The sequence below is a fragment of the Stenotrophomonas sp. STEN031 genome (genome assembly GCF_056759975.1).
Genome location: NZ_JBRREA010000007.1, coordinates 56,159 through 139,104 on the forward strand (window position 1 = coordinate 56,159; position 82,946 = coordinate 139,104).

Genomic DNA, 82,946 nt, shown 5'->3' on the forward strand with positions numbered 1-82,946 from the left:
CGGGTGTCGGTTCGGGCAGCTGGAGTCACCGCGTGTTGCTGCGCAATTACTACAAGGGCGATGCCGACGACTATCTGGAAGTCAGCGTCAGCAGCGGCCGCAGTACCGACCTGGACCGTTTTGGCAGCGTCGTGCGTGACAACAACGCCGCCATCGGCGTCGCCTGGCGGCACCAGGTCAGCCCGCGCTGGGGCTTCAAGCTGGGTGCCGGCTACGCCGATGATGACGCTGGCTTTGATGAGCAGCGTGTATCGGGCTCCATCTATACGCGTTGGTAACGGAGCAGTCGACGATGGTATCCACGCATGATGGCGGCGCCTGGGCGCGCTTTTCCTCGGTTTTCCCGGTGTTGCTGCTGGCACAGCTGGTACTGGTCGCGATGGCGGTCAGCAACGGTGTTGCAGGTGCCGGCGGTGGTTTGCAGACCGGGACAATTGCCGGCATTGCCGGGGTCCAGGCGCTGTTGATGCTGTTGCGCACGGTGCCGCTGCTGATGCTGTTGTCATTGCCCTTGTTGATGATCAAGCGTGCCTTGCCGCGCACGATCGCCCTGGGCGTGTTGTGGTCGCTGTTCATCGTGGTACAGGTGCTGCTGGACCAGTACTTCCAGGTGGCGCACGTGCCGCTGGGCGCTGACCTGTTCGGCTACAGCATCGCCGAGATCCGTACCACTCTGGCCGATGGCGCGCCGTTGGGGCTGCGCGGGGTACTGGCTCTGGCGTTGCCGTTGCTGGTGCTGTGGGTGGGGCTGCTGTGGTTGGCGCGCCGTGATGCGCGCGGTTCGACCGTAGGCAGCACGGTGCTGCTGGTGGCTGCGGGTATTGCCTGGATCCTGCCACTGCCCAGTGGCACGGAGGCCTTGAAGGACGTCGCCTCACGCGACCTGGCCTGCAACAAATTCGCCTGGTTCAGTGGTGACGTATGGCGCTGGTTCAAAGGCGAAACGGATGTCGCGGTGGTGCCCAGTGCCGTTGCCAGCAATGAAGCCCCGCTGGATCCGAACTACCCGTTCCTGCACCCGGAGCAGACCCCGGATGCCCTGGGCCCGAACTTCTCGCCAACCAGCGATGGCCGTCCGCCGAACGTGGTGTTGATCGTGGTCGAGGGCCTGGGGCGCTCATTCTCGGGGCCGCAGGCATCGCTGGGCAGTTTCACGCCGTTCCTGGATGAGCTGGCCGGGCGCAGCCTGTACTTCGACAACTTCCTCGCCAACCAGGGCCGTACCTTCGGCGTGCTGCCGACCCTGATTGGCTCGGCACCGTTTGCCGACGAGGGTTTTACCGGTCTGGGTGATCGCATGCCGGCGCATCCGGGTCTGTTCAGCGTGTTGCGCCAGCAGGGCTATAACACCGCCTTCTACAACGGCACCGACACCAACTTCGACAACGAGCGCGCCTACATGCAGGGCCAGCAGGTGCAGACGCTGGTCGACATGAACAACTTCGGCGAGGGCTATCAGCGCAATCCGTTCAGTGCCTGGGGTTACCCGGACAAGGAACTGATCTCGCGGGTACTGGCCGACAATGACAGCGTGCAGGCGCCGTTCCTGACCGCGATCCAGACCATCTCGATGCACACCAGCTACGAGTTCCCCGATCAGGACGTGTACCGCAAGCAGTTCGAGCAGCGCCTGCAGCAGCTGCAGGTGCCCGAGGCGCAGCGTGCCAGCTATCGGGCCAGTACCGATATCTACAGCACCATCCTGTATACCGACGATCAGCTGCGCCGCTATTTCGCGTCGGTGGAAAAGGCCACGTGGTATCCCAACACCATCTTCGTCATCACCGGCGACCACCGCCTGCCGGAGATCCCGATGGGCGAGCATGTGGATCGTTACCATGTGCCGTTGATCATTTTCTCGCCGCTGCTCAAGCAGTCCAGGCGCATCCGCGCGGTGTCCTCGCAGCTGGACGTGACGCCGTCGTTGATGGCCTTGCTGTCCAATACCTACGGTTTGAAGCGGCCAGCGCAGACACCGTGGTTGGGCACCGGCCTGGACATGGCCGAGAGCTTCCGCAGCACGCGTCAGCTGCCGCTGAAGCAGACCAAGACCAGCGCGCCGGAGTACCTGGCCGGGCGTTGGTGGCTGCATGATGGCAAGTTGTACGAGTTGCAGGACGGCATGCATCTGGCCGCAACCGACGACGCCAGCGTGCGTGCCTGGGCCCTGCAACGGCTGCAGCGCTATACCCAGGCCAATGCGATCTTCATGCAGAAGAACGCGCTGACGCCGGAGGGCGCGACACCCAGGCTGGTGGCGTATAGCGCACCGGCGTCCGCAGCCGAGGTGGCGGATGCACCGCTGGCGCACGGCTTGTCGCTGGCCTCGGCCGAGCTTGCGGCGGCCGCCGACGGGGTGCGGCTGACGGCGGTGTTCAGCAGCGGCGATCCCAAGCCCAGCCGGGTCTTCGTGCCACTGGCGGTGATGTCCGCTGAAGACGGTCGCGAACTGCAGGAAGTGTATGGGCAGGCCATGCAGCTGCCGCCCGGTGGCAGTCAACAGGTGCAGCTGCAGCTGCGCCTGCCGCAGGATTGCGGTGGCCACTGTTATGTATCCGTCTTCCCTTCCGACCCGGACAGCGGCAAGGCGATCGGGCAGGGCCGTTATCGCCTGCCGGTGGACGTTGCCGCCGCCGCGGAGAAGTCGCAATGAGCCGCGCGTTTGGCCTGGGCCTGCTGGCCGTGCTGTGTGTATTGCCGATGGCGCAGGCGGCAGCGGCCAGCCGCGCGATATGGACCTGGGAAGCCGAGTCGTACGCGATGATCGAGGATCCGGCGGTCGCCGATGAGGCGGTGGCGTATCTCAAGTCGCAGCGCATCGACACCGTGTATCTGTATGCCGATGCTTACAAGGACCGCAACCTCATCGTCGAGCAGCCGCAGCTGTACCGCGCCTTCATCGAGCGTTTGCACGGCAAGAACATGAAGGTCTATGCCTTGCTGGGTTCCTGGTACCTGAGCACGCAGAAGTACGTGTTGCCGGAGCACCGCAAGGAGGCCGAGGCGATGTTCCGCCGGGTGGTGGATTACAACGCCTCGGTGCCGGAAGCTGCGCGCTTTGATGGCGCCAACCTCGACATCGAGCCGCATATCCTCGACGAGTGGGAGGACGACACCCGCGCGGACCTGCTGATTGGTTTCCTGGACATGAGCGCGGCGGTGATGCGCATCAAGCAGGAGAGCGGTGCGACCTTGGCGGTCGGCCCGGCGATTCCGTTCTGGCTGGACGGCATCGAGGTGGACTGGAACGGCCGTCATCGCCCGGTCAGCGAGCACACCATCAACATCTACGACTACGTGGCCTTGATGGACTACCGCGACAAGGCCGAGGGCCGGGACAGCATCCTGTCGCATGCGGCCAGCGAGATCGCCTATGCCAATGAAGTTGGCAAGAAGGTGGTGATTGGATTGGAGGTTTCACCGAACGACATCAACAAGGTGACCTTCGACGAAGAAGGCCCGAAGGTGTTCGAGCAGGAAGTGCGCAAGGTGGAGCGTGCGCTGCGCAACGAGCCGTCGTTTGATGGTTTTGCGATTCATCACTACCGCGCCTACCGGCGCTGGGCGGGGCGCTACTGGGAGTGAAGGGGGCGAGGTCCTTTTTGTGCACGCTTCGCCCCCTCCCTTTTGCGTAGCAAAGGGGAGGGCCGGGGAGGGGGGCTTCTAAAGCTCCAGCCGCCCAGCAAAACCCGGCCCGCAAGACCCTGTACTCAGAAGCAGCGCAGGCACGCAACGTCAGCCGTGAAAAGCACCCCTCCCCAACCCTCCCCTGCGCTGCGCGCAAGGGAGGGGCAGATGGCTGCGCCCCTGCAGACCTCGCGAGTGCACGCTTCGCCCCCTCCCTTTTGCGTAGCAAAGGGGAGGGCTGGGGAGGGGGGCTTCTAAAGCTCCAGCCGCCCAGCAAAACCCGGCCCGCAAGACCCTGTACTCAGAAGCAGCGCAGGCACGCAACGTCAGCCGCGAAAAGCACCCCTCCCCAACCCTCCCCTGCGCTGCGCGCAAGGGAGGGGGCAGATGGCTGCGCCCCCGCAGACCTCGCGACTGCACGCTTCGCCCCCTCCCTTTTGCGTAGCAAAGGGAAGGGCCGGGGAGGGGTGCTCTTGCTTGAGCTCCCTCCCTTTTGCGCAGCAAAGGGGAGGGCTGGGGAGGGGTGCTTTTAAAGCCCCAGCCGGCCAGCAAAACCCAGCCCGCAAGACCTTGTAGTCAGAATCAACCCAGGCACTCAACGTCAGCCGCGAAAGGCACCCCTCCCCAACCCTCGCCTGCGCTGCGCGCAAGGGAAGGGGCAACAGCCCTTACAATGCGCCGATGGCGACGGAGCAGATTGAAATCTCGGAACGATTGGCGATACCGGAAACGGAGATCGTCGAACGCTTCGTGCGCGCCTCCGGCGCCGGCGGCCAGAACGTCAACAAGGTCTCCACCGCTGTGGAGCTGCGTTTCGACATCGCCGGCTCGCCGTCCCTGCCCGAACCACTGCGTGAGCGCCTGCTGGCCCGCCGCGACCGCCGGGTCACCAGCGAAGGCGTGCTGGTGATCGATGCGCAGCGCTTCCGCACCCAGGACCGCAACCGCCAGGATGCGCGCGAACGGCTGGCCAGTTTCATCCAGGCCAGCCTGAGCGTGCCCAAGGCACGCGTGGCGACCAAGCCTACCTATGGCTCCAAGCTGCGCCGGCTGGATCAGAAAAAGGAACGCGCGCAGGTCAAGCGCGGCCGTTCCACACGTAATTGGGAGTAGTGCTTGAGCAACACGCCACCGACCGTTCCGGTTGTCCCCGCCGCCGTCCCGCAGCGTAAAGGTGCCGCCTTCAGCCGTTGGCTGGGCCGCAGCATCCTGCGCCTGGGCGGCTGGCATATCCGTGGGCCGGTGCCGGACCTGGCCAAGGCAGTGGTGATTGCCGCGCCGCATTCCTCCAACTGGGATGGCCTGTGGGGCCTGGCGGCAAAGATGGCGCTGGGCCTGGAGGCGCGCATTCTCGGCAAGGACAAGCTGTTCTGGTGGCCGCTGAGCGTGGTGCTGCGCCGGCTGGGCGTGGTGCCGCTGGACCGCAGTTCGCCGCAGGGCACGGTGGGCCAGGCGGTGGCGATGATCCGCGACAGCGAACAGGTCTGGTATGCGCTGGCGCCCGAAGGCACCCGCAAGCAGGTGACGGAATGGAAGGGCGGATTCCTGAAAATCGCCCGCATGGCCGACGTGCCCATCATCCCGGCCTATTTCCACTACCCGGAAAAGGTGATCGGCTTCGGTCCGGTCTTCCATACCAGCGGTGACGATGTGGCCGATATGGCGGCCATCCGCCAGTGGTACCGGCAGTGGATGGGGCGCAACCGCGGCACCGGTTGAGCCACCGCGCCGGGCGCGGCTTGGCGCCACCATCGGCACATGCCGCAAACAGGCGAAGGGAGTAGGGTAAAGGGCTGTTCGAAGCCCGTTCCCAAGGAGCCGTTTCATGTCGCGTACCGTTGTCCTGGCCGCCGCCATCAGCCTTGCGCTGGCCGCCTGTTCCGGCAAGGAGTCCACCGCCCCCGTGACCGCCACCACCCCCGACCAGGCAGGCCAGCCGGCTGATGCCTCGACCAACCCGTTCATGACCGCCAGCTCGCTGCCGTTCCAGGCGCCGGCGTTCGACAAGATCAAGGACAGTGACTACCTGCCGGCCTTCGAGGAAGGCATGCGCCAGCAGCTGACCGAGATCAAGCAGATCACCGACAACAGCCAGCCGGCCACCTTCGACAACACCTTGCTGCCGATGGAGAAGTCCGGCGCCATCCTGGATCGCGTCAGCCGCGTGTTCTTCAGCGTGGTGCAGGCCGATACCAACCCGGAGCGGCAGAAGATCCAGGAAGACGTGGTGCCCAAGTTGGCCGCCCACAGCGACGCCATCCACCTGGACCCGAAGCTGTTCGCGCGCATCAAGACCGTCTATGACGGCCGCGCCGAAGCCGGCCTGGATCCCGAGCAGCTGCGCGTGGTCGAGGAAACCTACAAGGGCTTCGTCAAGGCCGGTGCCGAGCTCAGCGATACCGACAAGGAAACCCTGAAGCAGTACAACGCCGAAGAAGCCACCCTGTCCAACGACTTCCACAACAAGCTGGTCGCGGCCACCGCTGCCGGCGCGGTGGTCATCGACGACAAGGCGCAGCTGGCGGGCCTGTCCGAAGGCGACATCGCTGCCGCCGAAGACGCGGCCAAGGGCCGCAAGCTCGACGGCAAGTGGGTGCTGAGCCTGCAGAACACCACCCAGCAGCCGGCACTCGGCTCGCTGCAGGACCGCGACGTGCGCGCCAAGGTGCTGCAGGCCTCGGAAACCCGCACCGAGCACGGCGATGCCAACGATACCCGCGCCATCATCCAGCGCCTGGCCCAGCTGCGCGCGGCCAAGGCCAAGCTGCTTGGCTTCCCGAACTATGCCGCCTACAACCTCACCGACCAGATGGCGCAGACGCCGGCCAACGCGCTCAAACTGCTGACCGACACCGTGCCGGCGGCCACCGCCAAGGCGCGCGGCGAGCTGGCCGAGATCCAGAAGGTGATCGACGCGCAGAAGGGCGGCTTCAAGGCCAGCGCATCGGACTGGGACTTCTACGCCGAGCAGGTGCGCAAGGCCAAGTACGATCTGGACGAGTCGCAGATCAAGCCCTACTTCGAGATGGACAACGTGCTGCAGAACGGCGTCTTCTACGCCGCCAACCAGCTCTACGGCCTGACCTTCAAGGAGCGCAAGGACCTGCCGGTGTATCACCCGGACGTGCGCGTGTTTGAAGTCACCGATGCCGACGGCCAGCCGCTGGCGCTGTTCTATGCCGACTTCTTCAAGCGCGACAGCAAGTCCGGTGGCGCCTGGATGGACGTGTTCGTCGAGCAGGACGGCCTGACCGGCACCAAGCCGGTGGTCTACAACGTCAGCAACTTTACCAAGCCCGCCGCCGGCCAGCCGGCGCTGCTGAGCTGGGACGACGTGACCACCATGTTCCACGAGTTCGGCCACGCCCTGCATGGCATGTTCTCCAAGACCAAGTATCCGAGCGTGGCCGGCACCGGCGTGCCGCGTGACTTCGTCGAGTTCCCGTCGCAGTTCAACGAGCACTGGGCCTCGGACCCGAAGGTGTTTGCCAACTACGCCAAGCACTACCAGACCAAGGCAGCGATGCCGCAGGAGCTGGTCGACAAGATCGCCAAGGCCAAGACCTTCAACCAGGGCTATATGACCACCGAGTACCTGTCGGCGGCCCTGCTCGACCTGGCCTGGCATACGCAGGGCGCTGACGCACCGCTGCAGGACGTGGACAAGTTCGAAGCCGATGCGCTGAAGCGCTACAAGGTAGACCTGGCCCAGGTGCCGCCGCGTTACCGCAGCAGCTACTTCGACCACATCTGGGGCGGCGGTTATTCGGCCGGTTACTACGCCTATTTCTGGGCGGAGATGATCGACCATGACGCCTTCGAGTGGTTCAAGGAGAACGGTGGGCTGAGCCGCGAGAACGGCCAGGTATTCCGTGACAAGATCCTCTCGATCGGCAATACCCGTGACCTGGCGACGGCCTACCGTGATTTCCGCGGCAAGGATCCGAGCGTCGAACCGCTGCTGCACAACCGCGGTTTGAAGTAAGCGGCCTTGAAACAAGCGCTCGCACTTGTGAGCGTGTGAAACCACGAACGGCAGGGGAAACCCTGCCGTTCGTGTTTGTGCGCGTGCGGTGCTGCAAGTTGCAACGCGCTGGTGTTACTCGCAACGCACCTTGGTGATGACGTTGTTGGCATCGGTGTAGACGCGCAGGCGATCCTGGCGGATATCGCGGGAAACGATGGTGGTCGGGCCGATGGGATTGACCAGGCCTGCGCCGCTCTCCTTTTTCAGGCGGCGCACGGTGGCTTCGTCATTGACCGTGCCCACTGCCCATTGCAGCGAGGCGTCGCTGCAGCGGCCGAAGTTGGGGTCGTCGCTGACCGGCGGCGCACTCAAGCAGCCGCTCAGGGCGATGCTCAGCAGGCCGCCGACCAGCAGCGGGCGGAGGATGGCAGCGGTGTGACGCAGTGTGATTTGAGGCATGGGGCAGTTCCTCCGTTCGAATATGTGCGGAGCATAGCAGTGGCCCATTGTCTGGTTGCCGTTTTTCAGGACTGCCAACCCTGTCGCGATAGGACAATGAATGGCTGTTAGGATCATTCCGATTGCATCTCTGACCTGATCCAGCAAAGGAAGCTCACCCCATGAAATCAGCCAAGCGATCCATTATTGCCGCCTGTGCCACCGTGTTGTTCGGACTGGCCGGCGTGCAATCCGAAGCCGATGCCTGCACCCGTTTCGTCTATCACGGCGCCGGCAATGAAATCTTCACCGGCCGTTCGATGGACTACAAGATCGATACCGGCACCCATCTGTGGATGTTCCCGCGTGGCATGCAGCGCAGCGGCGAGACCGGCCCGGATACGCTGAAGTGGACTTCGCGTTATGGCAGCGTCATCGCCAGCGCCTACGACATTTCCACCACCGACGGCATGAACGAAGCCGGCCTGGTCGCCAACCTGCTGTGGCTGGCCGAATCCGAATACCCCGAGCGCAACAGTGGCAAGCCCGGCCTGGCCATTTCGGTGTGGACGCAGTACATGCACGACAACTTCGCCACCGTCGAGGAAGCGGTGAAGGTATTGAGCGCCGAGCCCTTCACCCTGGTCAGCGATGCAGCGCCCGGCGAGCAGCGCCTGGCCACCTTGCACCTGTCCATCTCCGATGCCAGTGGCGACAGCGCCATCATCGAGTACATCAAGGGCAAGCAGGTCATCCATCACAGCCGCGACTACAAGGTGATGACCAACTCGCCGATCTTCGAAGAGCAGCTGGCATTGGAAACCTACTGGCGCCAGATCGGCGGCACGGTGATGTTGCCGGGTACCAACCGCGCCTCGGACCGCTTCGCCCGCGCCGCGTTCTATATCGACGCCATTCCCAAGTCGACCGACCCGGTGGAATCCACTGCCAGTGTGTTCGGCGTGATACGCAATGTATCGGTGCCGTACGGCATCACCACCCCGGACCAGCCGAATATTTCCTCCACGCGCTGGCGCACAGTGTCCGACCAGTCGCGCATGCGCTATTACTTCGAATCCGCGCTGGCACCCAATGTGTTCTGGGTGGACCTGAAGAAGATTGATTTCAGCGAGCACGGCGGCAAGGTGAAGCGTCTGGACCTTGGCAACCAGCAGCGCACCATCTACGCGGGTGAAGCCAACGCCCAGTTCAAGGACGCCAAGCCCTTCCGCTTCCTGGGCGTATAAGGCGAGCAATCGCCGTGCCCGTGCAAGCGGGCACGCATCATCTGGAGCTTCAATGAAAACCCGATTCACCCGCAAATACCTGTGCCTGCTGTTGGCAATGGGCGGCATGCCGCTCGCGCACGCACAGAGCAACGACAACAGCTGGCGCTTTCAGGCCACGCCTTATGTGTGGATGAGCGGCATGGAAGGGCAAGTTCGGCCGTTCCGCAGCGCACCGATGGCGGACGTACACAAGTCCTTCTCCGAGCTGATGGACAGCCTGGACGCGGCGGCCTTCATCACCGGCACCGCGCGCCGTGGCAACTTCGTGCTGCAGGCCGATTTCACCCACGCCTCCACCTCGGATTCGACGCCGCTACCGATTGGCGTGGCAGCGAACGTGAAAGTGAAGCAGACCTCGGCAACCGTGACTGCAGGCTATGCCTGGTTGGCGAATGAGCGCACCGGCATCGACCTGCTGGCGGGTGTTCGCTACTGGGATATCGAGGCTGCGGTGAACGTGCCCGGTCTGGTATCGGCGCGTTCGGATTCCACCTTCGTCGACCCGATTGCCGGCGTGCGCTGGCGGCAGGCGCTGAGCCCGCGCTGGAGCAGCATTGCCTATGTGGATGTGGGCGGTTTTGGTGTGGGTTCGGATTCGACCTGGCAGCTGTTGGCACTGGCCAACTACCAGGCAACGGACAACCTGTTCGTATCGATGGGCTACCGCCACCAGAGCCTGGATTACCGCGACAAGGGCAAGCGCCTGGACGTGTCCCTGTCCGGCCCGATGCTGGGTGTGACGTACCAGTTCGGTAGGAGGCTGTAGCTTTAGTCCCCTCCCTTTCGCGAAGCGAAGGGGAGGGCTAGGGAGGGGGGCTCTTAGCAGCAACCCTCATATGCCCAAAGCAAAACCAACCCCCTCCCAACCTCCCCCTTGGCTACGCCAAAGGGGAGGGGCAAAGCTTGGCCCCCTCCCTTGCACGAAGTGCAGGGGAGGGCTGGGGAGGGGTAGCTTTTGACCGTGTAGAGCCGAGCCATGCTCGGCTGGAGCCTTACCAGGAAAGCCTCTGCCGAGCATGGCTCGGCACTACAGCTTCGCCCCCTCCCTTGCACGAAGTGCAGGGGGAGGGCTGGGGAGGGGTAGCTCTTGACCGTGTAGAGCCGAGCCATGCTCGGCTGGAGCCTTACCGGGAAAGCCTCAGCCGAGCATGGCTCGGCACTACAGCTTCGCCCCCCACCTTTCGCACAGCGAAGGGGATGGGCTGAAGCAATCACTCCACCTCGCTCGGATCCGCCTTCCAATACCCGGTCGCGCGTATCCATTCCTTCGGCACCTGCAAATGCCCTTCCACAAACTTTCGCATCATCCGCGCACGCTTGGATTCAGTGGCAATCCAATAGTGCGTATCACCATCAGGCTGCTCGAAATCCACCAGCGCATCTTCCAGCAAGGTACTGCTGGCCGCATCAAAGCCATTGCGCTCGAACCAAGACACAGTCACCTGCGCTGAACTTTCCAGCGGCTGCCGATCACCCTCTTCCGGAATCTCGATGAACACCTCGGCCACCGCACCCTCCGGCAACTCTTCCAAGCGCCGCGCGATCGCCGGCAACGCCGTCTCATCACCAATCAGCACATAGCAGTCGAAGTCATCGGCCACCACATGCGAACCACGTGGGCCGGCAACGACCAGCTCGTCGCCAACCTTGGCATTGGCAGCCCAAAGCGTCGCCGGGCCATCACCATGCAGCACGAAATCCAGCACCAGCTCGCCAGCGTCAGCATCGTAAAAACGCGGCGTGTAATCGCGCGCCGGTGAAGGCTGCTTGCCTTCCGGATAGCGCGGGCCCTGCTCGGTGAGTTCCGGCAATACAAATTCGCCTTCGGCATTGGCGAAGAACAGCTTCACGTGGTCATCCGGTGAGCGGCTGTCAAAACCTTCCAGCGCATCGCCGCCTACAACAACGCGCTGCATGTTCGGGGTCAGGCGTTCCGTGTGCACTACCTGCAGCTGGCGGAAACGCGGGGTCATGCGGATCAATTGGGTTTCATGCTGTGACATGGGGGTACCTGGGGTCAGTGTCGGCAAGGCCGGGAGACCGTGGCTGGATCGCTCTGGCTGGGTCGTAATGAACAACGGTGGTGCGAATCAGTTTTCCTGCGACTGCTGCTGTACGAGCGCAGTCGCCTCTGCAATCAAGCCGGCAATGCGCGTGACATCGGCGTCCTGCCAATCGCCTTTGCGCAGCATCAGCGAGTGGGTGAACTGCTGCATGGCATCGCGCAGCGGCGCAGGCAGGCTCTCCCTGGCGATGACGCGCGAGTTGTGGCGTGCACGCATGCGTGCGGTTTCCACGTCCTCGGCACGCAGCTTGAGCTGGGCCTGGCCCAGGCTGGTGATGTGGTAGCGCTTGCGTCCGGCGTCTTCCTCGGCGCTTACCCAGCGCTGCTTCTCGAAGTCGGCCAGCAGCGGATACACCGAGCCCGCGCTGGGCGTGTACACGCGCACGAACATCTCGCTGATCTGCTGGATCAGCTCATAGCCGTGGCGCGGCTGCTCGCCGATCAGGGCCAGCAGCAACAGGCGCAGATCGCCACGGCCCAAGGGGCGCGGGGTGGGGGAGCGGCGGGGTTCCGGGCTGGTCATGGGAGTTTTCGATATATCGAATTTGCGCAAAACGATATATCGAAAACTCTTCCGGTGCAAACGGCATCGCTTCCCGTGGGACGGTGCAGACCAGCAGGGCTTGCATTCATTGTCCATTGCTGCATTGCAGCATGACTGGCTTGTCACCGCCCTGACCTCTGCCGATGGCAAGTTCGCCCGGTGTTTAGTGCCATTAAGCGTCTGCACGGCGATGCCCGGCCTGTCCATGGCTGTCCGTGGCGGTGCATGAGAACTGTCGCGAAATGTCTTGCAGACACTGGCTCTTGGCACTCCATACGCATGCGTAGCCAGCTTGGCAAGGTACCGGGTGCGCTACACTTTACGGCTCAAAATAATGACAAGCGCGCGCGTGCGTGCAGTAACTGGGAGCGCTAATGAACTGGTTGAACGAGATGCTTGATAACGACACGAATCCCCTGGAAACCCAGGAGTGGATCGAGTCGTTGAAGGCCGTTATCGATGTCGAGGGCCCCGAGCGCGCACATCAGTTGCTGGAAGGCATGGTTGAACTGACCCGTCGCTCGGGCGCGTTCCTGCCGTTCTCCCCCACCACCGAATACGTCAACACCATCGAGCCGCAGCTGGAAGCCAAGAGCCCCGGCAATGCGGAACTGGAATGGCGCATCCGCTCCATCATCCGTTGGAACGCGATGGCCACCGTCGTGCGCGCCAACCGCAAGCCGGGCGACCTGGGCGGCCACATCGCCTCGTTCGCATCGGGCGCCACGCTCTATGACGTGGGCTTCAACCACTTCTGGCGCGCGCCGAGTGACAACCATCCGGGCGACCTGCTGTTCATCCAGGGCCACAGCGCCCCGGGCATCTATGCGCGTTCCTACCTGGAAGGCCGCATCAGCGAGCAGCAGCTGGACAAGTTCCGCATGGAAGTGGACGGCGGCGGTCTGTCGTCCTACCCGCACCCGTGGCTGATGCCGGATTACTGGCAGACCCCGACCGTGTCGATGGGCCTGGGTCCGCTGGCTGCCATCTACCAGGCGCAGTTCCTGCGTTACCTGGAAAACCGCGGCCTGATCGAGAAGAGCGACCGCAAGGTGTGGTGCTTCATCGGCGACGGCGAGTCGGACGAGCCGGAAACCCTGGGCGCCATCGCCCTGGCCGGCCGCGAAGGCCTGGACAACCTGATCTTCGTCGTCAACTGCAACCTGCAGCGCCTTGATGGCCCGGTGCGCGGCAACGGCAAGATCATCCAGGAACTGGAAGGCGTGTTCCGTGGCGGCGGCTGGAACGTGATCAAGCTGCTGTGGGGCGGTTACTGGGATGCCCTGCTGGCCAAGGACACCAATGGCGTCCTGAAGAAGCTGATGATGGAAACCGTCGACGGCGAATACCAGAACTGCAAGGCCTTCGGCGGCGCGTATACGCGCGAGCATTTCTTCGGCAAGTACCCGGAAACCGCAGCCATGGTCGCCGGCCTGTCCGACGACGACATCTGGCGCCTGAACCGTGGCGGCCACGACCCGCACAAGGTGTACGCCGCCTACCACCAGGCCGTGAACACCAAGGGCATGCCGACCGTGATCCTGGCCAAGACGGTCAAGGGCTACGGCATGGGCAGCGCTGGCGAAGCGCTCAACCCCACCCACCAGACCAAGAAGCTGGACGACGAATCGGTCCGCCATTTCCGCGACCGTTTCAACATCCCGGTCACCGACGAGCAGCTCAAGGACGGCCAGGTGCCGTTCTACCACCCGGGCCCGGATTCGCCGGAAGTGAAGTACCTGCAGGAGCGTCGCGCTTCGCTGGGTGGCTACCTGCCGCAGCGTCGCCAGAAGGCCGACAAGTCCTTCGTCGCACCGAAGCTGGAAACCTACGAGCGCCTGCTCAAGGAATCCGGCGAGCGCACCTATTCCACCACCATGGCCTTCGTGCAGACGCTGAACATCAGCCTGCGTGACAAGGAGCTGGGCCCGCGCCTGGTGCCGATCGTCGCCGACGAAGCGCGCACCTTCGGCATGGAAGGCCTGTTCCGCCAGATCGGCATCTATGCCCCGTACGGCCAGAAGTACAAGCCGGTCGACGCCGACCAGCTCATGTACTACCGCGAAGACCAGAGCGGCCAGGTGCTGCAGCAGGGCATCAGCGAGCCGGGTGCCATGTCCTCGTGGATGGCGGCCGGTACCAGCTACTCGGTCAGCAACGTACCGATGCTGCCGTTCTACATCTACTACTCGATGTTCGGCTTCCAGCGCATTGGCGACATTGCCTGGCAGGCAGCGGACATGCGTACCCGTGGCTTCCTGCTCGGCGGCACCGCCGGCCGTACCACGCTGAACGGCGAAGGCCTGCAGCACGAAGATGGCTTCAGCCACATCGTCGCTGGCGGCATCCCGAACGTGCGCAGCTACGACCCGACCTTCGGTTTCGAAGTAACCGTCATCCTCCAGCACGGCACCAAGGCCATGATGGAAGACCAGATCGACGAGTACTACTACATCACCCTGATGAACGAGAACTACGCCCATCCGGCCATGCCGGCAGGCGCAGCCGAGGGCATCATCAAGGGCATGTACCTGCTCACCGACGCCGGCAAGCCGAAGAAGGGCGAGCTGCGCGTGCAGCTGCTGGGCAGCGGCACCATCCTGCGCGAAGCCATTGCAGCGGCCGAACTGCTGGACAAGGATTTCGGCGTCACCGCCGACATCTGGAGCTGCCCGAGCTTCAACGAACTGCGTCGTGATGGTTTCGACGCCGAGCGCTGGAACCGCCTGCACCCGGAAGCCGAACCGCGCAAGCCGTATGTCACCGAGCTGCTGGAAGGCCGCCAGGGCCCGGTCATTGCCGCCACCGACTACGTGCGCGCCTACACCGACCAGATCCGCGCCTTCGTGCCGGCGACCTATTCGGTACTGGGCACGGATGGCTTCGGCCGCTCCGATACCCGCGCCAACCTGCGTCGATTCTTCGAGGTTGACCGTTATTACATCGCGCATGCTGCCATTGCGGCGCTTGCTAAGGATGGGAAGATGACGGCTAAGGATGTTGCCCGGGCTATCAAGCAGTATGGGATTGATCCGGAGAAGGCTAATCCTGTTGGGGTTTGATACGAGGTCTATTTGAATTTGTTAGGGCGGCCGGTTGAAGGGGCTGCCCTAGCTTGTTACTCACTATTATTCGGTGGTTCTCAGGGAGGCGCAGCTCCAGCTTTTCGGTCGACCGACTGGAGCCACTCCATCAGATCGGAGTGGTTTCTGATCCCGAAAGACCTTAGTGCGCAAACGATGTCATTGGCGGAAATAATGAGTATCGGATGTCCGTCGTCGACGATCTCTTTGTATGCTTGGCTGTTCACGTGAGATGTCGTGACCATTACGCCGAATTGGCGATGGCGAAGTCGTGAAATTAATCGTGAGGTTTGTCGTACCCCCACTGAGTTATGCATTGAGTAACATTTCGCCTCCATAGCAAATTCGACCTCAACACGAGATCCGAGCGGGCCGATTCGGTAGCGGCCCACTGCATCGCGTCCGCCATCTCGGGACGGTCGGGTTACATCAATGGATGATATGTTAGGAAGTAGCATGCGAGTAATCTCTGCTGCACACCATTCGAATCCCACTGGGTCTACTTCGTAGTGCCCAATCAGAGCATTGATTAGTTCCACGTCCTTCTGGCTAGAGGGAAATTGTTCTGCTTTTGAACGGTAAGCTTGGCTCGAGCTCGCCCTAAGTGGTTCGTGTTGCCCATGCTCAATCCATGCGCTCCATGCAGAAGGGGCGTTTGGTGTATGGGCGGCGCCGCGTTGGATGTCTGATATCCATGCGCGATTGATACGTCCAGCGTCTAGAATCGTGAATGTAGCTCGATAGTTCTGAAATCTCCTTCCGTCAAGCTGGTGCCATGTGGCAACTAAGCTCTCCGCTGGGCGAACCCCAATTGCACCTGGTACTGCCAACCCCAAGAAGACGACATCTCTGTAGTTTCCAGTGTTGCGGAAAACAAATATGGGTGGAACGTGCCGTCTGTCTAGGTTGTTCGAGCCGCGTGCAAATGCGTCTCGGAGCATCTCATTACCCCATCGCCGTGTCTGGTGAAGCTCCTGGCCAGGCCGCCGGTTGTCCCCATAGTACGTCAATACTCCTGTCTCTAAATCGATGGAGTCGGGCCAGTGCAATTCATTCATTGTCGTAGTCAGTACGATCAATTTGGGCTGTTCACGACGGCCCAAATGTCTAAATCCTCCTTGGTTGCTGACCCCTAGGATGTGTACCAGTGGGTCATCACCAGCATTTCCTCGTCGTCCTCCTGGGTAAATTTGATCAACGACTAAATCGGTAGAACGTAAAATTGCCTTGTTCTCTCCCGCCTCTGTGGCTGCAGTGCCCATACGCAAAATTGCCTCTTGAGTCATGGCAAGATTGTAGTCGCACTAGGTGAAAAGCAATGCAGGCCGCCATTGTTGAGTTGGGTCGACGACGCGATCATCCGTTTAATCAGTCATGGGTTCTTGTGGGAGGGGGCATTCGGGGAGGGTCGTGGCGGATGCGCGCGGTGCCGCGAGCATCGACGGTGAGGAGATGGACGGCTGATCGTGCCAGTGCCTTAGTGTGGTGGGTGCCCAGCGCTAAGTCGGTGGCTGTCGGGCCATTTGTCCACAGCTTAGTCTCGAAAGTGCTGAGCATGATGCTATTTGATGCGGCTTGTGGTGCAGCCCCAACCTCGTAACATAATTACGGACTTCGATTTTTTAGCGGTATTGAAGTCTGCATCTTCGCAAACGTTCAATAAGGCTCCAACCTGCGGCATCATGTGTGCGCGGCATGAAAGCGTCTGGCACTAGGTTGGCAGGCCCCCCAACCTGTGCCGAGATTCAGTGAAGGTGTGGGCAGGCTGTTTTTTCTCGCCAATTGTGCCCGCATGGGCGATTTTGACGTATGTTTCCAATGAGAGTATCGGATGTCAACCAAATCCATTTCGCGCAGAGTAGATTTCAGAGAGAAGCCCGAGAAGAGCTGCGCTCCTTTGGCATCCCAGCACAAGACTAGAACGTCAGCTGCTTTGGGCCAGGAAGAAAAGCTGATTCAAAGCAAGCTTGAACGCATTCGTTTGGGGGGGGACATCCGGTACATGGACATGTTTGCTGGATGTGGAGGTATCTCCCTGGGCTTTCTCACCGCGGGATTCAGGCCGGTGGCATCTATCGAAATGGATCCTTGGGCTGCGCGTTCCCATGGTGCAAATTTCGGGGCGCATTCGTTAGGTGGAGATAGGTCTGCTCATCACGCCCCCCGTGATGCGGTAACGGAAACCGCGGATAGCGTCTTTGCTGAACTTGGTTTGCGTGGGTCAACTGATGATCAGATCGACGTGCTAGTTGGTGGGCCTCCATGTCAAGCATTTGCTCGTGTCGGACGAGCAAAGCTTCGCGAGCAGGCAAGGCTCCGCGAGGAAGTAACTGCTGACCAAGCATTCCTTGTGGATGGACGAGTGAGTCTGTGGGAACGATACGTCGCGTTCATTCGCGCCACGAAGCCTGTGGCTCTCTTGATGGAAAATGTACCCGACATTCTCAATCATGGAGGTACAAATGTTGCAGAGCTCGTCTCAAAGAGTCTTGCTGAGGAGGGCTATGACGTTGCCTATACGCTGTTGAACTCTGCTTGGTATGGCGTACCTCAAATGCGGGAAAGGATGATCCTTATTGGCTTTCACCGGTCTACGGGTATCAAGCCACGGTTTCCGGTGCCTACGCATCATTTGGTTTTGCCTCCGGGCTACACCGGTTCCAAGAATGCTGCTCGTCGCGTGCTAAAGGCCGAAGGCTCTGAGTATCACCGCTGGATCCCGGACCCTGCTCCTGATTCGCCTATTGCCACTCCAACGTCGCATGCACTCGCGGATCTTCCTCCCTTGTACGCTCGGGAGATGTTGCAAAGCGGGGCAATTCGTCGTGGGGTGAAAGATCCATCGGAACCCGTCGAATACACCGCAAGGAAGCCGACGACGGCGTACTCGAGGCTGATGAGGGAATGGTACGGTTTCGCTACTCAATCAACCACGGGGCACGTCTTTCGATATTTGCCAAGGGATTACAAAATTTTTGCTGAGATTCAGCCCGGGTGGGAATATCCCCAAGTTCATGCGTATGTCGAGAAGAAGATATCGACTTGGCTGGCTGCTCGAGAGCGCAACGGACTGTCCATAAATCCTCGGAATGCAGATGTCCGGGATTTCATCGCCGCTTGGCACATCCCTTACGATCCTGCTAAGTTTCCAAATAAATGGTGGAAACTCCGGCCTGACACCCCCTCGCGCACCCTCATGGCACACCTCGGCAAGGACTCTTACTCTCATATCCACTTTGACTCTGAGCAGGCAAGGACCATCACCATTCGGGAGGCCGCACGGTTGCAGTCTTTCCCTGACGGATTTGTATTTAAGGGCTCAATGAATCCCGCCTTCAAGCAGATTGGTAATGCGGTGCCGCCGCTCTTCGCTTATGCCATCGCACGTGGAATTCGCAATTCACTGGGGGCGCCGGAAACGGTTGATATGCGCTTGGCGCTGCTTGGCCTGAAGCCGTCGCAGATTAAGACCACGGAGGGCAAGAAGTGAACTTCTTAGTTCTTCGTTTGCTAACCAAGTCCGAATTGGGCATGTTTCATGAGTACCGCCGACAGGGGAAGGAGCGAGCGAAGCAGCGTGCTATCAATTTCGATCGCGGCGTCGTCGATAGAATTTTTCCTTCGGCAAATGACTCTGCGATTATTGCAATTAGTTGTCGTAGGCTTGAGGACGAACGTGCTGTTGTTGACGTTGCTTCTCGGCTCAAGCGGCAGGGGAAGAACTGGAGATTGGAAGGTGACTGCCCGACGAGTTCGTACTACGGCTTTGTTCACCCAGGTGCTCTCTTTGCGATGAGTATTAATGCTTCGACGACCCCTGCGAAAGCATCGTGGGTCGTTATTGCAGCTGATCACCCCGCTCATGCCAAGATTCTAGGTCATGGGGAGAGCGCGCGATTGGGGCGGTCGGCAATGATTTCGCTGTACGGCGACGAAGGCGCTCATAGTCGAAGTGTACTAGCAACGAGCTTTCCGCAACTATTTGATGGGGATCTTGAAATGTCGAAAACCTCGGAGCTGACGCAGATCAACGGTGTCCAAGAGGAGGAAGTCGCACCTGACCCACTTGGTCTCTTCAACATTCTTGCCCGTGCGGGTCACGGGCTTCCTAGTGCGGTAGCTGATCTTGTGGACAATAGTCTTTCGCATGGTGCCCGCGAGATCATCATCACTTTCCCGAATCCGAATATGGATGGCAGATGGATGTGTGTTCGTGATGACGGTGTCGGAATGACTCCTTCGGGTTTGCGCGATGCAATGAAGATAGGGCATCAGCGTAACTATGACGATGGCGATCTAGGTAAGTTTGGTTACGGTTTGAAGGGTGCTGCATGGTCCCAGGCCGACAGCTTGACGGTGGTTTCAAAGGTAGCTAAAGGTGAGCTTGGGACACTCACTTGGGATAAGGATCATCTTGCGAGCACGCGGCGCTGGGCGTTGCTAAATGAAGCCGTATCTCCCGTGCATGCATCCTCTGTGCAGATTGGTGAGTCGGGTACGGCTGTTTTGCTCACAAAGATGCGTCCCACCTTAGTGCAAACAAAAGGCGGGGCTAGTTCGCCCTATGCACAGGAGCTCGCATCGATCAAATCTCACCTTGAGCTCGTCTTTCATCGGTTTCTTGAAGGCAAGGTCCCTGGGCGCGAGAAGGTTGTTATCAAGTTGAACGATGAAGTTCTGCGTGCGAATAATCCTATGGGGCATCCTTTGTGTACAGAGTACGATCAGCATCGGATCGTCCTTGATAGCGACGAGCAAGATCGAGTTCCGGCGCTTTATGTGCGCGCATACGTTACCCCAAATGAGTCAGAGTTCGATGGGTACGTCAAAGACCTAGAGCCAACGCAGCAACGTGTCGAACGGGAACGCCACACTCTGAATGGTCGTGCCAACGACGCTCAGGGCTTGTACTTCTACCGTTTGCATCGCCTCATAAAATGGGGTGGCTGGGAGGACATTTTCGCTAAGGATGAGCACACGAAGCTAATTCGAGTCGCCATCGACTTCGATAGAATGGCAGATGAACTGTTGCAGGTCGATATTAGCAAGCAGCTTATACGTTTGCCCTTTGCCATCCGCAAACCTCTTGAAGATGTGATTAAGGCGCCTCGTGCGGCAGCGCGTGTCAGATATAACAAGAAGGAAAAGTCCGTTCCTTCGTCGTCGCCGGTGGACGTGCAAGGTTCGACCGCAGATAGACGTTCTTCTGTTGGGATTGGGGTGCAGCCTGCGCAGCCGGCTGCTAACGGAGGCAGGGGCGTCACTTCCTCAGCGGCGAATAACGTCAAGACTTCCGTGCGAGTTGTAAACAGTGGTGCGAGGGCATGGCAACGCAAAACCGGATTCAACGGCGAGGAGGTTGAGGTTACCCAGTTGATGCCGGAATTGGTTGAGCTTGTGCGGCACATCGATAGGAATTCCGAGGCCAAAGCGGCGCTCTCGGAGTTTCTGCGTGTCTTGGAGAGTGTCGGCGTCCCTGAACTTTTGATTAGTAGAGATTGATGATGGTCAGGTCGCTGCAGCCGCTGGCCTTGAGGCCGAGACTTTCCCTGTGGACAGATGGAGTTGTCTGGACGAACTGGTCTAGGCACGAGGCATATTTGAGATCTCAGCCCAAGTGGAAGTCGCATCAGGTTGATTCTGTTGCAGAAGAATCTCTGCGAATTATCTCGAAAACTACGCCTATAAGTCGGCCGGAATTTCAATGCAGGGGTCTAGTCGTTGGCTATGTTCAGTCTGGCAAGACGGCAAATTTCACTGCCGTGGCTGCGCGGGCGGCGGACGTGGGTTATCGCCTTATCATCGTTCTCTCGGGAATCCACGATTCGCTGCGAAACCAGACTCAGCGCCGATTGAACTTGGAGCTCGCCGGTACAGGTGTGGATTGGATCGTTCTGACGGATGAGGGTGGCGACTTCCGTGAGCCGCCAGTTGCGGATGGGTTTTCTTCAACAGGTACTGTCTTAGTTGTTGCAAAGAAGATTGCGCCAATTCTGAGGAGGCTTAATCAGTGGTTCCAAAAGCTCGAAGGTCGGTTAGTTGATGTTCCGGTTTTACTGATTGATGACGAAGCAGATCAAGCTTCTATCAATACGCGGGGCAATCGTCTAGATCCGAGTATCGAAAAAAAGGCAGTTTCGCTTGATGACGACACCGCACCGTCAGTAACCAATGCGCTCATTCGCGAAATTCTTGGAAGAATACCTCGCGCAACATATATAGGTTATACGGCAACGCCATTTGCGAATATTCTTATCGATCCTGGCGCTAATGACAGTCAAGCTGGCGAAGATCTCTTTCCGAAGGATTTTGTAGTACAGCTCCCGAGGCCCGAGGGCTATACGGGGACGGAAGAACTTTTTGGTGTAAGTGCCCAAGGGAGGGATGTTATTCGTCCGGTAGGATCAGGTGACGTGGATGCGTTGAAGTCAAAGCCTCGCAGAAGAAGCGAAGCGATCGTCGCTAAGGGGGCGCTTGATCTGCCCAGGTCGCTGGCTGATGCTCTTCTGACATTCGCGCTCGTTGGCGCTATCAGGCTCTTGCGGGGGCAGTCCGACAAGCCACACACAATGCTGGTACATGTATCGCAGTTTCAGCAGGATCAGCTGCGTATCGGTACGGCGATTGAAGATCAAATTCGCGGCTGGTTTCATCATGAGGATGCTGAGCCCGGTGTGCTAGGGGATATTTTCCGTGCTGTACTCAGTTCGCTCGGGGCTGTCGAATTGCCGCGTACTGAGGAAGTAGTCATCGAGGCAGCAGTGACTAATCTTGCTCGCTTGAAGGTTGTTGTGTTGAACAGCACGACGGGTGGTGAGCTCGAATACGACACGCATCCAGGGCGGCAACTCGTGGCAGTTGGGGGTAATCGCCTGTCGCGAGGTTTGACACTCGAAGGTCTAACTATCGCTTACTTTCTTCGAACTACGACGCTGGCCGATGCCCTGCTTCAGATGGCTCGTTGGTATGGTTTTCGTGCAGGGTATGAAGACCTGATTCGCATCTGGACCACCGAAGGAATTGCGCAATGGTTCGTAGAGCTCGCGCTGGTTGAGGAGTCCCTTAGGGATTCAATCACTGCCCTAAATAGGGCCGGGCGTCGACCTGATCAAATGGCGATTCGTATGCGCGCTCACTCGAAGCTTCTCCTCACCAGCAAAAGCAAAAGTAAGATGCTGACGGATGATGCGCGCTCATGGTCTGGAGAGAACCCGCAGACGATCTTGTATCCGTTGCGCAACAAGGAGCTGCTGCAGCGCAATGTCGATTTGGCCTCTCAGCTGTTGAGGCAGCACCCACCTACGCAGAATGCTTACGGAGGAGCTCTCGCGCACGACGTTCCTGCAAAGGATGTCGCGCATTTTCTGCGCCTCTATGAAGGGCATCCGGGTAGTGTTGCATTTCAGGGGGGCGAATTAGCTGACTGGATCCTGGAGCGGGCCGAGTCGGGCGAGCTGATGAACTGGACAGTGTTCGTTGCAGATCCGCAGCGAGAAGAGAACGTGATTATCGGTGGAAAAGCTTTTGGCCTAGTGAGGCGCTCTCTGCAATCTCAGGAGTCAATCGGAATTCTGATTGACCCGCGGCATGAAGGTGTTGATCTGCGTGGAGGGCCTGAGAACTATCGGACGGTCTCCGGTTACAGTGCTAGGTCTATGCGCGAGGACCGCCCTGCTCAGCAAGGGTTACTTCTGCTCTACTTTCTTGATCCTGAGCCGCTGCGGGCGGCGGCGCAAGCCGTGCTGGGCGTGGCCCTCTCCTTGCCCCGAACTGTTGATGCCAATCAGCGGTTCGTCATGAATCGGGCATTCCTCCATGACTGAGATCACTCAAGAGCGCTGGGCATTGCTTCGGGAGCAACGGCCTCAGTACGAAGACATTTACGAGCAGGTGGTCGATGACTATATGGCTGCTCTAATCGGCATATCTAGTGATGGACGACTCCATTTGCTCATTGCGGTCGATGCTCCGCCACTAAGTTTACCTCCGGACCTGCAGAGCCTTCAGGTTCGCGTGGTGGAGGGGGATGAGGTCTGGATAGACGTCTCTGCTCGCAGCCATCATGAGGAACTACTAACGCTGGTTGCTAGTAGAATTTTGTATTCTGTTCGAACCGAAGGTCGCGATCCGGCGATATCTGTCGAACGAGTTATCGACGAGATGCGTTCAGCTTTGCGCCCAGTTACACCTGATCTTAGCGTGGCGGAGCAGATAGGATTGTTTGGCGAGCTATGGGTGTTATCGAATGTGTTAATTCCATCCATCGGTACAAGGATATGTCACCTCTGGAGTGGTCCGGAGAGCGAGTGGCATGATTTTGTCGGAGAACGGATTCATATCGAAGTTAAAACAACGACGAAATCAGAGCCGAGACATGAGATTACCCGACTTGATCAGTTGAGAGCTCCCAATGGCAAGCGCCTTCTGTTTATTAGTGTCCTTCTTGAGAGAAGCTTAGGTGGCCAGGAAACGCTCGCGGATCGTGTCGATGAAATACGGGAAAAGCTAGGGTTTGATGGGCAAGCACTCGACGCTTTTGAGGCGCGTCTCGCCAAAATCGGTTGGCATGAGGGTCTTCGGCAAACGGGTGCCCTCTTGAGATTTACATTCCGCAATGTCCACGTCTTTGAGGTCGCCGGAACGTTTCCTCGGATGCCAGATGACTATATGCCGCCGCTAGGGGTCTGTGGTGTTAAATACAGCATAAATGTTGGTAGCTTGCCGTCTCTTGATGTGCGAGAAGTTAAGGAACTCCTTGATCTAGTTTGAAGCGGAAGTCACTTTTGCCAAATGGAATGCACATTTGTCGGTCCGCGATGAATCTCGATTGATGCGGGACAAAAATGGATGGCAGAGTTGGTTTGCACTTCTTGAGCGCCTTGCGGGAGGCATCCGACATGGTATCTCGGCCTAACGTAAGAGCCCCCGAAGTCGGCAAATTGCTAGTCCAGCTTCGCCCTGCAGCCCCGTAACCCCAACCGAATTCGGTACGATACGCGCGGGGACAACGCGGTGCCGGGGGATCAGCGGCAGCGTTGCGAGTTCTTATTTGGCATCCGTCGTTCCACATGGGGTGGACCAGCGCGCCTTTGCCTGCCTTTTTGTCGAACACCCAATGATCGCCACCCTCCTAGTCGGCATGCTCTGCGTTTACCTGCTGAGCTTCACCGTGATGTTCCTGCTCATCAGTCGTCGCCTGCAGGACGAGAAGATGGGCATGGACGTGTTCGGCGTGGGCAACCTGATGCTCGGCGGGGCCTATGTGCTGCAGCTGATGGAGGGTGCGCCGGGCTGGAGCTGGCTGAGTATGGTCAACCACACGCTCACGCTGTGCTCGCTGCTGGCGTATTGCGTGGGCGGGGCGCGGTTCTTTGGCCGCTCCACGCCGCTGGCGATGCCCTTGCTGTACCTGGCCGTGGGCTACAGCCTGCTGCAGATCCTGGTGAACTGGACGCTCGGCCCGGTGGCGCGCTACGTGCTGCTGGCCGGCACCTGTGCGGTGTCCTTCGTCGGCATGGTGGCGGTGCTGCTGTACGGTGTGCGCAGCTTCGCCAAGGACCTGCGCGGTGAGGTGCTGCTGTTTGCTGGTTTGATCAGCGGCATCTGCGTGCTGAACGTCATCAAGCTCAGCAAGCTGCTGTCCGGCGGTTTCGAGGCGCTGAGCATGGACGGCCAGTTCTCGATGATCTTCTATGTCTACATGTGCTCGCTGGCGACCATCCTGCCGCCATCGATCGTCTGGCTGGTGCTGCGCCGCCTGACCGACAGGCTGCGTGGCATGGCCGCTCGTGATCCGCTTACCCAGTTGCTCAACCGGCGTGGTTTGAGCACGGCGCTGGATGTCTATTTCCGGCACCCGGGCACTTCGGCACGCTTGCTGTTGGTTGATGTGGACCACTTCAAGAACATCAACGATACCTACGGCCATCAAGTGGGTGATGCCGTGCTCTGTGGCGTTGCGGACGCCTTGCGCGCCTCGGTCCGCAAGGATGACCTCGTCTGCCGGCTGGGGGGCGAGGAGTTCGCGGCGATCTGCGTCGGTGCCGATGACGCCTCGGCCCTGCGTGTGGCCGAGCGTGTGCGCAGCAGCATCGAGCAGAAGGTGATGCTGCACGACGCGCGCTATGAAGGCTTGCGTTGCACGGTAACCATTGGTGTCTCAGATGGCTTCGCCAGTGCGGCCAGCCTGAGCCAGGCCATGCAACAAGCCGATGCGGCCCTATATCGCGGCAAACACACCGGCCGCAACCGCGTGGAGCAAAACCGGGGTCAGAGTCGAGTTAACGCGGCGCTGGATACGGTGCACTAGCTGGCTGCATCGGGCGCTGGGCTCGCTGCCGTTTGCTTTCTGGGCCTTCCACTTTTGCCGGGTATCAAACTGCGGCCAATCTGGGCTTCTATGGCGGCGCGGAAGCGGTCGTTGCCCATCGGTTGTTGACGGTGTAGGTGGTCGCGGAAGTCGCTGGCATCGTCGCTGGGTTGCCTGACCAGGTTGCGGTACGCGGCTTGACGTTGTGCGTCGGTGACGCCCAGCTGTCGATAGCAGGCGTGCATTTTTATGACCGGGTCTGGCGCACCAAGGGCATTGTGCCGGTAGCTGGACCATGTGTAATCGTCAGGAATTGCAACCATCCCCGCGCGTACAGGGTTCAGCTCGATATAGCGGTAGCAGCGCAGGAGATGTGCGTCATTGGCGATCAGGTGGGATCTGTAGCGGCCCTCCCATAGTGTGCCGGTACGTCCGTAAGCGTCATTGATATAGCGGACGTAGCGGCGGCCGAGTGACTGCATTACCCGGCTTACCGCACCTGCTCGGGTCGGGGTTATCAACAGGTGTAAGTGGTTGGTCATCAGTACGTAGGCATGCAGGCTGCTTTCGTGGGCGATGATCAGCTCGCGTAGGTCCTGCAGGTAGCGCACGCGGTCAATCTCGCGGAAGAAGCACGGTTGCCGATCGTTGCCGCGCTGTATGACGTGTTGGGTTACCTCTGCCAGATCAATCCTGGGGTGCCGTGCCATATGCGGTGCTCATGTTGGGCTGCGGATCACCCTAGTGCTGCTGGCGCATACCTTCGATCCGGGGAGTAGGGCGGGTTGTGTAAGAACCTGACTCTGACTCTGGTTCTGAACACGCGAATGGCTACGGAAGTGCATCCTCCCAAAGGGTGCCGGTTCTGGATGGAACTTCGCGCCCCGCACTTGTGCAACGCTGAACGGGTAATGGAAGATCCGTTCGACGTCTCTCAACCAAGGAAGGGATCGAGCATGCATAGACTGCTATTGCTTGCACTTCTGATGGCGCCGGCCAGCGCTATTTGCAGTCAACCAAAGGGGCTATATCAGAACGCCGTCATTTCCCTTGATGGTGGCAGCCTGTGCTTGCGCGCCAATGACGTGGAGGAGTTGGAGGGCCGCGCATCTGTAGTGACCAACGTAAGCATCTATCGTCAAGGCGCGGGTGGCTCGCACCTTCTCTGGCAGCAGGGCTTTCCGCCGAGCAAGGGGCCCCCTCCCGCCATTACGCCGAACAGGTGTCTTGATGGTCTTGGAAGCACGGGAGATCCCTTGCCAGATCTGTTGCCGGGAACACGATATCTGGTTGATGTTGCTGCGTTCATCGTTGCGTCCGACGGTGAAGCGGTGCGCCGATGGTATAGCGGAAATTTCTGCGTAGTGCGCGGAGCGACAGGGTTGGAGAGCCGGCAGATTGTGTTTGACCGTCGCCGGAAAGTTTGGCCATGGGATATCTGCGGCATTTAGATGTGTGCGGCGGCAGCGCTGTTGACGAAAACTGGGTGCCGGCGCTTCCGGGGGTGGGGCGCAAGATGGTGATTCGCGTATCAAGAACCTGACTCTGACCCCGGTTTTGCTCTAACATGCCGGCACCAGCCAGCCATTCCCGTTCGACAACGGCGCAGCGAGCCAGGACACCCTTCGTGCCCTATCAAGGAAGCTCGCAATGTTGAAATCCCCCCTGTTCCGTTCCGCTGCGCTCGCGCTGGCGGTCTCTCTTGCGGTAGTTGCGCCGGCTGCTTCGGCGACGTCGCCGGTTGCAGGCAGCAGCAGCGCTGCCGCCTCTGTGCAGCGCCAGGCCGTCGCCAAGGGCCTGTATGAGCTGGCTTACAGTCCCTCGCAGAACGCTGTTTTCGTCGCTTCTTCCGGTGGCTTTGGCGATGACGCCGACCCGGCCCAGGTGCTGCGCCTGGATCCCACTACGCTTGCCGTGCAGCAGCGCATTCCGCTGGAGCGCAAGGGCTTCGGTGTGGTGCTGGATGACGCAAACAATCGCCTCTACGTTGGCAACACCGTCGATTCCTCGGTGACCGTGGTCGATACCGCGCAGAACAAGGCCATCGGCACCGTGCAGCTGATGGAGAAGGTCACCGGCAAGGACGGCAAGTCCTATTACAGCCACGACCTGCGCGAGCTGGTGGTGGATGCGCCCAACCATCGCCTGTATGTCACCGGCCACTCGCAGGAAGGTAGCGTGTTGTTCGTGGTCGATACGCAGTCCTTGCTGCTGATCGACACCATTGAAGGGCTGGGCAAGGCCAAGGCGCCGGGTCTGGCGCTGGATGCGGCCGGCAAGCGCGTCTACACCAGCAATCTGCTCGGTGAGGTGGTCACCGTTGGCACCGACAGTGGCAAGGTCGAGCAGCGCTTCCAGGTCAGTGCCGAGCAGCCGATGAACATCGCGCTTGATCCTGCCGGCAAGCGCTTGTTCGTCACCGACCAGGGGCTGGAGATGATCCGCAAGTATCAGGGCAGCAGCATCGAAGGCTTCGTCTCGCGCCATCCGGGCAAGCGGGTGCTGGTACTGGATCGCAGCAGTGGTGCTGAGCTTGCCAGCATCCCCACCGATGCGGGCCCGCTCGGCATCCTGTTGGATGCACCGCGCAAGCGCCTGTACGTGACCAATCGCGAAGCCGGCAGCGTCACCGCCTACGACAGCGACAACTACCAGCAGGTGGCCAGCTGGTCGGTGCCCACGCATCCGAACAGTCTGGCGCTGGATGCGAAGAACAACGTGCTCTACGTCAGCATCAAGAATGGCGAAGGCGACCCCAAGGGTGCCGAGGAAAGCATCGCCCGCATTGATCTGGGCAGCTGAAGAAACGTCAGCAGCTTGAGTACTGAGTGGCCAAGGCCAGCAGAGATGCTGCCTTGGCCCTCAACCTTTGTATGGCCAGCGCGGTTCTCGCGCATAGGGCAGGGCCAAAATTTTGACGCCGCGATGTGGTCGAATCGCTGTCTGCAACGTGTATACGCTGCGGATTGCCGTCTATAGAATTCCGCCCGGGGAACACATCTCGCTCCTGCCGCGCGTGCCGTGGCACAGCGCCGCCTGTCCGCTCCACCCATCATCCTTGTCGAAATGGAAGTCGCGTAAATGCAGATTCGTTTGTTGCCGCTGGCGTTGCTGGCGTTTGCCTGTGTAGAGGCCGACGCCGTAGAAGACGCGGCGCCGCAGGAACCCACCGTGGCCGTTGAGCGCCCGGCGCGCATCCGTCTGTTCGGCCAGAACGGCGTTGGCTTGACGATGTATACCAATGCGCTCTGCGAGAAGCAGTACGACGAGGAGATCGAGGCGTCGGGTTCGATCGGGCATTACTTCAAGGCGATGGTCCGCAAGAAGCCGGAGAACATCTCCATCGGCATGCCGGAGACCGATGACACCCGCAACCTGGCCACACGCGACAAGCTGTGGGCCAGCCCGTACTACTCCGAGCACCCCTTGGTGCCGGGCCAGCCGGTGCGTCTGCAGGCGAATATCGCCAACGGCTCGGGGTGGACCTGCAACCGCGGGCGCGGCATCGAGATCAGTTTTGTCCCCGAGCCCGGTAAGGACTACGAGGGCGACATGATCCGTGACTTCGAAGGGGGTCACTGCGGTATTGCGCTGCGTCAGGTTGCGGCCGACGGCACGGTAACGCCTCTCGTCGGTCGACTGATGCCGCCGAAGTGTCCAGCCGAGTCTGCCCCCGTTCCATCGCTGATGGTGATGATGATGGATGCGGACAATCTGCAGTACCGGCTCGCCGAGGAAGGCGCCGGCATCGATGAACTGGACAACGATGAGGATAGCGTCGAGGACCTGGAGGAGATGATCTCCGAGGCGCCGCTGGCGGGCGGAATGCCGCTCTGCATCGTCACCAGTGGTGATGCCGACGCCAGCGAGTTCGGCAAGAAACTGCCTGCCTTGTTGGAAAAGCGCGGCGTGCAGTCGCAGGTGGTGCGTGTGGATGGCAAGGCGCTTGCAGCGGAGTGGGGTCTGACCGAGCAGCGGCCGCTGAACTTTGCCTTGGCCGAACACTATTGCCGCTCGGTTACCCGCCGGAACTGATCCCGCGGGTGTAAGCGGATGAACGGCGGGGGCATGCAGGCAAGCACGCCTGTGAGCCGTTCCTCTTCGGTGTGGCAGAAGCCTGCCTTGCCTTCCAGGCCGGGGCGGCATTGCCCCTCCGCCTTGGGCGTCTTGTTCATGGATGAGCTATTGCACCCGGCAATGGATTGTCCTGCCATCCCAACTGCACAGCATGCGATTTCTATCGCCGGCGTTGCCGGTGATGGGGATGCCGTAGCGACGCGCTGAGTCCATCCAGCGCTGCAGATTGCGGTTGCCTCTGTTTCCTTCGCCGAAGTAGTAGTCGCCAACGTAGTCCGGCGCGGTGCCAGGCGCGACGATGCTGGCATCGGGGAACCTGTTGCCTTCGCTATCCCGGCTTTCGCCCTCGACGTACTTCGCCTCGGTGACGTTGTCGGTTGTCACTTTGTAGACCGTCCGTGATCCATCCCGCCATTGGACGATGACGATTATTGCACCGGCGCCATGTTTGTCCGCCCAGGAAAGCGCGAGCTCCTGTATGGAGAAAGCCACCGAGTTCCACGCGGCGCTACTTGTGCCAGCCCCCGCGAGGCCTTCAGCCAGATACTGCCCGAATCTGGCTCTTGATGTGGCTGAAAGAACGATGTCGCTGGCGCTGAAGTCCTTGTATGCGCTTGGAAAGGTGAAACCGGCTGGATTGGAGTACTGCGGGTTGTCGGGATGCACGGTGACGACAAGCCCTCCCTGGTTCTTGTTGGATCTGGCGCTATCAGCGGCTTCGCCTTGGGTTGGTTCATGGCCAGGGATGGCCGCTGCATTTGGCTGTGCCGACGAAGGTGTCAGGGAGGCGGCATCCAATACGCGGTAGAACGCCGCCGATATCGGCTCGGGGATGGCTGTACGCATCGTACGCCAGCGCTTCAGTTCTCTGTCGTACTCAACTTCGTAAGCGGTCAGCTGGGCACTCTCAAAATCTACAACCACGGTGAGGCCATTGCCCTTTGAGATGGCGGCGTTCGCCGTCGATGGGCAGCGGTTGCACTCAATCACGCCGCCGGCGAGCGCTGATAGTGAAACCGCGGGCGCCAGGAATGCGAGGATCACGGTAGCGAGGATTCGTGAATTCCTTTTCATCGTTTCTCCTGGTGGAGCAGCTTGTGCTGCAAGGAAGTTTTAGGCCAACTTTCTTGAAGATACTGTCGGTATCGTCGTGGAGGAACGCAGCTGTTCTGCTGGCGCAATGCTCGGATTTGACCTGGGTTTGGATCAGGAAAGAGTCGCGACGGGACGCGGATATCGGCTTGCATCGGTGCGATGCCCGTCGCGGTGTGACCCCAATGCCCTGGTTGCTGGCATGATCCCCGCATGACGCTCACCCTCGACCAACTCCGCCGCTACGCCGTCGCCCGCTCGCTGTTCAAGCCGACCACGCTGATGCGGGCGATTGCAAAGCTGGGCTTCGTCCAGGCCGACCCGATCCGCGCACCGGCGCGGGCGCAGGACCTGACCCTGCGGCACCGTGTTGTGGACTACCACGCCGGGGACCTGGAACGGCGCTATCCGCGGCTGCCGGTGGAGGAGGACTTCTTCGTCAACTATGGCTTTCTGCCGCGCGAGCGGCAGGCGTTGATGCATCCGCGGCAGGCGCGGATGGAGTGGACGCCGGCGCGCTGGAAGCAGGCGCAGGCGGTGCAGGCCTTCATCGCTGAACGTGGCGCGGTGCACCCGCGCGAAGTGGATGCGCATTTCGCCCATGGCAAGACCACCAACTGGTTTGGTGGCTCTTCCAACGCCAGCACGCAGTTGCTGGACGGCATGCACTACCGTGGCCTGCTGCGGGTGGCGCGGCGTGACGGCGGTACGCGTGTCTATGCGGTTCGCGATGTTCCGCTGCCGGTTGCTGCCACCGAGATTGATGCGCGCATGGATGCGCTGATCGACCTGATCGTGGGCAAGTATGCACCGCTGCCGGATGCCAGCCTGGGCCAGTTGGTGGCCCATCTGGGCAATGGTGTCCCGCAGTGGAAGGATGCGCGCAAGCTCGCATTGGCACGCGCACGCCTGCGCCTGCAGCGGGCGCGCGTGGAGGGGGTGGACTGGGTCTGGCCGGCCGATGAGCGGGCCGATAGCCGCCGTTGGAAGCCCGACGCACAGGTGCGGCTGTTGACCCCGTTCGACCCGGTCGTATGGGACCGCCGTCGTTTTGAATTGTTCTGGGGGTGGGCGTACCGCTTTGAAGCCTACACGCCACCGGCAAAGCGCAGGCTGGGGTATTACGCGTTGCCGCTGTTGTGGCAGGACCGGGTGATTGGCTGGGGCAATCTTTCGGTGGCGTCGGGGGCACTGAACGCACAACTGCATTACGTGGACGGCAGGGCACCATCGGATGCTGCCTTTGCCGAGGAACTGGAGGCTGAGCTGGGGCGTATGCGAGTGTTTCTTGGTGTGGGCGGCTGAGCTGAAGCTTCAGGGCAGATGTGGGTACTCTTTGAGGATGGCAGCGCCTCACTTCTCGATCGGCCCGTGATCATTGCCGGTTGCAGCGAAACCCAGGCATGGCGAGGCGCTCTGTTCTTCGCGGCAGCCGTCTTGGAGTTAGCTGGAGTTGATGGCGGGCTGCTGCATCCGTCATGCTGCGACGCCAACCCGGGGCTACGCCAGAAGGAATAGTTCGTGCCGACCACCACTGCTGCAGCAGCCCGCAACAGCATCGTGCATATGGCCGTGGCCTTCATCGCCATGGGCAGCTGGGCCGCATTCGCAAACAGCACGCACCCGATGCCGCGGCCGGTGATTGCCGGGGTGGTGCAGGGCATCTTGTCGGCGCTGATCACGTTGTTTTTGAAGCGCATGATCGAGGCGCTGTCCGCGCGGTTGCCGGGGAGTGCGGGTTATTGGGTTCCGCCTTTGGTTGCGGTCGTCGCCTCGTTGAGTCTGCTCAGCAGCATTCATTGGTTGGCTGGTACGCCGGAGATTCTGCGCACGATCGTGGTGCCGATGTCGGTTACCGCGCTCTATGCGACCACCTACAACCTGGCACTGCGCCGAAGCGCAGTACGGTAGTGCCGAGCCATGCTCGGCAGAGGCTTCACCGACGGAGCCTGAGTAGCTCAGGGCTTCGCCCCACATTCAAGGCTGGCGGCTGGACGGGGAATGGATGCGTCTGGGGTTTCTTCCCTTGCAGAGCCAAAGCGAAGCGTCAGGGCCAAAGCCAAAGCCAAAGCCAAAGCACCCCTCCCAACCCTCCCCTTGCCTGCGGCAAAGGGAGGGCTCATCCCGCGCGGTTCAGCAGGGTAGTGCCGAGCCATGCTCGGCAGGGGCATTACCGATAGAGTCTGGGTACAGCAGGGCTTCGCTCCCCACATTCAAGGCTGGCGGCTGGACGGGGAATGGTTGCGTCTGGGTTTTCTTCCCTTGCAGAGCCAAAGCGAAGCGTCAGGGCCAAAAGCCAAAGCCAAAGCCAAAGCCAAAGCCAAAGCACCCCTCCCAACCCTCCCCTTGCCTACGGCAAAGGGAGGGCTTATCCCGCGCGCTTTGAGATTCCCTTGGCCTTGTTGGATCGGGACGGTTCATGCCGTTCGCTTGCGTTGTCATCGGCGCCGGCGATCTAATGCGTCGACCACAGCGGTGGTGTTACCGAAAAAGGGAGCAAGGACGATGCCCGCGTACTCAACCACATGCCTTGCTTTACGGAAGGCCGCACACGTCAGCCTCTGTGCCATTGCACTGTTGATCGCTGCCTGCGCCGCGCCACGCAATGGCGAAGTGCCGCCGGATAGCCCGGAGGCCGGCAGAGCCGCGGCCGCGCTGCGCAAGCTCAATCCCGCTGCGGTGCAGGCCTACGCGCTCAGGGTGCGGCTGGCCAATGTCCCGGGTCCGTTTGAAACCGTGCAGGGTACCGCGCAGTACGATGTTCAAAACCCGGGCCGCTGCGGCAGGAGCGACGCGTTTGCAGGTGCCATGCCGCGCATCTCCAGCAACGAACCCTTCGACCTGGTCAAGGTGGCGGAAGGGGAATACCTTGGGACGATCCATCTGGATCGGATCATCGATGAGGCGTACTACGGGCGGGAGGTCTGCCATTGGGCGTTGGCCGAAGTCCGCGTTGCCCTGGCAGCCAACCTGCGCCCGGAAAGCACCCGGTTTGTCGCGGGCATGGATGCGGCATCGATCCAGCAGCAGAGCGTGGCCACGCGCCATTTCTGGGGCGGCTACTACCCACGCGCAACGATGGATGCATTCAAGGACCTGGGCGACGCCGACCTTGAGGATGTCCCGCCGGAAAAGCGAAGTGAATTCTTCAGCATTAGCCTGAGTGCCGCGCCGATTTCCAGATGATGGCCAGTACGCCGATCCGCTGTCGCTGATCGATGCGGCTCAACGCTGGCCACGTACCGCAGGTGCCGGGCGCTTGGCCTGCCTGCCAGGTGTGGACGGCAACGCGGCTTGCATCAGCTTGCGGAAATTGGGGCACTGCAGGTGATCCGGTTGCGTGCAGCGGGCGGTATGGCGCAGCCCATCGCGCAGCAGCTGCAGGCGCAGGATGTGACGGTCCAGCGCGCTGGCCTTGTTCAGCAGGGACGGGCGATCCATGCTGAAGTTGCCGTCCGCATCGAACATCGCCGCTATTTCTTCCAGCGCGAAACCCGCCGTTCGGCCCAGCGTAACCAGCGCCAATGTCTGCATCACGGTTGGCGCATAGACGCGACGCAGGCCTTTGCGACCCAGGGGCCGGATCAGCCCACGCTGCTCGTAGTAGCGCAGGGTCGAAGCCGGCAGGCCGGAGCGCTGGCTGACCTCGCTGATATCCAGTTCCAACATGCTTGACCTCAAGTGGACTTCAACTTGCATCCTGACCCTAACAGAACGGGCGGAGCGGGTCATGGGCAGCTGGGAGCTGATGATTGATGTACTGGTGGCAGGAGTGCTGGCGACGGCCCTGATGGACGCCTGGAGTGCGCTGCTACGCAGGATCGGCGTGGCAACGCTGGACTACGCCTTGGTCGGGCGCTGGCTCGGCCACATGTTGCATGGGCAATGGCGCCACACGACGATCACACGCGCTGCGCCGGTAAGGTACGAACGCTTGACCGGCTGGGTTGCGCACTACCTGCTGGGCATTGGCTATGTCGCCGGGCTGGTGGCGGTGACGGGTCCAGAGTGGTTGCTGCATCCCAGTTTGGCGGTGGCGCTGGCATTTGGTTTGCTGAGCATGGTGGTGCCGTGGTGCGTCCTGCAACCGGCATTGGGGGCTGGGTTCTTCGCCTCGCGGACTCCACGGCCGTGGCATGCGCGCGTGCAGACGGTAGCGAGCCACTCGGTTTTTGGAATGGGTATGTATCTGGGTGCCCGCTGCTGGCAGTCGCTGTCTACGTGGGCTGGATGAATGCCCTGTGCGTCCCCAGCGCGTCGCAGCTCCTGCTCAGCTTTGTAGCGGCCCCGCACGGGAACGCCACATCAACGTAACGCCGGGCGGCGCATTGTTCGCCGGCGGTATGCCAAGCCGCAGTTTGGAGGTTGCAATGATCAGCAAACACAATCCACAGCACAGCCATGAAGGCGGTCCGCAGCGTTCCCGACAGTCGGATGCGGAGCAGGCGCGCAGCAGCAGCCCGGCGCGCCAGGCCGCGCGTGGCGAGCCCAGCCATCAGAAAGACATGCACGATCAACGCATGTCGGACCAACATACGGTCGGACGGCGGAATCACGGCAGGAAGCATTGATCCACTGCTGCGGTGCGCGGCTTCGCGCATCTTCATCGTGAACGCCCGTGGCAGTGTGCGAGCAGCCCTGGAGGCAACCCGCACAGATCAAGGTTGCGGGTTCGCAAGGGCGGCAGCTGGTGGTCCGCTCTACCCGGCACCCGCAACGCTGCGTGCAGCGCTGCGGGTGTTGGTTTGCATGGAACGGACTAGTTGCTGGGTTCACCGATGATCAGGCCGCTGTCGTCGACGCTGATCACGCCGTCGACTGCGCGTGCGGCGGTCACCATGCGATCCGCTTCGGCCTGGCTGCCAACCTGGCCACTCAGCGATACCATGCCACCGCGTGTTTCCACGTGGATTTCGCTGCCCGGCACATCGCGGGCACCCATCAGCCTGGCTTTCACTTCGCGGTTTATCCAGGCATCGCTGCCGGGTTGATCGCTGGTGCGTTCGACGCGCCCGGCTTCGGGAGGAGGTTCCTGGCCCAGGTAGGCGGCGGTTGCAACCGGTGTACAGGTGGGGATGGCGGCGGCAATCAACAACACACTCCGCAGGTGCAGGTGTTTCATCACGATGCTCCTTTGGTGGGGGAACAGGCCATTCATACGCTGGCCCAGGCAGATGGTGACAACGCCGGGGTTAGCGCACCGCAGCGTTGTTGTTAGCGGATTGCGAACGCCGGCTATTCAAGCTGTTCGCTGCCAGCTGAAGAGATGGTCGTGTCGACATCGCGATGGCGTTCTGCACACAGCGCTTACGTCGCGACGTCTAGCGTTTGATGCTCTTCCATGTCGGAGACGCTGCGATGACCCAGGGTGACAAAAGCGCCTATACAGACAAGCAGAAGCGACAGGCCGCGCACATCGCGCAGAGCGAGCGCAAGGAAGGACGTTCAAAGGAGGATGCCGAGCGCATCGCCTGGGCGACGGTGAACAAGCAGGACGGTGGCGGGAAAAAGTCAGGTGCCGGCCGTGCGTCACACAAGCACTAGCGGGTTTGTGCGCAGGGCAGGCGACGAAACCGGCGGCAATGCCGGTCTCGCCGCGCAGCCTTGTGCAGCAAGCGCTTTCAGCTGAAGGTCTTGCGGTCCTTCGCGGCGCTCATGCGGTGACTGCCCGCTGTCGCGGTGCCGCGCATCTTGATGTCCTGCATGAACACCCATTCGCTGCTGATACGCGCTGGCGTGATATCGATCATCGCGTAGCCCCGTTGCGAGGTGTCACACCAGCGCAGTTCCGGGTTGCTGGCGATGAAGGCCTTTGCCACGGCGCCCGGTGCGGCGGCCATGCTGCCTTCAATACCGCCGGAGGTGACCGCCTGTACCGCGAACTCGACACCGGCAGGCTCGCCATCCTGCTGCAGTTCATAGGCCCAGGCGTTGTGGCTGTCGCCTGACAGCATGACCAGATTGGCGTTGGCTTGCTGTGCAGCGCGCAGCAAACGCGCCCGCGCGGCAGGATAGCCATCCCAACGGTCCATCCACATCGGCAGGCCCAGCCGCGCGCCGCGCACGTTGTTCCTGAAAGCCTGCACGCTGCGTTCGCTGGCATCGCTGCGCAGCATGCCTAAGGTCTCGGCGGGCATCACGGTCCGGCCCAGGATGGTGCCCATGCCGACCAGCTGCCACGCATTGCCGGCGGCGTTGCTCTTCAGCGATTGGTACAGCCAGTTCTCCTGTTCCAGGCCGAGCATGGTCGCCGCAGGGTCCTGCCACGGACCGTCGCGGAATGCCTCCAGAGCGGCGTCGCTATCCGCCCGGTAAGCAGCGGCGATGTCGGCGGGACGGGTGCGGCCGATCAGTCGCGACTCGGTGCGGTACAAGGTGGCCAGATTGCCGATCGGGTAAGCCTTCCACGGCTCATCGGAGACCGGCATCCATTCGCGGTAGGCCTGCATCGCGGCGGCCTTGCGTACACTCCAGTCGCCTTCGGTTGCGCTCTGGTGGTTCTGCGCGCCACCTTCCCAGCTGTCGTTGGCGCTTTCATGGTCGTCCCACAGGGCCACCATCGGCGCGTTCTGGTGCAGGGCCTGCAGGTCGGCGTCGGCACGGTAGCAGGCCAGGCGCAGGCGATAGTCGAGCAGCGAGATCATTTCGTGTTCGTGCGCCGGCATCACTTCGCGCTCGGCGATGCGGTCCTGCGCCTTGTAGGCGGCGATGCCGTATTCGTAGAGATAGTCACCTACATGCAGCCATAGGTCCATGTCCTCACGCTGTGCGGCATGGGCGTAGGCATTGAACCAGCCGGTCGGCAGGTTGGCACAGGAGAACAGGCCCAGCTTGAATCGGTCCACCTGGCCGACGGGTAGCGTGCGGGTACGCCCGGTGGGAGAGACGCTGCCGTCCGCCGCGATGAAGCGGTAGTAGTACGTCGATCCCGGTTGCAGGCCGGCAAGGGTGAGCTTGGCCGTCCAGTCGCGGTAGCTGCCGGTACGCACGCTGGCCCCGGCAACCACGTTGCGGAACGCTGTGTCGGTGGCGATCTCCGCGCGCAGGGTGGTTTCGTCGGTAGCGGCGTCCGGTACATAGCGGGTCCATAGCAGCATGGAGTCCGCACCGGGTTCGCCGCTGGCGACGTTGTGGGTGAAGCCCTTGGCGGCCTGCACTTCAGCCGTGAACGCGCGACCGATGGGCAGTAGCAGCGCGCCCAGGCCGAGGCTGGCGCCAATGATCAGACGGCGGCGGTCCAGTTTCATGGTCATCGGAGGCTCTTTGGGTTGCGGGTGTCGGTGGTGGGGCCGGAGGGGTTGCCGGACGAGCCGGTCCTCGGCGCAAGCCCCCTCCCGCGCAGGCGGGAGGGGGAAGAACGCCAGCGCCGCTCGACGTCGTTCTGTGGCTTTCGATGCGGCGCCGTTTGCCTCAGAAGCGGCCGCGGATGCCGAAGTTCCACATCGAGCCGTACACCGTGTACATCTGCACGCGGCTGGGGATGTTGGAATAGATCACTTCCGGCTCGTTGAAGATGTTGCGGCCTGCCAGCATCACGTCGATGTTGTCGGTGAGCTTGTAGCTGGCGCTGATGTTCCACAGCTCGCGCGCATCGCGGTAGAGGATGCCGTTGTTGGCGGTGGTCGGCGTGTTGCTTAGGGCGCTGACGCGATGCTCGGACTGGTAGTTGCCGTTGATCTGGAAATCGAAGCGACCATAGTTGTAGCGGATGCCCCAGTTCGCGGCCTGCTTGGGGATGTTCTGGCGCGGGCCGTCCGGATTCACCTGGGTCAGCGAGCCGTACACGCTCAGGCCTTTCCAGGCACCGGGCAGGAAGGTCATCTGCTGGTTGTACTCCAGCACGACGCCTTCGTTGGTGCTGGTGCCCGGTGCATTCTGCGCGCTGCGGAAGGTGTAGCCGTCGTACTCGTTCGCGTTGAAGCCGACATCCTCCGGATTGACGGTGATGCCGGTGACCTGCATGTCCTGCATGTCCAGCTTGTAGTACGACAACCCCAGCAGGCCCGACGGTTCCAGGTAGTACTGCAGGCTGGCGTAGTACTTGGTGGAGTGCTCGGGTTTGAGCTGGGCATTGGGCACGGTGACGATCATGGTGTCGTCATTGACCGAAACCACGCCGCCGAGGTTGCCGTAGTCCGGGCGCAGGATGGATTGGCTGAAGGACAGCTGGCCAACCAGCTTGTCGGTGAAGTCGTACTTGACGCCACCGCTGAGGAAGAAGTCGTCGTACTCGCCCTTGCGCGTGGTGTAGCGGCCATTGTTGTACTGGTACATCAGCCCTTCGACGGTATTGACGTCCAGGCCGGCGGCCTTGACCTCGCTGACCGGTCGAACGTCGGCGACGCGGGCAGCGGTACGGGTCTTCTCGTAGCGCAGGCCAAGGTCGAAGCGGGCATCGCCGAGGCGGGTCTCGGCCTCGATATAGGCTGCGTCCACTTCTTCCTGGATGCGTTTGTTGTTGTCCAGTTTGCGCTTGAGGTTGCCCACCACATCGGGCACGAAGTATTCCGGGTGCTGCTGGTAGATGTCGTACATCGCGTAGTTGCTGTCGGCACGCCAGCCCTGCTGGTTCATGTTGCCGGCACCGGTACCGATGATCTGGAAGTCGTAATTTTCCGTCCACGGCACGCTGGCGCCGGGGTCGGTCTGGCTGCCATTGGGGCCGACATAGCGGTACTGCTGGTAGGAGCCCTCATTGGTGCGCCAGTCGTTGCGGCGCGTGCCCAGGCCGCCCATCAGGGTTACCGGTGTGTCGTTGAAACTGAGGTGGCGCTTGAGGTCGAGATTGACGCCGTATTGGTCGTTGAGCGCGTCGGATTCGGCGGTGCGCACGTTGTAACCGATAGGGGCATCGCGGTTGAAGTTGCTGGGGTCGTTCCACGGACGGCCACCGGTCTGCGCCAGGTTCCACTCATGCGAACTTTCCGAGGGGCGGTCCAGGGTGAAGCCTATCCCGGTCAGCCAACTGTCGGTGCGCTGGAAGAAACCCTTGCTGTTGTCGCGGAAGTTGAACTCCGCGCCGGAATAGCTGCCACGCAGCACGGCTTCCCAGTCTTCGCCCTTGTACTCCAGCTTGGGCGCGATCAGGTACGCCGGCGTGCCCGCATAGCGATGCGAATACTGGGTGTGCAGGCGGGTGTTGGTGCCGTTGGGATTGACCACGATGTGGTCTGGGGTGGAGCCCGGTGCCGCTTCCGACTTGGAGGTGGTGCCGAAAATCAGGTAGGTGTACTGGTTGAAGTACTCCACGTCATACATCGAGTAGGTACTGCGCAGCGAGGCGACCAGTTCGTCGGTGATCTGGTAGTCCAGGCTGAGGTTGGCCGCGGTGCGGCTGGTCATCTTCGGGCCCGGGCGCCACATCACCCGGTACGGCATGGCGCTGCCGTCGGGCTTGTAGGCATAGTCGGTCTGGATGCGGTCCTGCTGCACGTAGTTGGCGTTGTAGCTGGCGTTGAACTCGACGCCGAAGCGCCCGTCCATGAATACATCGCCGAAGCCGAACTGGCCGGATGGATAAATGGTGTCGTGCTTGCGGTCGTCCGGGAAGTACTTGCCCGACCAGTTCGAGTCGGAGGTGCCGACCGCGCCCAGCTGGAACACGATGTCACGCTTGGTGCGCTGGAACGCATACTTGCTGCGCAGGTTGATATTGCCGCCGGGTGAGTCGGCGTCCATCGCCGCGGTCAGCGTGTTGTTGAGCTCGATCGATTCGATGCCGGTGATCGACATCTGCTCGAACGAATTCTGGCGGCCGGAGTTGTTGTTGGAGGTTGCCGTGGCCATGCGTGCGCCATCGGTGGTGAAGGTCGAGTACTTCGGGTCCAGGCCGCCGATGCGAACGGCGGTGGCATCCACCTCGGTGTAGTCCAGCGACAGGCCGGGCATCGACTTCATGAACTCACCGACGTCGCCCATGGTCAGAGCGCCGTAGTTGTCGGCCGCGACCACGTTCTTTGCGTTCATCGCCGCACGCCGTTCCATGATCGCGCTGGCCTGGCCGTCACGCGAGGCGGTGACCTTGATCGCATCCAGGTCGGTCGCATCGCCACCATTGGCGGTGTAGGAGGGCGCTTTCAAGGCAACGTCGAGCGTGGTGGTCTTGCCCGCCACGACCGCCGCGCTGAGCCGTGCTTCCTGCAGGCCGGTGTATTTGACCAGCACGGTGATGTCGCCGGCAGGGATGCCGGAGAGCTGGAAATGGCCGCCTTCCTGCGAATAGCTGACATTGCGACTGCCTTCGATCCGCACCTCGGCATTACGTACGTACTCGCCGGTGGCGGTGTTGAGCACGCGGCCGCGCAGGCTGCCGCTGGCGATGGTCTGGACGCTGTTGTCGTTGCGCTGTTGGGCGAGCAGGTCGGGCGAAACGCAAAGCGCTGCCAGGATGGCGCTGACCAGCGCCGACTTCTTTAGTTCGAGCATGGATCTGTTCCGGAGAGTGTGGGAGTACCGCACACAGCTGAGGTTCCGCCGTGCAAGCGGCGCCACCTTACGTCCGGACAATTACAGAACCTTTACGTTTGAGTCATGGATACTGTCGCTACTGAAACTGCTTTTGCTTTGCTCTGCCTGCAGTGGCCGTGCAGGCAGAGCGCGGTCGATGATTGTTCGGTTTCGCGTGGCTACGCACGGTTGCACGCAGTGCCGTCGCGCACCTGCCTGCTGGTCTTCCGGTTCCGGCGTCCTGATCCGCATCACGCGCAAGGTTGGCCGCTGATGGTCTGCGGCCTGCGTTGTGTCCTGCTGGAATGCGGATTGTTGTTGCTACCTCTGCGGTTCGGCTGCGACAAACGGCCGTTCCGGATCGCCGGTCCACCGCATCAGGTGCAGCTCTGCGCCTTGTTTGCCGTCCTGCTTGAAGTTGCTGGCGAGATAGAAAAGACCGTCGCCAACGGCTTGCAGGCCAACGTCGGCCTTCTGCATCCAGCCGCGGATGCCGGTGACGGGATCCTTCAGGCCTGCGTCGGCGAGTGGCAGTAGCTGCCCCTGTTCCCAGCGGCCGGAAGTGTTGCCGGGCACGCCGATCAAGTCTCCTGGCGTTGGCCTGGCAGCAGCGTCCACCGCGAACAGCAGGTAGTTCGGGAACGTCGGCTTCCTGCCCTGGTATACGCCCAGGTACCAGCGCTGTTGGGCTGCGTCGTAGGTCAGATTCTGTACGCCGTAACTGGTGTTTCCCGTGCGCACGAAGTATTTGCCCTGCACCTGCGTGGGTCCGCTGTGGTGCGGTGCGGACTCCAGCAAGGGCTGTGCCTTTTCCTGCCAGTCGCTGACGTCGTATTGCAGCAGTACCTGGTGGTCGTTGTCGGTGCGAGCGGTATTGCCATAGATGCCATAGGCAACAGTCAGCAGCTGTGGGCCATCGGCGTGACCGAAGCGCGGGCCAAAGGCGACGCCATCGATGCCGGAGCAACCATAGCGGTGATCCGGGGAGGCGGTTTCATTGCCACGGTATTTCCCGTCGTCACCGTCGAAGCGGCCATCCCCGTTGATATCGGCGGTGTAGTCCTTCACCACTTCCGGCAGGTAGATGGTACGCAGGATTTCGCTGTCGGTGGCCTCGATGCCAACCCGGTCAATGCGGTCCACGTCGATCATCGCGATATAGAAGGCCTGGTCCTTCTTGTACTCCAGCGATCCGTAGACCTTGCCGTCGGCCGGATTGAAATCCAGATCGCCCAGATGCCCGTTCCATCCGGTCAAGGTACCGACCAGATTGCCCTGCAGATCGTACTTGGCCAGCAGGTTGGTGAAGGAGTAATAGATATAGCCCGCTTGCTGGTCCACGGCGATGCCCTGCACATGGCCCGATTGCCAGGTTCCGCCATGGTGTTGCAGCGGCAGCGGCGCGTTTGCCATGGCCGGCCCGGCGATGCCGGCGGCCAGCAGAATGCCCAGCAGGAAGTTGCGATTCATTGGCGAATGATGGTTGCGGAATCAACCATGCAAAATGGCGTGCAGAGGTGACGTGCACATGACACGCGGGCCTGCACATGTGCTTCAATCTGCGTCACGGACGCTGTTGTTCAAGGAGAGAATGCAATGCGCTTCACATGTGGAATCTTCACCGTGTTCCTGTTGCTGGCAGCGAATACCGCCGGTGCGCAGCAGCTGGCGACGGACGCGCCGGCATCGTCGCGGCTGCGGCTGTTCGGCCAGAACGGTGTTGGCATGGTGCTCTATACCAATACCAGCTGCACGGCAGAGTATGCGCAGAAAATCCGCGCTTCCGGTTCGCTGGGAAATGCGTTCGGCTCGATGCTGGGCAAGGTGAAGAACGAGAGCCTGGGCATACCGGAAACGGATACCAGCCGTGGCCTGAAGCAACGCGGCATGATCATGTCCAAGGCCTACTTCAAGGAGTACCCGCTGGTGCCGGGACAGTCGGTAGTGGTGGAGGCGGGCATGGGCTCACCGGCCGGTTGGCGATGTGATCGCCTTATCACTTCGGCATTCACTCCGCAGGCCGGCAAGGACTACGAAGTGGCCCTGGACGTGGACTTCTCCGGCGGCGTATGCACGTTGAAGGTGAATGAGGTGGCGGCCGATGGTTCCCTGCTGCGCCTACCCGTGCAGCCGGCCAGCAAGCAGTGCGTGCCGGCTGCGGCGGAGCCGGGGCAGGGCGCGGACTGAAATGAGCGGGCCGGCGCAATGCCGGCCGCTCCTGGAGCGGGAAGCAGGCTCAGGCCTCTTCCTCCTCCTCTTCTTCTTCGTCTTCTTCTTCCTCGTCCTCTTCGTCCTCATCCTCTTCTTCAAAGGCGTCGGCTTCTTCGACGCGGACGAAGTTGGGCAGGTTGTCGGCGAAGCCGATCTGCTTGCCGTTGGCCAGCATCGGGCGCACCGCGCGCTTGCCGGCTTCTTCCACTACCGCGAAGCAGACCAGGCTTTGTGCGCTTTCATCACCGGCTTCTTCGAATACGGCAACCCAGCCGTCGGCAGGGATGATCTGGATGATGTTGTCTTGCATGGCGGGACCGGTGGTTGAAGGAATGGCGAGCTTGCGTGAAGGCGGCTGCGCTTTGCAACCGTGGGCAGGTGGGATACTGGGGCCTCGCATGCCGGCAGGGGATGGGAGATGGCCGAAACACCGTTGCGTACGCCCGACGGGCGCTATCTGGTGGTGCGTGGGCGGCTGTGGCGGGCCAGCAACCCGGGCTTGGAGGAGCCGGTGCGTGCGGCCCTGGTAAACCAGTTGATGGCGGCGCGACGGGAGGTTGGCGCTGCACGCCGTGCCGGCGATCGTCCGCGTCTGGCCAAGGCGGGTGGCGCGGTTGACGCGGCCAAATGCGCCTTGGGCGAGCGAGGACCGGTGTGGTGGCAGGACGGGGCGCCGGACTTCAACCGCCATCTGGTCCGCAACACACCCTATGCGGCCTGGTACGCGCTGCAGCAGCTGGATTGAGCCGGTTGCGGCTTTACTCGGCGGACGGTGGAGACGAGGATGACCGCTGGTCCCGTGTCGGAAACACGCCATGCTCCAATGCCGCACCCTCGCCACCGCCGCTGGCGGCAAGGCGACCCCGTCGTCATGGGTGGACCTGTGCCAACCCACGCCGGAAGAGCTGGAACAGGCCTCGCGGCAAGTGGGTTTCCGTATCCCTGACCGTGCCGGCATCAGCGAGATCGAGTTCAGCAGCCGGGTGCGCGTGGAGGGCGAGGCGCTGGTGCTGAATCTGCCGCGCTTCCAGTATGAAGTCGAGCACGTCGTCGGGCCGCTGGGGTTCGTGGTGGCGCCCAATGCGCTGGTGGTGCAGCGTGAGCACCGCATCGATGCGCTGGAAGGCGTGGAAGCAGCGCTGGACAAGCACCCCTGCCAGGGCTCGGCCGATCTTTTCCTGCGCATGATCGAACACATCGTCGATCGCCTGGCCGATCTGCTGGAGTCGCTGGAAAGCACGATGAGCGAGTTCTCGCGGCAGGCCTTCAGCCATCCCAAGGGCAAGCGCGCTTCACGCCGGCTGGAGCAGATGCTGCATGAGGTGGGCATGATGGGGCGGCGCATCGGCGCGCTGCATAACACCTTGCACGGCATGCTGCGGATGATGAGCTATCTGGATGAGGCCACGCCGGACTGGTTTGGTGCCGATGCCCCGAAGCGCATCAAACTGGTGGTCAAGGACCTGACCTCGCTGAGCGAGTTCGAACAGCAATTGGGCGACCGCAACGAGTTCCTGCTGGACAGCGTGCTCGGCCTGATCAACATGGACCAGAACGAGGTGATGAAGGTGATGGCGGTGGCCTCGGTGGTCGGCATTCCCCCAACCGTGCTGGTCGGGGTGTGGGGCATGAATTTCGCAGCGATGCCGGAACTGCATTGGCACTACGGTTACGCCATAGCGTTGGCTGCGGTGGCCGCGAGCATCGTGCTGCCCCTGTTGTGGTTCAAACGGCGTGGCTGGCTCTGAGTGGTCGGGATGCGACGCATTCTCGTCTACAATCCGGGCTCTTTTGTACAGCTGATGGAATCGATGTCTGCCAAACCCATGACTGCCGCCGGCAAGTTGTTTGCCGCTGCTGCATTGATTGAAGGTGTCACCTGGGCCGGGTTGTTGATCGGCATGCTGCTGAAGTACGGCACCGGCACCACCGAGCTGGGTGTGTGGCTGTTCGGTCGCCTGCACGGCCTGGCGTTCCTGTTCTATGTCGTCGTCACCCTGTTTGCCTGGGTGAAGCTGCGCTGGCCGCTGTGGGCGGTGCTGCTGGCTTTGCTGGCGGCCGTGCCGCCGCTGGTGACGGTGCCGCTGGAGATGTGGTTCCGTCGTATCGGCCTGTTGTCCGAGCGCCCGCGCTGATTCGATGCTGATGTAATGGCGCGGCCGGCTTCCACACGGTCGCGCCATTGGGACTGCACAGTGTTGCCAGGTACTACGGGCTCCGGTCATGTGCGTTACGGAAGCAGTGCTTGTGGTGTGATGCGCTCGTCATGAATGTCGATGCTTTACCTCGTCTGCGGCCTTGCCGATTGCTTTCTGTGCCTTGCCTGCATTTTTCTCCATGTTGCCGGCCATCTGCTGGGCCTTGTTGCCTGTCAGCCTCCCGGCAGCTTCCTTGATGGCACCCTTGATCTCGTGCTTGGTGCCTTCAACACGGTTGCGGTCCACGAACGGTCTCCGGAAACGTCTGCCTCGCTGCAGACGGCCCCAGACTGCGCATCCCCGGGTTTGTGGCAGGTGAGCGCGATGTTGTGATCGCGTTGTGCAGGCCGGAGGATTTAGCCTGTGTTGTGCGTTGACGTGTTTGCCTGCGACGCGATCCCGGTCGGCCTGGCCGCTTTCATCCGGCCAGCGGTATGCCAGCGGACTGGACCGGGGCGCGCAGGCGTCGATGCAGCGCGTCCTGCCGGGATTGAACGATCAGGACGCCCGGTGATTGCCTTTGCCGGGCCCGCGCCGTTTTCCACCGCCGCGGCTGTTGGCTGGGCTGCCTGGTGGGTGAAGGCCGGCTTGCCGGCTGCGGGCGCGGGCCGTCGGGGAAGATGCGCTGCCGCTGCGATCAGATGCGCTGGGCGTCACAGTCAAGCTGACTGGCAGAGGTGTACCTGTCGGATCGATGGTGGATAATTCCCCCAACGCCCATGCGGTCAAAGGACTGCGGCGATTGGCCCTGGAGCGGCCATGGCGGGTTGTTGCCGCCAGCAGCGAGGTGGTTCGAGGGGGCTCCCGCATCGCGACCGGCAGGGTTCGTTTGCCGCAGGTTTAAGTTGGTTCTTCTAGTTTTCCCGGCTGCTCGGCTTTTCCTTCAAGGATTTCAGGTGCAACACGCAAGCAAACAGCGTTACCGCAGGGTGTGTCGCCAAGACGGGCCGCAGATGGCGCAGTGGGGTGATCGATGAGCGGCAACCTCACCCCGGGCAATGGGCTGGATGCCGGCATTGCCGTGCTGCCGGCCGAACATCCGTTGCCGATGCCCGAGCAATCGCTGCGTGAGGGCTCGCTGCAGGTGCCACGGCAGAAGACCGCCCCGGCCAATATCGGCCTGCGCCGCCTGTACGTATTCGGCAGCACCGCGCTGACCACGCTGTTCGCCACCTGGTTGATGGCGCGGGTGCTGTCCAACGGCGGCATCAACGTGCTGGAGGGCTGCCTGCTGGTCCTGTTCGTGCTGTTGTTCGCCTGGATCGCGATGTCCTTCGTCAGCAGCCTGGCGGGCCTGCAGGCATTGCTGCGCGGCCGTCGCAAGCTTGGCATCTATCCGGATACACCGCTGCCGCAGCTGCGCAGCCGTACTGCCCTGCTGATGCCGACCTACAACGAGGACCCGCGCCGGATGATGGCGGGCCTGCAGGCGATCTACGAATCGGTGGCCGCTACCGGGCAACTGCAGCACTTCGACTTCTACGTGCTCAGCGACACCACCCGCGATGCCATCGGCCGCGCCGAAGAACAGGTGTTCGCAAGGCTGGTGGAAGCCACCGGCGGCGCCGAGCGGCTTTACTACCGTCGCCGCGCCAGCAATGTAGGGCGCAAGGCCGGCAACATCGCCGACTGGGTGCGCCGCTTCGGCGGGGCCTATCCGCACATGTTGATCCTTGATGCCGACAGCCTGATGACCGGCGATGTGATCGTGCGGTTGGTATCGGCGATGGAAAACCATCCGACCGTCGGCCTGATCCAGTCGTTGCCAGCGGTGGTCGGTGGGCGTACCGCCTTCGCCCGCATGCAGCAGTTCGGTGGCCGCGTATATGGGCCGGTGATGGCCTATGGCGTGGCCTGGTGGCATGGCGCGGAAAGCAATTACTGGGGGCATAACGCGGTGATCCGCACCCAGGCGTTTGCCGAACAGGCCGGGTTGCCGGAGCTGCCGGGGCGCAAGCCGTTTGGTGGGCATGTGCTGAGCCATGATTTCGTCGAGGCCGCGCTGATCCGCCGGGGTGGCTGGGCCTCGCACATGGTGCCGTACCTGCATGGCAGCTACGAAGAAGGCCCGCCAACCCTGACCGACCTGCTGATCCGTGACCGCCGCTGGTGCCAGGGCAACCTGCAGCACTCCAAGGTGGTGGCCACGCCAGGCCTGCACTGGGTCAACCGCGTGCATATGCTGATCGGCATCGGCCACTACTTCACCGCGCCGATGTGGGCGATGCTGATGCTGATCGGCATCGCCATCCCGCTCATCCACGGTGGCATCGATCTGGCCGAGGAGCTGCACCTGCAGCTACGGATGTCGCCGGCGCATTACTGGCGCGGCTTGGACCAGGACGGCGTGTTCTGGGTATTCGTGGTGACCATGGTCGCGCTGTTGTCGCCCAAGTTGATGGGCTATGTGGCAATGCTGACCTCGCGCAAGGAGCGCATCGGGTGCGGCGGCGCGTTCCGCGCGTTCATTTCGATGCTGCTGGAAACCGTCCTGGCGGCGCTGATGGCGCCGGTGGTGATGTACGTGCAGTCGCGCGGTGTTGCCGAGGTGCTGGCCGGCAAGGATTCGGGCTGGGACGCGCAGCAGCGCGATGATGGCAGTATTTCGCTGAGCGCTTTGTTGCGCAGTTATGGCGGCTTGAGCGTATTCGGCGTGGTGATGGGCGTGGCTGCCTATTTGGTGTCGCCGCCGCTGGCCGCGTGGATGGCGCCGGTGGTGATCGGCATGGCGCTGGCGGTGCCGGTGGTGGCATGGACCTCCTCGCGCAAGGCCGGTGACTGGCTGCGCCGGCATGGCCTGCTGTGCATTCCGGAAGAGAACGCACCGCCGCCGGTGTTGCTGCGTGCGGCGGAACTGCGTGCGGCCGCGTTGAAGGAGCCGCTGCAGGATTGATGGCTGCGGCTGTTGCTGCTGTTGTGGGAGTGGCGCAAGCCGCGAAGCCGATAGCAATCAACCGCCGTTTGGCTGCCGATCTCGGTGCAGGTAGCCAGCTTGGCTTCAATCGGACGCACCACCCGCTTCGCGGCTGACGCCGCTCCCACAAACGATCGGGATTGCTCTTTTGCAGGAGCGGCGTCAGCCGCGAAGTCGATAGCAATCGGTCGCCATTTGGCCTGCAACCTCTGTGCAAGTCGCCGGTTGGGCTTCAACCGGCAGCAGCATCAGCTTCGCGGCTGACGCCGCTCCTACAAATTGCCGGCTCCACCGATGAGTGTGCCGGGCAGGCATAATCCCCGCCTGTCTTTGGGAGTCATACACATGCTGGAAACAGTGGAGCAGGAAACCGGCGCGTCGCCGGCATGGTCGGTTATCTGGCTGCACGGGCTGGGTGCCGATGGCCATGATTTCGCGCCTATCGTGCCCGAGCTGGTACGTCCGCAATGGCCGGCGATCCGCTTTGTGTTCCCGCATGCGCCCAAGCGCCCGGTCAGCATCAACAACGGCATGCCGATGCGGGCCTGGTATGACATCGTCAGCATGGATTTCCGCAGCCGCGCCGACGCCAAGGGCGTGGCCGAATCGGTACAGCAACTCGAAGCGCTGATTGCGCGCGAACAGGCACGTGGCATCCCGGCCAAGCGCATCATCCTGGCTGGCTTCTCCCAGGGCGGGGCGATCATCCTGTCCGCGGGCCTCAAGCGCAGTGAGCCGGTAGCCGGCCTGGTCGCCTTGTCGACCTATCTGCCGGAGGTGGACGCCGCGCCGGCACAGCTGGTGGACGGCGCAATCGCCCAGCCGATATTCATGGCCCATGGCAGTGCCGATCCGGTGATTCCGCTGCAGATTGCCGAGCACAGCGCACAGGTCCTCACCTCGCTGGGCTTTGGCGTTGAATGGCACCGCTATGCGATGGCCCACCAGGTCTGCGGCGAAGAAATCCAGGCACTGGGCGACTGGCTGCAGGCGCGCTTCGCGCAGGCTTGACGGCCGGTTGCGCGACGCTGCGCGGAGGAAGGGAGTGCCGTTGAGGCACTCCCCGTCGGCCGGGTTGGGGCCATGGCGATGACCCTGGCGCCCGCAGCGGTGATAATGCAGCGATGAGCATCCTGCGTATCGCCACCCGAAAGAGCCCGCTTGCCCTGTGGCAGAGCGAACATGTTGCCGACCGTCTGCGTGAGGCCCATCCCGGGCTGCAGGTGGAACTTGTGCCGATGAGCACGCGCGGCGATGAAATCCTGGATCGTTCGCTGGCGGCCATCGGCGGCAAGGGCCTGTTCCTGAAAGAGCTGGAAGTGGCGATGCTGCGCGGTGAGGCGGATTGCGCGGTGCACTCGCTCAAGGACGTACCGATGGCGCTGGAAGCCCCCTTCGCGCTGCCGGCGATCCTGACCCGCGCCGACTCGGCCGACGCCTTCGTGTCCAATACCTATCCATCGCTGGACGCCTTGCCACAGGGGGCGTGCGTGGGCACATCTTCGCTGCGCCGCCAGGCACAGCTGCGCGCATTGCGCCCGGACCTCATCTCGCGTGATCTGCGTGGCAACGTCAACACCCGCCTGGCCAAGCTGGACGCAGGCGAGTACGACGCCATCATCCTCGCCTGCGCTGGCCTGGAGCGTTTGGAATTGGGAGCACGCATCCGCGACCGCCTGACCGCGCCGCAATGGTTGCCAGCTCCTGCCCAGGCGGCGGTGGCGATTGAATGCCGACAGGACGACACCGCCACGATTGCGCTGCTCAAGGCGCTGGATGACGCAGCCACCCGCAGTTGCGTGGAAGCCGAGCGGGCCATGAATCGCGCGCTTGACGGCAGCTGCCACGTGCCGGTGGCCGGTTTGGCGCAGTGGCGCGGTGAGGATCTATGGTTGCAGGGGTTGGTCGGCGGCGTGACCGACGGTCGTGCGGTGCGCGCGCAGGCGCAAGGTCCGGCGAACGATCCGGAAGCGCTGGGCCGCGAAGTGGCGCGTCAGCTGCTGGAAGGCGGTGCGGGCGAGCTGTTGCGCTGAGGGAGCGCTACCGGTAGTGCCGAGCCATGCTCGGCAGGGGCTCTATCGACGAAGCTCCAACGTAGTGCCGAGCCATGCTCGGCAGGGGCTCCACGAACCAAGCCGAAGCGCACTGCCGGGCCTTGCTCGGCATCAGACCAGCCCGGTAACGCCCCTTGCCGAGCATGGCTCGGCACTACAGTGAGGGCGAATGCCGGGCATGCCCCGGCACCTGCTTACTTGAAGCTGTAGACCACGTTCATGGTGGTCAAGGTATCGGTCTTGCGCTTGTCTTCGGCCACGTCGCTGTTGTGGCGGGCCTGCCAGCCAGCCTTCAGTGCGAAGTGCTTGTTCATGCTCACCGAGACGCCGAAGTCATTCTGCGCGAAGGTGTTGTACGAGCCGGATTCCACCAGCAACGAGTTGACCAGGTCGGTGTTCTCGGTGATGGCGAACTTCAGGTCGAACAGGCCGCGACCGATCAGGCCGGTGCGGTCCTCGTCGGTATCGGCATTGTGCGAGCGGCGCACACCCGGGCCGATCTGGGTATCCAGAATCAGGCGCTCGCCATCGATCAGGCGCGTGCCGTAACCCAGACCGAAGCTGGCCTGGCGGTCGTAAGTGGCGAAGTCATCACTTTCATAACGCACCGTAGCGGTGAGCTGGCGGTGTTCGCCCAGCTGCAGGGCGCTACCGGCGCTGCCGGTGTAACGGTTGGCGGTGGTCTGACGCTTGCGGCGGGTGCTGCCATCGTCGGCGGTTTCGGTGTACTGGGCGCTGGAGCGCAGGCCGAACAGGTCCATGTTGTGGATCCAGTCGTTGTCGGTATAGCGCAGCTTCAGGCGGCCGTTGAAGCTCTCGGTGGTGCTGTTGCCGTGGGCCGAGGCAAAGCCCAGTTCACCGCCACTGCCGCTCCAGGGGGAGGTCATGGCGGCCAGGTCGGACGCGTCATCGGCCCAGGCCAGCGGGGCGGCCAACAACAGTGGCAGCATCAGGGAAACACGCAGGGACATCAGGGGGATCTCCAAGGGAGAGACGGGAATGATTGGCATCTGGATGATACCGGATGGTCCCTGACCCCCAGGCTGACGGGGGGCGGGGCCTTCATTCGCTGTTATGTGGGGAGCGGGCCTGCTCCATTGCGGCCCGGAGTCGGACATAATCCGGGCATGGACCGCTATGAACGCATCAACGCGCTGCATCGTCTGCTCAAGTCCGCCCGCTATCCGGTCACGGTGATGCGGCTGCAGGAGGAGTTGGGCTGTTCCCGTGCCACGGTCTACCGCGACCTGGCCTTCCTGCGTGACGCGCTGATGGCGCCGGTGGAGGGTGATGGCGAGGCTGGGTTCCGTTACCTGAGTGGGGAGAGCGACCGTTTCGAGCTGCCGGGTCTGTGGCTGAGCTCGGAGGAGCTGCATGCCTTGCTGGCATCCCAGCACCTGTTGTCGCGGACCGGTGGTGGGGTGTTGTCGTCGATGCTGGCGCCGCTGCAGCAGCGCATCGAGGGCTTGTTGGCGGCGCAGGCCGGTGCCTCACATTGGCCGGTGGAGCGGGTACGGGTGATACCGCACCGTGGCCGCAAGCTGGACGAGGCCAGTTTCCGCACGGTGGCTTCGGGGGTGCTGGAGCGCAAGCAGTTGTCCTTTGAGTATCGTGCGCGTTCCACTGATGAGGCGACCCGGCGCACGGTGTCGCCGCAGCGCATTACCCATTACCGCGACAACTGGTACCTGGACGCCTGGGATCACAGTCGCGAGGCGGTACGCAGTTTTGCGGTGGATCGCATCCACCAGGCGCGGTTGTTGGATCAGCCGGCCCGTGATGTGGCCGATGAGGAGTTGAACGAGCAGTTGGCGGCCAGCTACGGCATCTTCTCGGGTGCGCCGAAGGGTTGGGCAACGATCGTGTTCAGTGCCAAGGCGGCGCGCTGGGTGGCTGATGAGCACTGGCATTCCAAGCAGCAGGGACGGTTCCTTGCTGACGGGCGTTATGAATTGAAGGTGCCGTACAGCGTGTCGCGCGAGCTGTTGATGGACGTGCTGCATTACGGCTCGGACGCGGAGATCGTGGAGCCGCAGTCCCTGCGCGAGCAGGCCAAGGCGTTGCTGTCGCTGGCGTTGAGTAATTACGACTGAGGAAGTGCTTTGCTCTGCTTTGCTTTCCCCTCTCCCGCCTGCGGGAGAGGGGTAGGGGTGAGGGCAGCTTCTGCTTGTTGCTGTTGCCATTGTTGTTGTTTTTCGGAGAAGCAGAGCAACGGCTATTGCTGAAGCAAAAGCAAAAGCAAAAGCAAAAGCTTCCCCTCACCCCAGCCCCTCTCCCGTAAACGGGAGAGGGGACAGCAAGAGCCAGAGCAACAGCAAAGCCAAGGCAACAGCAAAGCCAAGGCCAAAGCCAAGGCAGAAGCAGAAGCCAAAGCAGAAGCACAAAAAAACAGCCGCTTTCGCGGCTGTTTCTTTCAGATCAATCCGCCATCAAACCCGGCCGAAGATCAACGTCGCATTGGTGCCGCCAAAACCGAAGCTGTTCGACATCACCGTGTCCAACTTCGCATCCTGGGTCTTGCGCAGGATCGGGAAGCCTTCCACACGCTCGTCCAGGGTCTCGATGTTGGCCGAGCCGGCCATGAAACCGTCGCGCATCATCAGCAGGCAGTAGATCGCCTCGTGCACGCTGGCAGCACCCAGGGAGTGACCCGACAATGCCTTGGTCGAAGACAACGGCGGTACCGCATCACCGAACACCTGGCGCACCGCGCCCAGCTCGGTCACGTCGCCCAGCGGGGTCGAGGTGCCGTGGGTGTTCAGATAGTCGATCGGACGGTCCAGGCCTTCCATCGCCATCTTCATGCAACGCACGGCGCCTTCGCCCGACGGGGCGACCATGTCTGCACCATCGGACGTCACGCCGTAACCAACCAGTTCGGCGTAGATGCGCGCACCACGGGCCACGGCGTGGTCGTAGTCTTCCAGCACCAGCATGCCGGCGCCGCCTGCGATGACGAAGCCGTCGCGGTTGGCGTCGTACGGACGCGACGCGGTGGCCGGCGTTTCATTGAAGCTGGTGGACAGTGCGCCCATGGCGTCGAACATCACGCTCATCGACCAGTGCAGGTCTTCGCCGCCGCCGGCAAACATCACGTCCTGGGCGCCGTGGCGGATCAGGTCGGCGGCAGCGCCGATGCAATGGGCCGAGGTGGCGCAGGCAGCCGACAGCGAATAGCTCAGGCCCTTGATGCTGAAGGCGGTGGCCAGGTTGGCCGACACGGTCGAGCACATCGTGCGCGGCACCATGTACGGGCCGACTTTGCGTACGCCACGGTTGCGCAGCAGATCGGCGGCTTCCACCTGCCATTCGCTGGAGCCGCCGCCGGAGCCGGCGATCAGGCCGGTACGCACGTTGCTGACCGCAGCCTCGTCCAGGCCGGCATCGGCGATGGCGTCGCGCATGGCGACATAGCTGTAGGCCGCGGCATCGCTCATGAAGCGCTTGAGCTTGCGGTCCACCTGCGCGTCCAGGTCGATCTCGACCTTGCCGCCGATCTGGCTGCGCAGGCCGGCTTCGGCGTGGTCGGGCAGGGCGACGATGCCGGGGCGGCTGTCACGCAGGGCGCTGGAGACGGTATCCAGATCGTTGCCAAGGCAGGACGTGATGCCCATGCCGGTAATGACGACACGACGCATCAGAAGCTCTCGGTAGAAGTGAACAGACCCACGCGCAGGTCCTTGGCGGTATAGATCTCGCGGCCATCAACCAGCATGCGGGCGTCGGTCTGGGCCATCACCAGCTTGCGGTTGATCACCCGCGAGACATCGATTTCGTACTGCACCAGCTTGGCGCTGGGCAGCACCTGGCCGGTGAACTTGACCTCGCCGCAGCCCAGCGCACGGCCGCGGCCTTCGGCGCCCAGCCAGGTCAGGTAGAAGCCGGTCAGCTGCCACATGGCGTCCAGGCCCAGGCAGCCCGGCATCACCGGGTCGCCGATGAAGTGGCAGCCGAAAAACCACAGGTCAGGACGGATATCCAGCTCGGCCCGGATCATGCCCTTGCCGTGTGCTCCACCGTCCTCACGGATCTCGGTGATGCGGTCGAACATCAGCATCGGGTCATTGGGAAGACGGCCTTTGTTCGGGCCGAAAAGTTCGCCACGCGCGCTGGCCAGCAGCTGGTCGCGCGAGAAAGCATGCAGACGGGTCATCCGGGGTAATCCAAAGCCATTGCGAGCCCCGGAGCATGCTGCAGCAGCTGCGTTCAATCAAATGTTTTAACTGGACGGTTGCGTATGTTAGCTGCAGATAAGCGCCGTTCGCGGGCTGTTACGGGAGGTACGAATAAGTACATTTGTGAGGACAAGTGTGCATTTAGCGACAACAGCTATCATGTTGGCGACCTTTTGAGACTGTTGCCTTGAGCCCACAACGCAAGATCATCCATGTCGACATGGACGCCTTCTATGCGTCCGTGGAGCAGCGCGATGACCCCGATTTGCGCGGACGGCCGGTGGTTGTGGCCTGGCGCGGGGCGCGTTCGGTGGTGTGCGCGGCCTCCTACGAGGCCCGCAAGTTCGGGGTGCGCTCGGCCATGCCGGCGCTGCGGGCCGAGCGGCTGTGCCCGGATGCGGTGTTCGTGCCGCCGGACTTTGCCCGTTACAAGGCGGTGTCGCGGCAGATCCGCGAGATCTTCCTGCAGCACACCCCGCTGGTGGAGCCGCTGTCACTGGATGAGGCTTTCCTGGATGTCACCGAATCGCAGAGCTGTGGCGGTATCGCCACAGAGATCGCCCGCACCATCCGCGCGCAAATCCGTGAGGCCACGGGCCTGACCGCCTCGGCCGGCATCGCCCCGAACAAGTTCCTGGCCAAGGTCGCCTCGGACTGGCGCAAGCCCGATGGCCAGTTCGTGGTGCCGCCTTCCAGGGTCGAGCAGTTCCTGACGCCCTTGCCGGTCAAGCGGGTTCCGGGCGTGGGCAAGGTGATGGAAGGCAAGCTGTCGGCGCTGGGCATCGTCACCGTCGGTGATCTGCGCGCGCTGCCGCTTGAACAGCTGCAAGCCTTGTTCGGCAGTTTTGGCGCGGGTTTATACCGGCGCGCGCGTGGCATCGACGAGCGGCCGGTGGAGCCCGATCAACCAGTGCAGTCGATCTCTTCCGAAGACACCTTTGCCGAAGACCTGCACATGGGTGAGTTCGATGAAGCCATCACCCAGTTGGCCGAACGCACCTGGCGTGCAACCGGGCGCACCGAGCGTATCGGCCACACCGTTGTGCTGAAGTTGAAGACCGCGCAGTTCCGCATTCTCACCCGTAGCTATACACCGGATACGCCGCCAAGCTCGGTTGAAGACCTGCGCGATATTGCCCTGGCCTTGTGCCAGCGCGTGCAGTTGCCGGCGGATACGCGCTATCGCCTGGTCGGCGTGGGCCTGTCCGGCTTCCGTGATCGCGAAGAGTCGGTGGTCCAGGGTGATTTGTTTCGCAGTATCTCGTTGGATTGAGTACATCCTCTGCGCGACGCCGCACCGCTACAATCGATGCTCATTTTCCGGGAGTGTGGATGCGTGGCGACTACGGCCTTGGTGTTCGATTTGGATGGCACGCTGGTGGACAGCGCAGGTGATATCGCCGAGGCAGTGAACCTCACATTGGAAGAGCTGGCGCTGCCGCGTGTCTCCGAGGCGACGGTGCGCAGCTGGATAGGCGAGGGTGTACGCAACCTGGTGTCCACCGCATTGGCCAACGCTGGCAGCGCATCGACGCTGGAAGAGGTGATGTCGGTTTTCATGCGGCACTACTGGGCCTGCCTGCTGCGCAGTCCGCGGCTCTACGACGGTGTTGGTGAGGCCTTGACCGCCTTGCAGGCACGCGGCTTGCCGATGGCCATCTGCACCAACAAGCCGGCGGCAATGGTCGCGCCGTTGCTGCAGCATCTGGGCATTGCCGGCTTCTTCGCGCACATCATCGGTGGCGATTCGCTGCCGCAGCGCAAGCCTGCTGCCGAGCCGCTGCTGCACGTGGCTGATCTGCTGCAGCAGCCGGTGGTCAACTGCCTGATGGTGGGCGATTCGGGCACCGATCTGGGCGCGGCCAACAACGCCGGCATGCCGATCGTGCTGGTGCGCTATGGCTATTCGCGCGATCTGGACCTGGACTCCGCCGATTCCGTGGCGGTGATCGACGATATGCGTGAGTTGGTGGCGATCGTGGTACAGCAGATCTGATAATTATGGCTACGTAAGTTTTTTAAAAACTATAAATTTCATTGCAGCTCTGTAGTCAGCTTGCAGGCCCGCTTCGCGGGAAATTTCGTTGCTGGGGTGCAGTTGGCCTTCAGCTTCCGTGGTTTGGTAGCTAAGCTCTGCTTGTTGCAGCGGATGCTAATTGGGCGTTTCACTTGTGCGGGGGCTGTGAAACTTCCCAGACCGGCATGTATTTGAGAAAGGGGTGTCGAATGTACGGACGTGTGATTGTGATCGCCTTGCTTGGATGCTTGGGAGTCTTTCTTTTGAGCTGCTCGATGCAATCGGTTGGCTCTAGTGCCGCTTCTGGCATGGCAGGGGGCGAGCTTGGAAGGACGGTGGTAAAGGGCGAGTGCTGCGCGCTTATTGCTCACGCTGGCGGGGCAATTGATGGTAACGCTTATACAAATTCTCTTGAAGCAACACGGTTGTCCATAGACAACGGCTTCTCCTTGATCGAGCTCGATTTTTCGAAGACAAGCGATGGAGTCTGGTTTGCAACGCATGATTGGAAATACTGGGCTGAGCGGACAAGCTATTCCGGCGCACTTCCACCTTCTTCGGGATCGGTGAGAGAACTTTTGCATAGCTTCCAGTCTGCGCCCTCGGTGCACGGAATAAAGAGGAGTTACACCGTCATGTCGCTGACGGATGTCATTGGGCTGTTGCAGGAAAACGCACATGTGAAGGTGGTGACCGACACTAAGGACTCGGATTTGGCGCTTCAACTTGCAGAAGATCTGCGTTCCACTCCTGTGTTCAAACAGTTCATATTCCAGGTGTACTCACCGGCTAGCGTCGCATCGGCGTCGAAAGCGGTGCCGCTGCAGCAGATTATTTTGACCACTTATCAGATGGATGATTGGTGGCGTTGGGATGGGTTCGGTGACGGCTTTGCGGAAGCAATGCGACCCTTCTCTGGAATATATGCAGTGACCGTTCCTCTTGCCGTGGTTGTCGATGCGCCCAAGCTGAAACGCATCCAGACACTCGGTGTCCCGGTGCTGGTGCATTCGCGACCTGATGAGATCAACAGCGTCAATCTGAATTCGCAGTTGAAGCGCATAGGCGTCAACGGGATTTACGTGGATTGAGAAGTGGCGACCTGCCAGCAATTGATAGTGATAATTATTATCATTTGAGTTAAAGTGACGGCCATCCCGCAGCCTGTCTGGCGTTTGTCTCTGGCAGCTGCATTCGATATCCGTCGTTCCTCAAGCCGTTCGCCAGAGGGGCGCATCCCCACTGTCGAGAGGCTTCCCCCATGTCCCGTCGTTCGTCGTCGCGGTTGTCCGCGCGTGTCTTGCTGTCCCGTAATCCCCTTTCCGCTGCGCTAGCATTGAGCGCCTTGCTCGCCGGCCCGGCATTGGCCGAAGGTGCGGCGACAGCCACCGATATCGACACCGTGCACGTCACCGCCGAACAGATCGCCAAGCAGGCCTTGGGCAGCTCGGTGATCACCGCGGTCGATCTGGAACGTCTGCCGCCGGCCAACGATCTGTCCGAGGTGATCCGGCGCATGCCCGGCATCAACCTGACCGGCAATACCGCGTCGGGCTCCTACGGCAATTTCCGCCAGATCGACATCCGTGGCATGGGCCCGGAAAACACCTTGATCCTGATCGATGGCCGCCCGGTCAGCTCGCGCGATTCGGTGCGCATGGGCCGCAGCGGTGAACGCAACAGCCGCGGCGACAGCAACTGGGTGCCGGCCGAAGCGGTCGAGCGCATCGAAGTGCTGCGTGGTCCGGCCGCTGCTCGTTACGGCTCGGGCGCTTCCGGCGGTGTGGTCAACATCATCACCAAGAAGCCGACCGGTGACCTGACTGGTTCGCTGACCTTGTACGGCAGCCAGGCCGAGCACAGTGCCGAAGGCGACAGTGAGCGCGTTGGCTTCCAGTTGTCTGGTCCGTTGAGCGAGCAGCTGTCGTTCCGCCTGTTCGGCAACGTCAACAAGACCGAGCCGGATGCCTTGTCGCTCAATGAGGAATTCGCCACCGGCGTGACCCCGCCGGCCGGCCGCGAAGGCGTGCGCAACCGCGACATCAGCGGCCTGCTGCGCTACGACATCAACGACAACCACGTGCTGGAACTGGATGCCGCGGTCAGCCGCCAGGGCAATATCTACTCGGGCGAGCGCGGCGTCAGCAGCGATGGCTTCGAGCGCTTGAATGCACTGTATGGCGCGGAAACCAACGTGATGCTGCGCCGTTCGTTCGGCCTGACCCATCGCGGCAGCTACGACTGGGGCACTTCGCGCATCACCGCCGCCTACGACGACACCGACAACACGCGCTTGAACGAAGGACTGGCCGGTGGCCCGGAAGGCTCGATCACCGAAGGCGCGAGCTTCTCCACGTCCGAACTGACCTCCACCCGCGTGGACGGCGAGATCAACGTGCCGCTGAACTGGGGCGGTATCGAGCAGGTGGCGACGCTGGGCTTCGAGTACCGCGACATGAAGCTGGATGACCCGTACTCGGTGACCCAGAGTTCCAGCAGCGGTGGCGGCATCCCGGGTTATGACGGCGTGCGTACCGGCAAGAGCGACCAGCAGTTCGCGGCGGTGTTCGTCGAGGACAACCTGTACATCGGCGAGCGTTGGACGCTCACCCCGGGCCTGCGCTTCGATCACCATTCGCAGTTCGGCAACAACCTCAGCCCCAGCCTCAACGTGCAGTTCAAGTTGGCTGAAGACTGGGCAATCAAGGGTGGCATCGCCCGTGCCTTCAAGGCGCCGAACCTGTACCAGGCCAACCCGGATTACCTCTACTACACGCGCGGCAATGGCTGCCCGGTGCTGAGCCCCAACCAGGGCTCCGGCTGCTACGTGATGGGTAACGCCAACCTTGATCCGGAAACGAGCATCAACAAGGAAATCGGCATCGAGTGGGCGCCGGACAACGGTTGGCATGCCTCGGTCACCTATTTCCACAACGACTACAAGGACAAGATCGTTGCCGGCCAGGACCGCATCGGCATCACCAACGACACCAAGGGCCAGGTATTCCAGTGGACCAATGCACCCGAAGCCATCATCCGTGGCGTCGAAGGCAACCTGAAGGTGCCGCTGATCGGCGGTGGTGACGTACTGTCGTGGAATACCAATGTCACCTGGATGATCGAGAACGTCGACAAGACCACCGATCAGCCGCTGTCCATCATTCCCGAGTACACCGTCAATACTTTCCTGGATTGGCAGGTCAATCCGCAGTTGTCGTTCATGCTGACCGGCACCTTCTACGGCAAGCAGGAGTCGGCGACACAGTCCAGCACAACCGGTGCCGTGCTGCCGCCGGATACGCGCGCTGCCTATGACCTGTGGAGCCTGGGCGGCCAGTACCGGATCACGCCGAAGGTGCGTGTCGGTGGTGGCATCAACAACCTGTTCGACAAGCGCTTGTTCCGCGAAGGCACCACCAGCACCAGCGCCACTGGTGCGGGTGCTGCGACCTACAATGAGCCCGGTCGCAGCTACTGGGTGAACCTGACCGTTGGCTTCTGATCCAGGCACAGCGATGACAACGCACATGCGCACCCGTTTTCATTCACTGCTCGCCATGGCCTCGCTGATGTTGCTCGGCGTAGTCACGCCGATGGCAGCGGCGCAGCAACGCAATCCCGCGCAGCTGATGGGCCAGACCGTCGCCGACACCGGCTCGGCGCACTATCGCTTCGAACGCTTCGTGGTGCGCAGCGATGATGGCCAGCGCTCGTGGCGGGTCAATCTGGGCATCCCTGCCGGCACCGCGCCGGCAGCGGGTTTCCCGGCGCTGTGGATGCTGGATGGCAACGGCGCGTTGATGGAATTCGACGCGCCGCTGCTGGAGGAACTGGCGCAGAAGCAGCCAATCGTGCTGGTGTTCGTCGGCTACGACAACCCGCAGCGCATCGATTCGCCTGCGCGTACGCGCGACTACACGCCGATTGCCGACCAGCCCGAAGACGGTGGCGCGGCGGTTGGCGGTGGCGCCAATGCGTTCCTGGAAGTGATTGAGCGGCGCATCCGTCCGCAGCTCGCGCACCGCGTGGCTACCGATGCCAGCAAGCAGGCACTGTGGGGGCATTCGCTGGGCGGGTTGTTCGTGCTGCATACGCTGTATACGCGTAGCGGTGCATTCCAGACCTATGTGCCGGCCAGCCCATCGCTGTGGTGGCAGCAGGGCGCAATGCTGGGCGCTCCCGAGCGCCAGTTCATCGGCAACAACGCCGGTCATCCGGCGCGGGTGCTGATGATGCTGGGTGGCGGTGAGCGTGATCGCGATACCAGCAACCGCGACATGAGCAATCCGCGTGTGCTGGCACATCTGAAGCGCGTCTCCGGTGCGCCATCCGACGCTGCCGAGCAGCTGTCTGCGCGCCTGCGACAGGTGCCGGGGCTGGAGGTTGAGTACCACCAGTTCGATGGCCTCGGCCATGGCCCGATGTTCCGCGCCTCGTTGATGCGCGCGCTGCATGAAATCACCGGAGTGCGTGATCGCAGCGCGGAGCCGCGCTCCTGATCTGACGCCCCAGTCCGGGCCGACACGCCCGGTACTCCATTACCCAGGCAGCGTCACCGCCCAGGCAGAAACCCACGATGCGCGCGACGTCGCGCAGCACCCAAGAGGTAATACCTGATGGCAAACGTTCTTTCCTATCCTGCTTCCACCACCGCACGTGCAGCGCGCCCGCACCTGCTAGGGTTGGCCCTGTTGCTTGCCACCGGTGCTGCCGGCGCGCAGGTGTTCGCGCAGCCGGATACCGCGTTCAATGGCAGCGTTCGCGCTACCGCGCCGGTGGTGTTGCCGGGCAGCGAAACCGGTATCGAGGGCAATGGTTTCACCCCGGGCCAGAAGGTGACCTTGCTGCGCGGTGAGACTGTGCTCAACGCACAGCCTTATGTCGCCAATGGCGAAGGCAAGTTCAGTGGCACGCTGGCGATTCCCGCCGATGCCGTCGCCGGTCCGCAGCCGATCGTGGTGCGTGCGGCTGCGCCGGATGCCGCAGCGGTGTTTTCACTGAAGGTCTCGCGCGAAGTGCCGTTTTCCGGCCAGGAGCGTATCCAGGCCGCCAGCAACCGTCTGGTGCAGGGTTTGTACCAGGTCGCCTACAGCCCGGCCAGCAAGGCTGCGTTCGTGACCAGCGCGGTCGGACGCCCGCCGGTGAAGCAGTCCGAGCTGCTCAAGGTGGACCCGGAAACCCTGCAGATCATCGCCCGCGTATCGCCGCAGGCAGCACCAGGCAATGACGGCAACCTGTTCGCCGTGTACGGCGTGGGCGTGGACGACGCCAACGGCAATGTCTGGGTGACCAATACCCGCCAGGACACGGTGGCGGTCTACCGTCAGTCCGACCTTTCGCTGGTCAAGCAGTACCCGGTCGGCGCGGTGTCGCATGCGCGTGACGTGGTGGTCGATGCACAGCGCAACCGTGCCTATGTCTCGGCCACGGGCGCCGACTACATCAGCGTGTTCGACACCCGCACGCTGCAGCAGCTGGACAACATCACCATCGCCTCCGGCAAACGTGGCGAGACCTTCACCCCGGGCAGCCTGGACATCGATACGGCCACCGGCAAGGTCTACACCGTCAGCCTGGCCGCTGCCGAGGCGGCGATCATCGACGGCACCAGCGGCAAGGTGGAGAACGTGTTCCCGCTGGCTGGCGCGCGTGATGCGATCGGCGTTGCATGGAACCCGGTCGCCAAGCGCCTGCTGGTGGTGTCGCAGGGCAGCGACAACCTGCTGATCGTTGACCCGGCCACGGCCAAGGTCGAGCACGACGTCTACGTTGGCGCCGGCTCCTTGAACGTGTCCTACAGCCCGAGCACGCGCCTGGCCTATGTCAGCAACCGCGCTGCCGGCACCGTCACGGTGGTCGATGAAGGCGGCAAGATCGTTGCCAACCTCGACGGCGGCACCTACCCGAACCACGTCAGCAAGGGCCCGGATGCGGTGATGTTCGCGATCAACAAGTCCAAGGGCGCCGATGACGCCAAGGGCGATCGCATCACCCGCCTGCTGCCTGTGCAGCGCTGAGTGATCCGCCGCGCCCTGTGCGTGGCAAGGCGATAAATACGCGGGAGATGCCGGCAACGGCATCTCCCGCACTGCCATCAAAATCTGGCTGGCACGCAGCTCCGATGCGTCGGCCAATCTGGTAACCGAGGAAATGTTGATGAAAGCCACCACCCTTGTTCCGACTGGTCTGGGCCTGCTGCTGGCCGCGCTTGTTGCCGGCTGTGATCGCAGCCCCGCACCGCCGCAGGCTGCAGTCGAAGCCCCCGCAGTTGCAGCGCCTGCTACCGATGCCGCTGATACGAGCGCGTTGCCGGCCGGCTGGAAGCGTGTGGCCGGGCAGGATGAGCCGCAGGTCGCTGCGGCAGCGCCGCAGTTGCCGGCCAAGCTGCGTTCGGACGATGGCGTGGACGTTGAAGTGAGCGACATCAGTCGCATCGTCGCGGGTGGCGATGATGTGATCGCGGTGATTGAAGCGCTGGGCCTGGCCGACAAGGTCTATGCCGCGCCGGAACGATCTGCGACCGCTGCAGGCCGGGCTGCCCCCAAGCACTTCCTGTTCAACCGCACCACCGGCGTGGAAGGCGTGCTGAGCCTGGACGGAACCCTGTTCCTCGGCAACAGCCTGCGCCGCCATGCGGTGCTGGCCGAGCGCCTACGTGCCACCGGCCATGCCGCGGTGGTGATCGATGACCTGCAGCCGCCGGCGGACAAGGTGCGCAAGGTGGCTGCTGCGCTTGGCCTGTCTGCACAGGGCGAGGCGTTGGCTGGCAAGGTGCAGGCACAGCTCGATCAGGCCGCAGCCATCGCCAAGGACAATGCGAAGCGCCCGCGGGTGATCGCGTTGTCGGCCAGCGGCGCCGGTGGCCTGCCGACCGTGGCCGGCGCCGACAGCGCCGCCAACCAGCTGATCACCATTGCTGGTGGCATCAACATCGGCGAAGAAGCGGGCGTGGCCAACTATTCCCAGCTCAGCAACGAGGGCGTTGTCGCGGCGGCACCGGATGTGATCCTGGTAACCGAAAACGACCTGCGCCTGTTCGGCGGTGACGCCGGCCTGTGGAAGGCCTATCCAACCCTGAAGCACACGCCCGCTGGCGCGGCCAACCGTGTATGGGTGATGCCTGATGTCGAACTGAAGTCCACCAGCGTGGGTTCTGGTGCAGGTGCACTGGCCCTGGCGCAGGCCCTTGCGGAGTTGTCGCGCGGATGATGTCGGCGCAGGTCCGGCGGCCGAACGGCGCGCTGTTGTTATGTCTGTTGCTGGCGGTGTTGCTGGGGGCGGTGCTGTTGTCGTTCGGTACCGGTCCGTTGAAGCTGCCTGCAGCCGATGTGCTGCGGGCGATGGCGGCGCAGTTTGGCTTGGCGGATCCGCAATCGATCAGTGCCCGCGACATGGGCGTGGTCTGGCAGCTGCGCATTCCGCGCGCGCTGTTGGGCGCGTTGGTTGGTGCGTCGCTGGCGATGGCCGGCGTTGCGCTGCAGGGTCTGTTTGGCAACCCGCTGGCTGACCCGGGCATCGTCGGCGTCAGCCAGGGCGCGGCGCTGGGTGCGGTGGCGGCCATCGTGCTCGGTGCGGGTGCATTCGCTGTGTGGCTGATTCCATTGGCGGCCTTCATTGGCGGTGCCGGTGCGACGACCTTGATCTATCTGTTGGCACGGCCGGGGCGCGGTGAAGGCACCGCGACCTTGCTGCTGATCGGTATCGCGATTGGTGCGGGCTGTTCCGCAGCGGTCGGCTTCCTGACCTATATCGCCAGCGAGAGCGAACTGCAGTCGCTGGTGTTCTGGCAGATGGGCTCCTTGGCGCAGGCCGGTTGGAGCGACGTGGCAGCGGTCACGCCGGTGTTCGTGATCGGCCTGCTGGCCCTGCTGCGGCTGGCCACGCCCTTGGACATGCTTGCGCTCGGTGAGCGCCAGGCACGTCACATCGGCCTGGATGTCGCGCGCACGCGCTTGTTGCTGGTGGCGTTCAGTGCGCTGCTGGTGGGGGCAGCGGTGGCGTTTGTCGGCAGCGTCAGCTTCGTCGGCCTGGTGGTACCGCATCTGGTGCGGATGCTGGTTGGCCCCGGGCATCGCTGGCTGCTGCCTTTGTCGGGCGTGGTCGGCGCGCTGTTGATCGTGGTGGCCGATACCGCCGCGCGCACGTTGGATCCACCGTCGGAAATCCCGCTCGGCCTGTTCTCCGCGGCACTGGGCGCGCCGTTCTTCCTGTGGCTGGTGCTGCGCAAGCGCGGGGGCAGGGCATGAGCGCGCCATTGCTGGAATTGCGCGGGGTCAGCGTGCTGCGTGGCAGTCGCCAGGTGTTGGCGGGTGTTGATCTAGCGTTGCAGGCCGGCACGCTGACCGCCCTGGTTGGCCCCAATGGGGCAGGCAAGTCGACCTTGTTGGCCTTGCTTGCCGGTGATGCCGAGCCGGATGCCGGACGGGCATTGCTGCAAGGTCGTGCACTAGCCGACTGGCCGGTGCGTGAGCTTGCCCTGCAGCGGGCGGTGATGGCGCAGGATCATGCCGTGCACTTTGCCTTCAGCGTGCGCGAAGTGGTGGCGATGGGGCGCCTGCCGCATCCACCACAACCACGACAGGATGCTGAGATCGTCGAAGCGGCGTTGCTTGAGGTGGATGTTTCCGGCCTCGCCGGTCGCGATGTGCAGACGTTGTCCGGTGGCGAAGCCGCACGTACCTCGCTTGCGCGGGCGTTGGCACAACAGACACCGGTGCTGCTGCTGGATGAGCCAACCGCCGCGCTCGATCTTCGCCATCAGGAGCGCACCCTGCGCAGCGCCCGCGCGCTCGCAGCGCAACGCCGTTGCGTGGTGGTGGTACTGCATGACCTCAACCTGGCATCGGCCTATGCCGATCGCATCGTGATGCTATGCGATGGGCACATTGTCGCTGATGGCTCACCGCGCGAAGTGCTGACCCGCGAGATCATCGGCAAGGTCTACGGCCAGCCGGTGCAGGTGATCGAGCACCCGACGCGCGGCGTGCCGCTGGTGGTTGCCTGCGATGACTGAGTAACCGACAAAGCTGCGAAGCAATCGCCCGCGCACGCATTGCATCGGGCTCTGCGGGATGTTTACCTGGTGGTAGATGCCAGTGTCCGGTAGTCGCGCGGGGTCATGCCGACAGTGAGTTTGAACTGGCGCGAGAATGCACTCTGGTCCGAGAAACCGCAGGCTTGGCCAACACAGGCGATGCTGCTATCGGTGAGCAACATGCGGGTAGCGGCTTCGATGCGGAATTTGGTCAGCAGCTGCTGCGGTGTCAGCTGGAATACCTTCTTGAACAGACGCTCCAGCTGCGCGACCGAGACGCCACTCTTGCCGGCAAGCGTGCGCACGCGCAGCGGTTCATGGAAATGCGCCTGCATGTATTCCACTGCAGCATGCAGGCGCTGGAAGGAAGAGTCCTCGCGGTCGGGTTGGCCGAGATCACGCGAGATGCCGATCAAACCGACGATGCGGTTGTCTTCCACCAGCGGCTGCTTGAGGGTGAGGCACCAGCCCGGGCTGCGGTTGGCATAGAGCTGCAGCTCAAGCATGTCTTCGATGACTTCACCGGTCAGCACGCGACGATCCTGCTGGATGTAGCGCGCAGCCAGATGTGCAGGGTAAAGCTGCAACACGCTCCTGCCGACGATCTCCTCGCGGCTCTTCTTTGCCAGGCGTTGGATCAAGGTCTGGTTGACGTGCGTGTAGCGACACTCGGTGTCCTTGATGAAGAAAACCACGTCGGGAAGGGGATCAAACATGCGCACCAACACCTGTGGCGACAGGGTGACAGCCATGGCCTTGCTCTCCGTTGCAGAGCGCACACCCTGCCACCGCGGAGTCGTCTCCTCAAGCGGAATTATTGTGCTGAAATCCGCATCCTGCGGGTAAACATACACCTAGCGTGCGACGGCGCAAGCGGTGGAATATGGAATACGAAATGTACGGTCATAGCGTTCTTTCGATTCAGTATACATAAGCAAATCAAATAGTTGCATTTGTTACGTGTTATTCAATTGTGCGCGTGCCAGCAGCCTGGACGGTGCGGGCGCGCGGGCGGGTGCCGGTGCGGGGTCTGGCATTAGGCGGATCTCAATCCGGCGCTGGGGTGTAACAAGGTGCGGTGTGGCTTTCAGGTTCATCCCCCGTGGTGGGCGCTTTACGCCTGGTGTCCGCGCAGCTGCTATGCGCTGTGATTGCCCCGATCCGCCAGGGCAAGGCGCGTGAATTCCTGTTTGCTTTCGACCATTGCGCATGCCGGCGCCGAGGTCGGCGTGTGCGCGCGCCGCTTGGCGATGACCATTGCCAAACGGCGCACCGCCGGATGGTGCGCGGTGCCGGCAGTCATTGGTCGAGGGTGCTGCGTCGATCCGGTTGTCGTGTGCTGCACGGTCGTACGCAGGTGCCGGTGGTCTGTTGCCAAATTTTCGTTGCACATTTCATATTCGAGGGGAAGTAGATGAAGACGAACGAACGCGCCAACTCCCTGCCATGTCGTCGACGTGGCCCACTGGCGGTGGCGGTTGCCATCGCACTTTGTTCCAGCGCGGCGGGGGCCGCCTGGGCGCAGGATGCTGCCACGACGCCACAGCCGGAACAGAAGGCCGCTGCCACCGATGCGAAGGACCTCGACACGGTGATCGTGACCGGTTCGCGCATTCGCCGTGAGCCGGGCTTCGAAGGTCCGGCGCCGGTGACGGCAATCAGTGCGGAAAAGATCCAGGTCTCCGGCTATACCCAGATTGCCGATCTGGTGAACCAGCTGCCGAACTTCGCCGTGACCCAGAGCAGCCAGACCGCCAACCAGACCGGCGACGTCGGCGTCAGTGCGCTGGACCTGCGCGGCATGGGCGTGCAGCGCACACTGACGCTGGTGGATGGCCGTCGCCAGGTTGCCTCCATCCCCGGCACCGCCGGTGTCGACGTCAGCGCATTGCCGGCGAGCATGATCGAGCGCGTGGATGTAGTCACCGGTGGCGCATCGGCGTTGTACGGTGCCGATGCCGTCAACGGCGTGGTCAACTTCGTGCTCAAGCGTGACTACGAAGGACTTGAAGCCAGCGTTCGCTACGGTGATTCCTCGCGTGGCGATATGCCGACCTATACCGGTGATGTGCTGTTCGGCAAGAACTTCGCCGACAACCGTGGCAACTTCACCTTGTATGGCTTCTGGGAAGAGAACTCCGGCACCGTGCGTGGCCAGGATCGGCCATGGACCGCCAACGGCTATCCGTACTACGCGCGCGCCAAGAGCACTGATCCGTATGTGATCCTGGACAACAGCCGCAACGTCTACAACTCGCCCAATGCAACCGTCTTGCTGGGCAACTGCAGCGCGACCAATGCTGCCAACTGCCTGTATACCTTCAATCCGGATGGCTCGCTGCGCCATTCACAGCTCGGGCCCGGTGGGCTTACCAACCTGAGCTCGGGCTTCAACGTGCTGCAGCAAGGCACTACCGATGGCGGCGAATTTGGTGGCCGCTATGACTCCTGGTACCTGGTGACACCATCGGATCGCCAGACGGTGCGTTCGACGCTGGATTTCGACGTCAACGATGCACTGCGGCTGGTGGGCACGGTCAACTATTCGCAGAGTCAGTCCGAGGCGTCCTGGCGCTCGCTCAGTACCTACGGTTCGGGTGGCAGCGAAGTGGTGCCGTACTACAGCCCCTTCATCACCCAGGAAATGATCACCGCCAACGGTGCTGCGTTTACCAATGGCATTGCCTTTGGCCGCCATTTCGATGAAGAGCTGGGGCATATGCGCCAGCAGACCGACCGCAAGTTGCTGCAGGCAACCGTGGGCGCGCAAGGCTATTTCGACTTCCTTGGCCGCAGTTGGAACTACGAGGCTTACTACTCTTATGGCCGCAGCCGCCAGCGCACCCGTGAGCTCAACGCAGGCTCCTACGATCGGTTGCTGTCGGGCCTGAACTCCTATGTGGATGGGGCGGGCAACCCGATCTGCTGGGATGGACCGGCAGGTTGCGTGGCGATCAATCCGTTCAAGCGGCTGACCTCGGAGATGGTCGATTGGTTGACCTACGACACCGACTGGTCCACGACCACGCTGACCCAGAAAGTTGCTTCGGCCTATGCGTCTGGCGGTCTGTTCGACCTGCCCGGTGGTGAGGCCAAGGTCGTAGTGGGTGCGGAGTACCGCAAGGAACGCAATGAGATCGGCACCATCGCCCAGTACGATCCGACCAATCCGGCTTATGACGCCAGCCTGGGCACCACCCAGAACGGCTTGACCGGCGAGTTCAGCGTCAAGGAGATCTTCAGCGAGCTCAGCCTGCCGTTGTTGTCGGGCATGACCGGCGCCGAACGCTTGTCGCTGGAGCTGGCCGGACGCGTCTCGGACTACAGCACCGCCGGCCGCACCACGACGACGAAGGTCGGGCTGGAATGGGCGCCGATCGAAGACATCACCGTGCGTGGCACCTACGGCAAGGCGATCCGAGCGCCCAACATCGGTGAGCTGTACACGGCCGGCAGCGTGTCGTCGGCTTGGATCTACGATCCCTGCAACGACTATGCGCTGGCCAACCGCACCAGTACCACCAGCTACACGGCGGGCAATTGCGCGGCGATCAGTCCCAGCGATACCAGTGTTGGCAACTATTGGCAGTGGAAGGACATCGTCTACTCGGGCAACGTCAACCTGAAGCCGGAAACCGCCAAGACCACTACCTTTGGCGTGGTGCTACGGCCGCGTTTCGTATCCAACCTGACGGTGTCCGCCGATTACTACAAGATCGACCTGCGCGGGGTGATCTCCACCCTGGACTACCAGACCATCCTCAACCGCTGCGTCGACCAGGCCAGCCTGGACAATGCGTTCTGCGATCTGGTTACCCGCGACTCGGCTGGCGATATCGTCGAAGTGGCGGTGCAGCAGTTGAACCTGTCGCAGAGCATCGCCCGTGGCGTGGATATCAATGCCAACTGGTTCCATGACCTGGGCGGTGTAGCCAACTCCAATGCGGGCCGCATTTTGGTGGATCTCAGCTATGGCCGTACGCTGGAACGCAAGTTCGTCGCCGATCCGCTGAATCCGAATGACGCATGGGATTACCTGACGCTGTGGGGCACGCCGAAGTGGAAGGGTACGGTTCGTACCGGTTGGTCCAATCCCAGGCTCAGCGTCTACTGGACACTGCGGCACGTGTCGAAGATGCGTGGCAGCAATACGTCCACCGCAAGCTACGAGCGTGAGTGGGCAGGCAATACCTTCTACAGCGATTTCTACGCCAGCTATCAGTTCACGCCGAAGTTCAGTGTGTTCGGTGGCATGAACAATGTGTTTGATCGCGCGCCGCCACGGGTGCCGGGTGCAGAGGCAGGCGGTGCCGGTTTCAATCAGACCGGCTATCAGGCAGCGGTATACGACGTGCTGGGCCGCACCTTCAACATCGGCGTGCGCATGAAGCTGTAAGGCCGCCCGTTGGTTGAAAACAGAACAGGGCCGACGGGATGAGCGTCGGCCCTGCTTGTTTTCACGCTGACGGAAACCGCAGCAGCGCTGCGGCTTCGCCGGCTCAGTTGGCCTTGCTGTTGTAACGCAGGGTCAGCTGGTACTCGCGGCCCGGCTGGTTGTACCAGGCAACGGTTTCGTACTCGCGGTCGAACACGTTGGCGGCCTTGGCCTGCACGCTCCATGCGTCGTTGATGGCGTATTCAACGCGCACATCCATGGTGCCGTAGCCGGCCAGGCGAACGGTGTTGGCAGCGTTGTCGAAGCGATGGCCACTGCCGGCAGCGGTCACGCCCAGACGCAGCGGACCGAAGCTCTTGTCCACGTCCAGACGACCGCTGGTGCGCGCGCGGCGGGCCAGCAGGTTGTCATAGGTGGCAGCGCCGGAGGTGTGGTCGCGCGGGTCGGTGAAGCTGGCCTGGGCGTTGATGTCGAAACCGGCCAGCGACAGGTAGCCGGTCAGCTCGGCACCGCGGATGCGGGCTTCGGCAACATTGACCAGGTCGAAGTTGCTGTCATAGCCGATCAGCTGGTCGACGCGGGTTTCGTAGGCATTGAAGGTCCAGTTCCAGTTGTCGGCGTACTGCGCGATGCCGAGGTTCAGGCTCTTGGATTCTTCCGGCTTCAGGTTCGGGTTGCTGAAGCCCGGGTAATACAGGTCGTTGAAGGTCGGTGCCTTGAAGCCGGTGCCGGCGCTGGCGGTCAGGCGGAAGCCGTTACCGAAGGCAAAGCCGTAGCCCAGGCTGCCCGTGGTGTGGTTGCCGAACTGCTCGTTGTCGTCGTTGCGCACGCTGGCCTGCAGCGAGTGCGCGCCGAACTGGCCCTGGTACTCGGCAAACACGCCGAGGTTGTCGCGCTGGTCGATGTCGAAGGCGGTGGAGCTGGTGACCTTGTCGTTCTGCCAATCGGCACCGGCGGTGATCTGCTGGCCTTCGGCGATGGTGAAGTCACCCTGCACGCTGGCGGTATCGCGGCGGGTATCGAAGGCGCTGGCGAAGCTGCGGGTGCCGGTGCTGGCATCCGCAAAGTAGTTGTCGGCCTGGTCGCGGTTGCGGCCAACCTGTGCGCTCAGGCGGAAGCTGTCCGATGCAGCCCAGGCGAGCTTTGCACCGTAGACCTGCTGGCGGTTGTCGGCTTCGTTGCCGCCGAAAATGCTGCCGTCGTATTCGTTGAAGCTGTCGGCGTTGAGTACATGGCCTTCCAGGCTCAGCGTGTCGGTCAGGGCATAGCCACCGCGCACGTTGATGGAGGTGTTGCGGTAGCCATCGCGATCCGGCTCATCGGCGTAGCAGCCGGCGCCCCAGCCAGCGGCGGTGCCGCGGCAGGCGTTGATGCCGTCGGTCTTCTGGTAACCGCCCTGGGCCGAGATCCAGCCGCGCTCACCGCGGTTGCTGAAGCCGGCGCTGACCTGGCGCAGGTTGTTGCTGCCGGCGGTGATCGCCAGGTTCTGCTGCAGGCCCTGGCCGGCGTTGCGGGTGAAGATCTGGATCACGCCGCCGATGGCCTCGGAGCCGTACAGGCTCGAACGCGGGCCGCGCACGATTTCAATGCGTTCGATCTGGTCAACCGGCAGGTCCTGCAGGGCGGCCATGCCGCTGGTGGCCGAGGCCACGCGCACGCCGTCCACCAGCACCAGCACCTGGTTGGAGTTGCTGCCACGCAGGAACAGCGAGGTGATCTTGCCGTTGCCGCCCTGGTTGGCGAAGTCCAGGCCGGCGCGGCCGCGCAGCAGGTCCTGCAGCGAGTTGGCCTGGCTGTGGTCGATCTGTGCACGGTCGATGACCTGCACCGGCACCACGCTGTTCTCGATGGAGACCGGGGTACGGGTTGCGGTGACGGTGACGTCGTCCAGCTCGGTCGGTGCGTTCTGCGCGGCGGCAACGCCCGGCAATGCCAGGGCAAGGGCGAGCGAAAGGGTGTGGTAAGACAGTTTCATGGAAGCTCCTGGGCCTGCACGCTCCCGTGCAGGCGGATTGGGGAGGCTGCCAGAAGAGGGAGAAGACGGAGGCGGCGCACACGGCGCTACAGCCGCCGCCATGCCCTCCGCATCGCAACCAGTCGGCTTCCGGGCCGGTCTCCGGACTCGCAGGCGAGGCGGCGTGTGCCGCTTCCGTCCAGACGCCTTCCCGTGCCGTGCACAGTGGCGCCATGTCTGGACTTGTCCTGCTTACCGTTGCGGGGGCAGTGCCGGAATGGCGACAGGCTGGAGTTCCAGCAGTGCGCGGCACCGGCTTCCCGTTTCAACCGGCCGGCAATGCCGGTCGGTCACCCGAAAGTGCGCGCATTCTATGCCATTGCGGCCCACCTTGCCGGAATGGGCGGCAACGGCCGGCATGGCGCAGTGTCTGCAACCGCAGCTCAACGTAGCCCGGGTAAGCGTCAGCGCACCCGGGGAGCTCATGGCGCCGCAGGCTTGCAGCGGTGCTGCAAACTCGTTCCCGGGTGCGCTGCGCTTACCCGGGCTACGTGTTGCGTGAGTTCGATTTGATTGCGGGCTGGCGAAACACGCCCTGCGCAGCACTGTTGCTGAATGGCTAGAATGCGCGCTGCAAACGCAGTATCGGAAGTGTCGTGACAGAAACATGGTACGGGCAGGCCTGCGGCCAGCCTTCGCAGGAATACCGACAGCGCGCCCTGCTGCGCCAGCGCCAGTTGACCAAGCCAGAAGGCGCCCTCGGTCGTCTGGAGACATTGGCCGTTGAACTGGCTGCGCTGCAAGGCGTGGACCAGCCGGTGGCGCAGCGCGTGCCGGTGGTGGTGTTCGCTGGCGATCACGGCGTGACCACGCAGGGCGTGTCGGCTTACCCGGCCGAAGTGACGGTGCAGATGCTGCACAACTTTGCCGGCGGCGGTGCTGCCATTGCGGTGCTGGCGCGCGAACTGGGCTTGCCGCTGCACGTGTGGGATGTGGGCAGCCGCGCCACCACTGCGATTGCCGGCGTGGTCAGTGCCAAGACCCTGCATGGCACTGCTGATTTCAGTACGGGCCCGGCGATGTCAGCCGCCGATCTGGAGGCTGCATTCGATGCGGGTCGCCGCGCGGTGGAGGCTGCTTGTGCCGACGGTGCCGATCTACTGGTGTTCGGTGAGATGGGCATCGGCAATACCACCGCAGCCAGTGCCATCGCTGCCGTGCTTGGGCCGTTGCCGCTGGAGGAGTTGGTAGGTGCTGGCACCGGGCTGGATGCGGTGCGCATGGTGCAGAAGAAGAACCTGATCGCACGTGCGCTGGGTCTGCACGGCGAAGCGATCAATGCAGCGGAGTCCCCTGCTTGCGAGGCACTGCAGCGCGTGGGTGGATTGGAAATCGCAGCGATCAGCGCGGCGGTGATTGCCGCTGCGCAACGGCGCATCCCTGTGTTGGTGGATGGCTTCATCGTCTCTGCTGCGGCATTGGCAGCAGTACGCATCAATCCCAGCCTGCGGCCATGGCTGCTGTTCTCGCATCAGTCTGCCGAACGTGGTCACATCCGCTTGCTGGAGGCACTGCAGGCGCAGCCGCTGCTGTCACTGGACCTGCGCCTTGGCGAAGGCTCCGGTGCCGCGCTCGCGTTGCCGCTGGTGCGCATGGCCTGCGCCCTGCACAACAGCATGGCGACGTTCGCCGAGGCAGCTGTTGCCGATCGTGGTGTCGGACGATGATTCTCGACCTGCTACGACACGCCTCTACTGGACGTGCCGGCCATCTCGATGGTCGTACTGATCCGCCCTTGATCGAAGGCGCGATGGATGCGCTGTACCGCTGCCATGCCGGCATCGGCTGGAGCCGGGTGATCAGTTCGCCGCGCCGGCGCGCGCTGGACACCGCGCATGCGCTGGTGGCCGGCAGCAATCAGTTCTGCGAGATCCACCCGGATTGGGCCGAGCTCGACTTCGGCGATTGGGACGGATTGCATTTCGATGAACTGCCGGCCGAGCAATTGGCCGGGTTCTATAGCGAGCCGCACGATGTGGTGCCGCCCAACGGCGAATCCTGGCAGCAGTTCCAGGCACGCGTTGAAGAGCAGCTGCATCGCTTGGTGGACGAAGACGATGGCGACGGTCAACCGGTGCTGGTGGTCAGCCATGCCGGCGTGTTGCGGTTGGTGGTATCGCGCGTCTGCGGCATGAGCCTGTCGTCGCTGTGGGCGATGCGCATCGATTACGGCACCCGCGTGCGCCTGCGCGTGGAGCGCGGCGAAGACGGCCAGTTGTGGGGCGAACTGCTGGAGTTGCGACAACCATGATTGGACGCCGCCTGATCCTTGCCATCCAGTTCCTGACCCGGCTGCCGACACCGCAGGTGCGCGACTTCCGCCAGGAAGACCTGAGCAGGTCGGCGGTGTACTACCCCTTGGTCGGCGCCATCATCGGCGCATTGCTGGCGTTGCCCTTGTATGGCTTGGCGGACCGACCGTGGTTGGCCGGTGTGCTGACCTTGTTGATGTGGGTGTGGGTGACCGGCGCTCTGCACCTGGATGGCCTGGGCGATGTCGCCGATGCCTTCGGCGCCGCACATCGCAACCCGCAGCGTTTTCTGGAAGTGCTCAAAGATCCGCATATGGGCGTGTTCGGTGTGGTCACGCTGATCATGCAGCTGCTGCTCAAGTTCGTGCTGTTGACCGAGCTTGCGGTGGGGCCGTTGTGGTTCGGCATCGTGCTGGTGCCGGCGTGGGCGCGCTGGGGCACCTTGTGGTGGAGCCAGCGCATACCTTCGCTGCATGGTGATGGTATGGGTGAGCGCTTTTCCTGGCAGCTGCGGCCATCGGCGATGTGGGTGTGGGCGGTGTTGCTTGCCGCGATCAGCGTGGTGTTTGCTTGGCCGTTGTTGCTGGCGCTGCTGCTGGTGCCGCTGGTGGCCGTGTGGTGGACGCGCAAGCTCGGCGGCATCTCCGGCGATGGCCTGGGGGCCAGCGTCGAGGTTGTGGAGACCTTGCTGTTGTTGGCGCTGGTGGTCCTCGCACCGCTGCCCGCAGACATTGTGGGAGCGGCGTAAGCCGCGAAGCCACCGCTGCATCCGGAATCACGCAGTGCGCGATCTGAAGAATGGCCAGCTTCACGGCTAACGCCGTTCCCACAAAAGCCTCTGGTGAGGCTCAGTCCTCGAAGCGGATCTCGCGGGCTTCTTCTTCATCAGCTTCGGCCTGCATATGCGTTTCATGCACCGGCCCGGCCTGTTGGCCTGCACGCGTGGTGGGCAGCGCGCCAGCGGCGACTTCATATTCGGCGACCAGCTGCTGGCGACGCGCCTCGGGTATTTCCTGCCAATGGCAGCCGACCAAGGCGCCCTCCAGTGAATACAGCAGGTTGAGGCTGGGCTTGAAGCCGGCGCGGCGCACTTTCATGAACGCTGCAACTGGGCCAATCGCACTCAAATCCTGCTCGCTGCGCAAACCAACCTGACGCAGCCAGGCTGCACTCTTGGGGCCGATATTGCGCAGCTTGGGCGCGCTCACTGCAGCGCCTCGACAAATACCTGCGCGATGGCTTCCAGCCCCAGTTGATCATCCGCGTCGAAGCGGGCGATCACCGGGCTGTCGATATCGAATACGCCGACCAACGCGCCGTTGTGAACCAAGGGCACCACCAGCTCCGAGCGCGAGGCCGAGTCACAGGCGATATGGCCGGGGAAGGCATCCACGTCCTCGATGCGCTGGGTCTGGCGGCTGCTGGCCGCGGCGCCGCACACGCCCTTGGACAGGGGAATGCGCACGCAGGCCGGCAAGCCCTGGAACGGGCCGACTACCAGCTCCTTGCCGTCATAGAAGTAGAACCCCACCCAGTTGAGCTGCGGCAGCGCGTGGTAGACCAGCGCCGACAGATTGGCAGCGTTGGCAATACGGTCGGCTTCGCCATGGACCAGAGCGCGGGCCTGGGCCAGCAGCTGGGCGTATTGTTCCGGCTTGCTGCCGGTGAGGGTGTCGGTGTTGAACATCGTAAGAGTCTAGCCGCTGCGTGGTCGTCGAGTTTGCCAGCCGCTGCCGCCGAGCGCAGCCCTTGGCAATGGAATGCTGGATCGCAGGCAAAAAAAAGACCCGGTAGCGGGAGGGGAGCTACCGGGTCCGGGATTGCGCGGGGGAGGGACCGCGCAAATGCTGTGTGGGGTTCAGCGGGTCTTGCGGCTGCCCTTGCCGGCAGCGTCGACGAAGGGCTGGCGGACCAATTCACCCAAAGCCTCGCCGGTCTTCAGGCTCAGTCCGAGCACTTCCTGGTTGGCATTGGCCAGACGCTCGAGGTTGTCGCGTGCCACCTGCAGGCCTTTGGGCAGCAATGCCTGCAGATCGGCCTGCACGCCAGCCTGCGCCAGTTCGCCGAGGAAGCCAGTGGCGGCCGTGGTATTGCGCTCGAAGGTGCGCAGCTGCACGCCGAATACGCTTTCAGCATTTTCCAAGGCGAGCCGGTTGGCACGGTTGGCGGCAGCAGCGAACTGCTGGGTGTAACTGCTGAAGTCGTTGAACTGAGCGGACATCGAGGTGATCCGGCGGGTCTTGTTGCGTTGCAGCATAACGCGGAATTGGCGCAGTGCAACATTAAATTATGAATTGTTCAGAACCCGCCTCTGTAGTGCCGAGCCATGCTCGGCTGGGGCGTTACCGGTTAAGCCCCAGCCGAGCATGGCTAGCCACTACCCCGCGCTCGTTTGCCGCAGACGAGCGCCCCCTCCCTTTGCCGCAGGCAAGGGGAGGGCTGGGGAGGGGTTGGCTGCGGGGCTTCATGCATGGCCAGCTTCGCGGCTTACGCCGCTCCTACAAAGGCCGCGGTGTGGTCGGGAACGTGCTGTAGCACCGAGCCATGCTCGGCTGGGGCGTTCCCGGTAAGGCCTCTGCCGAGCATGGCTCGGCACTACGCGGTCGCTATCAGGCGCCCTTGTAGCTGCAGCCCGAGGTGCAGGTTTCGTGTACGACTACTTCGCTGAGCAACGGCAGTGCAGGTTTCAGCTTCTCCCAGATCCACATCGCGAGGCGTTCGCTGGTGGGGTTCTCCAGGCCGGGGATGTCGTTCAGATAGTTGTGGTCGAGCTGGTCGTACAGCGGCTGGAAAGCAGCCTTCAACTCGCTGAAATCCATGATCCAGCCAGTCTCCGGACCGGGTTCGCCGCTGACCAGCAGTTCCACGCGGAACGAGTGGCCGTGCAGGCGCGAGCACTTGTGGCCGACCGGGACGTTGGGCAGCCGGTGGGCCGCTTCGAGGGTGAAAACCTTGAAAATATCCATGGGCGTAATTGTAGGGTGCCGCCGCCGCTGCGCGTATGCGCCAGTGATGCCAGTCATATTTTCATATCCATCCTGATGAAGCGATGTAACGGATGGTTATTTGCGAATGCAACAAAGTGATTGGCCGGACATTTGGCTGTCATGAGGTACTGGCGGCGTTGTCATTCACCTCCTCCGGATTCCATGCCTATTCGTTCCGTGCTCGCCTTCGCGGTGGCTGCTGCCATCGCTGCTCCTTCCCTTGCCTTGGCTGAAACCGCTGCAGATGGCAGCAAGACCCTGGATGCGGTACGGGTCACCGGCTCCAACATCAAGCGCACCGATACCGAGACCGCCAACCCGGTGCAGGTGATCGAGCGCCAGCAACTGGAACAGACCGGCAAGGCCAGCGTGGCTGACCTGCTGCGTTCGATCTCTGCCAATACCGGCAACGCCAGCAATGAAACCAGCAACAGCGGTTGGGCCTCGGGCTCGGCCGGCATCGGCCTACGCGGCCTGTCGCAGAAGAACACGCTGGTGCTGCTCAATGGTCGCCGCCTGGCCAACTACGGCTTCCCGTCCGGCGGCCTGTCGGACACCTTCGTCGACCTCAACGCGTTGCCGCTGGTGGCGGTGGAGCGCATCGAAGTGCTGAAGGACGGCGCCTCGGCGGTGTACGGCTCTGACGCAGTGGCGGGCGTGGTCAACATCATTACCCGGCAGAATTTCGAAGGTGCGGAAGTCGGTGTCAGTGGCGGCACTTCCGAAGCCGGTGGGCTGGATCAGCAGAACCTCAAGTTCGTCGGTGGCATCGGCGATCTGGACCGCGATGGCTACAACATCCTGGTGTCGCTGGAAGGCTATAACCGCGACCGCCTCGACCAGGACCAGCGTGACCTGACCCGCTCGGGCATCTATACCGACCAGGCCGGTGGCCGCTGGAACGGTTGGTCGGCCAAGGGCGCGCGCTACCTGATCGGCGGCAAGTCGGTACCGATGCTGGACGCGGCGGGCAACTGCCCGGAAGGCACGGTGTTGACCGCCAGTGCACCGATCGACGGCCTGGCCGGTGACACCTGCGCCTTCAACCAGGCGCCGTACACCACGTTGATTCCGTCGACCAAGCGCTGGCAGGCGTATGTCAACGGCACGCTGCGCATCAACGATTCGGTGGAAGCTTTCGCCGATGTGATCTACAGCGACATCAAGGGTGTGTCGTGGTTCGGTTCCAGTCCTTTCTTCACCCTGGAAAGCGGCCGCTTCGCGCTCAACGCCGACACCGGCCTAGCCGAGCCGGTGCGTTCAACCCTGCCCGCAGGCAATCCGTACAACCCGTACGGCGTGGACGTGCCGATCGAATACACCTTCTTCAACCTTGGCGGCACCATCAAGACCAACCGCTCGCGTTCCTATCGTGGCGTGCTCGGCCTGCGCGGGCAGACCGAGAACTGGGACTGGGAAGTGGGTGCGTTCCAGGCCGCCAGCAAGCAGCGCGAAACCGTCTCCGGCGGCTTTGCCAATCGCTGGGCGCTGTACGACGCACTGGCCAGTGGCAGCTACAACCTGCTTGATCCGTCAGCGACTGATCCGGCCGTACTCGCTGGGATTGGCCTGAGCACATTGCGCCCGGCCGAGTCGGTGCTCAAGGGTATCGACGCCAAGGTCTCCGGCACCCTGGGTGAAACCTGGGCGGGACAGATTGGCTTTGCCGCCGGCGCCGAATGGCGGCAGGAGAAGCTTGATTCCGACAATCCCTGGCAGATCGATGCAGGCCTGCAGGTGCGTCCGGCAATTGCCGAAGTACACGGCCAGCGCCAGGTCAGCGCCGCCTACGCAGAAGTGAGCGTGCCGCTGCACAGCACACTGGAACTGCAGGCAGCCGCGCGTGCCGATCATTACAGTGATTTCGGCAATGCGTTCTCGCCCAAGCTCGGCCTGCGCTGGCAGCCGCTGGATTGGTTGCTGGTGCGCGCTGCTGCATCGCGCGGTTTCCGTGCGCCATCGCTGTCCGAGAACTCGGCATCGACCAGCATCGCCTATGGCTCGGTGGTCGATCCGCATGATCCGGATGTTGCGGGCTCGCGGCAGAACCCGACCTTCTTCACCGTCGGCAACACCAACCTGGATCCGGAGCGCACGCGCAGCTTCAACGCTGGCTTCGTGCTCTCCCCGTGGCAGAACACCAACCTCAGTGTCGATTACTACCGCATCAAGCTGGATAACCTGATCGGCAGCGGCAACACCACCACGCTCGTGGCGGAGAACGATCCGGCCAATGTGCTGCGTGATTCGCGCGGCAAGCTGCTGGCGGTCTACAACCGTTACCAGAACCTGAGCGAGCTGGAGACGTCGGGCATTGACATCGAACTGCGTCAGCGCTGGCAGACGGCAGCTGCAGGTGACTTCGGCCTGTCCTCGGCGCTGACCTATGTCATCGATTACAAGCGACCGCAGGTGATCGGCGGCCCGTTGGTGGATTACGCCGGTTCCAACCTCGGCCCGTCGCTACCGGATACCAAGGCCACCACCACGCTGGATTGGGCCTTGGGTGATTGGCGCACGGCGCTGACCTGGTATTACACCAGCAGCTATGACCAGCAAGGCAGTGCCGCGGCCAAGGCCGTGCAGAAGCAGGTGGCCAGCTACAGTCAGTTCGATCTGTACCTGGGCTACACCGGCATCGACAAGCTGACCGTGTACGCAAAGGTGCAGAACATCGGTGACCGCCAGCCGCCGTACGACGCCACCTTCCCGGGTGTGCGCGCACCGTACGACTTCAGCCAGTACGACCTGCGTGGGCGCTATTACACGCTTGGCTTTGATTACCGCTTCTGACTGAAAGTCCCTCTCCCGTTGGGAGAGGGGTTGGGGTGAGGGCAGCTTTGCGGCGCTGGAACATTATCGGGAAGGCCTCTGCCGAGCATGGCTCGGCACTACAGGTGCTGCTGCCCGCAGTTATCCGCAACAACGTTCATGCAATCGGGGAGTGCTACATCCATGTCGTTCCGCTTTTCAAGTCTGCTGCCAGCGCTGCTGCTGGCAACGCTTATCGGCCTCTCGCGGGCCCATGCCCAGAACAGCTACTACTTCCCCACCGCGCAGCAGTTCGATGCGAAGGTGCCATCGCCACAGCAGTTCCTCGGCTATGAGATCGGCAGCCATTACACCCGCCATGATCAGCTGGTGGCCTACTTCAAGGAACTGGCGCGGGTTTCGGACAAGGTCAAGGTCGAGGTCATCGGCCAGAGTTACGAGCAGCGTCCGCTGCTGCTGGTCACCATCACTTCGCCACGAAACCACGCGCGCAGCGCCGAGATTGCCGCACAACGGCAGGCGCTGATCGATCCCTCGCAACCTCTGCCTGGCGCCGATGCACCGGCAGTGGCCTGGTTGGGTTACAGCGTGCACGGCAACGAAACCTCCAGCGGCGAAGCCGCGATGCTCACTGCCTACTACCTGGCCGCCAATCAGGATGCGGAAACCGCGCGCTGGCTGGACCAGGCAGTGGTGGTGATCGATCCGGCGCAGAACCCGGATGGGCGCGACCGTGCCGCCAACTGGCACAACGCCTGGGGTTCGCGCCCAGCGTCGGCGGATCCGGCCGACAAGGAGCACGTTGAGCCATTCCCCAGCGGTCGCGTCAATCACTACTTCACTGATCTCAACCGTGATTGGCTTGCATTGGCACAGACCGATAGCTGGCCGAAGGTCGCCCAGTTCCACCGTTGGTATCCGAATATCCAGATCGACTTCCATGAAATGGGCAAGGACAGCACGTATTACTTCGAGCCGTCGCCGAAGAGCATGGAAAGCCCGCTGCTGCCGAAGTCGTCGTACGAGGCGAACAAGTGGCTGGCACGCTTCCATGCCAAGGCCCTGGATGACCTGGGTTCGCTGTACTACACCGGCGAGAACTTCGACAACTTCTCGCCGATCTATGGCTCAACCTATCCGGATTTCCATGGTACGGTCGGCGTGACGGTGGAGCAGGCCAGTTCACGAGGCTTGGTGCAGGAATCGGTGAATGGTCCTTTGCATTTCAACTTCACCGTCCGCAACCAGGTGGCTACCGGCCTGGCCAGCGTGCGTGGCGTGGTGGAAGACCGTGACCGTCTGTTTGCGCTGCAGAAGGAGTTCTTCCGCAGCGCCTTGAAGCAGGCGGCGGCCTATCCGGTGCACGACTGGGTGTTTGGCGATGCCGCCGATGCCACGTTGACCCGCAAGCTGCTGGCGGTATTGTTGCAGCATCGCATCGAGGTGCATGCGCTGGCGCGGGATGTGGAAGTGGACGGCAAGCGCTTCCTCGCGGGCTCGGCGTACGTGGTGCCGGCACGGCAGCCGCAGTTCCGCCTCGCCCATTCGATCTTCGAATTCACCCCGCCGGTGAAGGGCGATGTGTTCTATAGCGGCACTTCGTATGCCGTCGCGCCTGCTTATGGTCTTCGCTATGCGGGTAGTCGTGGTGCCTTGCCGAGCGGCGCAGCGGTGGATGCAGTGCCGACGGCACTGGGCGGTATCAGCGGTGGCCGTGCGGGTTTTGCCTATGTGGCCGATGCGCGTGATTTCGGCAGTTTCCGTCTGCTGGGTGGCCTGCTGCGTGACAACGTGCGGGTGCGCACCGCGCACCAGCCGTTCACTGCGGCTACGGCGAATGGCGATGTGGCGTTTGGTCATGGCGCGGTGGTGATCCCGGTTGCGGGGCAGAGCCTGGATGCGGGTGCCCTGCAGGCCAACGTGCAGGCGCGTGCGCAGGAAGCCGGTCTCACGGTTCATGCATTGGCCAGTGGCCGCGCTGTCAGCGGTATCGATCTGGGCAGCGACAATGTGCGGGTGGTGCGCACGCCGAACATCGCCTTGGTGATGGGCGAGGGCGTGTCCGCCACCGAGATTGGCTCAACCTGGTTCTCGCTGGATACCTCGCTGGGCCTGCCGTCCAGCAAGCTTGATCCTTCGCAGCTGGCCAGTGTTGATCTGGCGCGCTACACCTCGATCGTTCTGTCTGGCGGCACCTACACCAACGTCAGCGATGCCGGCGTGGCTGCGCTCAAGCGTTGGATTGCCGCCGGCGGCTCGCTGGTGGTGTATGGCAGCGGCGCGCGCTGGGCCATCGACAAGGGGCTGGCCGAAGCCAAGCTGCGCGAAGGCGACAAGAAGGATGAGGCTGAGCGGTTGGATTTCGGCACGGTGCGTGATGTGTTCGCGCTGGGCCGGGTCAGCGGCAACATCCTGAGCGCCGATATCGACCCTACCCATCCACTCGGTTTCGGCGTGCAGCAGCGGCGCATCTGGGTCAACAAGGAAGGCGGGCTGGTGTTCGAACCGGTGAAGAATGCTTTCCTCAATGTGGTGAACATCGACCGCGCGCCGGTGGTGAATGGTTATCTGTCCGAAGCCAATCGTGCGCGCGTTTCGGGTTCGAGCTATCTGCAGGTGGTGCCGACGGGGAGTGGCAACGTTGTGTTGTTTGCCGACGATCCGGCGCACCGCAAGTATTGGCATGGCACCGAGCGTTTGCTGCTCAATGCCTTGTTGCAGGCGAACCATCTGAACACGCCGCGCCAGCGCGGGGAGTGAGACTTTAGCCCTGCAGTGCTCATAGCCCCTCTCCCGCTTGCGGGAGAGGGGTTGCGGTGAGGGGGCGGTGCGCAGCACCGTGCTGTTTTGCTTTTCTCGGCCAAGCAGCGGTTATCGCAGAAGCCCAAAGCCGCCCTCATCCGCCCCTGCGGGGCACCTTCTCCCGTAAACGGGAGAAGGGATTTTTCCAAAGCCAAAGCCAAAGCCAAAGCCAAAGCCAATGCC

Annotated in this window: 68 protein-coding genes, 1 pseudogene and 1 riboswitch (1 of these 70 cut by a window edge); of the genes and pseudogenes, 45 read left to right on the plus strand and 24 right to left on the minus strand. The window is 62.5% G+C overall.

Annotated elements, in window-relative coordinates:
- The 6 genes from ACVOLQ_RS04850 to dcp form a co-directional block, all read left to right on the plus strand.
- Positions 1 to 278 carry the 3' end of a YaiO family outer membrane beta-barrel protein gene (locus ACVOLQ_RS04850; RefSeq protein WP_481527276.1) on the plus strand. 1,000 nt of this gene lie to the left of the window's left edge, so 278 of the gene's 1,278 nt are visible here — the last part of the coding sequence; its start codon lies off the left edge, out of view; the stop codon is at positions 276 to 278.
- 14 nt (positions 279 to 292) lie between these two features.
- Positions 293 to 2,653, plus strand: coding sequence for an LTA synthase family protein (locus tag ACVOLQ_RS04855; protein ID WP_481527277.1), 2,361 nt, complete (start codon positions 293 to 295; stop codon positions 2,651 to 2,653).
- Positions 2,650 to 3,585 (plus strand): hypothetical protein, encoded by a 936-nt coding sequence (locus ACVOLQ_RS04860; RefSeq protein WP_481527278.1) that lies wholly within the window; start codon positions 2,650 to 2,652, stop codon positions 3,583 to 3,585. Before ACVOLQ_RS04855 ends, ACVOLQ_RS04860 begins: the two co-directional genes overlap by 4 nt.
- Before the next feature lie 723 nt (positions 3,586 to 4,308).
- The gene (arfB, locus tag ACVOLQ_RS04865; protein WP_313495503.1) at positions 4,309 to 4,740 is read left to right on the plus strand and encodes an alternative ribosome rescue aminoacyl-tRNA hydrolase ArfB; all 432 of its coding nucleotides are present in this window, start codon (positions 4,309 to 4,311) and stop codon (positions 4,738 to 4,740) included.
- A gap of 3 nt (positions 4,741 to 4,743) precedes the next feature.
- Positions 4,744 to 5,346: a lysophospholipid acyltransferase family protein gene (locus tag ACVOLQ_RS04870; protein WP_313174041.1), complete on the plus strand. Its 603-nt coding sequence runs from the start codon at positions 4,744 to 4,746 to the stop codon at positions 5,344 to 5,346.
- A 106-nt stretch (positions 5,347 to 5,452) separates the two neighbouring features.
- On the plus strand, positions 5,453 to 7,612 hold the full coding sequence (gene dcp / locus ACVOLQ_RS04875; RefSeq protein ID WP_481527279.1) for a peptidyl-dipeptidase Dcp: 2,160 nt from the start codon (positions 5,453 to 5,455) through the stop codon (positions 7,610 to 7,612).
- A 114-nt stretch (positions 7,613 to 7,726) separates the two neighbouring features.
- Here dcp and ACVOLQ_RS04880 read toward each other — a convergent pair whose 3' ends face one another.
- The gene (locus tag ACVOLQ_RS04880) at positions 7,727 to 8,053 is read right to left on the minus strand and encodes a hypothetical protein (protein ID WP_481527280.1); all 327 of its coding nucleotides are present in this window, start codon (positions 8,051 to 8,053) and stop codon (positions 7,727 to 7,729) included.
- Positions 8,054 to 8,214: 161 nt separating this feature from the next.
- Between ACVOLQ_RS04880 and ACVOLQ_RS04885 the strand changes: the two genes are divergently transcribed.
- Together ACVOLQ_RS04885 and ACVOLQ_RS04890 are read left to right on the plus strand one after the other, a co-directional pair.
- On the plus strand, positions 8,215 to 9,279 hold the full coding sequence (locus tag ACVOLQ_RS04885; protein ID WP_481527281.1) for a linear amide C-N hydrolase: 1,065 nt from the start codon (positions 8,215 to 8,217) through the stop codon (positions 9,277 to 9,279).
- 52 nt (positions 9,280 to 9,331) lie between these two features.
- Positions 9,332 to 10,087, plus strand: a complete 756-nt coding sequence (locus tag ACVOLQ_RS04890; protein WP_481527282.1) for a porin family protein — start codon at positions 9,332 to 9,334, stop codon at positions 10,085 to 10,087.
- A gap of 445 nt (positions 10,088 to 10,532) precedes the next feature.
- On the opposite strand, the gene ACVOLQ_RS04895 is transcribed toward ACVOLQ_RS04890, so the two are convergent.
- A complete protein-coding gene (locus ACVOLQ_RS04895) occupies positions 10,533 to 11,324 on the minus strand; it encodes a siderophore-interacting protein (RefSeq protein ID WP_313174037.1) in 792 nt (263 codons plus the stop codon).
- Between the two features lie 87 nt (positions 11,325 to 11,411).
- Positions 11,412 to 11,909, minus strand: a complete 498-nt coding sequence (locus ACVOLQ_RS04900; protein WP_481527283.1) for a PadR family transcriptional regulator — start codon at positions 11,907 to 11,909, stop codon at positions 11,412 to 11,414.
- A 395-nt stretch (positions 11,910 to 12,304) separates the two neighbouring features.
- On the opposite strand from ACVOLQ_RS04900, the gene aceE reads away from it, so the two are divergent.
- Positions 12,305 to 14,992 (plus strand): pyruvate dehydrogenase (acetyl-transferring), homodimeric type, encoded by a 2,688-nt coding sequence (gene aceE / locus ACVOLQ_RS04905; RefSeq protein WP_481527284.1) that lies wholly within the window; start codon positions 12,305 to 12,307, stop codon positions 14,990 to 14,992.
- Between the two features lie 80 nt (positions 14,993 to 15,072).
- Here aceE and ACVOLQ_RS04910 read toward each other — a convergent pair whose 3' ends face one another.
- The gene (locus ACVOLQ_RS04910; protein WP_481527285.1) at positions 15,073 to 16,299 is read right to left on the minus strand and encodes a restriction endonuclease; all 1,227 of its coding nucleotides are present in this window, start codon (positions 16,297 to 16,299) and stop codon (positions 15,073 to 15,075) included.
- Positions 16,300 to 16,844: 545 nt separating this feature from the next.
- Here ACVOLQ_RS04910 and ACVOLQ_RS04915 point away from each other — a divergent pair.
- The 5 genes from ACVOLQ_RS04915 to ACVOLQ_RS04935 all read left to right on the plus strand — a co-directional run bounded on the left by ACVOLQ_RS04915 (position 16,845) and on the right by ACVOLQ_RS04935 (position 25,322).
- A complete protein-coding gene (locus ACVOLQ_RS04915) occupies positions 16,845 to 18,503 on the plus strand; it encodes a DNA cytosine methyltransferase (protein ID WP_481527286.1) in 1,659 nt (552 codons plus the stop codon).
- Positions 18,500 to 20,515, plus strand: a complete 2,016-nt coding sequence (locus ACVOLQ_RS04920) for an ATP-binding protein (protein ID WP_481527287.1) — start codon at positions 18,500 to 18,502, stop codon at positions 20,513 to 20,515. The genes ACVOLQ_RS04915 and ACVOLQ_RS04920 overlap by 4 nt, the downstream gene beginning before the upstream one ends.
- A gap of 281 nt (positions 20,516 to 20,796) precedes the next feature.
- A complete protein-coding gene (locus tag ACVOLQ_RS04925) occupies positions 20,797 to 22,836 on the plus strand; it encodes a Z1 domain-containing protein (RefSeq protein WP_303748748.1) in 2,040 nt (679 codons plus the stop codon).
- On the plus strand, positions 22,829 to 23,782 hold the full coding sequence (locus ACVOLQ_RS04930; RefSeq protein ID WP_481527288.1) for a PD-(D/E)XK motif protein: 954 nt from the start codon (positions 22,829 to 22,831) through the stop codon (positions 23,780 to 23,782). The genes ACVOLQ_RS04925 and ACVOLQ_RS04930 overlap by 8 nt, the downstream gene beginning before the upstream one ends.
- A 346-nt stretch (positions 23,783 to 24,128) precedes the next feature.
- Positions 24,129 to 25,322, plus strand: a complete 1,194-nt coding sequence (locus tag ACVOLQ_RS04935; RefSeq protein ID WP_481527289.1) for a GGDEF domain-containing protein — start codon at positions 24,129 to 24,131, stop codon at positions 25,320 to 25,322.
- On the opposite strand, the gene ACVOLQ_RS04940 is transcribed toward ACVOLQ_RS04935, so the two are convergent.
- Positions 25,319 to 26,032: a transposase gene (locus ACVOLQ_RS04940; protein ID WP_481527290.1), complete on the minus strand. Its 714-nt coding sequence runs from the start codon at positions 26,030 to 26,032 to the stop codon at positions 25,319 to 25,321. The genes ACVOLQ_RS04935 and ACVOLQ_RS04940 overlap by 4 nt on opposite strands.
- A 201-nt stretch (positions 26,033 to 26,233) precedes the next feature.
- Between ACVOLQ_RS04940 and ACVOLQ_RS04945 the strand changes: the two genes are divergently transcribed.
- The 3 genes from ACVOLQ_RS04945 (at position 26,234) to ACVOLQ_RS04955 (ending at position 29,357) form a co-directional block, all read left to right on the plus strand.
- A complete protein-coding gene (locus tag ACVOLQ_RS04945) occupies positions 26,234 to 26,773 on the plus strand; it encodes a hypothetical protein (RefSeq protein ID WP_481527291.1) in 540 nt (179 codons plus the stop codon).
- Positions 26,774 to 26,972: 199 nt separating this feature from the next.
- Positions 26,973 to 28,124 carry a YncE family protein gene (locus ACVOLQ_RS04950; protein ID WP_481527292.1) on the plus strand — a complete coding sequence of 384 codons (1,152 nt, stop codon included), beginning with the start codon at positions 26,973 to 26,975 and terminating at the stop codon, positions 28,122 to 28,124.
- A 279-nt stretch (positions 28,125 to 28,403) separates the two neighbouring features.
- Positions 28,404 to 29,357, plus strand: coding sequence for a hypothetical protein (locus tag ACVOLQ_RS04955; protein WP_481527293.1), 954 nt, complete (start codon positions 28,404 to 28,406; stop codon positions 29,355 to 29,357).
- Positions 29,358 to 29,504: 147 nt separating this feature from the next.
- Here the strand turns inward: ACVOLQ_RS04955 and ACVOLQ_RS04960 are convergent, their stop codons facing one another.
- Positions 29,505 to 30,473 carry a hypothetical protein gene (locus ACVOLQ_RS04960; RefSeq protein WP_481527294.1) on the minus strand — a complete coding sequence of 323 codons (969 nt, stop codon included), beginning with the start codon at positions 30,471 to 30,473 and terminating at the stop codon, positions 29,505 to 29,507.
- 231 nt (positions 30,474 to 30,704) lie between these two features.
- Between ACVOLQ_RS04960 and ACVOLQ_RS04965 the strand changes: the two genes are divergently transcribed.
- The 3 genes from ACVOLQ_RS04965 to ACVOLQ_RS04975 all read left to right on the plus strand — a co-directional run bounded on the left by ACVOLQ_RS04965 (position 30,705) and on the right by ACVOLQ_RS04975 (position 33,677).
- Positions 30,705 to 31,796 (plus strand): DNA glycosylase AlkZ-like family protein, encoded by a 1,092-nt coding sequence (locus tag ACVOLQ_RS04965; protein WP_481527295.1) that lies wholly within the window; start codon positions 30,705 to 30,707, stop codon positions 31,794 to 31,796.
- Between the two features lie 216 nt (positions 31,797 to 32,012).
- On the plus strand, positions 32,013 to 32,402 hold the full coding sequence (locus tag ACVOLQ_RS04970) for a hypothetical protein (RefSeq protein ID WP_313172628.1): 390 nt from the start codon (positions 32,013 to 32,015) through the stop codon (positions 32,400 to 32,402).
- Between the two features lie 666 nt (positions 32,403 to 33,068).
- Positions 33,069 to 33,677, plus strand: a complete 609-nt coding sequence (locus ACVOLQ_RS04975) for a hypothetical protein (protein ID WP_481527296.1) — start codon at positions 33,069 to 33,071, stop codon at positions 33,675 to 33,677.
- A 39-nt stretch (positions 33,678 to 33,716) separates the two neighbouring features.
- On the opposite strand, the gene ACVOLQ_RS04980 is transcribed toward ACVOLQ_RS04975, so the two are convergent.
- Positions 33,717 to 34,160 carry a helix-turn-helix domain-containing protein gene (locus ACVOLQ_RS04980; protein ID WP_481527297.1) on the minus strand — a complete coding sequence of 148 codons (444 nt, stop codon included), beginning with the start codon at positions 34,158 to 34,160 and terminating at the stop codon, positions 33,717 to 33,719.
- A 61-nt stretch (positions 34,161 to 34,221) separates the two neighbouring features.
- Here ACVOLQ_RS04980 and ACVOLQ_RS04985 point away from each other — a divergent pair, with 61 nt between their 5' ends.
- Complete coding sequence (locus ACVOLQ_RS04985) at positions 34,222 to 34,725, plus strand: DUF2938 domain-containing protein (protein ID WP_481527298.1); 504 nt, start codon at positions 34,222 to 34,224, stop codon at positions 34,723 to 34,725.
- Here the strand turns inward: ACVOLQ_RS04985 and ACVOLQ_RS04990 are convergent.
- Positions 34,709 to 35,098, minus strand: coding sequence for a hypothetical protein (locus ACVOLQ_RS04990; RefSeq protein ID WP_481527299.1), 390 nt, complete (start codon positions 35,096 to 35,098; stop codon positions 34,709 to 34,711). The genes ACVOLQ_RS04985 and ACVOLQ_RS04990 overlap by 17 nt on opposite strands.
- A 152-nt stretch (positions 35,099 to 35,250) precedes the next feature.
- Entirely contained in the window at positions 35,251 to 35,613 is a 363-nt protein-coding gene (locus ACVOLQ_RS04995; RefSeq protein ID WP_481527300.1) for a BON domain-containing protein, read from the minus strand.
- Positions 35,614 to 35,849: 236 nt separating this feature from the next.
- On the opposite strand from ACVOLQ_RS04995, the pseudogene ACVOLQ_RS05000 reads away from it, so the two are divergent.
- Positions 35,850 to 36,029 (plus strand): annotated as a pseudogene (locus tag ACVOLQ_RS05000) (HupB); the annotation flags it as partial.
- 83 nt (positions 36,030 to 36,112) lie between these two features.
- Here ACVOLQ_RS05000 and ACVOLQ_RS05005 read toward each other — a convergent pair.
- The 3 genes from ACVOLQ_RS05005 to ACVOLQ_RS05015 all read right to left on the minus strand — a co-directional run bounded on the left by ACVOLQ_RS05005 (position 36,113) and on the right by ACVOLQ_RS05015 (position 42,407).
- The gene (locus ACVOLQ_RS05005) at positions 36,113 to 37,744 is read right to left on the minus strand and encodes an alkaline phosphatase D family protein (RefSeq protein ID WP_481527301.1); all 1,632 of its coding nucleotides are present in this window, start codon (positions 37,742 to 37,744) and stop codon (positions 36,113 to 36,115) included.
- Between the two features lie 157 nt (positions 37,745 to 37,901).
- The gene (locus ACVOLQ_RS05010; protein ID WP_481527302.1) at positions 37,902 to 40,916 is read right to left on the minus strand and encodes a TonB-dependent receptor; all 3,015 of its coding nucleotides are present in this window, start codon (positions 40,914 to 40,916) and stop codon (positions 37,902 to 37,904) included.
- A 342-nt stretch (positions 40,917 to 41,258) separates the two neighbouring features.
- Positions 41,259 to 42,407, minus strand: coding sequence for a hypothetical protein (locus tag ACVOLQ_RS05015; RefSeq protein WP_481527303.1), 1,149 nt, complete (start codon positions 42,405 to 42,407; stop codon positions 41,259 to 41,261).
- Between the two features lie 126 nt (positions 42,408 to 42,533).
- On the opposite strand from ACVOLQ_RS05015, the gene ACVOLQ_RS05020 reads away from it, so the two are divergent.
- The gene (locus tag ACVOLQ_RS05020) at positions 42,534 to 43,124 is read left to right on the plus strand and encodes a hypothetical protein (protein WP_481527304.1); all 591 of its coding nucleotides are present in this window, start codon (positions 42,534 to 42,536) and stop codon (positions 43,122 to 43,124) included.
- A 49-nt stretch (positions 43,125 to 43,173) separates the two neighbouring features.
- On the opposite strand, the gene ACVOLQ_RS05025 is transcribed toward ACVOLQ_RS05020, so the two are convergent.
- Positions 43,174 to 43,458: a hypothetical protein gene (locus ACVOLQ_RS05025; protein ID WP_313494147.1), complete on the minus strand. Its 285-nt coding sequence runs from the start codon at positions 43,456 to 43,458 to the stop codon at positions 43,174 to 43,176.
- Positions 43,459 to 43,566: 108 nt separating this feature from the next.
- Between ACVOLQ_RS05025 and ACVOLQ_RS05030 the strand changes: the two genes are divergently transcribed.
- The 3 genes from ACVOLQ_RS05030 to ACVOLQ_RS05040 all read left to right on the plus strand — a co-directional run bounded on the left by ACVOLQ_RS05030 (position 43,567) and on the right by ACVOLQ_RS05040 (position 45,283).
- On the plus strand, positions 43,567 to 43,893 hold the full coding sequence (locus ACVOLQ_RS05030; RefSeq protein WP_313172608.1) for a hypothetical protein: 327 nt from the start codon (positions 43,567 to 43,569) through the stop codon (positions 43,891 to 43,893).
- Between the two features lie 70 nt (positions 43,894 to 43,963).
- Positions 43,964 to 44,896: a CorA family divalent cation transporter gene (locus ACVOLQ_RS05035; protein ID WP_481527305.1), complete on the plus strand. Its 933-nt coding sequence runs from the start codon at positions 43,964 to 43,966 to the stop codon at positions 44,894 to 44,896.
- Positions 44,897 to 44,974: 78 nt separating this feature from the next.
- Positions 44,975 to 45,283, plus strand: a complete 309-nt coding sequence (locus tag ACVOLQ_RS05040) for a DUF3817 domain-containing protein (protein ID WP_313494164.1) — start codon at positions 44,975 to 44,977, stop codon at positions 45,281 to 45,283.
- Between the two features lie 129 nt (positions 45,284 to 45,412).
- Here ACVOLQ_RS05040 and ACVOLQ_RS05045 read toward each other — a convergent pair whose 3' ends face one another.
- On the minus strand, positions 45,413 to 45,592 hold the full coding sequence (locus tag ACVOLQ_RS05045) for a CsbD family protein (RefSeq protein ID WP_313172604.1): 180 nt from the start codon (positions 45,590 to 45,592) through the stop codon (positions 45,413 to 45,415).
- A gap of 727 nt (positions 45,593 to 46,319) precedes the next feature.
- Between ACVOLQ_RS05045 and mdoH the strand changes: the two genes are divergently transcribed.
- The 3 genes from mdoH (at position 46,320) to hemC (ending at position 50,293) form a co-directional block, all read left to right on the plus strand.
- A complete protein-coding gene (gene mdoH, locus ACVOLQ_RS05050; protein WP_313172602.1) occupies positions 46,320 to 48,239 on the plus strand; it encodes a glucans biosynthesis glucosyltransferase MdoH in 1,920 nt (639 codons plus the stop codon).
- A gap of 366 nt (positions 48,240 to 48,605) precedes the next feature.
- On the plus strand, positions 48,606 to 49,271 hold the full coding sequence (locus ACVOLQ_RS05055) for an alpha/beta hydrolase (protein ID WP_481527306.1): 666 nt from the start codon (positions 48,606 to 48,608) through the stop codon (positions 49,269 to 49,271).
- A gap of 113 nt (positions 49,272 to 49,384) precedes the next feature.
- Positions 49,385 to 50,293, plus strand: coding sequence for a hydroxymethylbilane synthase (hemC, locus tag ACVOLQ_RS05060; protein ID WP_481527307.1), 909 nt, complete (start codon positions 49,385 to 49,387; stop codon positions 50,291 to 50,293).
- A 215-nt stretch (positions 50,294 to 50,508) separates the two neighbouring features.
- Here hemC and ACVOLQ_RS05065 read toward each other — a convergent pair whose 3' ends face one another.
- Entirely contained in the window at positions 50,509 to 51,285 is a 777-nt protein-coding gene (locus tag ACVOLQ_RS05065) for a DUF481 domain-containing protein (protein WP_313172596.1), read from the minus strand.
- 156 nt (positions 51,286 to 51,441) lie between these two features.
- Here ACVOLQ_RS05065 and ACVOLQ_RS05070 point away from each other — a divergent pair, with 156 nt between their 5' ends.
- Positions 51,442 to 52,407, plus strand: coding sequence for a helix-turn-helix transcriptional regulator (locus ACVOLQ_RS05070; protein WP_313172594.1), 966 nt, complete (start codon positions 51,442 to 51,444; stop codon positions 52,405 to 52,407).
- Positions 52,408 to 52,743: 336 nt separating this feature from the next.
- On the opposite strand, the gene fabB is transcribed toward ACVOLQ_RS05070, so the two are convergent.
- Together fabB and fabA are read right to left on the minus strand one after the other, a co-directional pair.
- A complete protein-coding gene (gene fabB / locus ACVOLQ_RS05075; RefSeq protein ID WP_313494141.1) occupies positions 52,744 to 53,952 on the minus strand; it encodes a beta-ketoacyl-ACP synthase I in 1,209 nt (402 codons plus the stop codon).
- On the minus strand, positions 53,952 to 54,467 hold the full coding sequence (gene fabA / locus ACVOLQ_RS05080; RefSeq protein WP_296251034.1) for a 3-hydroxyacyl-[acyl-carrier-protein] dehydratase FabA: 516 nt from the start codon (positions 54,465 to 54,467) through the stop codon (positions 53,952 to 53,954). The genes fabB and fabA overlap by 1 nt, the downstream gene beginning before the upstream one ends.
- A gap of 209 nt (positions 54,468 to 54,676) precedes the next feature.
- Between fabA and dinB the strand changes: the two genes are divergently transcribed.
- The 9 genes from dinB (at position 54,677) to ACVOLQ_RS05125 (ending at position 65,519) form a co-directional block, all read left to right on the plus strand.
- Positions 54,677 to 55,762, plus strand: coding sequence for a DNA polymerase IV (gene dinB, locus ACVOLQ_RS05085; RefSeq protein WP_481527308.1), 1,086 nt, complete (start codon positions 54,677 to 54,679; stop codon positions 55,760 to 55,762).
- A gap of 63 nt (positions 55,763 to 55,825) precedes the next feature.
- Entirely contained in the window at positions 55,826 to 56,485 is a 660-nt protein-coding gene (gene gph, locus ACVOLQ_RS05090) for a phosphoglycolate phosphatase (protein WP_481527309.1), read from the plus strand.
- Positions 56,486 to 56,715: 230 nt separating this feature from the next.
- On the plus strand, positions 56,716 to 57,597 hold the full coding sequence (locus ACVOLQ_RS05095; RefSeq protein ID WP_481527310.1) for a glycerophosphodiester phosphodiesterase family protein: 882 nt from the start codon (positions 56,716 to 56,718) through the stop codon (positions 57,595 to 57,597).
- A 170-nt stretch (positions 57,598 to 57,767) separates the two neighbouring features.
- Positions 57,768 to 60,008, plus strand: coding sequence for a TonB-dependent siderophore receptor (locus ACVOLQ_RS05100; RefSeq protein ID WP_481527311.1), 2,241 nt, complete (start codon positions 57,768 to 57,770; stop codon positions 60,006 to 60,008).
- 25 nt (positions 60,009 to 60,033) lie between these two features.
- Entirely contained in the window at positions 60,034 to 61,005 is a 972-nt protein-coding gene (locus ACVOLQ_RS05105) for an alpha/beta hydrolase (protein ID WP_481527312.1), read from the plus strand.
- A 117-nt stretch (positions 61,006 to 61,122) separates the two neighbouring features.
- Positions 61,123 to 62,523, plus strand: a complete 1,401-nt coding sequence (locus ACVOLQ_RS05110) for a YncE family protein (RefSeq protein WP_481527313.1) — start codon at positions 61,123 to 61,125, stop codon at positions 62,521 to 62,523.
- Positions 62,524 to 62,662: 139 nt separating this feature from the next.
- Positions 62,663 to 63,715 (plus strand): heme/hemin ABC transporter substrate-binding protein, encoded by a 1,053-nt coding sequence (locus ACVOLQ_RS05115; RefSeq protein ID WP_481527314.1) that lies wholly within the window; start codon positions 62,663 to 62,665, stop codon positions 63,713 to 63,715.
- Entirely contained in the window at positions 63,712 to 64,752 is a 1,041-nt protein-coding gene (locus tag ACVOLQ_RS05120) for a FecCD family ABC transporter permease (protein WP_481527315.1), read from the plus strand. Before ACVOLQ_RS05115 ends, ACVOLQ_RS05120 begins: the two co-directional genes overlap by 4 nt.
- Positions 64,749 to 65,519, plus strand: a complete 771-nt coding sequence (locus ACVOLQ_RS05125; RefSeq protein WP_481527316.1) for a heme ABC transporter ATP-binding protein — start codon at positions 64,749 to 64,751, stop codon at positions 65,517 to 65,519. Before ACVOLQ_RS05120 ends, ACVOLQ_RS05125 begins: the two co-directional genes overlap by 4 nt.
- Before the next feature lie 62 nt (positions 65,520 to 65,581).
- Here ACVOLQ_RS05125 and ACVOLQ_RS05130 read toward each other — a convergent pair whose 3' ends face one another.
- On the minus strand, positions 65,582 to 66,292 hold the full coding sequence (locus tag ACVOLQ_RS05130; RefSeq protein WP_313172574.1) for an AraC family transcriptional regulator: 711 nt from the start codon (positions 66,290 to 66,292) through the stop codon (positions 65,582 to 65,584).
- Positions 66,293 to 66,678: 386 nt separating this feature from the next.
- The gene (locus tag ACVOLQ_RS05135; RefSeq protein WP_481527317.1) at positions 66,679 to 66,843 is read right to left on the minus strand and encodes a hypothetical protein; all 165 of its coding nucleotides are present in this window, start codon (positions 66,841 to 66,843) and stop codon (positions 66,679 to 66,681) included.
- 111 nt (positions 66,844 to 66,954) lie between these two features.
- Between ACVOLQ_RS05135 and ACVOLQ_RS05140 the strand changes: the two genes are divergently transcribed.
- A complete protein-coding gene (locus ACVOLQ_RS05140; protein WP_481527318.1) occupies positions 66,955 to 69,936 on the plus strand; it encodes a TonB-dependent receptor domain-containing protein in 2,982 nt (993 codons plus the stop codon).
- A gap of 103 nt (positions 69,937 to 70,039) precedes the next feature.
- On the opposite strand, the gene btuB is transcribed toward ACVOLQ_RS05140, so the two are convergent.
- On the minus strand, positions 70,040 to 71,911 hold the full coding sequence (gene btuB, locus ACVOLQ_RS05145) for a TonB-dependent vitamin B12 receptor (RefSeq protein ID WP_481527319.1): 1,872 nt from the start codon (positions 71,909 to 71,911) through the stop codon (positions 70,040 to 70,042).
- A gap of 115 nt (positions 71,912 to 72,026) precedes the next feature.
- Positions 72,027 to 72,263, minus strand: a riboswitch (cobalamin riboswitch).
- A 283-nt stretch (positions 72,264 to 72,546) separates the two neighbouring features.
- Between btuB and cobT the strand changes: the two genes are divergently transcribed.
- From cobT to cobS, 3 genes are read left to right on the plus strand one after another with little or no spacing between them, the layout of a single operon-like run.
- On the plus strand, positions 72,547 to 73,617 hold the full coding sequence (gene cobT, locus ACVOLQ_RS05150) for a nicotinate-nucleotide--dimethylbenzimidazole phosphoribosyltransferase (RefSeq protein WP_481527320.1): 1,071 nt from the start codon (positions 72,547 to 72,549) through the stop codon (positions 73,615 to 73,617).
- On the plus strand, positions 73,614 to 74,201 hold the full coding sequence (locus tag ACVOLQ_RS05155; RefSeq protein WP_481527321.1) for a histidine phosphatase family protein: 588 nt from the start codon (positions 73,614 to 73,616) through the stop codon (positions 74,199 to 74,201). Before cobT ends, ACVOLQ_RS05155 begins: the two co-directional genes overlap by 4 nt.
- Complete coding sequence (gene cobS, locus ACVOLQ_RS05160) at positions 74,198 to 74,950, plus strand: adenosylcobinamide-GDP ribazoletransferase (RefSeq protein ID WP_481527322.1); 753 nt, start codon at positions 74,198 to 74,200, stop codon at positions 74,948 to 74,950. Before ACVOLQ_RS05155 ends, cobS begins: the two co-directional genes overlap by 4 nt.
- A gap of 100 nt (positions 74,951 to 75,050) precedes the next feature.
- On the opposite strand, the gene ACVOLQ_RS05165 is transcribed toward cobS, so the two are convergent.
- From ACVOLQ_RS05165 to queD, 4 genes are all read right to left on the minus strand, one after another.
- The gene (locus ACVOLQ_RS05165; protein WP_313494126.1) at positions 75,051 to 75,410 is read right to left on the minus strand and encodes a TfoX/Sxy family protein; all 360 of its coding nucleotides are present in this window, start codon (positions 75,408 to 75,410) and stop codon (positions 75,051 to 75,053) included.
- A complete protein-coding gene (locus ACVOLQ_RS05170) occupies positions 75,407 to 75,889 on the minus strand; it encodes a GAF domain-containing protein (RefSeq protein ID WP_481527323.1) in 483 nt (160 codons plus the stop codon). The genes ACVOLQ_RS05165 and ACVOLQ_RS05170 overlap by 4 nt, the downstream gene beginning before the upstream one ends.
- A gap of 171 nt (positions 75,890 to 76,060) precedes the next feature.
- Positions 76,061 to 76,423: a phasin family protein gene (locus tag ACVOLQ_RS05175; RefSeq protein WP_481527324.1), complete on the minus strand. Its 363-nt coding sequence runs from the start codon at positions 76,421 to 76,423 to the stop codon at positions 76,061 to 76,063.
- Between the two features lie 388 nt (positions 76,424 to 76,811).
- Entirely contained in the window at positions 76,812 to 77,168 is a 357-nt protein-coding gene (gene queD, locus ACVOLQ_RS05180; RefSeq protein WP_481527325.1) for a 6-carboxytetrahydropterin synthase QueD, read from the minus strand.
- Positions 77,169 to 77,351: 183 nt separating this feature from the next.
- Here queD and ACVOLQ_RS05185 point away from each other — a divergent pair, with 183 nt between their 5' ends.
- Positions 77,352 to 79,982, plus strand: a complete 2,631-nt coding sequence (locus tag ACVOLQ_RS05185) for a TonB-dependent receptor (RefSeq protein WP_481527326.1) — start codon at positions 77,352 to 77,354, stop codon at positions 79,980 to 79,982.
- Between the two features lie 162 nt (positions 79,983 to 80,144).
- Positions 80,145 to 82,721, plus strand: coding sequence for a M14 family zinc carboxypeptidase (locus ACVOLQ_RS05190; protein ID WP_481527327.1), 2,577 nt, complete (start codon positions 80,145 to 80,147; stop codon positions 82,719 to 82,721).
- The last annotated feature ends 225 nt before the right edge of the window (positions 82,722 to 82,946 follow it).

Excerpts from the sequence above, each read along its gene's own strand:
- ACVOLQ_RS04855 (WP_481527277.1), top strand. The coding sequence starts at position 293 with ATGGTATCCACGCATGATGGCGGCGCCTGGGCGCGCTTTTCCTCGGTT.
- ACVOLQ_RS04860 (WP_481527278.1), top strand. The coding sequence starts at position 2,650 with ATGAGCCGCGCGTTTGGCCTGGGCCTGCTGGCCGTGCTGTGTGTATTG.
- arfB (WP_313495503.1), top strand. The coding sequence starts at position 4,309 with ATGGCGACGGAGCAGATTGAAATCTCGGAACGATTGGCGATACCGGAA.
- dcp (WP_481527279.1), top strand. The coding sequence starts at position 5,453 with ATGTCGCGTACCGTTGTCCTGGCCGCCGCCATCAGCCTTGCGCTGGCC.
- ACVOLQ_RS04880 (WP_481527280.1), bottom strand. The coding sequence starts at position 8,053 with ATGCCTCAAATCACACTGCGTCACACCGCTGCCATCCTCCGCCCGCTG.
- ACVOLQ_RS04885 (WP_481527281.1), top strand. The coding sequence starts at position 8,215 with ATGAAATCAGCCAAGCGATCCATTATTGCCGCCTGTGCCACCGTGTTG.
- ACVOLQ_RS04890 (WP_481527282.1), top strand. The coding sequence starts at position 9,332 with ATGAAAACCCGATTCACCCGCAAATACCTGTGCCTGCTGTTGGCAATG.
- ACVOLQ_RS04895 (WP_313174037.1), bottom strand. The coding sequence starts at position 11,324 with ATGTCACAGCATGAAACCCAATTGATCCGCATGACCCCGCGTTTCCGC.
- ACVOLQ_RS04900 (WP_481527283.1), bottom strand. The coding sequence starts at position 11,909 with ATGACCAGCCCGGAACCCCGCCGCTCCCCCACCCCGCGCCCCTTGGGC.
- aceE (WP_481527284.1), top strand. The coding sequence starts at position 12,305 with ATGAACTGGTTGAACGAGATGCTTGATAACGACACGAATCCCCTGGAA.
- ACVOLQ_RS04910 (WP_481527285.1), bottom strand. The coding sequence starts at position 16,299 with ATGACTCAAGAGGCAATTTTGCGTATGGGCACTGCAGCCACAGAGGCG.
- ACVOLQ_RS04915 (WP_481527286.1), top strand. The coding sequence starts at position 16,845 with ATGTCAACCAAATCCATTTCGCGCAGAGTAGATTTCAGAGAGAAGCCC.
- ACVOLQ_RS04930 (WP_481527288.1), top strand. The coding sequence starts at position 22,829 with ATGACTGAGATCACTCAAGAGCGCTGGGCATTGCTTCGGGAGCAACGG.
- ACVOLQ_RS04935 (WP_481527289.1), top strand. The coding sequence starts at position 24,129 with ATGATCGCCACCCTCCTAGTCGGCATGCTCTGCGTTTACCTGCTGAGC.
- ACVOLQ_RS04940 (WP_481527290.1), bottom strand. The coding sequence starts at position 26,032 with ATGGCACGGCACCCCAGGATTGATCTGGCAGAGGTAACCCAACACGTC.
- ACVOLQ_RS04945 (WP_481527291.1), top strand. The coding sequence starts at position 26,234 with ATGGAAGATCCGTTCGACGTCTCTCAACCAAGGAAGGGATCGAGCATG.
- ACVOLQ_RS04950 (WP_481527292.1), top strand. The coding sequence starts at position 26,973 with ATGTTGAAATCCCCCCTGTTCCGTTCCGCTGCGCTCGCGCTGGCGGTC.
- ACVOLQ_RS04955 (WP_481527293.1), top strand. The coding sequence starts at position 28,404 with ATGCAGATTCGTTTGTTGCCGCTGGCGTTGCTGGCGTTTGCCTGTGTA.
- ACVOLQ_RS04960 (WP_481527294.1), bottom strand. The coding sequence starts at position 30,473 with ATGAAAAGGAATTCACGAATCCTCGCTACCGTGATCCTCGCATTCCTG.
- ACVOLQ_RS04965 (WP_481527295.1), top strand. The coding sequence starts at position 30,705 with ATGACGCTCACCCTCGACCAACTCCGCCGCTACGCCGTCGCCCGCTCG.
- ACVOLQ_RS04980 (WP_481527297.1), bottom strand. The coding sequence starts at position 34,160 with ATGTTGGAACTGGATATCAGCGAGGTCAGCCAGCGCTCCGGCCTGCCG.
- ACVOLQ_RS04985 (WP_481527298.1), top strand. The coding sequence starts at position 34,222 with ATGGGCAGCTGGGAGCTGATGATTGATGTACTGGTGGCAGGAGTGCTG.
- ACVOLQ_RS04990 (WP_481527299.1), bottom strand. The coding sequence starts at position 35,098 with ATGAAGATGCGCGAAGCCGCGCACCGCAGCAGTGGATCAATGCTTCCT.
- ACVOLQ_RS04995 (WP_481527300.1), bottom strand. The coding sequence starts at position 35,613 with ATGAAACACCTGCACCTGCGGAGTGTGTTGTTGATTGCCGCCGCCATC.
- ACVOLQ_RS05005 (WP_481527301.1), bottom strand. The coding sequence starts at position 37,744 with ATGACCATGAAACTGGACCGCCGCCGTCTGATCATTGGCGCCAGCCTC.
- ACVOLQ_RS05010 (WP_481527302.1), bottom strand. The coding sequence starts at position 40,916 with ATGCTCGAACTAAAGAAGTCGGCGCTGGTCAGCGCCATCCTGGCAGCG.
- ACVOLQ_RS05015 (WP_481527303.1), bottom strand. The coding sequence starts at position 42,407 with ATGAATCGCAACTTCCTGCTGGGCATTCTGCTGGCCGCCGGCATCGCC.
- ACVOLQ_RS05020 (WP_481527304.1), top strand. The coding sequence starts at position 42,534 with ATGCGCTTCACATGTGGAATCTTCACCGTGTTCCTGTTGCTGGCAGCG.
- ACVOLQ_RS05025 (WP_313494147.1), bottom strand. The coding sequence starts at position 43,458 with ATGCAAGACAACATCATCCAGATCATCCCTGCCGACGGCTGGGTTGCC.
- ACVOLQ_RS05030 (WP_313172608.1), top strand. The coding sequence starts at position 43,567 with ATGGCCGAAACACCGTTGCGTACGCCCGACGGGCGCTATCTGGTGGTG.
- ACVOLQ_RS05035 (WP_481527305.1), top strand. The coding sequence starts at position 43,964 with ATGCTCCAATGCCGCACCCTCGCCACCGCCGCTGGCGGCAAGGCGACC.
- ACVOLQ_RS05040 (WP_313494164.1), top strand. The coding sequence starts at position 44,975 with ATGACTGCCGCCGGCAAGTTGTTTGCCGCTGCTGCATTGATTGAAGGT.
- mdoH (WP_313172602.1), top strand. The coding sequence starts at position 46,320 with ATGAGCGGCAACCTCACCCCGGGCAATGGGCTGGATGCCGGCATTGCC.
- ACVOLQ_RS05055 (WP_481527306.1), top strand. The coding sequence starts at position 48,606 with ATGCTGGAAACAGTGGAGCAGGAAACCGGCGCGTCGCCGGCATGGTCG.
- hemC (WP_481527307.1), top strand. The coding sequence starts at position 49,385 with ATGAGCATCCTGCGTATCGCCACCCGAAAGAGCCCGCTTGCCCTGTGG.
- ACVOLQ_RS05065 (WP_313172596.1), bottom strand. The coding sequence starts at position 51,285 with ATGTCCCTGCGTGTTTCCCTGATGCTGCCACTGTTGTTGGCCGCCCCG.
- ACVOLQ_RS05070 (WP_313172594.1), top strand. The coding sequence starts at position 51,442 with ATGGACCGCTATGAACGCATCAACGCGCTGCATCGTCTGCTCAAGTCC.
- fabB (WP_313494141.1), bottom strand. The coding sequence starts at position 53,952 with ATGCGTCGTGTCGTCATTACCGGCATGGGCATCACGTCCTGCCTTGGC.
- fabA (WP_296251034.1), bottom strand. The coding sequence starts at position 54,467 with ATGACCCGTCTGCATGCTTTCTCGCGCGACCAGCTGCTGGCCAGCGCG.
- ACVOLQ_RS05095 (WP_481527310.1), top strand. The coding sequence starts at position 56,716 with ATGTACGGACGTGTGATTGTGATCGCCTTGCTTGGATGCTTGGGAGTC.
- ACVOLQ_RS05100 (WP_481527311.1), top strand. The coding sequence starts at position 57,768 with ATGTCCCGTCGTTCGTCGTCGCGGTTGTCCGCGCGTGTCTTGCTGTCC.
- ACVOLQ_RS05105 (WP_481527312.1), top strand. The coding sequence starts at position 60,034 with ATGCGCACCCGTTTTCATTCACTGCTCGCCATGGCCTCGCTGATGTTG.
- ACVOLQ_RS05110 (WP_481527313.1), top strand. The coding sequence starts at position 61,123 with ATGGCAAACGTTCTTTCCTATCCTGCTTCCACCACCGCACGTGCAGCG.
- ACVOLQ_RS05115 (WP_481527314.1), top strand. The coding sequence starts at position 62,663 with ATGAAAGCCACCACCCTTGTTCCGACTGGTCTGGGCCTGCTGCTGGCC.
- ACVOLQ_RS05120 (WP_481527315.1), top strand. The coding sequence starts at position 63,712 with ATGATGTCGGCGCAGGTCCGGCGGCCGAACGGCGCGCTGTTGTTATGT.
- ACVOLQ_RS05125 (WP_481527316.1), top strand. The coding sequence starts at position 64,749 with ATGAGCGCGCCATTGCTGGAATTGCGCGGGGTCAGCGTGCTGCGTGGC.
- ACVOLQ_RS05130 (WP_313172574.1), bottom strand. The coding sequence starts at position 66,292 with ATGGCTGTCACCCTGTCGCCACAGGTGTTGGTGCGCATGTTTGATCCC.
- ACVOLQ_RS05135 (WP_481527317.1), bottom strand. The coding sequence starts at position 66,843 with ATGACTGCCGGCACCGCGCACCATCCGGCGGTGCGCCGTTTGGCAATG.
- ACVOLQ_RS05140 (WP_481527318.1), top strand. The coding sequence starts at position 66,955 with ATGAAGACGAACGAACGCGCCAACTCCCTGCCATGTCGTCGACGTGGC.
- btuB (WP_481527319.1), bottom strand. The coding sequence starts at position 71,911 with ATGAAACTGTCTTACCACACCCTTTCGCTCGCCCTTGCCCTGGCATTG.
- ACVOLQ_RS05155 (WP_481527321.1), top strand. The coding sequence starts at position 73,614 with ATGATTCTCGACCTGCTACGACACGCCTCTACTGGACGTGCCGGCCAT.
- cobS (WP_481527322.1), top strand. The coding sequence starts at position 74,198 with ATGATTGGACGCCGCCTGATCCTTGCCATCCAGTTCCTGACCCGGCTG.
- ACVOLQ_RS05170 (WP_481527323.1), bottom strand. The coding sequence starts at position 75,889 with ATGTTCAACACCGACACCCTCACCGGCAGCAAGCCGGAACAATACGCC.
- ACVOLQ_RS05175 (WP_481527324.1), bottom strand. The coding sequence starts at position 76,423 with ATGTCCGCTCAGTTCAACGACTTCAGCAGTTACACCCAGCAGTTCGCT.
- queD (WP_481527325.1), bottom strand. The coding sequence starts at position 77,168 with ATGGATATTTTCAAGGTTTTCACCCTCGAAGCGGCCCACCGGCTGCCC.
- ACVOLQ_RS05185 (WP_481527326.1), top strand. The coding sequence starts at position 77,352 with ATGCCTATTCGTTCCGTGCTCGCCTTCGCGGTGGCTGCTGCCATCGCT.
- ACVOLQ_RS05190 (WP_481527327.1), top strand. The coding sequence starts at position 80,145 with ATGTCGTTCCGCTTTTCAAGTCTGCTGCCAGCGCTGCTGCTGGCAACG.